Source organism: Bradyrhizobium sp. USDA 4506 (assembly GCF_054058795.1).
Genome location: NZ_JBSSBM010000002.1, coordinates 687464 through 802806, shown reverse-complemented (window position 1 = coordinate 802806; position 115343 = coordinate 687464). Strand labels below are relative to the sequence as shown.

99 protein-coding genes and 2 pseudogenes (2 of these 101 running past the window's edge) are annotated in these 115343 nt (G+C 65.5%); 47 read left to right on the top strand and 54 right to left on the bottom strand.

The genetic code is table 11. From position 1 onward, the window contains the following. Nucleotides 1-187, top strand: partial view of a hypothetical protein gene (locus ACVIHF_RS06140; RefSeq protein ID WP_253609735.1) — the end only. 482 nt of this gene lie to the left of the window's left edge; 187 of the gene's 669 nt are visible here — the last part of the coding sequence; its start codon lies off the left edge, out of view; it ends in the stop codon at nt 185-187. Nucleotides 188-277: 90 nt separating this feature from the next. Here ACVIHF_RS06140 and ACVIHF_RS06135 read toward each other — a convergent pair whose 3' ends face one another. The 8 genes from ACVIHF_RS06135 to ACVIHF_RS06100 form a co-directional block, all read right to left on the bottom strand. Continuing rightward, a complete protein-coding gene (locus ACVIHF_RS06135; RefSeq protein ID WP_050385140.1) occupies nt 278-733 on the bottom strand; it encodes a MarR family winged helix-turn-helix transcriptional regulator in 456 nt (151 codons plus the stop codon). A 14-nt stretch (nt 734-747) separates the two neighbouring features. After that, nucleotides 748-1452, bottom strand: coding sequence for an ABC transporter ATP-binding protein (locus ACVIHF_RS06130; protein WP_038383941.1), 705 nt, complete (start codon nt 1450-1452; stop codon nt 748-750). Continuing rightward, nucleotides 1449-2240 (bottom strand): ABC transporter ATP-binding protein, encoded by a 792-nt coding sequence (locus ACVIHF_RS06125; protein ID WP_016842451.1) that lies wholly within the window; start codon nt 2238-2240, stop codon nt 1449-1451. The genes ACVIHF_RS06130 and ACVIHF_RS06125 overlap by 4 nt, the downstream gene beginning before the upstream one ends. Then, complete coding sequence (locus ACVIHF_RS06120; protein WP_310882127.1) at nt 2237-4126, bottom strand: ABC transporter permease; 1890 nt, start codon at nt 4124-4126, stop codon at nt 2237-2239. Before ACVIHF_RS06120 ends, ACVIHF_RS06125 begins: the two co-directional genes overlap by 4 nt. A gap of 215 nt (nt 4127-4341) precedes the next feature. Continuing rightward, nucleotides 4342-5556 (bottom strand): ABC transporter substrate-binding protein, encoded by a 1215-nt coding sequence (locus ACVIHF_RS06115; protein ID WP_456791865.1) that lies wholly within the window; start codon nt 5554-5556, stop codon nt 4342-4344. Between the two features lie 28 nt (nt 5557-5584). Continuing rightward, entirely contained in the window at nt 5585-6169 is a 585-nt protein-coding gene (locus ACVIHF_RS06110) for an amino acid synthesis family protein (protein ID WP_016842455.1), read from the bottom strand. A gap of 16 nt (nt 6170-6185) precedes the next feature. Beyond that, the gene (locus ACVIHF_RS06105) at nt 6186-7094 is read right to left on the bottom strand and encodes a UPF0280 family protein (RefSeq protein ID WP_456791864.1); all 909 of its coding nucleotides are present in this window, start codon (nt 7092-7094) and stop codon (nt 6186-6188) included. Further along, the gene (locus tag ACVIHF_RS06100; RefSeq protein ID WP_253609739.1) at nt 7091-8539 is read right to left on the bottom strand and encodes a 6-hydroxynicotinate reductase; all 1449 of its coding nucleotides are present in this window, start codon (nt 8537-8539) and stop codon (nt 7091-7093) included. Before ACVIHF_RS06100 ends, ACVIHF_RS06105 begins: the two co-directional genes overlap by 4 nt. Nucleotides 8540-8814: 275 nt before the next feature. Between ACVIHF_RS06100 and ACVIHF_RS06095 the strand changes: the two genes are divergently transcribed. The 5 genes from ACVIHF_RS06095 (at nt 8815) to ACVIHF_RS06075 (ending at nt 16316) form a co-directional block, all read left to right on the top strand. Continuing rightward, complete coding sequence (locus ACVIHF_RS06095) at nt 8815-9282, top strand: (2Fe-2S)-binding protein (RefSeq protein WP_253609740.1); 468 nt, start codon at nt 8815-8817, stop codon at nt 9280-9282. Then, complete coding sequence (locus ACVIHF_RS06090) at nt 9282-12824, top strand: molybdopterin cofactor-binding domain-containing protein (RefSeq protein ID WP_253609741.1); 3543 nt, start codon at nt 9282-9284, stop codon at nt 12822-12824. Before ACVIHF_RS06095 ends, ACVIHF_RS06090 begins: the two co-directional genes overlap by 1 nt. A gap of 61 nt (nt 12825-12885) precedes the next feature. Then, nucleotides 12886-14190: a nicotinate phosphoribosyltransferase gene (gene pncB, locus ACVIHF_RS06085; RefSeq protein WP_028343682.1), complete on the top strand. Its 1305-nt coding sequence runs from the start codon at nt 12886-12888 to the stop codon at nt 14188-14190. Nucleotides 14191-14235: 45 nt separating this feature from the next. Continuing rightward, entirely contained in the window at nt 14236-15531 is a 1296-nt protein-coding gene (locus ACVIHF_RS06080; RefSeq protein WP_253609742.1) for an O-acetylhomoserine aminocarboxypropyltransferase, read from the top strand. A 5-nt stretch (nt 15532-15536) separates the two neighbouring features. Further along, on the top strand, nt 15537-16316 hold the full coding sequence (locus ACVIHF_RS06075; protein ID WP_253609743.1) for an alpha/beta fold hydrolase: 780 nt from the start codon (nt 15537-15539) through the stop codon (nt 16314-16316). 348 nt (nt 16317-16664) lie between these two features. Here ACVIHF_RS06075 and ACVIHF_RS06070 read toward each other — a convergent pair whose 3' ends face one another. From ACVIHF_RS06070 to ACVIHF_RS06045, 6 genes are all read right to left on the bottom strand, one after another. Beyond that, the gene (locus ACVIHF_RS06070; RefSeq protein WP_310882118.1) at nt 16665-17429 is read right to left on the bottom strand and encodes an outer membrane protein; all 765 of its coding nucleotides are present in this window, start codon (nt 17427-17429) and stop codon (nt 16665-16667) included. Nucleotides 17430-17702: 273 nt separating this feature from the next. Beyond that, nucleotides 17703-19142 carry an IS1182 family transposase gene (locus ACVIHF_RS06065; RefSeq protein ID WP_456791863.1) on the bottom strand — a complete coding sequence of 480 codons (1440 nt, stop codon included), beginning with the start codon at nt 19140-19142 and terminating at the stop codon, nt 17703-17705. A 386-nt stretch (nt 19143-19528) separates the two neighbouring features. After that, nucleotides 19529-20563, bottom strand: coding sequence for a S1C family serine protease (locus ACVIHF_RS06060; RefSeq protein WP_253609745.1), 1035 nt, complete (start codon nt 20561-20563; stop codon nt 19529-19531). A 236-nt stretch (nt 20564-20799) separates the two neighbouring features. After that, nucleotides 20800-21249, bottom strand: coding sequence for a gluconate 2-dehydrogenase subunit 3 family protein (locus tag ACVIHF_RS06055; RefSeq protein WP_253609746.1), 450 nt, complete (start codon nt 21247-21249; stop codon nt 20800-20802). Between the two features lie 17 nt (nt 21250-21266). After that, nucleotides 21267-22868 carry a GMC family oxidoreductase gene (locus ACVIHF_RS06050; RefSeq protein ID WP_253609747.1) on the bottom strand — a complete coding sequence of 534 codons (1602 nt, stop codon included), beginning with the start codon at nt 22866-22868 and terminating at the stop codon, nt 21267-21269. A 118-nt stretch (nt 22869-22986) separates the two neighbouring features. Continuing rightward, nucleotides 22987-24210 carry a cytochrome P450 gene (locus tag ACVIHF_RS06045; protein ID WP_253609748.1) on the bottom strand — a complete coding sequence of 408 codons (1224 nt, stop codon included), beginning with the start codon at nt 24208-24210 and terminating at the stop codon, nt 22987-22989. 235 nt (nt 24211-24445) lie between these two features. On the opposite strand from ACVIHF_RS06045, the gene ACVIHF_RS06040 reads away from it, so the two are divergent. Beyond that, nucleotides 24446-26080, top strand: a complete 1635-nt coding sequence (locus ACVIHF_RS06040; RefSeq protein ID WP_253609749.1) for a flavin-containing monooxygenase — start codon at nt 24446-24448, stop codon at nt 26078-26080. A 285-nt stretch (nt 26081-26365) separates the two neighbouring features. Here ACVIHF_RS06040 and ACVIHF_RS06035 read toward each other — a convergent pair whose 3' ends face one another. The 11 genes from ACVIHF_RS06035 to ACVIHF_RS05985 form a co-directional block, all read right to left on the bottom strand. Then, nucleotides 26366-29668, bottom strand: a complete 3303-nt coding sequence (locus ACVIHF_RS06035) for a carboxyl transferase domain-containing protein (protein ID WP_253635993.1) — start codon at nt 29666-29668, stop codon at nt 26366-26368. Nucleotides 29669-29685: 17 nt separating this feature from the next. Continuing rightward, nucleotides 29686-30570, bottom strand: a complete 885-nt coding sequence (locus ACVIHF_RS06030; protein ID WP_253602968.1) for an ABC transporter permease — start codon at nt 30568-30570, stop codon at nt 29686-29688. Further along, entirely contained in the window at nt 30567-31523 is a 957-nt protein-coding gene (locus ACVIHF_RS06025; RefSeq protein WP_253602970.1) for an ABC transporter permease, read from the bottom strand. Before ACVIHF_RS06025 ends, ACVIHF_RS06030 begins: the two co-directional genes overlap by 4 nt. A gap of 3 nt (nt 31524-31526) precedes the next feature. Further along, a complete protein-coding gene (locus ACVIHF_RS06020) occupies nt 31527-33074 on the bottom strand; it encodes an ABC transporter substrate-binding protein (protein ID WP_253602972.1) in 1548 nt (515 codons plus the stop codon). Then, nucleotides 33071-34096: an ABC transporter ATP-binding protein gene (locus ACVIHF_RS06015; protein ID WP_253602975.1), complete on the bottom strand. Its 1026-nt coding sequence runs from the start codon at nt 34094-34096 to the stop codon at nt 33071-33073. Before ACVIHF_RS06015 ends, ACVIHF_RS06020 begins: the two co-directional genes overlap by 4 nt. Further along, complete coding sequence (locus ACVIHF_RS06010; protein WP_456791862.1) at nt 34093-35169, bottom strand: ABC transporter ATP-binding protein; 1077 nt, start codon at nt 35167-35169, stop codon at nt 34093-34095. The genes ACVIHF_RS06015 and ACVIHF_RS06010 overlap by 4 nt, the downstream gene beginning before the upstream one ends. Beyond that, a complete protein-coding gene (locus ACVIHF_RS06005) occupies nt 35169-37601 on the bottom strand; it encodes a CaiB/BaiF CoA transferase family protein (protein ID WP_253602979.1) in 2433 nt (810 codons plus the stop codon). The genes ACVIHF_RS06010 and ACVIHF_RS06005 overlap by 1 nt, the downstream gene beginning before the upstream one ends. Nucleotides 37602-37774: 173 nt before the next feature. Beyond that, nucleotides 37775-39211 carry an amidohydrolase family protein gene (locus tag ACVIHF_RS06000; RefSeq protein ID WP_253602981.1) on the bottom strand — a complete coding sequence of 479 codons (1437 nt, stop codon included), beginning with the start codon at nt 39209-39211 and terminating at the stop codon, nt 37775-37777. Between the two features lie 103 nt (nt 39212-39314). Further along, the gene (locus ACVIHF_RS05995; protein ID WP_253602982.1) at nt 39315-40340 is read right to left on the bottom strand and encodes an ABC transporter substrate-binding protein; all 1026 of its coding nucleotides are present in this window, start codon (nt 40338-40340) and stop codon (nt 39315-39317) included. A gap of 44 nt (nt 40341-40384) precedes the next feature. Beyond that, a complete protein-coding gene (locus ACVIHF_RS05990; RefSeq protein WP_050425957.1) occupies nt 40385-41161 on the bottom strand; it encodes an ABC transporter permease in 777 nt (258 codons plus the stop codon). Between the two features lie 2 nt (nt 41162-41163). Then, a complete protein-coding gene (locus ACVIHF_RS05985; RefSeq protein WP_253602983.1) occupies nt 41164-42018 on the bottom strand; it encodes an ABC transporter ATP-binding protein in 855 nt (284 codons plus the stop codon). Here ACVIHF_RS05985 and ACVIHF_RS05980 point away from each other — a divergent pair. After that, the gene (locus ACVIHF_RS05980; RefSeq protein ID WP_253602984.1) at nt 42017-42202 is read left to right on the top strand and encodes a hypothetical protein; all 186 of its coding nucleotides are present in this window, start codon (nt 42017-42019) and stop codon (nt 42200-42202) included. The genes ACVIHF_RS05985 and ACVIHF_RS05980 overlap by 2 nt on opposite strands. Before the next feature lie 41 nt (nt 42203-42243). After that, nucleotides 42244-43002, top strand: a complete 759-nt coding sequence (locus tag ACVIHF_RS05975) for a GntR family transcriptional regulator (RefSeq protein ID WP_253602985.1) — start codon at nt 42244-42246, stop codon at nt 43000-43002. Between the two features lie 162 nt (nt 43003-43164). Here the strand turns inward: ACVIHF_RS05975 and ACVIHF_RS05970 are convergent, their stop codons facing one another. Further along, nucleotides 43165-43584 (bottom strand): nuclear transport factor 2 family protein, encoded by a 420-nt coding sequence (locus tag ACVIHF_RS05970; RefSeq protein ID WP_253602986.1) that lies wholly within the window; start codon nt 43582-43584, stop codon nt 43165-43167. Nucleotides 43585-43736: 152 nt separating this feature from the next. Between ACVIHF_RS05970 and ACVIHF_RS05965 the strand changes: the two genes are divergently transcribed. Next, nucleotides 43737-44999, top strand: a complete 1263-nt coding sequence (locus ACVIHF_RS05965; RefSeq protein WP_253602987.1) for an amidohydrolase family protein — start codon at nt 43737-43739, stop codon at nt 44997-44999. Between the two features lie 237 nt (nt 45000-45236). Then, a complete protein-coding gene (locus ACVIHF_RS05960) occupies nt 45237-46451 on the top strand; it encodes a mandelate racemase/muconate lactonizing enzyme family protein (RefSeq protein ID WP_028334402.1) in 1215 nt (404 codons plus the stop codon). A 172-nt stretch (nt 46452-46623) separates the two neighbouring features. On the opposite strand, the gene ACVIHF_RS05955 is transcribed toward ACVIHF_RS05960, so the two are convergent. The 3 genes from ACVIHF_RS05955 to ACVIHF_RS05945 form a co-directional block, all read right to left on the bottom strand. Next, nucleotides 46624-47859 carry an ABC transporter substrate-binding protein gene (locus ACVIHF_RS05955; RefSeq protein ID WP_253602988.1) on the bottom strand — a complete coding sequence of 412 codons (1236 nt, stop codon included), beginning with the start codon at nt 47857-47859 and terminating at the stop codon, nt 46624-46626. Between the two features lie 347 nt (nt 47860-48206). Further along, nucleotides 48207-50246 (bottom strand): hydantoinase/oxoprolinase family protein, encoded by a 2040-nt coding sequence (locus ACVIHF_RS05950; RefSeq protein ID WP_253602990.1) that lies wholly within the window; start codon nt 50244-50246, stop codon nt 48207-48209. A 7-nt stretch (nt 50247-50253) separates the two neighbouring features. Beyond that, nucleotides 50254-51906 (bottom strand): hydantoinase B/oxoprolinase family protein, encoded by a 1653-nt coding sequence (locus ACVIHF_RS05945; protein ID WP_253602991.1) that lies wholly within the window; start codon nt 51904-51906, stop codon nt 50254-50256. A 267-nt stretch (nt 51907-52173) separates the two neighbouring features. On the opposite strand from ACVIHF_RS05945, the gene ACVIHF_RS05940 reads away from it, so the two are divergent. From ACVIHF_RS05940 to ACVIHF_RS05925, 4 genes are read left to right on the top strand one after another with little or no spacing between them, the layout of a single operon-like run. Next, nucleotides 52174-52641: a DUF305 domain-containing protein gene (locus ACVIHF_RS05940; RefSeq protein WP_253602993.1), complete on the top strand. Its 468-nt coding sequence runs from the start codon at nt 52174-52176 to the stop codon at nt 52639-52641. Nucleotides 52642-52653: 12 nt separating this feature from the next. After that, nucleotides 52654-54111 carry a YncE family protein gene (locus ACVIHF_RS05935; protein ID WP_253602995.1) on the top strand — a complete coding sequence of 486 codons (1458 nt, stop codon included), beginning with the start codon at nt 52654-52656 and terminating at the stop codon, nt 54109-54111. Further along, on the top strand, nt 54108-54635 hold the full coding sequence (locus tag ACVIHF_RS05930; RefSeq protein WP_253602998.1) for an RNA polymerase sigma factor: 528 nt from the start codon (nt 54108-54110) through the stop codon (nt 54633-54635). Before ACVIHF_RS05935 ends, ACVIHF_RS05930 begins: the two co-directional genes overlap by 4 nt. Continuing rightward, entirely contained in the window at nt 54632-55396 is a 765-nt protein-coding gene (locus ACVIHF_RS05925; RefSeq protein ID WP_253603000.1) for an anti-sigma factor family protein, read from the top strand. The genes ACVIHF_RS05930 and ACVIHF_RS05925 overlap by 4 nt, the downstream gene beginning before the upstream one ends. 113 nt (nt 55397-55509) lie before the next feature. Here the strand turns inward: ACVIHF_RS05925 and ACVIHF_RS05920 are convergent, their stop codons facing one another. From ACVIHF_RS05920 to ACVIHF_RS05880, 9 genes and pseudogenes are all read right to left on the bottom strand, one after another. Next, the gene (locus ACVIHF_RS05920; protein ID WP_253609751.1) at nt 55510-56745 is read right to left on the bottom strand and encodes an MFS transporter; all 1236 of its coding nucleotides are present in this window, start codon (nt 56743-56745) and stop codon (nt 55510-55512) included. A 209-nt stretch (nt 56746-56954) separates the two neighbouring features. Further along, nucleotides 56955-57801, bottom strand: a pseudogene (locus ACVIHF_RS05915) (CmcJ/NvfI family oxidoreductase). A gap of 421 nt (nt 57802-58222) precedes the next feature. Next, entirely contained in the window at nt 58223-59539 is a 1317-nt protein-coding gene (locus tag ACVIHF_RS05910) for an ISNCY family transposase (RefSeq protein WP_456791861.1), read from the bottom strand. Between the two features lie 247 nt (nt 59540-59786). Next, nucleotides 59787-60728, bottom strand: a complete 942-nt coding sequence (locus ACVIHF_RS05905) for an ABC transporter substrate-binding protein (RefSeq protein WP_253603006.1) — start codon at nt 60726-60728, stop codon at nt 59787-59789. Further along, a complete protein-coding gene (locus ACVIHF_RS05900) occupies nt 60725-61819 on the bottom strand; it encodes an LLM class flavin-dependent oxidoreductase (RefSeq protein ID WP_253603008.1) in 1095 nt (364 codons plus the stop codon). Before ACVIHF_RS05900 ends, ACVIHF_RS05905 begins: the two co-directional genes overlap by 4 nt. 32 nt (nt 61820-61851) lie before the next feature. Continuing rightward, nucleotides 61852-63024, bottom strand: coding sequence for an acyl-CoA dehydrogenase family protein (locus tag ACVIHF_RS05895; protein ID WP_253603009.1), 1173 nt, complete (start codon nt 63022-63024; stop codon nt 61852-61854). Next, nucleotides 63018-63815 (bottom strand): ABC transporter ATP-binding protein, encoded by a 798-nt coding sequence (locus ACVIHF_RS05890; protein WP_229193070.1) that lies wholly within the window; start codon nt 63813-63815, stop codon nt 63018-63020. The genes ACVIHF_RS05895 and ACVIHF_RS05890 overlap by 7 nt, the downstream gene beginning before the upstream one ends. After that, a complete protein-coding gene (locus tag ACVIHF_RS05885) occupies nt 63809-64825 on the bottom strand; it encodes an ABC transporter permease (protein ID WP_141340949.1) in 1017 nt (338 codons plus the stop codon). Before ACVIHF_RS05885 ends, ACVIHF_RS05890 begins: the two co-directional genes overlap by 7 nt. After that, nucleotides 64803-65897: an ABC transporter substrate-binding protein gene (locus tag ACVIHF_RS05880; RefSeq protein ID WP_253587503.1), complete on the bottom strand. Its 1095-nt coding sequence runs from the start codon at nt 65895-65897 to the stop codon at nt 64803-64805. The genes ACVIHF_RS05885 and ACVIHF_RS05880 overlap by 23 nt, the downstream gene beginning before the upstream one ends. Before the next feature lie 476 nt (nt 65898-66373). Here ACVIHF_RS05880 and ACVIHF_RS05875 point away from each other — a divergent pair, with 476 nt between their 5' ends. The 3 genes and pseudogenes from ACVIHF_RS05875 (at nt 66374) to ACVIHF_RS05865 (ending at nt 68472) form a co-directional block, all read left to right on the top strand. After that, nucleotides 66374-67360 carry an ABC transporter substrate-binding protein gene (locus tag ACVIHF_RS05875; protein ID WP_456791860.1) on the top strand — a complete coding sequence of 329 codons (987 nt, stop codon included), beginning with the start codon at nt 66374-66376 and terminating at the stop codon, nt 67358-67360. A gap of 331 nt (nt 67361-67691) precedes the next feature. Then, nucleotides 67692-67772 (top strand): annotated as a pseudogene (locus ACVIHF_RS05870) (SDR family NAD(P)-dependent oxidoreductase); the annotation flags it as partial. Then, complete coding sequence (locus ACVIHF_RS05865; protein WP_456791859.1) at nt 67771-68472, top strand: SDR family oxidoreductase; 702 nt, start codon at nt 67771-67773, stop codon at nt 68470-68472. The pseudogene ACVIHF_RS05870 and the gene ACVIHF_RS05865, both read left to right, overlap by 2 nt. A 163-nt stretch (nt 68473-68635) precedes the next feature. Here ACVIHF_RS05865 and ACVIHF_RS05860 read toward each other — a convergent pair whose 3' ends face one another. Continuing rightward, nucleotides 68636-68935: an HU family DNA-binding protein gene (locus ACVIHF_RS05860; protein WP_021077434.1), complete on the bottom strand. Its 300-nt coding sequence runs from the start codon at nt 68933-68935 to the stop codon at nt 68636-68638. Nucleotides 68936-69368: 433 nt separating this feature from the next. Here ACVIHF_RS05860 and ACVIHF_RS05855 point away from each other — a divergent pair, with 433 nt between their 5' ends. From ACVIHF_RS05855 to ACVIHF_RS05840, 4 genes are all read left to right on the top strand, one after another. Continuing rightward, complete coding sequence (locus tag ACVIHF_RS05855; RefSeq protein ID WP_253603013.1) at nt 69369-70982, top strand: ABC transporter substrate-binding protein; 1614 nt, start codon at nt 69369-69371, stop codon at nt 70980-70982. 237 nt (nt 70983-71219) lie between these two features. Further along, nucleotides 71220-72197 (top strand): ABC transporter permease, encoded by a 978-nt coding sequence (locus tag ACVIHF_RS05850; protein ID WP_038383993.1) that lies wholly within the window; start codon nt 71220-71222, stop codon nt 72195-72197. A 2-nt stretch (nt 72198-72199) separates the two neighbouring features. Then, complete coding sequence (locus ACVIHF_RS05845; protein ID WP_253603015.1) at nt 72200-73030, top strand: ABC transporter permease; 831 nt, start codon at nt 72200-72202, stop codon at nt 73028-73030. Continuing rightward, nucleotides 73027-74652: an ABC transporter ATP-binding protein gene (locus ACVIHF_RS05840; protein ID WP_456791858.1), complete on the top strand. Its 1626-nt coding sequence runs from the start codon at nt 73027-73029 to the stop codon at nt 74650-74652. The genes ACVIHF_RS05845 and ACVIHF_RS05840 overlap by 4 nt, the downstream gene beginning before the upstream one ends. Nucleotides 74653-74668: 16 nt before the next feature. Here ACVIHF_RS05840 and ACVIHF_RS05835 read toward each other — a convergent pair whose 3' ends face one another. The 3 genes from ACVIHF_RS05835 to ACVIHF_RS05825 all read right to left on the bottom strand — a co-directional run bounded on the left by ACVIHF_RS05835 (nt 74669) and on the right by ACVIHF_RS05825 (nt 78803). Then, nucleotides 74669-75886, bottom strand: coding sequence for a fructose 1,6-bisphosphatase (locus ACVIHF_RS05835; protein WP_456791857.1), 1218 nt, complete (start codon nt 75884-75886; stop codon nt 74669-74671). Nucleotides 75887-76029: 143 nt separating this feature from the next. Next, nucleotides 76030-77217, bottom strand: coding sequence for a 6-phosphofructokinase (locus ACVIHF_RS05830; RefSeq protein ID WP_283090066.1), 1188 nt, complete (start codon nt 77215-77217; stop codon nt 76030-76032). A 218-nt stretch (nt 77218-77435) separates the two neighbouring features. Then, on the bottom strand, nt 77436-78803 hold the full coding sequence (locus tag ACVIHF_RS05825) for an NAD(P)/FAD-dependent oxidoreductase (RefSeq protein ID WP_456794075.1): 1368 nt from the start codon (nt 78801-78803) through the stop codon (nt 77436-77438). 77 nt (nt 78804-78880) lie between these two features. Between ACVIHF_RS05825 and ACVIHF_RS05820 the strand changes: the two genes are divergently transcribed. The 4 genes from ACVIHF_RS05820 to ACVIHF_RS05805 all read left to right on the top strand — a co-directional run bounded on the left by ACVIHF_RS05820 (nt 78881) and on the right by ACVIHF_RS05805 (nt 83013). Continuing rightward, nucleotides 78881-79735, top strand: a complete 855-nt coding sequence (locus ACVIHF_RS05820; RefSeq protein ID WP_456791856.1) for a VOC family protein — start codon at nt 78881-78883, stop codon at nt 79733-79735. Between the two features lie 115 nt (nt 79736-79850). Beyond that, nucleotides 79851-81173 (top strand): ABC transporter substrate-binding protein, encoded by a 1323-nt coding sequence (locus ACVIHF_RS05815; RefSeq protein WP_092082514.1) that lies wholly within the window; start codon nt 79851-79853, stop codon nt 81171-81173. Between the two features lie 164 nt (nt 81174-81337). After that, nucleotides 81338-82192 (top strand): carbohydrate ABC transporter permease, encoded by an 855-nt coding sequence (locus ACVIHF_RS05810; protein WP_456794074.1) that lies wholly within the window; start codon nt 81338-81340, stop codon nt 82190-82192. After that, nucleotides 82189-83013: a carbohydrate ABC transporter permease gene (locus ACVIHF_RS05805; protein ID WP_038383999.1), complete on the top strand. Its 825-nt coding sequence runs from the start codon at nt 82189-82191 to the stop codon at nt 83011-83013. The genes ACVIHF_RS05810 and ACVIHF_RS05805 overlap by 4 nt, the downstream gene beginning before the upstream one ends. Here ACVIHF_RS05805 and ACVIHF_RS05800 read toward each other — a convergent pair. After that, on the bottom strand, nt 83010-83687 hold the full coding sequence (locus ACVIHF_RS05800) for a cysteine hydrolase family protein (protein WP_310881796.1): 678 nt from the start codon (nt 83685-83687) through the stop codon (nt 83010-83012). The genes ACVIHF_RS05805 and ACVIHF_RS05800 overlap by 4 nt on opposite strands. Before the next feature lie 224 nt (nt 83688-83911). Between ACVIHF_RS05800 and ACVIHF_RS05795 the strand changes: the two genes are divergently transcribed. Continuing rightward, entirely contained in the window at nt 83912-84925 is a 1014-nt protein-coding gene (locus tag ACVIHF_RS05795; protein ID WP_028339439.1) for a formamidase, read from the top strand. Between the two features lie 63 nt (nt 84926-84988). Here ACVIHF_RS05795 and ACVIHF_RS05790 read toward each other — a convergent pair whose 3' ends face one another. Continuing rightward, nucleotides 84989-86071 (bottom strand): YeiH family protein, encoded by a 1083-nt coding sequence (locus tag ACVIHF_RS05790; RefSeq protein ID WP_253603030.1) that lies wholly within the window; start codon nt 86069-86071, stop codon nt 84989-84991. A gap of 86 nt (nt 86072-86157) precedes the next feature. Between ACVIHF_RS05790 and ACVIHF_RS05785 the strand changes: the two genes are divergently transcribed. Further along, nucleotides 86158-87129 (top strand): LysR family transcriptional regulator, encoded by a 972-nt coding sequence (locus ACVIHF_RS05785; protein ID WP_253603032.1) that lies wholly within the window; start codon nt 86158-86160, stop codon nt 87127-87129. On the opposite strand, the gene ACVIHF_RS05780 is transcribed toward ACVIHF_RS05785, so the two are convergent. The 3 genes from ACVIHF_RS05780 to ACVIHF_RS05770 all read right to left on the bottom strand — a co-directional run bounded on the left by ACVIHF_RS05780 (nt 87077) and on the right by ACVIHF_RS05770 (nt 90157). Continuing rightward, nucleotides 87077-87298 (bottom strand): hypothetical protein, encoded by a 222-nt coding sequence (locus ACVIHF_RS05780; RefSeq protein ID WP_038377517.1) that lies wholly within the window; start codon nt 87296-87298, stop codon nt 87077-87079. The two genes, ACVIHF_RS05785 and ACVIHF_RS05780, sit on opposite strands and share 53 nt — an antisense overlap. 149 nt (nt 87299-87447) lie before the next feature. Further along, nucleotides 87448-88686, bottom strand: a complete 1239-nt coding sequence (locus ACVIHF_RS05775) for an ATP-binding protein (protein ID WP_253603034.1) — start codon at nt 88684-88686, stop codon at nt 87448-87450. Nucleotides 88687-88885: 199 nt separating this feature from the next. After that, nucleotides 88886-90157, bottom strand: coding sequence for an allantoate amidohydrolase (locus ACVIHF_RS05770; RefSeq protein ID WP_253603035.1), 1272 nt, complete (start codon nt 90155-90157; stop codon nt 88886-88888). A 373-nt stretch (nt 90158-90530) separates the two neighbouring features. Here ACVIHF_RS05770 and ACVIHF_RS05765 point away from each other — a divergent pair, with 373 nt between their 5' ends. The 5 genes from ACVIHF_RS05765 to ACVIHF_RS05745 are packed head-to-tail and all read left to right on the top strand — an operon-like array spanning nt 90531 to nt 95906. Then, nucleotides 90531-91640 carry a BMP family ABC transporter substrate-binding protein gene (locus ACVIHF_RS05765; RefSeq protein WP_253603037.1) on the top strand — a complete coding sequence of 370 codons (1110 nt, stop codon included), beginning with the start codon at nt 90531-90533 and terminating at the stop codon, nt 91638-91640. Further along, a complete protein-coding gene (locus ACVIHF_RS05760; RefSeq protein ID WP_253603039.1) occupies nt 91637-92746 on the top strand; it encodes an ABC transporter permease in 1110 nt (369 codons plus the stop codon). The genes ACVIHF_RS05765 and ACVIHF_RS05760 overlap by 4 nt, the downstream gene beginning before the upstream one ends. Before the next feature lies 1 nt (nt 92747). After that, nucleotides 92748-93674, top strand: a complete 927-nt coding sequence (locus tag ACVIHF_RS05755) for an ABC transporter permease (RefSeq protein ID WP_018270387.1) — start codon at nt 92748-92750, stop codon at nt 93672-93674. 19 nt (nt 93675-93693) lie between these two features. Continuing rightward, entirely contained in the window at nt 93694-94377 is a 684-nt protein-coding gene (gene biuH, locus ACVIHF_RS05750) for a biuret amidohydrolase (RefSeq protein WP_225643493.1), read from the top strand. Further along, nucleotides 94374-95906, top strand: coding sequence for an ABC transporter ATP-binding protein (locus ACVIHF_RS05745; protein WP_253603041.1), 1533 nt, complete (start codon nt 94374-94376; stop codon nt 95904-95906). Before biuH ends, ACVIHF_RS05745 begins: the two co-directional genes overlap by 4 nt. A 215-nt stretch (nt 95907-96121) precedes the next feature. Here the strand turns inward: ACVIHF_RS05745 and puuE are convergent, their stop codons facing one another. Both puuE and ACVIHF_RS05735 read right to left on the bottom strand, forming a co-directional pair. After that, a complete protein-coding gene (gene puuE / locus ACVIHF_RS05740) occupies nt 96122-97060 on the bottom strand; it encodes an allantoinase PuuE (protein WP_253603043.1) in 939 nt (312 codons plus the stop codon). Nucleotide 97061: 1 nt separating this feature from the next. Continuing rightward, the gene (locus ACVIHF_RS05735; protein WP_016843084.1) at nt 97062-97475 is read right to left on the bottom strand and encodes a DUF3830 family protein; all 414 of its coding nucleotides are present in this window, start codon (nt 97473-97475) and stop codon (nt 97062-97064) included. Nucleotides 97476-97671: 196 nt separating this feature from the next. Here ACVIHF_RS05735 and ACVIHF_RS05730 point away from each other — a divergent pair, with 196 nt between their 5' ends. From ACVIHF_RS05730 to ACVIHF_RS05715, 4 genes are all read left to right on the top strand, one after another. Further along, nucleotides 97672-98406: an SDR family NAD(P)-dependent oxidoreductase gene (locus ACVIHF_RS05730; RefSeq protein WP_253587517.1), complete on the top strand. Its 735-nt coding sequence runs from the start codon at nt 97672-97674 to the stop codon at nt 98404-98406. Nucleotides 98407-99532: 1126 nt separating this feature from the next. Further along, on the top strand, nt 99533-100381 hold the full coding sequence (locus ACVIHF_RS05725; protein ID WP_057015250.1) for an Npun_R2479 family HD domain-containing metalloprotein: 849 nt from the start codon (nt 99533-99535) through the stop codon (nt 100379-100381). A gap of 227 nt (nt 100382-100608) precedes the next feature. Further along, nucleotides 100609-101610: a tryptophan--tRNA ligase gene (trpS, locus tag ACVIHF_RS05720; protein WP_253603045.1), complete on the top strand. Its 1002-nt coding sequence runs from the start codon at nt 100609-100611 to the stop codon at nt 101608-101610. Between the two features lie 83 nt (nt 101611-101693). Beyond that, a complete protein-coding gene (locus ACVIHF_RS05715) occupies nt 101694-101894 on the top strand; it encodes a hypothetical protein (protein WP_168857972.1) in 201 nt (66 codons plus the stop codon). Nucleotides 101895-101905: 11 nt separating this feature from the next. Here ACVIHF_RS05715 and ACVIHF_RS05710 read toward each other — a convergent pair whose 3' ends face one another. From ACVIHF_RS05710 to ACVIHF_RS05695, 4 genes are all read right to left on the bottom strand, one after another. Next, nucleotides 101906-102775, bottom strand: a complete 870-nt coding sequence (locus tag ACVIHF_RS05710; RefSeq protein WP_456791855.1) for an aldose 1-epimerase family protein — start codon at nt 102773-102775, stop codon at nt 101906-101908. Between the two features lie 111 nt (nt 102776-102886). Next, entirely contained in the window at nt 102887-103654 is a 768-nt protein-coding gene (locus ACVIHF_RS05705; protein ID WP_456791854.1) for an enoyl-CoA hydratase-related protein, read from the bottom strand. 77 nt (nt 103655-103731) lie between these two features. Further along, entirely contained in the window at nt 103732-104166 is a 435-nt protein-coding gene (locus ACVIHF_RS05700; RefSeq protein ID WP_057015246.1) for a MarR family winged helix-turn-helix transcriptional regulator, read from the bottom strand. A gap of 31 nt (nt 104167-104197) precedes the next feature. Continuing rightward, nucleotides 104198-104401: a hypothetical protein gene (locus ACVIHF_RS05695; RefSeq protein WP_253603051.1), complete on the bottom strand. Its 204-nt coding sequence runs from the start codon at nt 104399-104401 to the stop codon at nt 104198-104200. 74 nt (nt 104402-104475) lie between these two features. Between ACVIHF_RS05695 and ACVIHF_RS05690 the strand changes: the two genes are divergently transcribed. From ACVIHF_RS05690 to ACVIHF_RS05655, 8 genes are all read left to right on the top strand, one after another. After that, a complete protein-coding gene (locus ACVIHF_RS05690) occupies nt 104476-105375 on the top strand; it encodes a CHAD domain-containing protein (RefSeq protein WP_253603053.1) in 900 nt (299 codons plus the stop codon). Nucleotides 105376-105540: 165 nt separating this feature from the next. Next, nucleotides 105541-105813, top strand: coding sequence for a helix-turn-helix domain-containing protein (locus tag ACVIHF_RS05685; protein ID WP_253603054.1), 273 nt, complete (start codon nt 105541-105543; stop codon nt 105811-105813). Next, a complete protein-coding gene (gene hyfB, locus ACVIHF_RS05680) occupies nt 105810-107825 on the top strand; it encodes a hydrogenase 4 subunit B (RefSeq protein ID WP_253603056.1) in 2016 nt (671 codons plus the stop codon). Before ACVIHF_RS05685 ends, hyfB begins: the two co-directional genes overlap by 4 nt. Further along, the gene (locus ACVIHF_RS05675) at nt 107816-108772 is read left to right on the top strand and encodes a respiratory chain complex I subunit 1 family protein (RefSeq protein WP_253603058.1); all 957 of its coding nucleotides are present in this window, start codon (nt 107816-107818) and stop codon (nt 108770-108772) included. The genes hyfB and ACVIHF_RS05675 overlap by 10 nt, the downstream gene beginning before the upstream one ends. Then, nucleotides 108772-109434 (top strand): hydrogenase-4 component E, encoded by a 663-nt coding sequence (locus ACVIHF_RS05670; protein WP_016843065.1) that lies wholly within the window; start codon nt 108772-108774, stop codon nt 109432-109434. The genes ACVIHF_RS05675 and ACVIHF_RS05670 overlap by 1 nt, the downstream gene beginning before the upstream one ends. Continuing rightward, nucleotides 109431-110879 (top strand): hydrogenase 4 subunit F, encoded by a 1449-nt coding sequence (locus ACVIHF_RS05665; RefSeq protein ID WP_253603060.1) that lies wholly within the window; start codon nt 109431-109433, stop codon nt 110877-110879. Before ACVIHF_RS05670 ends, ACVIHF_RS05665 begins: the two co-directional genes overlap by 4 nt. Before the next feature lie 18 nt (nt 110880-110897). Then, a complete protein-coding gene (locus ACVIHF_RS05660; RefSeq protein ID WP_253603062.1) occupies nt 110898-112409 on the top strand; it encodes a hydrogenase large subunit in 1512 nt (503 codons plus the stop codon). Between the two features lie 12 nt (nt 112410-112421). Beyond that, entirely contained in the window at nt 112422-112955 is a 534-nt protein-coding gene (locus ACVIHF_RS05655) for an NADH-quinone oxidoreductase subunit B family protein (protein WP_253603064.1), read from the top strand. 210 nt (nt 112956-113165) lie between these two features. Here the strand turns inward: ACVIHF_RS05655 and ACVIHF_RS05650 are convergent, their stop codons facing one another. Then, on the bottom strand, nt 113166-114176 hold the full coding sequence (locus ACVIHF_RS05650; RefSeq protein WP_253603065.1) for a LacI family DNA-binding transcriptional regulator: 1011 nt from the start codon (nt 114174-114176) through the stop codon (nt 113166-113168). 98 nt (nt 114177-114274) lie between these two features. Here ACVIHF_RS05650 and ACVIHF_RS05645 point away from each other — a divergent pair, with 98 nt between their 5' ends. Both ACVIHF_RS05645 and ACVIHF_RS05640 read left to right on the top strand, forming a co-directional pair. Continuing rightward, nucleotides 114275-115147, top strand: a complete 873-nt coding sequence (locus tag ACVIHF_RS05645) for a phytanoyl-CoA dioxygenase family protein (RefSeq protein ID WP_092090388.1) — start codon at nt 114275-114277, stop codon at nt 115145-115147. 126 nt (nt 115148-115273) lie between these two features. Next, a protein-coding gene (locus ACVIHF_RS05640) for an MFS transporter (RefSeq protein ID WP_076824407.1) crosses the window boundary here: on the top strand, nt 115274-115343 show its beginning. Its footprint extends 1277 nt past the window's final position; 70 of the gene's 1347 nt are visible here — the first part of the coding sequence; it begins with the start codon at nt 115274-115276; its stop codon lies beyond the right edge, outside the window.

The following is a 115343-nucleotide window of genomic DNA, read 5'->3' as shown; positions in this document are numbered from 1 at the left end:
GGCCGTGCTGGTCTCCATCGTCCATGTCGGCGCGATGATCGCCGCCGGCGGATGCCTGGCGTGGCTGGTCTACCGCTACCTCGGCCTGAAATTCGTATCCCGGAGCTGGTTCAATCTGGACACGGTTTGGGCGCTCAGCCTGGTGCTGGTGGGTGTCGTTGCGCTGGTGCTTGGCCTGGAATCGTAGGGTGGGTAGAGCGAAGCGAAACCCACCATCTCTATCCGTGGAACGAAGCCGATGGGTTTCGCTGCGCTCGGTAACGGCGATGGAGTTGTATCACCGCAACTTGCCGAGCAGCGCGATCAGCGTCTCGCGCTCCTTGGCATCGAGCGGCGCCAGCGTCTCCCTGGAGATCACCAGCGCATTGGGCGCGGCCTTGTCGGCCATTTGCTGGCCGGCGCGCGTCAGGCTCACCAGCAGGCGGCGGCCGTCGTCGGGATCCGGCGAGGTCTCGGTCAGGCCGCGCGCGGTCAGGCGATCGATCACGCCCTTGATGGTCGCAACGTCCATCGAGGTCAGCCGCCCGAGCTGGTTCTGCGAGCAGGCGCCGACCTCGGACAGCTTCGACAGCGCCGCCCACTGTGTCGGCGTCAGATTGATGCCGATCTCGCGGGCGAAGATCACGGCGTGGCGCTGCGACACCTGGCGCAGGATGAAGCCGATCTGCTCGTCCAGCACATATCCCGGCTTCGTCGCCTTCCCGTTTCGCTTCGGTGCCGCACTCCTCGCCATTGTCCACTCCGCCCTTACAGCGACAGATGCGCGTCCCGGATATCCGGACGCGCATCGAGCTCCGCCATGGTGCCGCCGAAACAGATCCGGCCGCGCTCGATGATATAGGCGCGATCCGAGATCAGCCGGGCGAAATGCAAATTCTGCTCGGAGACGACGATGCTAACGCCCTCTTTCTTCATCGCCAGGATCGCATCGACCATCTGCTCGACGATTTTCGGCGACAGCCCCTCCGAGGGCTCATCGAGCAGCACCAGCGACGGATTGCCCATCAGCGTGCGCGCGATCGTCAGCATCTGCTGCTCGCCGCCGCTCATGCGTCCGCCGGGCCGGCCGCGCATCTCGCCGAGGTTCGGGAATAGCTTGAACAGTTTTTCGCGATCCCATTGCGGCGCGCCTGCCCGCTTCGGCTGACGGCCGACCTCAAGATTCTCCTCGACCGTCAAATCCGTGAAGATGCGCCGCTCCTCCGGGACATAGCCGAGCCCGCCCCGCACGATCGCATGCGTCGGCAAATCGGAGACGTCCCGGCCCTCGAACATCACGCGGCCGGAGCGGTTCTCGACCAGGCCGACGATGGAGCGGAACGTGGTCGATTTGCCGGCGCCGTTGCGCCCGAGCAAGGCGACCACCTCGCCCTCGCCGACCTCGAGTGCGATGTCGAACAGGATATGCGCCGGGCCGTAGAAGCTGTTGAGATCCTTTACCGTCAGCTTCATGCCGATGCTCCCTCGCGGTGCCGCGCATCGTAGACGAGGCCCTCGCCGAGATAGATCGCCCGCACCTGGGCATTGCCGCGCACCTCTTCGGGCGAACCTTCGGCGATCAGGCTGCCGCGGTTCAGCACCAGGATGCGGTCGGCATGCTCGAACACCACGTCCATGTCGTGCTCGGTGAACAGCACGCCGATCGACTGCTCGCGCGCGATCCGAGCCGTCAGCCGCATCAGCTCGACGCGCTCGCGCGGCGCCATGCCGGCGGTCGGCTCGTCCATCAAGAGCAGCTTCGGCTGGTTGGCGAGCGCGATCGCAAGCTCGAGCCGCTTGACGTCGCCATAGGCGAGCTCGCCGCAGGGCCGCTCCGCATAGGCACCCATGCCGACCAGATCGAGCAGCCGCCCGGCCTCGTCGCGCGCGTGGCGGGCGGTCGAGGCCCACAGGTTGAACAATTGCCCGCCATGCGAGACCAGCGCGACCTGCACGTTTTCGCGTACCGTCATGGTGGGGAATGTCGCCGCGATCTGGAAGGTGCGGCCGACGCCCATGCGCCAGATCACGCGCGGCTTCTTGCCCGTGGTCTCCGCGCCCAGCACGCGAATGCGGCCGCTGTCGGGAATGTTCTGGCCGTTGAGCATGTCGAAGCAGGTGCTCTTGCCCGCGCCGTTCGGCCCGATCAGCGCCAAAATCTCGCCGGCACGCAGCTCGAAGGAGACGCCGCGCACGGCATGCACGCCGCCATAGGATTTGGTCAGCCCCTCGACCGACAGCAATGTGGGAACCATGCTCATTCGGCGCTCTCGATGCGGGAGGTCAGCAGGGGCGATACCGACGACGAGGATTTGTGCCGGCGATGCATGAAGGCTTCCAGCGTGCCGACGATGCCCTTCGGGAACGCGACCACGATCAGCACCACGAAAGCGCCGAGCACGAGTTTTGACCAATCGGTCTGGCTGACCAGCCAGATGTTGAGCGCCTTGTAGACGATGGCGCCGACCACCGCGCCCGACACCGTCTCGACGCCGCCGAGCAGCACCATGACCAGCGCATCGACCGACAGCGAGATGCCCATATTGTCGGGGAACACGCTGCCCTTGAGATAGGCGAACAGCGCGCCGGCCAGGCCAGCGACTGTGCCCGCGATCACGAAGGCGGTCCACTGGATGCGCTTGCCGTCGATGCCGATGGCTTCGCTCCGCAGCGGCGAATCGCGCGTCGCGCGCAGCGCAAAGCCGAACGGCGAGAACACGATGATGCGGAGGATCACCACCGCGAGCGCGGCGATGCCGAGCGACAGCCAGTAGAAATGCGACGGGCTCGCCGCCCATTTTTCCGGCCAGACCCCGAGGATGCCGTTATCGCCGCCGGTGACCGACACCCACTGGAACGCGATCGACCAGACGATCTGGGCAAAGGCCAAGGTCAGCATCGCGAAATAGACCCCGGCGAGCTGCACCGCGAAGAAGCCGAACACGGCGGCGCCGGCGAGCCCGAGCAGCGGCCCGAGCAGCAGGCAGGCGATCATCGGCAGGCCGGCCATCTTGGCGAGCAGCGCTACGCCATAGGCGCCGAGGCCGAAATAGGCGGCGTGGCCGAACGACGCGAGCCCACCGACCGACATCAGGAAGTGCAGACTGACCGCGAAGATCACGAAGATCGCGATCTCCGAGCCGACCGTGAGCACGTAATTGCCGGCGACGAACGGCAGCGCGGCGGCGAGCACGAGCACGGCAATCGCGGCCAACCGCTCGTTCATCGTCAGCGGCCGCCACGGATTGACGGTCAGCCCCGGCGTGCGCCGTGCCGGCGCCTCCGGCTTGCCGAACAGCCCCCACGGCCGGACGATCAGCACCACAGCCATCACCAGGAACACCAGGATGATGGAGATCTTCGGGAAGATCAGGATGCCGAAGGCGTTGAGCTCCGACACCAGCACCGCCGCGACGAACGCACCGATGATGCTGCCGAGGCCGCCGATCACGACCACGACGAAGACCTCGACGATGACGCGCAGATCCATCGCGTGATTGACCGCATCACGCGGGATCTGCAGCGCGCCGCCGAGCGCGGCGAGGAAGACGCCGAGCGCGAACACGCTGGTGAACAGCCATTTCTGATTGACGCCGAGCGCCGCCACCATGTCGCGGTCCTGCGTCGCCGCGCGCACCAGCACGCCCCAGCGGGTGCGCTGGAACAACAGCCAGAGCACGCCGAGCACGACCGGCCCGAGCACGATCAGGAACAGATCGTAGCTCGGAATATTCTGGCCGAAGAAATCGATCGCGCCCTTGAAGCCGGGCGCGCGGCGGCCGACCAGATCGTCCGGGCCCCAGATCAGCACCACGAGATCCTCGACCATCAGCGTCAGGCCGAAGGTGGCGAGCAACTGGAACAGCTCCGGCGAATGGTAGATCCGGCGCAGCAGCACCATCTCGACCAGCACGCCGATCGCAGCAACCGCCAGCGCCGCAACGACGATGCTGCCCCAGAAGCCGAGCGCGCCGGAAAAGCGCTCGGTCAGGGTAAAGGCGACATAGGCGCCGAGCATATAGAACGCGCCATGCGCGAAATTCACGATCCGCGTCACGCCGAAGATGATCGACAGACCCGAAGCGACCAGGAACAGCGACGCCGCGCTGGCAAGACCGGTCAGGAACTGGACGACATAGAAGGCCATGGGCGGTCCGCGTTGGAGTTTCCGTTCACCTCACCTCGCCCCGCCTGCGGGGAGAGGTCGAATTCAAGCGCCAGCTTGAATTCGGGTGAGGGGGACTCTCCGCGCGCTCGTTCGCGGAAATAGCCCCTCACCCCAACCCTCTCCCCGTAAGAACGGGGAGAGGGAGAAGTTCAAGTCTCTCCCCGCAAGAGCGGGGCGAGGGAGAAGGTTGCAGTTCAATCCTTCGGCCGCAGCTTCTCGATCTCGGCATCACTGGGCAGATAGTCCGAGCCCTTGCGATAGGCGGTGTCGACCATGATGCCCTTGCCGTCCTTCAGCGCGGTCTTGCCGGTGAAGGCGCCCAGCGTCGACTGGTGATCGATCTTGCGGAAGGTGATCTCGCCGAACGGCGACGGCATCGAGATGCCTTCCGCCGCCGCGATCAGCTTCTCCGGATCGCTCGAGCCGGCCTTGGCGAGGATCGCCGCCGCCGCCTTGATGGTCTGGTAGCCGACGATCGAGCCGAGCCGTGGATAGTCGTTGTACTTGGCCTGATAGGCCTTCAGGAATGCGTCATGCTCCGGCGTCTTGATCGCGTACCAGGGATAGCCGGTGACGATCCAGCCCTCCGGCGTCTCGTCCTTGAGCGGATCGAGGTATTCCGGCTCGCCGGTCAGGAAGCTCACCACGGTGCGGCCCTTGAACAGGCCGCGGGTGTTGCCTTCGCGCACGAGCTTGACGAGGTCGGCGCCGAAGGTGACGTTGAGGATCGCTTCCGGGTTCGCCGCGGCAACCGCCTGCGCCACCGGGCCGGCGTCGATCTTGCCCTGCGGCGGCCACTGCTCGTCGACCCACTGGATGTCGGGCCGCTTCGCCGACATCAGCTTCTTGAACACCGCGACCGCCGACTGGCCGTATTCATAGTTCGGCGCGATCGTCGCCCAGCGTTTTGCAGGCAGCTTCGCCGCCTCCTCCACCAGCATCGCGGCCTGCATGTAGTTCGACGGACGCAGGCGGAACGTGTAGCGGTTGCCCTTCGACCACGTGATGGCGTCGGTCAAAGGTTCGGCCGCAAGGAAGAACACCTTCTTCTGGTTGGCGAAGTCGGAAACGGCGAGGCCGATATTGGAGAGGAACGTGCCCGTGAGCATCGCGACGTTCTCGCTCGACACCAGCTCGTTGGCCGCGGTCTGCGCATCCGCCGGCTTGCCGCCGTCATCCTTGGAAATGACCACGAGCTTCTTGCCGCCGATGCCGCCCGCCGCATTGATCTCCTCCACCGCGAGCTGCCAGCCCTTGCGATAGGGCTCGGTGAACGCCGGCAGCAGCGAGTAACTGTTGATCTCGCCGATCTTGATTTCGCTCTGCGCCATGGCCTGCGTTGTGATGGTACTCGTTGCCATGGTCGCGACCGCGATCGCCAATCCCGCCCCTACGAAATAACCACGCATCCCGTCCTCCAGTTTTTCTTCAAAGAGATTATCGCAATCCGTCTTCGCCCTTGATCTCGCCGACCGTCAGCCCGCCGACGCGCGGCAGCGGTCGCCCGCTGTCGGTCACCGCGACCGCGACCATGATCTCGTTGGCCCGCGGCGCGTCGTTGATCTGCACTTCCATGCCGTCGAAATGGCTGCGCACGAAAGCCGCGTCCTTGTGCCCGAGCGGAATATCCAGCGTGGTGCCGGGCCCCGAGCGCTTCTTCGACGACGGGATCAGCGCCGCGCCCTTCGACAGCACCTTGCGCACCGGCGCACCCATCTTCGGATGCAGGATCGCCGCCGCATGCTCGAGCTCGCCATTCTCGCCGACGGCGGCGGCCTTGCCGTAGCTGTGCGCCTTGGCGCCGTCGATGCCGAGCGCGGCGACGGCCCGCTTCGAGAGCAGTTCGCCGAGTTCCTCGCCGATCGCGATCAGCGGCGACAGATCCTCGACATAGCGGCCGGCAAAGGGGTTCTCGATCACGGCGATGGCGGCGGCCCGCCTTGTCGGCGGTGCGATGGTCTTGCCCATCTCCAGATGGGTCTCCTCGACCACTGTGACGATCTTGCGAATGACGGCGCTCATCTTGCCTCGCTCCCGGTCATGCCCGCAGCATGTGTTCTGTCGTTCTTCTCTGTAATGCGTGCGACGCCGGCGCCCCAATCCCAGTTGCACCGACAAGCCGCGTTTCGGCCAGTAGACGCAATGCCGCGCCTTCGATCAATCCCGACGTCAAGAGATCACGCGCCCGCGCCGCCCCCGCCTCGAGCGCCTGCTCGATCTCGCGTTCCGAGAGCCGCCCGACATCGCGGGTCACCCGCCGCGCGCCAAGGTCGCTGTCGGGCTGCAATTCGCTCGCCGGACAGCGCAGGATCGCGGGGTGATCCGGCAGATCGACCGCGTTGGCGATCACGGTCGCCGCGGCATCCGCCTGCGACGCCGTCCGCGCCAGTACGGTGACGGCATCGGCAATGCCCAGCGAAAAGCTGCGACCGTGGCGGCCGCTGGTCGCGATGCCGCGGACTGGCGTGTCGGCATCGACCATTATGGTGCGCATCACGCCGCGACGGTCCGGCCGATCCATCAGGCCGACGGTGAATTGTTCGCCGTCGCCGAGATGCAGGGCGATGTCGCCGCCATTGTTGACATAGGCGCGGTCGAGCGGCGTGGCCTCAAGCATCGCGCCGAGGATTTCCTCGGCGACGGAGCCCGCGACCGCCGCCATCGGCGTGATGAAGCAATCGGCGGCAAACGGCGCGACCGCTGCATGCATCCGCCGCGCGACCACGCCTTTCAGCGTGCACCCGCCCGGAGCGGCTGCGCTGCGCAGTTCGGTCAGTTCCGCGCAGAGTTCGTCAAGCAATCCGGTGAAGCGCGCCGCCGCAGCCTGATAGGCGGTACGAATGTCAGCATCGCCGCCCTTGGCCTCGACAACCAGATCAATCGGACCGTCCTGCAAATGCAGCCGCTTGCCGTCAGGAAGAAGCGCGATTTGCGGGAGCCGCTTCATGCGCGCCGCCCGGGGAGATATGGCATCGGCCGGACTTCGGCACTGTCGCGCAGCGATGACAGCGGCCGGACATAATCCATGTGGCCGCCGAGCGCCGCGTAATCCGACAGCTTCATCGTGAACTCGATCGGCGCCACCAGCGCCGGGGTCGGCACGTAGCCGAAGGCGCCGGCCGGCATCTGCGTGACATCGACCATGAAGGTGATGCCGCCGCCGGGCCAGACATAGACCGGCGCGCCGCCGCTGGTCACCCGCGTCAGCGCGTCCTTCACCGAGCGCGTCAGCCGCACCGGATTATCGGTGACGCCGGCGCGCAACGATCCGCCCGCGCCGCCCATGAACAGCACGGTGCACAGCGCCGGCTCGCAATTCTCCTGGATGCGCTCGACCGAAAATCTGAGATCGGCGGGCATCTCGGTCTCGACCGGCTTCAACGCCTCGTCGAGCACGTAATAGGACGCATGCTCGCCGGTGGTCGAGACCATCAGCATGGTGAGCCCCGGCCGCGCCTCCTTCGCATTGAAGGGGCCGAGGATCGACAGCGGATCGGAGATGTTGGTGCCGCCCCATCCGGTGCCGGGATCGGCGACCTGGAAATAGCGGCCCGGCGTCGAGCGCCGCCCCTTCATCTTGATCCCGGTGTCGGCGATGTCGAGCAGCTTGCCGGCCTGGTGCTCGCTGAGCACGCCGGTGATGTGATCGTCGACCACCACGACCTCATCGACCTTGCCGTGCCATTGCTTGGCGAACATGCCGATCGTCGCCGAGCCACAGCCGACCCGCATGCGCTCTTCTGCCACACCATTGACGATCGGCGGCCTGCCGGCCTGCACCACGACGGTGGCGCCGCCGTCGATGGTCAACTCGACCGCCTTGCAGTTGGAGAGATCCATCAGCGTGTCGCAGGTGACGCGGCCTTCCTTCTTGGAGCCGCCGGTCAAATGATGCACCCCGCCGAGCGAGAGCATCTGCGAGCCATATTCGCTGGTCGTGACATGGCCGACCGCCTCACCGTCCGAGCGCACGGTCGCGGTTTCCGGGCCGAGGTAGCGGTCGGTGTCGATCTTCACCTTGACGCCGCAATAGGAGAAAATGCCTTCGGTCACCACGGTGACCATGTCGACGCCGTCGACCTCCGACGACACGATGAAGGGCGCCGGCTTGTAATCCGGATAGGTTGTTCCTGCGCCGATCGCGGTGACGAACAGTTCGGGCTGGCGGACGATCTTGCCGTCCCAGTCGCCGCTCACCTGGAACGGAACCAGCTTGCCGCCATGCGACACGGTGCGCTCCAGCACGACGTGCGGATCGACGCGCACCAGCGTGCCGTCATGATTGGCATAGCGGTCGCAGGCGCCGGCCGCGCCCGGCTTGATGTAACACATCACCGGACAGGCATCGCAGCGGATCTTGTCGCCGGCGGCGACGGTCATTGTGTCAGCCATCGTGACCAAGCCTGGACTTGTGGCGGCGGTCGATCATACTGCGCTTCCGCCTCCCATGCATATCGTTCGTATACGAATGATCCTGCGCGCGAGCCCGGGAGCTGTCAAGCGGCCTTTGCAATCAAACCCTGCCCTTCGCTTGCGCACCCTGTTCATAAAGCGGGCACGCGCTGCAGCGCGGCATGCCGCCGCTTGCACGTTTGTATACAAACGTTATCCTCGCCGGCGATCCGACGCTGGCGTTGCAGCGCAAAACATCAGGGAGAACCGGGGCAATGCGCCTGACCGTGAACGGCAGGAATCATGATGTCGACGCCGCTCCCGACACCGCATTGCTTTACGTGCTGCGCAACGACCTCGAATTGAACGGACCGAAATACGGCTGCGGGCTCGGAGAGTGCGGCGCCTGCGCGGTGCTGATCGACGGCGTCGCTGCGCGTGCCTGCGTGATTCCGATCGAAGGCTGTGCGGACCGCAACATCGTGACGCTCGAAGGCCTCGGCAGCCGCGAGCATCCCGATCCGGTGCAAGATGCCTTCATCCACGAGCAGGCCGCGCAGTGCGGCTATTGCCTCAACGGCATGATTATCACCACCAAGGCCTTGCTGATGCGCAATCCCAATCCGTCCGAGCATGAGGTGCTGGAGGCGTTGCGCTACAATCTCTGCCGTTGCGGCGCGCATATCGAGATCATCCGCGCGGCGATGCGCGCGGCCGGTCACGCCCTTGAGGCGCGCGATTGATGGTGGACGCACGGGCTCCTGAGCAACGCCAGCGCGGCTCGCTGTCGGTCGTCCGCCCTGCGGTGCTGGGCGCCGAAGATGAGTTCGAGACCTTCATCACCATCACGGCCGACGGCACGGTCAATGCCTATAACGGCCATGTCGATCTCGGCACCGGCATCCGCACCGCGCTCGGTCAGATCGTTGCCGAAGAGCTCGACGTCTCCTTTGCCCGCGTCGTCGTGATCCTCGGCGACACCGCCGTGGTGCCGAACCAGGGCCCGACGATCGCAAGCGAAACCATCCAGATCACCGCCGTTCCCCTGCGCAAGGCCGCCGCGCAAGCGCGGCACTTCTTGGTCGCACGCGCGGCCGAGCGGCTTGAGCTGCCGGCTGTTGACCTCACGATCGAGGACGGCCTGATCCGCGGTCACGACAACCGCAGCATCAGCTATGGCGAGTTGATCGCGGACGAGACCATCCGGCTCGATCTCGCCGACGAGGTTCCGGTCAAGGCGGTGAGCGCCTATTCGGTCGTCGGTAAGTCGGTGCCGCGCGTCGACGTGCCGGCGAAGGCTACCGGCGAGCTCGTCTATGTCCACGATTTGCGCGTGCCCGGCATGCTGCACGGCCGTGTCGTCCGCCCGCCTTACGCCGGCGTCGATGCCGGCCCGTTCGTCGGCACCAGCCTGATTGCGGTCGATGAAGCCTCGGTGCGCGATATTCCAGGCCTCGTCGCGGTGGTGCGGATCGGCGATTTCGTCGGCGTCGTTGCTGAGCGCGAGGAGAATGCGACCAAGGCTGCCGCGCAGCTCACGGTGAGCTGGAAGCCCGGACCGGGACTGACCGATCTTGCCGACGTGGAGAAGGCGCTGCGCGCCAATCCCTCGACGCCGCGCCAGCTGATCGACAAGGGCGACGTCGACGCCGCGATCAAGGCGGCCGCCAAGCCGATGCAGCGGACTTACGTCTGGCCCTACCAGATGCACGGCTCGATCGGCCCGTCCTGCGCGGTTGCCGATTACAGCGAGGGCGCGATCCGGGTCTGGTCCGGCACGCAGAACCCGCACATCCTGCGCGGCGACCTCGCGCTGCTGATCCAGCGGCCGGAATCCGAGATCGACGTGATCCGGATGGAGGCGGCCGGCTGCTACGGCCGCAACTGCGCCGACGATGTTTCCGCCGATGCGCTATTGCTGTCGCGCGCGGTCGGCCGTCCTGTGCGCGTGCAGCTGACCCGCGAGCAGGAGCATGCCTGGGAGCCGAAAGGCACCGCGCAGCTGATGGACGTCAATGGCGGGCTCAACGCCGACGGCAGCGTCGCCGGTTACGATTTTGCCACGCGCTATCCCTCGAACGGCGCGCCGACATTGGCGCTGCTGCTCACCGGGCGGATCGCGCCTGAAGCCGCGGTGTTCGAGATGGGCGACCGCACCGCGATCCCGCCCTACGACTACGAGAACATGCGCGTGATCGCCAACGACATGCCGCCGATCGTGCGCGCGTCCTGGTTTCGCGGCGTCTCGGCGCTGCCGAATACCTTTGCGCATGAATCCTACATCGACGAGCTTGCGGCGGAGGCGAAGGTCGATCCGATCGAATACCGGCTGCGCTATCTCAGGGACAAGCGCGCGATCGATCTCGTCAATGCCGTTGCCGAGCGCGCCGGCTGGACGCCGCGCCCGGTGTGGAAAGAGCCCGAGGCGGACGGCGACATCGTGCGCGGCCGCGGCTTTGCCTATGCGCTCTACGTGCACAGCAAGTTTCCCGGTTACGGCGCGGCATGGTCGGCGTGGATCGCCGATGTCGCGGTCAACAAGGCGACCGGCGATGTCAGCGTGACGCGCGTCGTCGCCGGCCAGGATTCCGGATTGATGATCAATCCGGAGGGCGTGCGGCACCAGATCGAAGGCAACATCATCCAGTCGACCAGCCGCGCGCTGATGGAGGAAGTGTCCTTCGAGCGCGGCGCGGTGACCGCGCGGGAATGGGGCGCCTACCCCATCATCAAATTCCCCGAGCTGCCGAAGATCGATGTGCTGATGCTGCCGCGGCAGGATCAACCGCCGCTCGGCGTCGGCGAGTCCGCCTCGGTGCCGAGCGCCGCCGCGATCGCCAATGCGATCTACGACGCGACCGGCGTCCGCTTCCGCGAATTGCCGTTCACACCGGAACGCATCCTGAAGGGATTGCGCGGCGAGCAACCGGTCGCGCCCGCCCCGCTCCCGCCGCCTGCGCAGACGGCCGACCTCAACAGATGGCAGAATCCCTTTGCAAAGCGCGGCGGCGTGCTCGCCGGCATTGCCGCACTCTGCGCAGCGGCGATCGGCATCGGCGCGGCCGTGCTGCCGTCGCGCGCGATCGCGCCGATCGCCCGGCCCGACGCGTCGGTGTATTCCGCCGCGACGATCGCCCGTGGCAAGGAGCTTGCAGCGCTCGGCGCCTGCGCCGTCTGCCACACGTCGGAGCATGGCGTTTCGAACGCCGGCGGCCGGCCGCTGGAGACGCCGTTCGGCACCATCTTCACCACCAACATCACGCCCGACGTCGACACCGGCATCGGCGCCTGGTCCTATCCCGCCTTCGAGCGCGCGATGCGCGAGGGCATCCATCGCGACGGACGCCATCTCTATCCGGCGTTCCCGTACACGCACTTCGCCAGGACCAGTGATGCCGACCTGCAGGCGCTCTATGCCTATCTGATGGCGCAGACGCCGGTGCACGCCGAGACGCCGGCCAACGCGCTCGCCTTTCCGTTCAACCTGCGGCCGCTGCTCGCCGGATGGAATGCGCTGTTCCATCAGGCGCAGGCGTTCCAGCCCGATCCATCGAAGTCAGCGATATGGAATCGCGGCGCCTATCTGATCGAAGGGCTCGGCCATTGCAGCGCCTGCCACTCGCCGCGCAATGCGCTCGGCGCCGAACGGCAAGCGGCCTATCTCGCCGGCGGCTTCGCGGAAGGTTGGGAGGCGCCGGCGCTGACATCGCTGTCGAAGGCGCCGATCCCCTGGAGCGAGGACGAGCTCTACGCCTATTTGCGCACCGGCGAGTCGCGCCTGCACGGCGTTGCCGCAGGACCGATGGCGCCGGTCGTGCAGGAGCTCGCCGCGCTGCCCGACCAGGACATTCGTGCAATGGCGGTCTACCTCGCCTCGTTCAACGACGGCGCCGACCGGCCGGCGCACGATGCCTTGGCCGCTAAGCTCGAAACCGGCACCGTCGTCACCACCGCGGCCTCGGCGGGAGGCCGGATCTATCAAGGCGCCTGCGCGGTCTGCCATGAGGTCGGCGGCCTGCCGCTGTTCGGCAGCCGGCCGTCGCTGGCGCTCAACAGCAATCTGCACAGCGACGCGCCCGACAATCTGATCCAGGTGATCCTGCACGGCATCGCCAAGCCGGCCGTGACCGATCTGGGCTACATGCCGGCCTTCAAGGACAGCATGAGCGACGGCCAGGTCGCCGAGCTCGTCACCTTCCTGCGGCGGCAATTCGCCCCTGATAAGCCGGCCTGGGCCGATGTCGCCGCCACCGTCGGCCGTATACGGCAGACCATAGCGCGCTGACCTGCCATGTTCCGCCCGATACCCACTGGGCGGGCGGCGCCCGGCAGGCTAAGGTTCCCGCATGACCGTGACAGATATCGCGACCCGGACCTACAACCACGGCTGGCGGCTCGACCCGATCGTGCGCAGCCTGCTGGACACCGATTTCTACAAGCTGTTGATGCAGCAGATGATCCGGGAATGCTATCCGGACACCCGCACGACCTTTTCGGTGATCAACCGCTCGACCCATATCCGGCTCGCCGAGGTCATCGACGAGGCCGAGCTGCGTGCCCAGCTCGACCACGCCCGCACCATCCGCTTCACCAAGAAGGAGCTGATCTGGCTCGCGGGCAACACGTTCTACGGCAAGACCCAGATGTTCTCGCCCGACTTCATCAACTGGCTGTCGAACTTCCGGCTGCCCGAATACGAGCTGCACAAGGTCGACGGCCAGTACGAGCTCCATTTCCACGGGCCGTGGACCCACACCACGATGTGGGAGATCCCGGCGCTCGCGATCCTCAACGAGCTGCGCTCGCGCGCAGCAACCAAGACCTACGGTCGCTTCGCGCTCGACGTGCTCTACGCCCGCGCCAAGGCCAAGCTGTGGGCCAAGGTCGAGCGGCTGCGCAAGCTGGACGGCTTGCGGCTGTCCGATTTCGGCACACGCCGCCGCCACGGCTTCCTCTGGCAGCGCTGGTGCGTCGAGGCGGTGAAGGAAGGCCTCGGCCCCTCCTTCACCGGAACGTCGAATGTGCTGCTCGCGATGGACAACGACCTCGAGGCGATCGGCACTAACGCACATGAGCTGCCGATGGTCGCGGCCGCGCTCGCCAATGACGACGAGGCGCTGCGCTGGGCGCCCTATCGCATCCTCGACCAATGGCGCCACACCTATGGCGGCAACCTGCTGATCGCGCTGCCCGATGCCTTCGGGACAAAGCCGTTCCTGCGCGACGCGCCCGATTGGGTCGCCGACTGGACCGGCTTTCGGCCCGACAGTGCGCCGCCGATCACGGCCGGCGAAGAGATCATCAAATGGTGGAAGCAGAAGGGCCGCGATCCCAAGGAGAAGCTGCTGGTGTTCTCCGACGCGATGGATGTCGGCTCGATCGAGGAGACGTTCCACCATTTCAAGGGACGCGTGCGCGTCAGCTTCGGCTGGGGCACCAACCTCACCAACGATTTCGTCGGCTGCGCACCCGACGGCACCGCCGAGCTCGACCCGATCTCGATCGTCTGCAAGGTGACGTCGGTCGACGGACGCCCGGCCGTCAAGCTCTCCGACAATCCGGAGAAGGCGACCGGCATCCCGTCCGAGGTCGAGCGCTATTTGCGCGTGTTCGGCAATGTCGGCCGTGTTCGCACCGCAGTTCACGTCTAAACCGGCACAGATATCACTCCCATCGACTGACCTGACGAGTTTCGCATGCCCGCACCCAAGCCGCCTGCCTTCGAAACCCTGAGCCTGCACGCCGGCCAGCGCCCCGATCCCGCGACCGGCGCGCGCGCGGTTCCGATCTATCAGACCACGTCCTACGTGTTCCAGGATGCCGATCATGCCGCGGCGCTGTTCAATCTGGAGCGCGCCGGCCACATCTACACCCGCATCTCGAACCCGACGACATCAGTGCTGGAGGAGCGGATCGCCGCGCTTGAATGCGGCGTCGGCGCGATATGCACCGCCAGCGGCATGGCCGCGATGCACCTTGCGATCGCAACCCTGCTCAATGCCGGCGACCATATCGTCGCCTCCGCCTCACTCTATGGCGGCACCATCAATCTGCTGGCGCACACGCTGCCGCGGTTCGGCATCACCACGACCTTCGTGAAGCCGCGTGGGCTCGACGAATTCCGTGCCGCGATCAAGCCGAACACCCGCCTCGTGATCGGCGAGACCATCGGCAATCCCGGCCTCGAAGTACTCGATATCCCCGCGGTGGCTCAAATCGCGCATGACGCGAAGATTCCGCTGCTGATCGACAACACCTTCGCGACGCCCTATCTCAGCCAGCCGATCGAGCTCGGCGCCGACATCGCGATGAACTCGGCGACCAAGTGGATGGGCGGCCATGGCATCGCGATCGGCGGCGTGATCGTCGATGGCGGGCGGTTCGACTGGCGCGCCTCCGGCAAATTCCCGCAGCTCACCGAGCCCTATGCCGGCTATCACGGCATCGTCTTCGACGAGCAGTTCGGCAAGGCCGCCTTCATCATGCGCGCCCGCACCGAGGGCCTGCGCGATTTCGGCGCCTGCCTGTCGCCGACCAACGCCTTCCAGCTGCTGCAGGGCATCGAGACGCTCGGCGTCCGCATGGATCGCCATGTCAGCAACACCCATGCGGTGCTGGACGCCCTCGCCGCGAACAAGGCGGTCGACTGGGTGCTGCATCCCTCGCTGGAGACGCATCCGGATTACGCGCTGGCCAAGAAGCTGCTGCCGCGCGGCGCCGGCTCGATCGTCAGCTTCGGCATCAAGGGCGGCCGCGCCGCCGGCAAGAAGTTCATCGAGTCCCTGAAGCTGATAAGCCATCTCGCCAATGTCGGCGACGCCAAGACGCTGGTGATCCATCCCGCCAGCACCACGCATCAGCAGATGGACGCCGAGCAGCTCAAGGCCGCCGGCATCGGCGAGGAGCTGGTGCGGCTGTCGGTCGGCATCGAAACCGCGCAGGATATCATCGACGATCTCGGCCAGGCGCTGCGCGCCTCGCAAAGGACTTGAGCGCCATGCAGCTTTCCGTGAACGGATCAGACACCTTCATCGCGACCGGCGGCAAGCCGTTCGATCCGTCGCTGCCGGCGGTGGTGATGATCCACGGCGCCGGCTTCGATTCCTCGACCTGGGCGCTGCACAGCCGCTGGTTCGCCCATCATGGCTATTCCGTGCTGGCGCCGGATCTGCCGGGCCACGGCCGCTCCGCCGGCAAGCCGCTCCCGACCATCGCCGAGATGGCCGACTGGATCGCGGCGCTGATCACGGCAGCCGGCGCGTCGAAAGCGCGGCTGATCGGCCATTCGATGGGCTCGCTGATCGCGATCGAGACCTCGGCGCGGCATCCCGACAAGGTCTCCGGCCTCGCGCTGATCGGCACCGCCGCGACCATGACGGTTGGCCCCGATCTCCTGAAGGCCGCCGAAGCCAATGACGTCGCGGCGATCGCCATGGTCTCGATCTGGGGCCTCGGCTTCAAGGCCGAGCTCGGCGGCAGCCTCGCGCCCGGCCTGTGGATGCACCAGGGCGCGCAGCGGGTGCTGCAGGAGGCGAAGCCCGGCGTGCTCTACAACGACCTCAACGCCTGCAACGCCTACCAGAACGCGCTCACGGCTGCTGCCGCGGTCAAGGTGCCCGCGACCTTCATCCTCGGCGAACGTGACATGATGACCCCGGCCAAGGCCGGCAAGACACTCGCCGCCGCGACGCCGAATGCCCGCACCGTGGTGCTGCCAGGCGCCGGCCACATGATGATGGTCGAGCAGCCCGACGAGCTGCTGGCGGCGCTGCGATAGCGCTCTTCCCCTCTCCCCTCATGTCCGCCGTAGCCTTGGCGAAGGCGGATGTGGGAGAAGGTGGCATAGGCGGCAAACGGCCGCCGTTTCAACGCCGACGCGCAGCGTCGGCTACGGCGCCGGATGAGGGGCTCTCCCCCCAAAAAAGCCGAAAACAACCCCATGCAAAGTAGCTGGGTGGCCGCTAGCACTCGGACAAGCGACTTGACTTGTCGGGCAACTCAGCGATATATTCTATTATTCCGAATTCCTGGGAACGGCCCCCGTCGCCCTTGCGCAACAGCGTACGCGCCCGTCGCCGAGAGGGCCAGAAGCCGACTAGAAATCATCGTTGTGGTCTGGGGCGGTTCAGTATCTCCCCGCAACAGGCGCTCCGATTGTTCCGAATCGGAGGTTGAGCCCGACGCGCACGACGCTTGTACGCTCCTGCACGTCCACGAATGCCGGCGGGAGCCCGGCCAACTGGGGAGCGAACGCGATCCGGTTGGTGGCGAAGTCGTAGTAATTGTATTCGGCGAAAGCGGACAGATAGTCCGTGAAAGCGTATTCGCCGCCGATACCGATGGTCCATCCCGGGTGTGTCGCGCGAGCCGCGTACGCGGTGCCGAGAATCGTGGTTGTTGCCCAGTACGCGTCGCGCTCCCAGGCGCCGCCTCCTCGCACATATCCGAGGAAGCGACCAAAGCTGTAGCCGATGCGGCCGGTGACTGATGCCAGCGCGTCCACCCGGCTGTGATAGGCCACGCCCACCTCGCGCGCGCTGTCATGGCGACCGATCGCATCCGTCCAGGCGTAGTCGCCCTGCAGGCCGATCACGAAGCCGCCGGCAAACTGATAGTCGCAGCCGGCCTGAACTCCGGCGACCCAGCTATCGGAGTCATGGCCGCCGAGTGACTCGCCGAGATGGGCGCCACCGGTCGTTCGCACAATCCAATCCCTTTTGGAGGCGCCCAGCCACCCCGCGTGGCCGCCGGTGTAACAGCCAGTCCAGTTCCATGACGGGGCGGCGGGTGGCGGTGCCTCGATTGGAAGCCGCAAATCGGCAGCGATGGCGGGGCCCGCCAGGGCGATGAGTACCGCCACTCCGGAAAGGAATTTCCGCATGACCTTCATCCCGCATGATCCCCGAGAAACGCAGCATGCGCCGAGTCTCCGGCGATGGCTGTAGCAACCTCGCCACACCGCAACGCCGGTCTAAAGAATGTCGCTACTCTCTCGCACCACTCGCGCCTTGGTATCGATTGCGCTGAACAGATCGTCGCCCAGCACAGAAACGCGAGATAACCGCTCATGCATAGCTTCGCTGAATCAGCGCGCATTTTTGTCCGCTACGGATCTTGGTCGTGTAAAAACGCCAGTCCCGAGGCAGTCGGGACTGGATTGGTGTCATGCCGCGATCGCAACCATCAGCGGCTTGATCCCGACGATGTTCATGACCCGTGTCAGATTGTAGGCCAGGACGGAGAGCGCCATTTCGGCCGCCACTTTCGGAAGCGTTTTGGTGAGGAAGTGTGTCGCTCCCATGCGGGCCTTCATGGTGCCGAACGGATGCTCGACAGTTTCGCGGCGCTGACGCATGGCGTGCGGGCTTGCATCAAGGCGCTGCTGCACAGCCTCGAGCAGATGCTCATGCTCCCATCGCGTAATCCGCCGTTCTGACCCAGGCGTGCATTGGGTCTTGAGCGAACAGCTTTGACAGGCCGTGGTCCAGTAGCGCCGCAGCACCTTGCTGTCTTCTTCATTCGTATAGCGATATGATAGCCGCTCCCCGGCCGGGCAGCGATAGACGTCCTCCTCTGGCAAATAGGCAAAGTCCTGTTTACCGAAGCGTCCGTCTGCCTTAGCGCCGGACGTTAGCGGTTTGGGCAGAGTTACCGTGATGCCCGCTTCGTGGCACGCAAGGATCTCTGGGCTGTTGAAGTAGCCGCGATCGGCTACAGCTTCGAGCGTCTCAGTCTTCAGAACAGCCTTCGCCCGCTTGGCCATATTGGCAAGTTGTGCCCGATCCGAGCCGCTGTTCGTCACCTCGTGCGTCACAATCAGATGGTGTTCGGTGTCTACGGCGACCTGTACGTTGTAGCCGACAACACCAGAGCCGCGCCCGCTCGTCGCCATCGAGCGGCTGTCGGGGTCGGTCAGGGAGATTTGCTGGTCGGGTGACGCAAGCACCTGCTTCTCGTAGACGGCAAGCTTGCCCATTTCCTCCTTCAGTTTCGTCAGCTTCTCGGTAAGCCTCGTCACCTTCGTGGCCAGGGCCTCGGTCGGCTCCTGGCGGTCGGCCGTGTCAAGTTGGCTCAGATAGCGCGCGACGCTCTCCTCCAACTGAGCACGCCGTCGCTCCATCTTCGCGCGCGTGAAGTTCCTGTCCCGGTTGTTCACGGCCTTGAACTTGCTGCCATCGATGGCGACGCTCGCCGTCGCCAGCAGACCCATCTCTCGGCAGAGTTCGACGAAGCGCGCACATACCCTGCGCAGCGCCAGGCCGTTGTCCTTGCGGAAGTCCGCAATCGTCTTGTGATCGGGAGCGAGCCGACCCAGCAGCCACATCACCTCGACGTTGCGCCCGGCCTCTCGTTCCAGCCGCCGGCTCGACTGTACCCGGTTCAGATAACCGTAAATGTAAAGCTTCAGGAGCACCGAGGGATGGTACGACGGCCGACCGGTGGCCGCCGGCTCCACACCCTCAAAGCCCATCTCAGCCAAACCGAGCGCATCGACAAATACGTCGATCACGCGAACAGGGTTGCTCTCGTCAATGAAGTCATCGAGGCATTCGGGCAACAGCGACCGCTGTCCACGATCCGCCTCTTCAACGAAGCGCCTCATCGATTCCCCCAAAGAATCACAGGAGAATCATAACAGCAGCCCAGCGTTTTCACACAGCCAGGATCACAACCGGTAAAGCTCAGGACAAGTACAAGATTTTCGCTTCGCCTCCGAGACCCGATATTGCCCGCGCTGTGAAGATGGTGCCGGTCGCACGATGATGGTCGAGCAGCCCGACGAGCTACTGGCGGCCCCGCAGTAGCGGCACTCGCGGTCCCTCTTCCTTCTCCCTTGTGGGAGAAGGTGGCGCGAAGCGCCAGATGAGGGGTTCTCTCCGCAGACGAACTCGCGGATAGAAACCCCTCACCCGGCTTCGCTGCTTCCGCAGCGAAGCCACCCTCTCCCACAGGGGGAGAGGGTGCAGCTCGCGCGTGGATGCAGTAGCGCTACTGCTTCGCCGGCTTCCTCTCGATCGGATGGATCTCGATCGCGCGCAGGCGGCCGAGGCGGAGCACGTCCATCGAGAGGGTGCGGTCGATCCGGCTGTGATCGAGCGCGCGGATCAGGTCGTCGACGCCGTTGACCTCGATGCCGTCGAGCTTGATCACGACATCACCCGGCAGCAGGCTCGCCCGCGACGCCGGGCTGTCCGGCTCGATCTGCATCAGGAGCGCGCCCATCTTGTTCTCGACGCCGGCGAGCACCGCATGGCGCCGCGGCACCGGCGCGGTCTGCCCGGCAACGCCGATATAGGCACGGCGGACATAGCCGTGCCGGATGATCTCCGACAGCACGAACTGCGCGGTGTTGCTGGCGACCGCAAAGCAGATGCCCTGCGCGCCGTTGATGATCGCGGTGTTGATGCCGATCACCTCGCCCTTCGACGACACCAGCGGCCCGCCGGAATTGCCGGGGTTGAGCGCGGCGTCAGTCTGGATCACGTCCTCGATGGTGCGCCCGCTCACCGAGCGGATCGAACGTCCGAGCGCCGACACCACGCCGGCGGTGACGGTCGATTCGAAGCCGAGCGGATTGCCGATCGCGACCACGAGCTGGCCGCGCCGCAGCGTCTTGGAGTTGCCGAGCGACGCGTAAGGCAGATCGCGCGCGCCATCGGCCCGCAGCAGCGCGAGATCGGTGTCGGGATCGACGCCGAGCACATGGGCGTCGGTGACGAAGCCCTCGGTGTCGCGCAGGCGGATCTCCTTCGACGATCCGACCACATGGCTGTTGGTCAGCACGAAGCCATCGGGCGAGATCACGATGCCCGAGCCGAGGCCGCCGCGCTCGCGCGCATTGCGCACCTTCGGCCCGGTTTCGACCCGGACCACGGCGGGGCCGACGCGGTCGGTGACGTCGATCACGGCATTGGAATAGGCATCCAGCAAAGCCCGGTCATCGACCTGGGTTGCGACTTGGGCAGCATCGGCCGTCGCCGCTGACGGCGTGTCACCGGCGGTATCTGAGGTAAAATCCAGCATGGCGAGAGTCCTTTGGTCTCCTCAGATGGTGACCGGCTTCCCGCGCCGCAAGTGGTTACGCCCTGCACCTGCCCGGATGGCTAGGGCTGCGTCTCTGACGCGCGATTGACTCAGTGTCATTCCGGGGCTCGCGAAGCGAGAACCCGGAATCTCGATGCACGACCTCTGGATTCCGGGTTCGCGACTTCGTCGCGCCCCGGAATGACGGAATGGACTGTCAAGTCACGGACACAACGCTAGGTCGCCCGCCGCAGCACCCCGCCGCGCGCCCTGACCGGATCGAGCAGCGACCAGTCGCCCTCCGGCAGCACATGACCCTTGGGGAAAGGCGCGCGCAGCTCGAGGCCGAGCGAGCGCAACACGCGGTCGTCGCGGTAATAGCATTGCAGCACCACGCGGACGAGCGTCGCCGCGGCCGCGCCGCCATGGCTACGAAACTCCCGCGCCACCGCATCGCGCCCGGCATCGTCGAGCTCGGCGAGCGGCTTGCCCGCGAGCTTGGCCAGATGATCCAGCGCCTGCGCGACCAGCGCGGTGTCGCGGCCGAGCGTCGCCAGCATGTCGGCCTGGATCGCGGCATCGTCCGCCCCCGGCACCTTGTACTCGTCGCTTGCGGGAACAATCATCGCGGCGACGGTGCGCAGATCGGCGCGCTGGGCTGCAGTCAGTTGATTGCTATCGGACATGTCGGTCTCTGGCGGTCTCAGTCGAACAGATTGGCGAGGCGCTGCTTCATCTGGTCGGCGATGTAGAGCGCAAGGGCCTGGATGGTGGAGGTCGGGTTCACGCCGCCCGAGGTGACGAAGATGCTGCCGTCAACGATGAAGAGGTTCTTCACGTCGTGCGAGCGGCCCCATTCGTTGACCACGGAGCGCGCCGGATCGGTGCCCATCCGCGCGGTGCCGAGCAGATGCCAGCCGCCCCACGGGATCGGATCATTGATGCAGATGTCGGTGGCGCCGGCGGCCTCGAGGATCTCCCGGCCGCGCGCCAGCCCGTGATCCATCATCTTCCGGCTGTTCGCGCTGATCGTGTAGTCGATCTTCGGCGCGGGGATGCCGTGGCTGTCCTTCAACACGGGATCGAGCGTGACGCGGTTGTGCTCCTCCGGCAGATCCTCGCAGATCGCCGACACCGCGAGACGATGCCCGTTGAGCTTGCGGAACACGCGGTGATGATCCTTGCCCCAGGGCAGGATGCCCTTCTGCTCGCTCGCGACCGCCTCGAACACCGGCCCGGCGCCGCGGCCGAACTGGATGCCGTAGCCGCGGACGAAGCCGCGCGACAGATCGGTGTCGTAGAACTCCTTGCTCCACAGGCAGGTCGGCGGGGCGCGGTTGCTGTCGGTCGGCTCCTTCACGAAGCCGTAGATCTGCGCGTAGGGGTGGAACATCAGGTTCTTGCCGACCAGGCCTGACGAGTTGGCGAGGCCATTCGGGAATTTGCCTGACGCCGAATTGAGCAGCAGCCGCGGCGTGCCGACGCCGTTGCAGGCGATGATGACGACTTCGGCCGGCTGAAACTGCTCGACTCCGTCCCTGTCGTAATAGACCACACCGGAGGCCATGCCGTGCTCGTTGGTCAGGATCTCGCGCACCCGGCAATGGGTCTTGAGCTCGACCCCGGCGCGGACCGCGTGCGGCCAGTAGGTGATGTCGGTCGAGGCCTTGGCACCCTGCGCGCAGCCCGGCGTGCAGTGGCCGAGATTGATGCAGCGCGCCCTGCCCTCGTAATCCATCGTCGCCACGGTCGTGTCCGACGGCCACCAGTGCCAGCCGAGCTTGTTCATGGCCTTGCCGATCAGCGGGCCCGATAGTCCGAGCGGCTGCTGCGGCATCGGCGGATGGCTCAGCGGCGACAGCGGATCGCCCGACAGGCCCGACACGCCCATCATCCGATCGTTCTCCTCGAAGAACGGGGTGAGCGCGTCGTAGTCGATCGGCCAGTCATCGGCGACGCCGTCGAGCGTCTTCACCTTGAAGTCGGACGGATGCAGCCGCGGCCAGTGCGCGGTGTACATCACCGTCGAGCCGCCGACGGCGTTGAAGTTGACGACCTTGATCGGCGAATTGTCGTCGTTGATCGGATAGTCCTCGGGCCGCTTGCGAACATTCGGGCTGGACGACCACTCGCCGTAGAACTTCGCCTCCCAGTCGCGCCCGGTGCTTGGATATTCGGCCGGATTCATCCAGCCGCCCTGATCGAGGCAGAGGATGTGCATCTTGGTATCGGCGAGGCTCCAGGCCACCGCAGCGCCGGAGGCGCCGGCGCCGATGATCAGGACGTCAACGGGATCGTTCTTCATTCTTGTTCCTTGATCTCAGATGACCCCGTCATTCCGGGATGGTCCGAAGGACCAGACCCGGAATCTCGAGATTCCGGATTCGATGCTCCGCATCGCTCCGGAATGACAACCCACAACTTCAATTGACGATTCTCACCGGCAAGCTTCGTATACCGCGGATGAAATTGGAATAGAGCCTTTGCGGCGGGCCCATCAGCTCAAAACGCAGATCGCGCGCCAGAACCTCCTCCCAGAGGATTCGCAGTTGCTGCTCGGCCAGGCGGTCGCCGACGCAGCGGTGGACGCCGGCGCCGAAGGCGAGATGCTGGCGCGGCTTGGCACGGTCGATGATGAATTCATCGGCACGCTCGATCTTGTCCTCGTCGCGGTTGCCGGAGATGTACCACATCACGACCTTGTCGCCCTTCTTGATCCGGCGGCCGGCAAGCTCGACATCATTGCGTGCGGTGCGGCGCATGTGCAGCACCGGCGTGTGGTAGCGGATGGTCTCGGACACCAGGTTCGGGATCAGCTCCGGCTTCGCGCGGACCAGCTCGAACTGCTCCGGGTTCTCGCACAGCGCCATCAGGCCGGCCGACATCGAGTTGCGCGTGGTGTCGTTGCCGCCGACGATCAGCAGGCCGATCGTGCCGATGAACTCGCGCGGCTCCAGATTCCGCGTCGCGTCCGAATGCGCCAGCATCGAGATCAAATCGAAGGTCGGCGGCGCATCGGCCCGCGCGTCCCACAGCTTGCGGAAATATTCTCCCATCTTGACCAGTTCGGCGGTGCGTTCAGCCTCCGAATGCACCACCGCGTCGGGGGATTCGACGTTGGCGATCGCGACATCCGACCACCAGGTCAGCTTGGCGCGGTCTTCAGAAGGGAAATCGAACAGCGTCGCCAGCATCATGTTGGTGAGGTCGACCGAGACCCGCTCGGCCCAGTCGAAGGTCTCGTTGCGCGGCAGCGCATCGAGTACGGCTGAGGTGCGCTTGCGGATCAGGGCGTCGAAATTGGCGAGGTTCGACGGCGCCACGATCGGCGCCACCGTGCGGCGCTGCGCGGTGTGGCCGGGCGGGTCCATGCGGATGAAGCTCGGCCGCTCCTGCCCCTTCGGCTGGTCCGCGACCTGGATACCGCCAAGCTCGGATGCCGACGAATAGTTCTGGTGATCCAGCTCGACCGCGAAGATGTCGTCGTAGCGCGTCACCGACCAGTAGGGGCCGTAGGCCGACGCCTCGCAATAATGCACGGGATGGTCGCGGCGGAGTTGCGCGAACAGCGGCCGCCAGGTGTCATCCTGGTAAAGCCGGGGATTGCTGACGTCTGTCGACGTCGGCCTGCGCAGCGCCTCTCCCATCGCTTCACTCCCGTTAGGTTCCGTCGCCGCTTGGCGGGCGATCGTCGTGTCGGGCCGACGATAAAGGGAATCCCGCGGCCGAGTAAAGCCGCGGGGCGGACAGTCCGCCGCGCGGAATGCGCGCGGACCGACGCACCCGGCAAATCCCGATAGCTGCCCCGCTCCGCGATGTTTGTCGGCAGCAGGAAGACCGGCTAGCCTTGCCGACAATCGATCCATCGGGGAGCAACGACAGGTGGCCGAATTGCGCCAGGACAACACCGCCCAGACGGCTGCGCTGGACTACGACGTCATCATCATCGGCGCCGGCCTGTCCGGCATGTACCAGCTTTATCGGCTGCGCGAGCTTGGTCTCAGCGCGCGCGTGTTCGAGGCCGGCACCGGCGTCGGCGGCACGTGGTACTGGAACCGCTATCCCGGAGCGCGTTTCGATTCCGAGAGCTATTCCTATGGCTACTCGTTCTCGAAGGAGCTGCTCGAGGAATGGGAATGGTCGGAGCATTTCGCCGGCCAGCCCGAGACCTTGCGCTACTGCAACTATGTCGCCGACAAGTTCGACCTGCGCCGCGACATCCAGTTCGAGAGCCGCGTCACGTCCGCGATCTACCAGGACGACACGCGAAGCTGGCGGATCACGCTCGAAAGCGGCGCGCAGCACTCCTGCCGCTTCCTGATCACCGCGATCGGCCCGTTGTCGACGCCGACCCTGCCGCGCATCGAGGGCCGCGATGATTTCAGGGGCCAATCGTTTCACACCGCGCGCTGGCCGAAGGAGAAGGTGGATTTCACCGGCAAGCGCGTCGCCGTGATCGGCACCGGCGCGACCGGCATCCAGACTATCCAGACCATCGCCGGCGAGGTCGGGCGTCTCACCGTGTTCCAGCGCACCGCCAACTGGGCGGCGCCGCTGCACAACGGCAAGATCGACGCCGAGACGCAAGCCAGGATCAAGGCCGGCTATCCCGAGATCTTCGCGCGCTGCAAGGAGACCTTCGCCTGCTTCGTGCATACGCCCGATCCGCGCGGCGCGTTCGAGGTGAGCGAGGCGGAGCGCGAGGCGTTCTACGAGAAGCTCTATGGCGAGCGCGGCTTCGGCATCTGGCAGGGCAACTTCAAGGACATCCTGATCGACCGCGCGGCGAATGCCACGATCAGCGATTTCGTCGCGCACAAGATCCGTCAGCGCGTGAAGAACCAGGCGGTCGCCGAGATGCTGATCCCGAAGAACCACGGCTTCGGCACGCGGCGGCTGCCGCTCGAGACCTTCTATTACGAGGTCTACAACCGCGACAATGTCGAGCTGGTCGATATCAAGGAGACGCCGATCGAGCGGATCACGCCCGAGGGCATCCGCACCAGCGACAAGGACTACGCCTTCGACATCATCATCTACGCCACCGGCTTCGATGCCATCACCGGCAGCTTCGACAGGATCGATTTCCGCGGCGCACACGGTGCGCGGCTGAAGGAGAAATGGACGGGCGGCCCGGAAACCTATCTCGGGCTGATGGTCGACGGCTTCCCCAACATGATGATGCTGATGGGCCCGCACACCGCACTCGGCAACATCCCGCGCAGCATCGAATACAGCGTGGACTGGGTCACCGGGCTGATCCACTTTGCGCAGGAGAGAGACCTGACCTTCCTCGATGCCACGCCTGAAGGCACCGCGAACTGGACCGAGCATGTCAAGGCGCTCGGCGTCGGCCTGCTGTCCAACGAGGTCGATTCCTGGATGACCGGCATCAACCGCAACGTCGAGGGCAAGCAAACCCGCATCGTCGCCCGCTACAGCGGCAGCGCCCCGGCATATCGCGCGCGATGCGACGAGGTGGCGGCGAAAGGGTATGCGGAGTTGCGGTTGGCGTAGTTCTCTCGGCTGTCCGGTCTAACTCTCTCGGTGACGACAGGCGCCTGCCGCATCACCACTGTCGTCCTGGCGAAAGCCAGGACCCATAACCACCGCATTCGGTGATGAACGGGATCGCTACCCCAGCGTCGCGCAACAATTATGATTTGGGGTAATGGGTCCTGGCTTTCGCCAGGACGACATCCCGTAGGATGGGTGGAGCGAAGCGATACCCATCATTTGCGCCGCGGAGAGAGAATTGATGGGTTTCGCTTCGCTCTACCCATCCTACACATCCAGCTTCGCTTACCACGCGTCAATGCACGGCCGCTTGCGATGCGTGCGCGGCTCCGGCTTCGGCACCGAGCGCAGGCCGGCCATGATCCAGTGCCTTGTGTCGGCGGGATCGATCACCTCGTCGATCTCGAGCACCGAGGCGATCGAGACCGCCTTGCCGTTGGCGTAGAGCTCGGCGACCTTGGTCTGGAAATACTTCTCGCGCTCGACCGGGTCCTCGATCGCCTCCATCTCCTTGCGGAAGCCGAGGCGGACATAGCCTTCGAGACCCATGCCGCCGAACTCGCCGGTCGGCCACGCCACCGTGAAGAACGAGGCGTGGAAGCCGCCGCCGATCATCGACTGTGCGCCGAGGCCATAGCCCTTGCGCAGCACGATGCCGAACAGCGGCACCGTGATGCTGGCGCCGGTGACGAACATCCGCGCGACGTGGCGGACGATCGCGGTCTTCTCGGCCTCGGGGCCGACCATGAAGCCCGGCGTGTCGCAGAGCGAGACGATCGGGATGTCGAAGGCGTCGCACAACTGCATGAAGCGCGCGGCCTTGTCGCCGGCCGGCGCATCGATCGCGCCGCCGAGATGCTTCGGGTTGTTGGCGATCAGGCCGAACGGCTTGCCCTCGATGCGGATAAAGGCCGTGATCATGCCGACGCCGAAATCCCTGCGGATCTCCAGCACCGAGCCCTCGTCGGCGATCAGGTCGATCACGTTGCGGATGTCGTAGACCCGCAGGCGATTTTCCGGGATCGCACGGCGCAGCAGCCGCTGGTCCGGCGCCTTCCAGTCCTGCACGGCGCCCTGAAAGTAGGACAGATATTTCTGCGCCACCGCGGTCGCCTCGGCCTCGTCCTCGACCAGGATGTCGATCACGCCGTTCGGCGACTGGAACGAGACCGGGCCGACCTCGGCCGGATGGTAGACGCCGAGCCCGCCGCCCTCGATCATCGCCGGACCGCCCATGCCGATCGACGCATTCCTGGTTGCGATGATGACGTCGCAGACGCCGAGCATCGCGGCATTGCCGGCGAAGCAATAGCCGGAGACCACGCCGACCACGGGCACCAGCCCGGAGAGTTTTGCGAACTGCACGAAGGACGGGCCGTCGAGGCCGGTCATGCCGAGCCGGTCGGTATCGCCGGGACGGCCGCCGCCACCCTCGGCGTAGAACACCAGCGGCATGCGCCACTGCTCGGCGAGGCCGAGCATGCGGTCGATCTTCTTGTGGTTCATGTGCCCTTGCGTGCCGGCGAGCACGGTGTAGTCGTAGGAGATCACCATGCAGCGCGCGCCGTCGGCGCCGAAATCCTTGGCGTTGACGGTGGCGACGCCTGATATCAGGCCGTCGGCCGGCGTGTTCTTGATGAGGTCCTCGACCTTGCGCCGGCGGCGCTGCGCCGCGATCGCCAGCGAGCCGTATTCGATGAACGAGCCCTCATCGACCAGCTGCGCGATGTTCTCGCGCGCGGTGCGCTGGTTGGTCTTGCGGCGGCGCTCGACCGAGGCCGGGCGGTTCTCGTCCAGCGTGATCGCCTTGCGCGCGATCAGTTCGGCGAGATCAGGCCGGATGTGATCGAGATCGATCGCGGCCTCCTCCGCAGCGTGATGGCCGTCGACTTCGGCCGGTTCGAAGAACAGGATCGGCTCGCCATGCATCAGGGTGACGCCGATGCCGCCCGCGATCCTGGTCACCCGGCCGCCATGCGGCGCCGTGACCAGATGCTCCATCTTCATCGATTCCAGCACCGCGATCTGCTGGCCGGGCCGAACCAGATCGCCCTCCGCGACCTCGATCGCCACGATCGTGCCCTGCAGCGGCGCGGGCACCGGGAGCGATCCCTCAGGCGCTGCTTCGGCAGCAACGGCCTTGGTCGCAGCCGCCTCGCTCACTTCGATCAATGGTGCGGCGAGATCCTGCGCCGCGCCGACCAGCGCCGCAACATGGGTATCGATGAAGTTGGTGCTGATCTTGTTCCGGCCAAAGCTCTGGTGCGCCAGAATAGCGCCGAGGAACGGGATGTTGGTGGCGACGCCGCCGATCCGGAATTCACGCAAGGCGCGCGATGCCTTGTGCACCACGTCGGTCCATTTTGGGCTCGGCGAATGCACGATGACTTTTGCCAGCAGCGAATCGAACGCGGCAGAGGTCCTGTAGCCGGAATAGCCGAAGGTATCGACGCGAACGCCGGGGCCGGACGGCAGGTCGAACACGGCGAGCGTGCCGCCGGTCGGTTTTGTCACTCCCGCCTCGTCCATCACCTCCATGTTGACGCGCAGCTGCATCGCATAGCCGCGCGGCAGCGGCACCGCTGATTGCGCGAGGCCGAGCGAGGCCAGCGTGGCGCCGGCCGCGACCGCGAGCTGCACGCGCACGAGGTCGACGCCGAGCACCTCCTCGGTGACGGTGTGCTCGACCTGGAGCCGCGGATTGGCCTCGATGAAAGCGAACGCGCCCTCACCTTCGCCGGCTTCATCATCGACCAGGAATTCGAAGGTGCCGAGATTGTCGTAGCGCGCGGCGGTCGCGAGCTGCTTTGCCGCCTCGATGATGCGCGCGCGCATGCCATCACTCAGCGACGGGCTCGGCGCCACCTCGATGAGCTTCTGGTTGCGGCGCTGGATGGTGCATTCGCGCTCCCAGAGATGGCTGATGGCGCCGTAACGGTCGCCGATGATCTGCACCTCGATATGGCGGGCCTTGCGGATCAGCCGTTCGACATAAACGGCATCGCTGCCGAACGCCGCTTTGGCCTCCGACTGGCAGCGCGCATAGGCCTCGTCGAGCTTGGCGGCATCCTCGACCACGCGCATGCCGCGCCCGCCGCCGCCGGCGATCGCCTTGATCATCACGGCGGCGCCGGCGCCGAGCGAGCCGAAGAAGGCCTTTGCCTCGTCCAGACTGGTCGCGCCCGATGTGCCGGCAATGATCGGGACGCCGCATTTCTTCGCCAGCGCCTTTGCCTTGGCCTTGTCGCCGAACAGATCGAGCGCCTCCGGCGACGGGCCGACGAAGGTGATCTTCTCCTCGGCACAGCGCCGCGCCAATTGCGTGTTCTCGCTGAGGAAGCCGTAGCCCGGATGCAGCGCGTCACAGCCTGCGGCCTTGGCCGCCGCAACCACCGCCTCAATGTCGAGATAGGCCCGCGCGCCGCGGCCTGGAATCTCGTGGCTCGCGTCGGCGGATCGGACATGCAGCGAGGCGGCATCGTCGGCGGGATAGATCGCGACGGTCGCGATGCCGCTGTCGGCAGCGGCGCGGGCAATCCGGATCGCGATCTCACCGCGGTTCGCAATCAGCAATTTTTTGAAGGACATGACATCTTCACCAAAGATCAGCGATCCTTCATGGTCGGATCGAGCACGACACGCAAGGACTCCCCGAGCGCGTTGAACGCCAGGGAGACGACGAGAATGGCAAGGCCCGGCGCATACATCTGCTCCGGGGCGATTTCCATGTATTGATAGGCGCGCGCCAGCATCGCGCCCCAGCTCGGGTCCGGCGGCTGGATGCCGAGGCCGAGGAACGACAGGCTGGCTTCGGCCAAGAGGGCAGCGGCGAGCAAGAGCGTCACTTGCACGATGACCGGCTGCAGCGTGTTCGGCAGCACGTGCCGCCACAGCACATGCCAAGTCGGCGCGCCGAAGCCTCTGGAGGCATCGACATAGAGCTCCTGCCGCACGATCAGCGTGCGGGCGCGGACGATGCGCGCCAGCGCCGGAAACATCGTGATGCCGACCGCGATCATGCCGTTGGTCAGCCCGATGCCGAGCGCGCCGGTGACCGCGATCGCCAGCACGATGGCGGGGAACGACAGGAAGGTGTCGATGATGCGGCTGATGATGTCGTCGATCCAGCCGCCGAAATAGCCGGCGGTCAGCCCGACCGGCAGCCCGATCAGGACCGCGACGCCGACCGCAAGCAGGCTTGCGTAGACGGTGGCCGGCGCGCCGTAGATCAAACGGGAGAAGATGTCGCGGCCGAGATCGTCGGTGCCGAGCAGATGGGCCGGCCCCGGCGGCGCCAGCATGTTGTTGACGTCCTGCGCGGTCGGCGCATAGGGCGCGATCCAGGGCGCACCGATTGCGACGACGACGAGCACCACGAGCACCAGGATCGACAGCGCGGCGCGGAGGTCGCCGGCGAGCCAGCGCGCAAAGCGCCGCAGCCGCGTCGGCCGCGCCGGTGCCTTCAGGGGTGCAAGCGCCACCTCGGTCATTGCTCGATCCTCGGATCGACCGCGGCGCAGAGCAAATCGGTGATCAGATTCACCGCGATCACAACCACCACCATGGTGAAGACGACGCCCTGCACGATCGGGAAATCGCGCTGGATCGCGCCGCGCACGATCAGGCTGCCCAGGCCGGGAATGGCGAACACCGCCTCGGTCACCACGGTCGCCGCCAGCATGCGGTTGACCAAAAGGCTGATGATGGTGAGCAGATTGACGCCGACATTCTTGAGGCCGTGCTGCCAGAGGATGCGGGACATCGACAGCCCCTTGGCATGCAGGGTACGGACATATTGCGACGACAGCACCTCCAGCAGCGCGCCGCGCAGCTGGCGCGCGACCTCGGCCATGCCGTAGGCCGCGATCGCAATGCCCGGCAGCAGCGCATGCCTGATCGCATCGACCGGCGAGGCGCTGAAGGATTTTGCGCCGGTCGCCGGCAGCCAGTTCAGCTTCAGCGAGAATTCCGCCACCAGGATCATCGCGAGCCAGAAGCCGGGCACCGCGACGCCGAGCGACGCCAGCATGCTGATCAGCTTGTCGATCCAGCCGTTCGGCTTGATCGCGGCCATCACGCCCATCGGGATGCCCGTGACCAGCGCCAGCGCCAGCGCGATCACGACGATCAGCAGCGTGTTCGGAAACGCGCGCCCGATCGAGTCCGCGACCTTCTCGCCGGTCAATAGCGATTGCGAGAGATCGCCTTGCGCGACATTGCCGAGCCAGGCGCCGTATTGCACCAGGAACGGGCGGTCGAGGCCGTAGATCTTCCTGATCTCGGTGATCCGTGCGTCGGTCGCGTTGTCGCCCGCCAGCGTCACGGCGATGTCGCCGGGCACCAGCTTGAGTAGCGCGAACACCATGAAGGTCGCGAGCAGGATCACCGGCAGCGCCTGCACGAGGCGGCTGCCGACGACCTTGACCGGTGACCGCCGCGCCATCGCTTAACTCCCGAGCCAGACGTCGTCGTATTTCGGCTTGCCAAGCAGGTTCGGCCGATAGCCCTGCACCTTCTTGTTCATGGCGACCAGCTCGAACTGGAACGCCAGCGGCGCGACAAAGGCGTTCTCCATCACCAGCCGCTGCACGGTGGAGAACGCCTTGCGCCTGGTGTCGATATCCTCCGAGGCGCGCGATTCCTTGATCGCGGCCTCGAGCTCGGCCGGCACCGGCGCGCGGCCGCCATTGTAATAGGCGTCCTTGGTGAACATCAGCGAATAGGTCAGGCTCGGGTCGGGCCGGCCGGTCCAGGCCGAGAGCAGCCCTGCCCCCTTCTTCTCCGGACCGAAGAAGGCGGCAGAGGCTTCCGCGACCGGCGCGTTGACGAAGCGCGCGTTGATGCCGGCCTTGCGCAGCTGCTCGATCAGGATCTCCTGGCGCTGCACCGAATCCTGGTCCGGATAGCCGCCGAACTCGATTGGAATGCCCTCCTTGAAGCCGGCCTCGGCGAGCAGCTTGCGCGCCTTGTCGGGATCGTACGGATAGAGCTTTGCGACCTCGGCATCATAGGCCCAATGCGCCTTCGGCAGGTTCATGTAGGCCGGCTCGGCGAGGCCGGCGAGCGCAGCCTTGACGAAGGATTCGCGGTCGATCGCGAAGTTCAGCGCCTGGCGGACCTTGACATTGTCGAACGGCGGCTTGGCCCAGTTCAGGAAAATCTGAAACACGTAAAGCGTCGGGCCATGCACCACCTTAACGCTGGAGGCACGCTCGATGATCACCTTCTGCCGCGGCGGCAGCTGGTAGATTAGGTCGTTCTGCCCGGCGGTGACCGAGCGGGCGCCGGTGGTGAGCTCGGGAATGATCGAGATCTCGATGGCGTCGGGAAGCGGCCGCTCCGGCTTCCAGTATTTCTCGTTGCGCTTGACCACGATCTTCTCGCCGTCGGCCCAGCTGACGAACGAATAGGCGCCGGCGCCGACCGGCTTGCGCGTCACGACGCCGCCCTCGGCCGCCTTCAGCGCCGTCGGCGACACCATCATGCCCGCGCGGTCGGAGAGAATCCCGGGCAGCGCGGTATCGGGTGTCTTCAGCTTCAACGTCACCTGCTGCGGGCCAGTGACCTCGACCGCGGCGACGGAGAGCAGGTCGGCCTTGATGTTCGACTTCGCATCGCTGCGGTTGCGCTCGAGATTGAACTTGACGGCTTCCGCATCGAGCGGCGTGCCGTCATGGAAGGTGACGCCGGCGCGGATGTTGAGCACCAGCGTGGTGGGGTCGGTGAACTTCCAGCTTTCGGCAAGGCCGGGCTTCGGCTTCAGCGTGTCGAACTCCCATTCGGTCAGCGTGTCGTACATCGTGAACAGGAAGGCGTGGTCGGAGCCGGCGCCGCCGGTCGCCGGATCGAGGCTCGACGGATTGGCCGGCGCCGAGATGCGCAAGGTGCCGCCCTTCTTCGGCGCGCCTTCCGCAAACGCACGGCCGCTGAGCGTGGTGCTGGCCAATGCGCCCGAGATCAGCGCCATGGCCTCGCGTCGTGTCGTCATTGTCATGGCGTCGTCTCCGGTTGTGAGTTCGGCGAAAAATTCAGGCGGTCGGCGAAATGGCAGGCCACCCAGTGATCGGGCTTCAGCTCGCGCCACTCCGGCACGCGGTCGGTGCAGAGCGGCTGCGCGTGCGGGCAGCGGGTACGGAAGCGGCAGCCCGAGGGCGGATCGATCGGGCTCGGCACCTCGCCCTGCAGGACGATGCGGCTCTCCTGCCGCATCGTGGATGGCAGCGGCCGCGGCTCGGCCGACAGCAGCGCGATCGTGTAGGGATGCAACGGCCGCTCGGCGACCTCTTCGGTCGGCCCGAGCTCGACGAACTGGCCGAGATACATCACCGCGACGCGCTCGCTGATATGCGAGACCACGGCGAGATCATGGGTGATGAAGACATAGGTCAGCCCGAGGTCGCGCTGCAGATCGGCAAACAGATTGAGCACGTCGCCGCGGATCGACATGTCGAGCGCGGCCACCACCTCGTCGCAGACGATCAGTTTCGGTTTGAGCGTCAGGGCGCGGGCGATCACGACGCGCTGCTTCTGGCCGCCGGACAGCTGGTGTGGGTAGCGCGCGCCGAACTCCTGCGGCAGGCCGACGCGCTCCAGCGCCTCCCGCGCCTGCCGCTCGCGCTCGGCACGGCTGCCGACACCTGCGAGCTCCAGCGGCTCCAGCACCGAGGCCAGAATGGTCATGCGCGGATTCAGCGCGGCGTTCGGGTCCTGGAAGATGATCTGGTAGTCGCGGCGATGACTTTGGAATTCCCGGCGCGGCAGCGCCAGCGGATCGATGCCGTCATGCAGGATGGCGCCGGCGCTGGGATTGAGCAGGAACACCAGTGCGCGGCCGATCGTGGTCTTGCCCGAACCGGACTCCCCGATGATGCCGAAGGTCTCGCCGCGGCGGACGTCGAAATTGACGCCGTCGACCGCCTTCACGGTGGCGCGGCGGTCCGAGGTCTGGAAGCGGACCTGAAGGTCGCGCACCGAGACGATGGCGTCGCGGCGGGGCTCGGCACCGGCTGTGGTCATTGCGTCGCGACCTTCGCAGCCGCCGGTGCGCCGGGCGGATGCAGCGCGCCCGGCAGATTGAGCTCGGCAAAGCGCCAGCAGCGCACTCTTCTGCTGCCGCCGGCGTCCTGCAGCTTCTGCTCGGCCTCGCAACCCTTGGCCGCATGTAAGCAGCGGGCGCGGAAACGGCAGCCGTTCGGCATCTCCGCTATCGACGGCACCCGGCCCGGGATCGACGGCAGCCGGCCGTGGCGCGGGCTCAAATGCGGCAGCGAGCGTAACAGTCCCGACGTGTAGGGATGCAGCGGCCGCACTAGCGCCTCGTCGACGGTGGCGTCCTCGATCACCTCGCCGGCATACATCGTGATCATCCGCGTGCAGGTCTCGGCGACGACGCCGAGATCGTGGGTGATCAGCATCAGCGCGGTCTTCGAGGTCTCGCTGATGTCGCGCAGCAGCTCGAGGATCTGCGCCTGCACGGTGACGTCGAGCGCGGTGGTCGGCTCGTCCGCGATCAGAAGCTGCGGCCCGCAGATCAAACTCGCCGCGATCATCACGCGCTGGCGCATGCCGCCGGACAGCTGGTGCGGATAGTCGTCGATCCGCCGCTCGGGCGAGGCGATGCCGACGCGGCGGAGCATCTCCAGCGTTTTGGCGCGCGCCTCCTCATGGGAAACGTCGGTATGGACGCGCAGCGTCTCGGCGATCTGGTGGCCGACGGTGAAGACCGGGTCCAGCGCGCTCATCGGCTCCTGGAAGATCATCGCGATCCGCTTGCCCCGGATCGCGCGCATCTGCCGCGCGCTGCAGGAAGCGAGATCGACGCCGTCGAACAGAATCTCGCCGTCGAGGCCGGCAAAATTGCCCGGCAACAGCCGCAGGATCGACAGGCCGGTGATGGTCTTGCCGCAGCCGCTCTCGCCGACGATGCCGACGCGCTCGCCGGGCGCGATGTCGAAGTCGATGCGGCGCGTCGCCTGCCAGACGCCCTGCGCGGTCTTGAAGCGGATGCCGAGCCCGCGCACGGACAATAGCGGCCGCGCGCCGTCTCGCGCGCCCTCCGCCCTGCGCTGTGCCGGCTGACCTGCCTCCATCAGCCCGCCGCCCGCTTCTTCTCTTTCACCAGCTGCTCCTCCATCAGCATCTCGGTGCCGATGATGCCCTCGCGGGTGAGCTCATCGAGCTCGGCGTCGGAGAGCCCGAGCATGCCGCCAAGGATCTCGCGGTTGTGCTCGCCGAGCGTCGGCGGCACCGAGCGGATCGCGAACGGCGCATCGCTCTCGCGAAACGGCATCGACGGCTGCGGATGTCGTCCGATGAAGGCGCGGTCGACCTGCTGGATGAAGCCGCGGGCGTGGAGCTGCGGATCCTCCAGGAGATCGATCGGCAGCCGCGCGACGCCGGAGGCAACGCCGGCAGATTGCAGCGCGGTCATCGCCGCATCGGCATCGCGCGCCGCGGTCCAGGCCGTGATCGCAGCCTCGATCTCGGCCTCGAGGGCGCGGCGGCCCGCGGCCGTCTTGAGCGTCTCGTCGGCCGCCCAATCCTCGCGGCCGAGCAGCCGCGCGAGCTTTGGCCACATCGCGTCGGCGGACGCCGCGACGACGATCCAGTTGTCTTCTCCGGCGCAGCGAAAGCAGCCATGCGGCACGAAATCCGGATGGCGGTTGCCGTATTTGGTCGGCGGCTTGCCACTGGTCGAATGCGCCACGATCCAGGGCGCGGCGAACGGCATCATGCATTCGATCTGGGCGAGATCGATGAATTGCCCCTGCCCCGTCAGTTTGGCGTGGATCAGCGCGGTCAGCACCGCGGCGGCGCCGTTGAGCCCGCCGACGGCATCGCCGAACGCAGTATGGCTCATGACCGGCGGACCATCGGGATCGCCGACCACGCTGGGCAGGCCGGAGCCCTGCTCCAGCGTCGAGCCGTAAGCGCGGCAATCGCGATGCACGCTGCCGGCGCCGAACGCCGACATCGACATCATCACCAGCTTGGGATTGATCTTGCTCAGCACGTCATAGCCGAGGCCGAGCTTGGGCAGCACCTCGACCGAATAATTGTCGACCACGAGGTCGGCATCGGCGAGCAGGCGCTTCGCCAATTCAAGCCCCTTCGACCGGGTCAGATCGAGCGTGATGCCGCGCTTGTTGCGGTTCATGATGCAGTAGCGCACCGACTTCTCGTACATCTGCTCCAGCACATAGGCCGGACGGCGGTCGACGCCGCGCCACCAGTCCGGATACTGGGTCGCCTCGATCTTGATGACGTCGGCGCCGAGATCGGCGAGCGTGCGGGTGCAGATCGGCCCGGCCCAGCCCATCGAAAAGTCGACGACGCGGATGCCCTCGAGCGGCAAGCGATCGGTTGCAGCGGGCTTGGGCGCTGGCACGCGCGGCGCAGCCTCGCGCCTCGCCTGCTGCTCGCCGAGATCAGGCACGCGGCCGCCGCGCAGCGGCGGCGTTGCGGTCAGCCGCTGCATCGTGCCGGCGGAAAAGCTGGTCTCGTCGCCGATGGTGATCGGGACGATGGCACCGCGGGCGCGCTTCTCCTCGTCGGCGATGAGATCCGCGACCTCCGGCACCGGCACGATTGGAATCTTGCGCTTGAGCCCTTCGGCGAACCACTCCTGCGCGGTGCGCTGCTTCAGCTTCGGCAAAATCCTGGCTTCGATCTCGGCGACATGGCGCAGCCGGTCGACACCCATGACCAGTGTCGGATCGTCGCGCAGCTCGTTGAGCCCGAGCATCTCGCAGAACGCGCGCCACTGCGCCGGGGTCACCGTGGTGACGCCGAGCCAGCCCTGCTTGGTCTCGTAGATGCCGACCGGAAAGGTCGGCCAGAACCGGTTGACGCCGATCCGCCGCATGATGTCGCCGCGCTGGAATGCCTCGAACATGATGTATTCGGTGACGGCGATAGAGGCCTCGAACAGGCTGAGATGGTTTGCGCGCCCGCGCCCGTCCTGCATGCGCCCGAGCACCGACGATGCGGCGGCGATGAAACCCCACAGCCCGCCCAGAATCCCGATCTGGAAATCCGGCGCATGCATCGGCGGCCCCTGCTCCGGACCGACCAGCTTCACCAGCCCGGTCAGCGCGCGGATCGTGGAGTCGGTCGCCGCGAAATTGGCGTAGGGACCGCGATCGCCAAACCAGGCGAGGTCGAGATGGATCAGGCCCGGATTACTCTGCTTGATCGCGTCGAGATCGATCTCGGGACAATCCGCCGCAGCGATGCCGCGCCCGTCGAGCAGGATGTCGCAGCCGGCAATCAGCTCCCGCAAGCGGGATGCCGCGCCCGCATCGCGCGTGTCGAGGACGACACTCGACTTGTTGAAGTTGAGGAACGCAAACCACGCGCTCCGGCCTTTGGGCGTCAGCGGCGCGGTGCGGCGACGCGGATCGCCCTGCGGCGGCTCGACCTTCTGCACATCGGCGCCGAAATCGGCAAACAGCCGCGCGCAATAGCTCGTCGCCGCAGCACTTCCGATCTCGACAATCCGCAGATGCGACAACGCGCCCATCAGGCTTCCTCGCGACACATGACCAGCCGGTGACAGCGACTGATTCAGTTTTCTTGTTGGGTGAACTTGAAGCCGCGCGACGAGTGTGATGCAAGTGGAATTTTCTTCCGCTTGACGGAATTAGCGAGCGTATGACCGAAGCTGCTGCTCAGCGCGAAGCGAAGATTGTGCAGCTAATTGCAGGTGAGCTGCGCTTCGAACCAGTGTTGCACTGAGTTCGACAATCGCGGCCATGCGCGCAAGACATGCGCGTATGTGGCCGCGCTCGCGCAGGTGATGCCGCGCAGTTCTTGCTCAATGGTGGGAAGATCAACACCGAGGCACCGGCCGGCCTTGGCGACGCTGCGACCATCGACCACAAGCTCTGAGATCAGCGACGCATTGCCGCGCGCGAACAAGAGGTCGAGCGGATCGGCATCGAGAATCTGATCACCCTCGAGGCGATCGAGATCGATGCTGACGAAATCGGCCGGCGCACCGACCGCGAACTCGCCGGTGCCCGGCGCGCCGGTGGCGCGGCGGCCGTTGCGGATCGCGAGCGTGAAGAATTCCTGAGCAGTCCATGTACGCTTGAAGCCGAGACCACCGTACATCATCTGCACCAGCCGCATCTCGCGCAGCAAATCGTCATCCTCATCGAGCGCCAGGCCATCGACGCCGACGGCAATTCCGCAACCGCAGGCGTGCGCCGCGGCGATCGGCGCGAGCCCCGAGCGCAGATGCAGGTTGGAGGAAAAATTGGTGACGATGCGTGCGCCCGACGCCGCGATCATCTCGAGCTCGTCGGGCCGAGCGTGGATGCAATGCGCGAGCGTCAGCCGCTCCGAGAGGAAGCCGATATCGCGGAGATAGCGCACGATGCCGCCGGGAAAATGCTGGTCGGCCCAGGCGCGCTGGTAGGTCGTCTCGAGCAGATGCATGTGGATGCGGCGGCCGGTCCGCACCGAGTTCTCCGCGACCGCCTCCAGCAGCGGCTTCGAGCACCACTGCACCCCGGCCGGGCCAAGCTGCACATCGACCTTCGGCCCGCCGATCGCCGCAGCGATCGCGTCGGTCAGCTCGATATAGGCCTGCGGCGACATCGGGGCGCGCACGAACGGCTGTTCGATCGTCTTGCGGTCATCGGCCGGAAGACCTGACAGCACCGCTTCGCTGTCGCCATAGACGATCGGGTTCTGGTCGCGCACCGCGATGGCAAAGGCGATGCGGATGCCGACATCGCCGGCGGCGCGAGCGATCGCCCTGGCTTCATCGACGAGCGGCATGGTGCCACTCGGGCGGGTGTAGTGCACCATCATTGCCGCGCAGCCGGCCTGCGCCGCGCGGGCAAACGCCGAGGCCGCGGTGAGATAGGGATCGACCGGCGTGCCAACCACCGTGCGCAGGATCCAGCTCTCCAGGGGCATGCCGACCGCGCCGAAGCTCGAGGCGCGCGGGCGGGCGTGGTCGTGGGCGTTGACGAAGGCGGGAAGGATGAGGGAACGCGGGCCTGTCGCCGGGCGCGCGGCTTCGGAAATATCGGTGATGACGCCGCCGTCGTGACGGAGCACGACGTCGTTGCGGATGTCGTGGTCAGAACCGCAGAACAGACGGGTTGCCGTGACGTCCATCGGTCCCTCCGCCGTCATTGCGAGGAGCGGAGCGACGAAGCAATCCATCTATTCCCGTGCCGAAGAATGGATTGCTTCGCTTCGCTCGCAATGACGAGTAAACTTAATTCGCTGTATACACCAGCTCCCGCTCCGCACGTGGCGGCAGGAATTCCCGCGAAAACACTTCGGCCGGGGCCGGCGTGCGGGCGAGCTGGTAGCCTTCGACGATGAAGCCGATGGCGCGGGCCATGCGGTCGTCCTTGACGTCGCCGATGCCGATGTCCTTCATCTCCGGCGAGACAATGAGCTTCTCGAAGGAATATTGCAGGCGGCGCTTCTCGACATCGACATTGATCAGATTGTCATAGTTCAGCGCCGCCTTCATGGCCGCGTTCTGATCCTTGGCGACCGCGATCGCACCCTTGTTGATGGCGCGCACCAGACCGGCCACCGCCTTCGGGTTCGAGGCGATCAGCTTGCGCGAGACCATCACGCCGTTGGAATAGAGGTCGAGCCCGTAATCGCCGAACGAGAACCATTTGAAGTCCTTGTCGGGGTCCTGACGGTTCAGCACCAGGTTGAAATAGCTCGTGATGTTGAACACCAGCGCGGCGTCGATGTCGCCCTTGATCAGCATCGGCTCCTGCAGGTTCGGCGCCATGTTGGAGACCTTGATCTTCTCGCCATCGAGCCCGTTCTTGTGCACGAACACCGGCAACAGCCGCGTGGTCGGCGTCCCCTGCGCGCCGCCGAGCGTGTGGCCCTCGAAATCCTTGATCGACTTGATGCCGCTCGAGTTCTTGGCGACGATCGCGAATGGCGGCTGGTTCCACATCATGTAGACCATGACCGGCGCATCCTGCGGCTTGGTCGCGGCGTTCTGGATGATCGCGTTGACGTCGCCGAAGCCGGCGTCATAGGCGCCCGACATGATGCGCGTCACGGTCGCGCCGGAGCCCTCGCCCTGGTCGATCACGACGTTGAGGCCTTCCTCCTTGAAGTAGCCGTTGTCCTTGGCGTAGAAGAACGCGGCGTCCGAGCCTTGCGTCTTCCAGCCCAGCGTGAACTTGATGGTGGTTTCCTCGGCGCGCGCGGGACCGGCGATCAGGGCCAATCCCAACAGCGCGGCGCTTACTTTTCTCAGCATCGAGATCTCCTTAAGCTTCATTGCTTGACGGTCGACGAAGTGTCTCAAGTGGCGATGACATTGTCCTTGCGTGTCGCCCAGCCGGTGACCTGGCCCTCGATCAGCGAGAACAGGACGTAGAGCGCGACGCCGAGACCGGCGAGCACGAACAGCCCGGCGAACACCAGCGGCACGTTGAAATTGGAGGACGCGGTCATCATGACGTTGCCGATGCCGCGGTTTGAGGCGACGGTTTCCGACAGCACCGCGCCGACGAAGGCGTAGGAGACCGCGACCTTCAGCGAGGCGAAGAAGAACGGCATCGTCCTCGGCAGGCCGACATTCCAGAGGATGTCGAACTTGCTGGCGCCGAGCGCCTTCAGCACGTCCTCGAGCTCGGGTTCGGTGGTGGCAAGACCGGTGGCGATATTGACGACGATCGGGAAGAAGCAGATCGACAACGAGGTCAACACCGCCGGCACGGTGCCGGAGCCGAACCACAGCACGAAGATCGGCACCACGGCGACCTTCGGGATCGACGAGAAGCCGACCAGCAGCGGATAGCAGGTGTCGTAGGCGGTTTTTGACACCCCGATCACGGCACCGAGCGCGACGCCGAGCGCCACGCCGAGCACGAAGCCGATCATGGTGGTGACCAGGGTCTGCACGATGTGCGGCCACAGGATCGGGAATTTCTCGAACAGCGTGACGAAGATCTGCGACGGCCGCGGCAACACGAGATCCGACATCCCCGTCATCAGGCAGAACAATTCCCAGGCGACGAAGAACAGCACGATCAGGGCGGCGGACCAGGCCTTCTGCCTGATGTCTGACACGGACATGGTCAGGCTCCCTCGCGCGCCGCGCTGCGCGCATCGACGATGAAGGCGCGGAGCTTCTGGTTGAGCGCGACGAAGTCAGGCTCAAAGGTCATCGCCACGGTGCGCGGACGGGCGAAGTCGACCCTGGAGTCGTCGAGGATGCGGCCGGGCCGCGCGCTCATCACGCAGATACGGCTGGCGAGGAAGCCGGCCTCGCGCAGATCATGGGTGACCAGCAGCACGGTCGGCCTGTGGGTCATCCAGAGCTGCTGAAGGATTCCCCACAGCTCCTCGCGGGTGAACTGGTCGAGCGCGCCGAACGGCTCGTCGAGCAGCAGCATGCGCGGCTCGTGGATCAGCGCGCGGCACAGATTGGCGCGCTGGAGCATGCCGCCGGAGAGCTGCCAGGGATAGCGGCCGCCGAACCCCTTCAGCCCGACCTGCTCGAGCAGCGTGTTGGCCTTGTCGCGGAATTCGGTCTTGCGCAGCTTGCGGAACTGCGAGCGGAACGGCTCGACGATCTTCAGCGGCAGCATGATGTTCTTTTCGATCGTCGTCCACGGCAGCATGGTCGGGTTCTGGAACGCCATGCCGACCCGCATCGCGCGCGCCGCGACCTCGCGGCCCCCGACGATGACGACGCCGGTGGACGGCCGCGCCAGGCCGGAAACCAGCCGCAGGATGGTGGACTTGCCGCAGCCGGACGGGCCGACCAGCGCGACGAACTCGCCGTCGGCGATCCGCAGCGTGGTTGTTGACAGAGCCGGCACGGCGCGGGCGCCGCGGCCGAAGGTCACGGAGGCGTCCGACAGCTCGATCGCGGTCGGCGCGGATCCGGCGGCCATCGGCTCGCCGGCAAATTCGGAGTTTGGTTGCATGCGCATCACGAGCAAAGTGCATGCAAGCCGGATGCCAGCGGCAGCCGCGTTGAAAATCCCAGCGGCAGCCGCGTTGAAAATCAAGGAGATCGCGCGTTTCCCGCCTCAAAGGCCGGATTCCTTTTGGGCAATCCGTAGCTCAAACTGCATGCAATTCGAGCGCCCGATTGCTTTGGCGGTATGATAAAGAGGCGTTCGAAGCACCTTCGAGAGGGATTCGCGGCAATGGCGGGGCGCGCCGACAGCAGCAAGACGGCTGAATCGTCAGACAAGGTCAGCGTGATCTGCCGCGCGCTGCGGCGCGCGATCATCGAGCAGGCGCTGGAGCCCGGCGCCAAGCTGCCCGAGGACGCGCTCGGCGAGCGTTTCGGCGTCAGCCGGACCATCGCACGGCATGCGCTCGGGCAATTGGCGGCGGAAGGCCTGGTCGAGCTGCGCCGCAACCGCATCGCCGTGGTGGCGACGCCGAGCTGGCAGGAGGCACGCGATGCCTTCGATATCCGCATCGAGCTCGAGCGGCTGGTGGTGCGGCAACTCGCGGGCAAGCTGACCAAGGCGCAGATCGCCGAACTGAATGCCCATGTCGACGCCGAGGATCGGGCCCGCGACGGCACCGACGCGGTGTCGATCCGGCTCGCCACCGAATTCCACATCCTGCTCGCCCACATGACGAACAGCCCGATCCTGGTGCGCTATGTCAGCGAGGTCGCGTACCGCTGCTGCCTGACGCTGTCGCTGTACAGCCGGCCGCATTCATCGGAATGCGCGATCAACGAGCACCGCGCGATCATCGCCGCGCTGGCGAAAGGCGACGTCGACAAGGTGATGGCGCTGATGCACAGCCATCTGGATTCCGTGGCGACCCGCGCGCTGGTCGCGCCGAGCCCGCAGCGCGGCCGCGATCTGCTGGATATTCTGGCCCCCTATGCCGACGAGGCAACCGGCGAAAAGGTGGTGAAGCTGACGAAGGCGGCGCGGCGCTGATACTCTTACCTCGCCCCGCCTGCGGGGAGAGGTCGGATCGCATCGCGGATGCGATCCGGGTGAGGGGGTACAGGTCTATCCGCGGCCGATACTCGCGGATGCAGCCCCTCACCCCGACCCTCTCCTCGCAAGAGCGGGGCGAGGGAGAACTGGCACCGCTTCCTACGCCTCGATCCCCCGCTGAATCAAAATCCGCTCGGCGCTGTCGTTCCAGACGTCCATCTTGACGATCTGCCCGCCCCGCACCACGAAGCGGTCGACATAGCGGTTGCCTTCGAACGGCGTGCCGTCCGTCCACTCGCCGTAGAGCGTACCGACGCTGTAGACGACGGTCTCGCCGGTGCCAGGGCAGACATCGAAGCGGTCCATCTTCTTCTTCACCCAGCGATAGCGCTTCGCATTGAAGGCGGTCGGCCCGCGCGGATGGTCGAATTCGCGCCCGCCGGTGAAAGTGATCACCGTGCCCGGCTTCATATAGGCCGCGGCCGCATCCGGATCGGGGATCATCGACGCCGTCAGATAGGCCTCGACGATCTCGACATCGGACATCGGGCGGGCATCGGCTTTGGCGGGTGCGGACATGGGGCCTCCAGGAATAATCAGGACTCTACAATCTGCCGGCAAAAGTGTATGCATATTTTTTAGACAGTCGAACCATAAAACTGCACACAATCTGGTGCTGCCGGATCCTCGCCCCTCCGCTAGGCTGAAACCATCCTGATGTTTCCTCGCCGATGATCGCGAAACCTGCCTTTGACCTCGTCTTCCGCAATGCCGTGACGCGCAGCTCTGCCGCCGCGGTCGATATCGGCATCGCCGGCGGCAGGATCGCCGCGATCGCGCCGCGCCTCGTGTGCGAGGCGGTCGACGTCGACCTCAACGGCCGGCTGGCGTTGCCCGGCTTCGTCGACACCCATATCCATCTCGACAAGGCCTGCCTGCTCGGCCGCTGCGGCCACGATCACGCCAGCCTCGGCGAGGCGATCCGCGCGGTATCGGCGATGAAGCGCGACTTCACGATCGAGGATGTCTATGCGCGCGGCTCAAAAGTGATCGAGCGCGCGATCACGGCGGGCACCACGCGGATGCGGACGCATGTCGAGATCGACCCGAGGATCGGGCTGCGCGGCTTCGAGGCGGTCAAGGCCTTGAAACGCGACTACGCCTGGGCGCTCGATCTCTCGCTCTGCGCCTTTCCGCAGGAGGGCCTGACCAACGATCCCGGCGCCGACGAGTTGCTGGTCGCAGCGCTGCACGACGGTGCCGAGGCGGTCGGCGGCTGCCCCTATGTCGACAGCGATCCGAACGCGCATATCGCGCGCATCTTCGACCTCGCGCAGGAGTTCGACGTCGATGTCGACCTGCATCTCGATTTCGACCTCGATCCCTCCTGGTGGCACATGGAGGAGGTCTGCCGGCAGACCGAGCGGCGCAACTATCACGGGCGCGTCGCGATCGGGCACGCCACCAAACTCTCCGCGCTGCCGCCTGATCGGTTGAAGAAAGCCGGCGCTCGGCTCGCCGAGGCCGGTGTCGCGGTCACCGTGCTGCCGGCGACCGATCTCTATCTGATGGGCCGCGACGCCACCCACAACGCGCCGCGTGGGCTGACCGCCGCGCACCGGCTCGTCGCCGATGGCGTGCTGTGCTCGGTCGCGACCAACAATGTGCAAAATCCCTTCACGCCGTTCGGCGATGCTTCGCTGCTGCGGATGGCCAATCTCTACGCCAATGCGGCGCATGCCGGGATCGGCGAGTTCGACGCCTGCCTCGATCTCGTCACCGATCTGCCGGCGCGGCTGATGAACCTGAAGGATTACGGCATTGCGGTCGGCAACCCCGCCGACATCGTCGTGCTCGATACCGACAGCGGAACCAACGCCATCGCCGAGCTGCCCGACGTGCTGATGGGCTTCAAGCACGGCCGCAAGACCTTCGAACGGCAAAGGCCGACATTGTTCCGGCCTGACACCGAGATGTTTGTCCCGTCATCCTGAGGCGCGAGCTCTTGCGAGCCTCGAAGGATGCACGGCCCCGCGAGATCCATGCGGAAAGAGCCGGGCCGTCGCCCTTCGAGACGCGCGCAAGAGCGCGCTCCTCAGGGTGACGGTGAACGAAGAGGCGAGTGCCGCCTTGCCAATACGCATTGTCGCCTTGCCTTGGCGCGAATTGACGCGTCCGCCGATCCGTTGTTGGTATCCCGCCAACAGCAACAAACAACCGGGCAGGAAACCATGAGCAAATCCACCACAATCAAAAGCGTCGAGACGCTCGCCTGCGATGCCGGCTGGCGGAATTATCACTTCGTCAAGGTGACGACGACGGACGGGCTGGTCGGCTGGAGCGAATATGACGAGGGCTTCGGCGCGCCCGGCGTGACGGCGGCGATCGAGCGGCTTTCGGCGCGGGTGGTCGGCAAGAACGCGTTCGAGCACGAGCGGATCTATGTCGAGCTGTTCGCCGCGACGCGCCCTGCCGCCGGCGGCGTGGTGGCGCTGGCGCTCGGGGCGATCGAGAACGCGCTGCTCGACGTCAAGGCCAAGGCGCTCGGCGTGCCCTGCTACGACCTGCTCGGTGGCAAGATCCGCGACCGCGTGCGGGTGTACTGGTCGCATTGCGCGACCTGGCGCATCAATCATCCCGACTGGTACAAGCCGGCGATCACTGATCTCGACGGCGTCAAGGCGATCGGGGCCGAAGTGCGCGAGAAGAAATTCACGGCGATGAAGACCAACATCTTCGTCTATACCGACGGCAAGCCGCAAGGCTGGCGCCCCGGCTTCGGCTCGCCGTTCCAGCCCGAGATCAATATCGACCGCACCGTGCTGCGCAATCTCTGCATGCACCTGGAGGCGATCCGCGACGGTGCGGGGCCGGATGTCGATCTCCTGCTCGACCTCAACTTCAACGCCAAGACCGAGGGCTATCTGAAAATCCTGCGCGCCATCGAGAAGATGGACATGTTCTGGGTCGAGATCGACACCTTCAATCCACAGGCGCTCGGCTATATCCGCCGCCAGAGCCCGCACCCGATCTCGTCCTGCGAGACGCTGCTCGGCCTGCGCGAATTCCTGCCCTATTTCACCGAGCAGGCGATGGATGTCGCGATCATCGACACGCCATGGAACGGGGTCTGGCAGTCGATGAAGATCGCCGCCGCCGCCGAGCATTTCGAGGTCAACGTCGCGCCGCATAATTTCTACGGCCACCTCTGCACCATGATGAACGCGCATTTCTGCGCCGCGGTGCCGAACCTGCGCATCATGGAGACCGACATCGATCGGCTGGCCTGGGACCACGAGCTGTTCACCCACGTGCCCGAATTCGTCGACGGCCATCTGGTGATCCCGGATCGCCCGGGCTGGGGCACCGAGCCGAACGAGGAAGGCCTGCGCGCGCACCCGCCGAAGAACAAGGGCGGGCTGCTGAATTATGGATTGAAGAAGTAGGCGTTTGTTGCGCCGGCCCACACCCCATCGTCGTCCCGGCGAAGGCCGGGACCCATAACCACCGCTGCCTGGTGTGTAAGGGATTATCGCCCCAGCAGAGCAAAACAATGCGCAGTTGGGGTAATGGGTCCCGGCCTTCGCCGGGACGACGCATGACCCAACTCAACGGCCCTCAATTATCCTCGCGCACCGCCGTGAACGCGCTGTCGATCACGTCGCCGATCGGCTGCCAGGCATTGCCGTCGAACTGCACCAGGCGCATCTGCTTGATCGGGCGGAAGTCCTTCGGTCCGGTGTTGATCACGATCCCGGGCAGCGCGATCGGGCTCTGGTAATCCTTCAGCGACGCGGCCTGCCGCATGATGTTCTCGCGCGACAGATCGTCGCCGCACTGGCGCAGCACCTGCATCAGCGTATCGGCGGCGGCGTAGCCGAACACGGCGTAGATGTCGTCCTTGTCGCCGTCGGGATAATACTTGTCCATGAAGGCGAGCCACGCCTTGATCTGCGGATCGTCCTTCCAGGAGGCATCGCCGGCATCCTTGAGGAACGAGGTCGAGATCACGCCGAGCGAATTCTGCAGGCCTGCCGGCCGCAAGGCGCTGGCGATCGAGGCCGACGCATTGTCGAGGATGAACACCGGATGCCAGTCGAGGTCCGCGGCGACGCGGATCGCGCGCGCCGCGATCGCCGGCGCCCCGTCGAACACCAGGATGTCGGCGCCGGAGTTCTTCAAAATTCCGATCTGGTTCTGGATCGCGGTCTCCGATGCATCGAAGGCGAGATCGGCGACGATCATGCCGGCGGTGTCGCCGAGCCCCTCCTGCAATCCCTTGAACAGGTCGCGGCCGAACTGGTCGTTCTGCCAGAGCACCGCGATCTTGCGCGAGGGATAGGCGGCCTGGATGTAATTGGCGTAGATCCGCCCCTCGGCGCGGAAGGTCGGCTGCCAGCCCATGGTCCAGGGAAAGGTCGCAGGATGCGCCCACGCCTCGTCGCCGGAAGCGACGAACAGCTGCGGGACCTTGTTCTCGTTGAGGTACTTCCGGACCGCGAGGTTGCTCGGCGTGCCGAACGAGCCGAACATCAACAGCACATCCTGCTTCTCGACGAGATCGCGGGTCTGCTCCATCGCGATCTTCGGATTGGAGCTGTCATCGACCGAGACGAACCTGACCTTGCGGCCGTTGATGCCGCCATGCTCGTTGACCATGTCGAAATAGGCCGCCTCCGCCCGCCCGATGGTCGCGAACGCGGCGAGCGGCCCGGTATAGGGCATGACGTTGCCGATGCGGATCTCGTTGCCGGCCGCCGCCGTCTGCGCCTGCTGCGCGCGCAACGGCGCCGCCGCGAGGACAGCTGCGAGGACGAGGGATATCGAAAGCGCAGTTTGTCTTTTTGTTTGCATCAACATCGCCACAAACGCGCCGGCACCAGGCCGGCGCTCCTCCCGAGCGAGCGGAGTTTATCGCCCAAGCCAATGCCGGAAAAATGAAATGTTGATGGCGGAGGCAGGCCTTCTTTCACCTCCCCCGCAAGCGCAGGGCAATCGCATATGGCAGCGAAAAGCTTGGCGGCGCTATTTCCACATCGTCATGGCCGGGCTTGTCCCGGCCATCCACGTCTTTTTCGCGCGGAAACCAAGACGTGGATGCCCGGCACAAGGCCGGGCATGACGAGTCTGTGGAGGGATCGAGCGCACATGCGATAACCCTGCCCGCAAGCGGGAGAGGGAGTGCAGTTCCGACTTGACGATCAGCGCAATGTTATATCGAGCCAGCCCAGCGGGTTGACCGCGACGCGGTCGCCGCTGTCGACCAGGACGGTCGTGGTTTCGGCCTCAATGATCGCGGGACCGGCCAGCGCTTGGCCCGGCCCGAGATCGTCGAGCGCGTAGACCGGCACCTCGCGCCAGGCACCGAACCAGGCCTGCCGCTTGCCGCGCGGCGCGCAGGGCGCAGCCGAGCTGGCCTTTCCGGCATCACTGCTGCCGCGCGCCACCTTGCCGACGGCGGCAACGCGGGCGTTGACGAACACCACCTCCTGCCCGCGCGAGGCATAGGTGTAGAGCTCCTCGTGGCGGCGATGGAAGCGTTCCTCGATCTGCGCCACCAGGTCGGCGGCGCCGAGATCGAGCTCGCCGAGCGGCACGTCGATCTCGAACACCTGCTCGCCGTAGCGCATCTCGGCCGAGCGCTCGATGCCGATATCGCCCTTGAACCAGTCGCGCAGCCGCCCCGCCGCCTGCTCTTCCAGCCCGGCGAACAAGGCGCGAACCTCGTCGGCGGAAATCCGGCCGGTGCCGTAATGGGTGCGGCTGACCTCGTAGCGCAGATCGCTGGTCAGCATGCCCCAGGCCGAAAGCACAGAGGCGACCGTCGGCACGATGATGCGCTTGATCTCGAGCTCGCGCGCGACCTCGGCGGCGTGCATGCCGGCGGCGCCGCCGAAGCTGAGCAGCGCGAATTTGCGCGGATCGACGCCGCGGCGCAAGGTCATCAGGCGGATGCCGTCGGCCATCTTCAGATTGATCATCTTGTAGATGCCGGCGGCGGCCTCGATCCGCGACAGCTCGAGCGCTGCGGCGATCCGGTCCACCGCGGCTTCCGACGCCGCACGGTCGAGCGGCCGCGCGCCGCCCATGAAGGCGGCGGCGTCGAGATAACCGAGCACGACATTGGCATCGGTGACGGTGGCAGCCGTGCCGCCATTGCCGTAGCAGGCCGGGCCGGGCACCGAGCCCGCGCTCTCCGGCCCGACCCGCAGCGTGCGGCCGCCGTCGACGCTCGCGATCGAGCCGCCGCCGGCCGCGATGCTGGCGATGTCGAGGCTGCGCAGCGCGATGCGCTGGCCGGCGAGCATGCCGTCCGCCGACAGCGAGGCCTGGCCATCTGCGATCAGCGAGATGTCGGTCGAGGTGCCGCCCATGTCGAACGGCACGAGATCGGGAATCCGCAGAAGATCGGCGCAGCGGCGGCTGCCGGAGATGCCGCCGGCCGGCCCCGACAGCACAGTGCCCGCGGCAAGCCGCGAGGCCTCCTCCACCGGCGCCATGCCGCCATGCGACAGCACGACGAACAGCGAGCCGGCAAAGCCGGCCTCATGCAGGCTGCGCTCCAGATTGGTGAGATAGCGCCGCACGGTGGGCTCGACATAAGCGTTCACGATCGTGGTCGAGGCGCGCTCATATTCCTTGATCTGCGGCAGCACGTCGCTGGAGCGCGACACGCTGACGTCGGGCAGCTCCTTCGCCAGCTGCTCGACGGCGGCAAGCTCGTGTGCCGGGTTGAGATAGGCATGCAGAAAGCAGACCGCGACGGAATTCGCACCCGACCGTTTCACCTCGGCGACGACATCGCCGAGCGCTGTGGCATCGAGTGCAACCGCGGCGCTGCCGTCGGCCTTCAGCCGCTCGCGCACGCCAAAGCGGCGCTCGCGCGGCACCAGCGGCTCGGGCGGCGGCGTGCGCAGATCGTAGCGGTCCGGCTTCAGCCCTTCGCGCATCTCGACGACGTCGCGGTGGCCTTCGGTGGTCAGCAGCGCAACTTTGGCGCCCTTGCGCTCCAGCAGCGCATTGGTCGCGACCGTCGTGCCGTGCACCAGGCGATCGGTCGCGGCGAGCATCGCCGCGCGCGTCACGCCGAGGCGGCGCGCCAGCTCTTCCAGTCCCGCCATGACGCCGATCGACTGATCGGCCGGCGTGGACGGCGATTTCGCGAACACCGTGCGCCCGGTTTGATCCGTCGCGACCAGGTCGGTGTAAGTGCCGCCGACGTCGACCCCAATCGTGTACATCGCTGCCCTACACCGCTTTCGAAACCAAACCTTGCGCAAGATCGCGCGCCCGCGCTTCCGCCGAGCGCTTCTCCGGTGGACCCCAGCCGCCGCCGCCAGAGGAGCGGATCTCGAGGCAATCGCCTGGGCGCAGCTCGATGCCGACTTCTTTCGTCTTCAGCACGCGCGGCTCGCGGCCTTCCGAGAGCAGCCTGTAGTGATGAGGCTCGCCGTCCTTGCCGCCGAGCATGCCGCAGGGACCATGGCGCGCGCCGTCGCCGGCGGTGTTGCCCTTGGCCGGCTTTTGCGTCTCCAGCACCATGTCGAGCGCGACGCCAAGGCCGCCGCGATGCTGGCCGTCGCCGCCGGAGTCCGGCCGGAATTCGTGCTGGCGGAAATGCAGGGGAAAGCGCACCTCGGCCACCTCGATGCTGCCGAATTTGAGACCGCCGACCGAGTGCCACTCGCCGATCGAAGAATAGCCGTCGCCGCCCGGCGAGGCGCCGCCGCCGGGCCGTGCCTGGAACATGTGCCAGATGAAATTGCGTCCGTTGCGCGGATCCTCACCCTGGATCGCGATGCGGAAGCGGCGCCCCCAGCCGCCCATCACCCGATCCGGACAGGACGCCGACATCGCCTTGATGATGGCTTCGACGATCTCGTTGGAGGGATGGCTGGTGCACAAGGTGACGGGACGGCCGGGATCGGCCCAGACAATCGTGCCCTGCTTCGCCACCACCTTGAGCGGCCGCAGCGCGCCGGTGTTCTTGGGGATATCGGCGTCGATCAGATAGGCGAAGGCCATCGCGACCGCGGCCTGCATGTTGGCGTGCGACGAGTTCACGAAACTGGTCGACTGCGGATCCGAGCCGGTGAGATCGACCTCGATGTCACTGCCCTTCTTGGTCACCTTGGCGGCGATCTTGATGTCAGTGCGGCCGTGGCCGTCATCGTCGAGCAAGGCCTCGCCGTGGAACACGCCGTCTTTCCAGGTCGACACCACGGCGCGGGTCTGCTGCTCGGTGGCATCGAGAATGGCTTCGATCGCGGCTTCGACCGTCTCCGCGCCGAACTCGCTGAACAGTTTTGCGACGCGGCGCTCGCCGAGATGCGCGGCCCCGAGCATTGCCGCGAGGTCGCCGCGGAATTCACGGGGGTTGCGGATGTTCAAAGCCAGGAGGTCGAGCAGATCCTCGCGCGGCTTGCCGGCCTCGTAGAGCTTGATCGGCGGAATGCGAATGCCTTCCTGATAGATCTCGGTCGCACCGGGGTTGTAGGCGCCGTGGGTGGCGCCGCCGATGTCGCTCTGATGCGCGCGCACGATGGTCCAGAGCAGTCTTTTTCCGCCATCGAATACCGGCACGAAGGCTGTGAGATCCGGCAGGTGGCTACCGCCCTGATAGGGATCGTTGAGCAGGATGACGTCGCCGGGCGCGACGTCCTTGAAGCGCTCCTCGACCGCCAGCGTCGCCCAGGGCAAGGCGCCGACATGAACAGGAATGTGGTCGGCCTGCGCGATCAGCCGCCCGTTGGTGTCGCAGATCGCCAGCGAGAAATCGCGGCTGGAATTGAGGATCTGCGAATAGGAGGTGCGAAGCATGGCTTCGCCCATCTCCTTCACGATCGACGACAGGCGGTGCTGGACGACGGAGCGGGTGATCGGATCGATCTTGGCGGACATCTTGGCCTTCTTGGCGCGAGCGACTTGCGCAGGGAGGATGGTGGAACCGGTCGATCGAAACCGGAATTCCTTCTTATAGCCAGTGGCTTGCGGATCGCAAATCGGCTGGCCCGGCCGAAACGGATCATTCCGGCGATCAGCAAGTCGTGATCGACAAGAATCTGCCTGACGACGGAATAGAGCTCACGCTGCTGCGTCCCACCCATGCAAGCCGGCCCAAGCCCGTAACCGCTCGGGCCTCCCCGACAACTCCCAGGGTGAACGCAAATGCTTCCTCGATTCCTTAAGTCCGGCCTCGCGCCGCGCGCCGGCGCCGCCCTGCTCGCTTTTGCAGCTGCGGCGGCTGCTTTTGCGCATGACGACCATCATCCGGTCCAGACCGGGCAGACGGCCGAAGAGAGCGCCTTCCTTGCTGAAAACGATACCGCGATGACCAAGATGATGAACGACATGGCGGCCAAGCCGAGCGGCGACATCGACCGCGACTTCGTCGCGATGATGACGCCGCATCACCAGGGCGCGATCGACATGGCGGTGATCGAGCTCCGCTACGGCAAGAACGAGCAGCTGCGCCGGATCGCGCAGGAAATCATCGTCGAGCAGCAGCAGGAGATCGACGCCATGAAGCTCGCGATCGGAGACCCGGTTACGGCATCCGCGCCCGCCCCGACGCAGCAGAGCCCGGCGCCCGCTGCTCACGATCATATGAACATGTCCCACGGAATGAAGAACTAGGAGCCTCAAACGATGAACCGTCAAATCCTCAAGAGCCTGCTGGCCACGACCGCGCTGGCGATGTCGAGCCCTGCTTTCGCCGGACAGGCGCCGGGCGCTGCGTCCGCGCCCGACATTCCGGTCAGCCATCACGATCGCGTCTACGCCGCCGAGCAGTTCTCCAACACGGTGTCGGTCACCGACCCGGCCGACAACAAGCTGCTCGGCGTGATCCGGCTCGGCGACCCGCAGCCGGGCAATTTCAGCCCGCTCTACAAGGGCCAGGTGCTGGTCCACGGTATGGGCTATTCGCCCGACCATCACATGCTCGCAGTGGTCTCGATCGGTTCGAACTCGGTGAGCTTCATCGACACGGCAACCAACGCGGTCAAGCACGTCACCTATATCGGGCGGTCACCGCACGAGGCGTTCTTCACGCCCGACGGCAGGGAAGTATGGGTCACGGTGCGCGGCGAGAATTACATCTCGGTCATCGACGCGCAGAGCTTCAAGGAAACAACGCGCATCGAGGTGCCTGCGGGACCCGGCATGCAGATATTCTCGCCCGACGGCAAGTACGGCTACATCTGTTCGTCGTTCAACCCGGAAACCGACGTGGTCTCGGTCGCAGACCATCAGATCGTCGCGAAGGTGAAGCAGGAAAGCCCGTTCTGCCCGAACATCGCGGCCTCGCCCGATGGCGACCAGGTCTGGTTCACGCTGAAGGATGTCGGCAGGACGCAGGTGTTCAACGCCAAGCCGCCGTTCAACCTGATCAAGACCATCGACAGCGGCCCGATCACCAACCACGTCAATTTCGCGAAGACGCCTAAGGGCACGCTGGCCTATGTCACGATCGGCGGCACCAACGAGGTCAAGGTGTTTCGAACCGACGACTTCTCGCAAGTCGCGACCATTCCCGTCGGCAATCTGCCGCACGGCGTCTGGCCGTCCGGCGACGGCACGCGGGTCTATGTCGGTCTCGAAAATGCCGACGCGCTGGCGGCGATCGACACCGCGACCAACAAGGTGATCGCCAACATCCCGATCGGCCAGGCGCCGCAGGCGATCGTCTATGTGCCGAACGCCGCGCCAAATCCGGAAGATCGCCAGAACCTGCAAGCCCTCGGCGTCGCCGGCCAGGCCGCTCACCTCGCGCTCGCACCGAAAAAGCAAGCCAAGGACGAGAAGCCGCCGACCAGCGTATCGCTGTTCGATCAAGGGCTGATCCAGGTGCTGCAGGCTTCCGTGACCGGGCTCGAGCCGAAGCAGCGCTACGTGCTGGGATTGGCCGAACACGCCGACGGTGGCGGCATGGTGGAGCCGCTGGCAGCCTTCATGACCAATCCGGCCGGCTCCGCGATCGTCAACGCGGCCGGTCCGATCCGGCAGATCGTGCAGAGCGCGGCCAGGGCGGAGCGACGCTACCTCGTCATCGCAGCCGGCGAGCCGGCGAAACTCGGAGCGGTCGTGCAGGTCCAAGCGCCATGAGCGACATGCTGCACCTGGTCGAGCCGCTGATACCCGCCTTGCGGCGCTATGCGCGGGCCCTGGTCCGCGACCATGCGGCGGCCGACGACCTGGTGCAGGACTGCCTGGAACGCGCCGTCATTCACTGGGAGCAGCGGCGGTCGGACAATCCGCGCCCGTGGCTGTTCGCGATCCTGCATAATCTCGCCATCAACCAGTTTCGCCGCGCAACGGTGCGCGGCGTTCATGTCGCGATCGACGAAACCAACGAGGGTTCGTTCGGCCAGGAAGCGGCGCAGGAGCACAAGGTAATGTATCGCGATGTCATGGCGAAGCTTGCCAAGCTTCCGCATGACCAGCGTGCGGTGCTGCTGCTCGTCGGTGTCGAGGATTTGTCCTACGCCGATGCTGCGAAGGTGCTGGGCGTGCCCATTGGCACGGTGATGTCCCGCCTCGCGCGCGCCCGCGAGCGGCTGCATCACGAACTGGAGGGGACGCCCGGCGACCTGGATCATAATGTCGTGCAATTGCGGAACAAGACATGAGCAACCGACCCATTACAGAAGACGATCTGCATGCCTATGTCGATCGCGCTCTGGAGCCGGAACGCGAGGCCGATGTCCGTGCCTATCTGGACAAGCATCCGGACGTGGCCAAGCGCATCGCCGCCTACTCCGATGAGCGTAACCTTTTGCGATCGGCGCTGCTGCCGATCGCCGAGGAGCCGCTGCCGCCGCGGCTCAACCTCGCCAGGATGATCGAGAGCCCTCGTCGCCGCCCCTCGTCGTTGCGCTGGGCCATCGCAGCGATGCTGATGCTCTCGATCGGCGGCCTCGGTGGATGGATGATCCGTGGCGCGACACAGGCACCGGTCGGCGGAATTGTGGCGCTCGCCGAGGAGGCCAGCGATTCCTACAGAGTGTACGCCTCCGATCGCACGCGGCCGGTCGAGCTGCGCGACAGCACCGAGCTTGTGCAATGGGTCTCCAACCGGTTGCATCAACCGGTGAAGCTGCCGGATCTCACCAAGTCGGGATATCGTTTGATGGGCGGACGGGTAGTGCCGACCGCACATGGTCCTGCGGCCATGTTCATGTACGACGACGATCGCGGCGAGCGGCTCGTGGTTCTCACCCGCCCGATGACGTCAGACCAGAACGCGCCGATGGCCGCGCATTCGGGTGGCGACGTCGCGGGCTTCTCGTGGGCCGACGGCGGTACGGGCTACTCCCTGGTGGGGCCGCGCGGGGGCGATTCCCTGCGGCCACTTGCCAACGAGATTCGCAAGCAGGCGCAGACGATCTGATCGGAACGGAGCGCTAAGCATGATCCGGAAAAGTGCGAAGCGGTTTTCCGAAAAGATCATGCTCAAACAAAGAGCTAAGGCGCGATGACGATTCAACCCAATCTCATCGCGCCTTAGGGCCTGGTGTAGATCAGGAACAGCACGATCCCGATCACCAGCGCGCCGGCGATGAACAGCAGCACCGCGGGCAGCCCGAACAGCGCGGCGACGCCGGCGGTGCTCGATTGCAGCAGCGCCGCGCCGAGGAAGAACGCGAGGTTGACCGACGACAGCGCCTTGCCGGTGTTCTGTGCGGCGACAAGCTGCCGCGTCATGCCGTAGATCAGCGGCTGCGCCGACGTCGCAAGCCCGATCAGGATCAACAGCACCAAGTCATATTGCGTCGGCATCACGGCAACGCCGAAGAGGTTCGAGACCGGGAAATGCGGTGCACCGGCCGCCATCAAGACGAGCAGCAGCGCGGCGATGGCGTGCGTCACCGCCACCATGGCACGGCGGTGCCCGAACTTGCGATCGAAAGCGCCGATGCAGGCCGGGCCGACGATCATCGCCAGCGTGAACAGGCCGAGCACATTGCCGGCCTCGATCCGGCTCAGCCCTTTCTCGTCCATCAGCCACGGGCCGCCCCACAAGCCGCGCAGGGTCAGCGACGCGCCGAGCGACACCAGCGACAGCGCGATCAGCCCGCGCAGGCCACGCGACATGCCGAGCCGGAGCACCTCGGCCATCTGGTGCAGCGGCGAGGAATCATCCGCATGCGCCGCCGGCTGCCGCGGCACCAGCGCGAACACCGCGATCAGCACCACAATGCCGAAGCCGGCCGAAACCCAGAAACCGGCGCGCCAGCCGAACTGATCGACCACGAAGGCCAGCGGGCTTGCCGACAGCAGCATGCCGATATTGCCGATCGAGAGGATCAGGCCGGACCACAGGCCGAACTTCGCCGCCGACATCTGCTTCGCCGCGAGCGTCATCGGGCACATCAGCATGCCCGAGGTGGCGACGCCGAGCATGAGCTGGCCGAGCACAAAGCTCGCAGGCCCCGTCGCCAGCGCCGAGACCAGCGTTCCGATCACGGTACCGGCGAGCAGGCTCAACGACACCGGCCGCACGCCGAAACGATCCATCGCGGCGCCGACCGGGATTTGCGAGGCGGCAAAGGAGAAATGATAGATCGAGGTGAGGCTCGCGAGCGCCTGCGGCGAGGTGCCGAAATCCGACGCCATCAGATCGAGGCTGATCGCCGGGATGGTCCGCAGCAGCGTCGACAGCATGTGGCCGGAGGCCAATGCCAGAAGTGCAAGCACCAGGGCGCGGAACCCGATCCCCGCCTCTTCCTTCGTCACCACGCCGTCCACGAATCGCCTCTTCCCCGAGCGGTTTGGCGACGGGCGTAACATTATTGGGCGGATGGTGCCAACTTTGGAGGCAATGCTGCTGCCTCGACGCCGTCATGGCCGGGCTTGTCCCGGCCATCCACGTCTATCTTCACGCAGAACCAAAGACGTGGATGCCCGGGACGAGCCCGGGCATGACGAGTTTGTGGGGACTGCGTCCTTCACTGCTTATGGAACACCAGCGTGCGCAGCTCGATGCTCTCGCGCGGCGCGGCATCCGCGGGCGTGGTGGGATCGACAAACGCGGTATGCGGCCCGAACCGGGTGCGGCCGTCGGTCGCCGAGTCGTAGCATTTCAGCAGGATCGCCTCGTCCGGCGTCATCTCTGGAATGTAGAACCAGCGATGGTTCGGATTGTACTTCACCGAATAGGTCTCGCCGCTGCGGTTCGGATAGATCAGGTCGGAGGCGATCAGATCCTCCGGCGCCACTGTCGTACCGTCGGCCATCGCAAGCGGTGAATCGCGCAATGGCCCGCGGATCGGGCGCCACAGATTGATCACCTGGACGCGGCCCCTTCACCAGCTGCTCGGCCTCGTCGGGCAGGTGCTCGAACACCCGGTTGCGGCCGGAGACGGCGGTCTGGTCGACATGGACGCGCGTCGCCGGCTGGCGCGGACCACCGCCGCGGATATCCGCCGCGCCCTCGACGCGCTTGCGCACGGTGTGATCGAAGATGAAGACACGATCCGCCTTCAGCGTCGCCTTCAGGAAGGCTTCCACGGCCGGGTAGTAGACGTTGCGGACTTCGTTCTCGTCGTAATAGTCCCTCACACTGGTCGGATGCTTGACCAGCGCAAAGCCCTCGCGGTCGAGCGAGAAACTGTCGGCAATCAGACGCCCGTCAAAGATCGGAACATTGTGGGCTTCGGGCAGCGCGGTGGATTTGGGTTCGCCGGGCGGCGGATCGAAGGCGTAGGTCCGGGGCTTGCCCGGCGTCGGCGCGAGATAATTCAGTTCAGCGGTCACAAACGGCAGCGACTCGATGCGAGTTTGTTGAAGGCCCATGGTGATCTCCCGGACTCGATTGTTCGTGCTTTTGATCTTGGCGGCGCCGGGCGGGGTGGCAAGGTCGTGGCGAAAATAGCAACGTTGCGGTTTTGGAATGTGCCAAACGGGGAAAATCCTTGCCGCGTGGCAGCCCGCGGACGAATGGATGTTTTGAATCACGGGTTCGTTAGCGGTGCAATGGTGCGGAGTTGAATCGCTTCCGCGCAGACGGTCCACATCTCCCGCTTGCAGGGCCGCCGCAGGTGCGCCGGCAAAATATCGAAAACAACCCCATGCAAAGGAGCTCGCGGCTGCCGGCCTTCGACCGGGCGGCTGTCCGTAGCGGGTGAAGATGTCGTGTTTTTGTAGCTCGTGATCTGTCGCCTTCGTTTCTGATTTGCAGGGGAGCCGGAAGGCGGGGACGGCTTTCCCTGATTGATCATGCCACGGCTGTTGTGGCGGTTTTAGCCCTGTGGGTGAGTTTCTTTGTTCGACTTGAAGCCCGTTTCTCCGTCCCGACCCGCGCTTTCTCGACGGCGGCGCGCGCAGGAGCGGTCAAGGACGCGCGCTTGCGCGCCCGCCAGGGCTTGTCCTTGACGGCTCCGAGCACGCCGCCAGGCTGAAGCGCGTCGGGGCTGATCTGCTGTCCGTCAGGCGCAAACCTCGCCAATCGATGCGGTCCAAGGAACACGCTGACGGTGCCATCGGGATACTCATGTAGCCGCACCAAGGCCTTGACGAAGTGAGGTCTTAGCCGGCTCTCCGGCAACTGCAGCCGCCGACCGTTCCATGCAACGGTATTGTCGTTGGCGACGGTTCGCTCCTCGATCACGCACAGCGCCTCGCGCCAGGCCTCATGCCGGTCGGCTACGAATGCCGAGCCTTCCTGTTCGGGCTTGATCGCAAACGCGGCGTTGTGCCCGGGGATGTAATGCGCCTTCAGCCACGCGTTGGCAGCTTCGAGCGTCGTGATCCCGGCAAGCCGCAGCTCCTTCGGCAGCCGATCCTGCAAGGTGCCGAATACCCGCTCGGAGCGCCCGCGCGCCTGCGGCGAATAGGCTGCGATATGCTCGATCCCAAGATGCGACAAAGCCCGTCCCACCTGGGTTTGTTGCGTCTTCGAGATCTTCTCGCCAGCTTTTGGGGTCAGGAAATAATGGCTGCCGCGGTCGGTGTAGAGCGCGCAGAACAGGCCATGCTCGCCAATCACTTCGCGCAAGGCCTGGAAGGTCGAGGCCGTTCCTTCTTCCTCGACCAGCACCATCGAGTAGATCTCGCTCGTCGCATCGTCCATCGTGACGATCAGGTCCCTCGCGGGCAGGCCTTCGATCCAAACGTGGCGCGATCCGTCCTGGTGCAGCAGCATGCCCCGAAGCGGCCGCCGCGGCCGCTTCTTGCGGTGCGCCGAACGCTTCGGAGCCTTCCGCACCAGCCCTGCCGCGTGCAGCGCCAGCTTCGTCACCGTATAGCCCAGCACATAGTCGTGCCGCTTTTGCATCTGCTCGTGGAAGTGCTTCACCGTGAAGTCCGCGTACTTGTCCCGGTACAGCGCAAGCATCCGTTCCAGCTCCTCCTCCGGCGCCCGCCGTGGCGAACGACGCCCCAGCCGGCGGTCGACAAGCCCGTCGTCGCCCTCCGCCTCATAGCGCTCCGCCCAGCGTTGAAACGTCCGAACACTGATCCCAAGAACCTCCGAAGCTGCCTCCTGCGTCAGTTCCTTCGCCTCCGTCCGATCCAGCAAATCTGAAAACCGCATCCTTCGTACACCCTCGTGAATGGATGCCGTGCCCATCGTGCCCCCCTTGTTCCGGAGCACCGAAAACACGACACTTCACGAGCTACAAACAGGCGACAGATCACGAGCTACTGACACGTTCGACCGGGCGGCTTGACACGTCGGGCAAATCAGGGATACATTTCCAATATTCCGAAATCGTGCAAGCACCCGTCGTCCTGGCGAAAGCCAGGACGACGCTGAATGTTTGGTATCGCTTGCAAATTGCCTACAGTCCTGCGCCCTTCCCGACGGCCGCACCAAACGAGCGGTCGACAATGTCGGCGGCGTTGATCTTCTGCCGGATCAGGCCCCAGCGGTCGTAGAGGTCGATGGTCTTCTGCTCGTCGGCGACCACGCTGTCGTCGATCGGCGCGATGCGGATCTTGGCCCGCGTCAGCCAGTTCACCGCCACCGCGGGCGGGATGTTCATCAGCCTGCCCCAGGTCGCGGCGTAGCCTTCGACATTGTTCTGCGACCATGCGCGCGCGGCCGCCAACCGCCGCACGAAATCCTCGAGCTCGGCGCGCTTGGCCTTGATCGCATCCGGTGTCGCGACCTGGAAGCCGAGGCCGGGCGTAATGCCGTCGGCCGTGATAACGCGGCGCGACTTGAACAGCACCTCTTCCTGGCTCACATACGGCTCCCAGGTCGACCAGGCGTCGACCGCGCCCTGCGTGTAGGCGACCTTGGCATCCGACGGCGCGAGGAACACGATCTGCACGTCGTTCGCCTGCCAGCCTTTCGATTCCAGCGCCGCCAGGATCAGCTGATGGCCGATCGAACCGCGGCCGGTCGCGATCTTCTTGCCGCGCAAATCGTCAAAGCTCTTGATCGCAGAGCTTTCCGGCACCAGGACCGCGAGCCCGTCGCGCGACTGCCGCACCGCCACGATCGCCTTGACCGGAATTTTGGCGGCCGCCGCGAAGGTGAACGGCGCGTCGCCGACCAGCCCGGTATCGATCGCGCCTGCGCCCAGGGCCTCCAGCAGCGGCGCGGCTGCGGCGAACTCCTTCCACTCGATCTTGTAGGGAACGTCCTTGAGCACACCGGCCGCTTCCATCACGGCCTGCGAATTGCCCTTCTGGTCGCCGACGCGCAGCGTGGTCTGCGCGAAGGCCGCGTCGACGGCGACGAGCGCAAGCACTGCCGCAACAATGAGACGGATCATTCGGCGGCAATCCCCCGCTGCTGGTCGCGCGCTTCGATCAGCTTGCGGGTCAGCGGGATCAGCGCCCGGCCATAATCGATCGCATCGACCAGCGGGTCGAAGCCGCGGATCAGGAAGTGGCTGACGCCGAGATCGTAATAATCGCCGAATACCTCGGCGACCTGCTCGGGTGTGCCGACCAGCGCGGTGGTGTTGCTGTTGGCGCCGGTCAGTTTGGCGATCTCGGTCCACAGCCGCTTGTCGATGCGCGTGCCCTGATCGGCGAGCGCCAGCAGCCGCTTGGCGCCGTCGGTCGCGTGGTTGGGACGGCGATAGCCGGTCTGGTCCTGCAGCGCGGTGGCGCGCTCGAGGATATGTTCCGCCTTCTTCCACGCCTTCTCCTCGGTGTCGGCGAGGATCGGCCGCACCGACAGGCTGAAGCGCGGCGTCGGCCTTCCGTGCCTGGCCGCGGCAGCGCGCACCCGCGCGGTGACGTCGCGCACCTGCGCGTAGGACTCGCCCCACAGCGCGAAAGTATCGGCGTGCCTGCCGGCGACCTCGACCGCAGCGTCCGAGCCGCCGCCGACGAAGGTGTAGATGCCGCCCTTCTGCAACGGCTTCACCTGCGAGAATCCGTTCTCGACGTTGTAATACTTGCCGCTGTAGTTGAACGGCTTCTCGCTGGTCCATTCCAACCGCACCACGTCGAGGAATTCGCCGGTGCGGGCGTAGCGCTCGTCCTTGTCGTCAAGGGTGTTGCCGTCCTGGCGCAGCTCGATGGCGTTGCCGCCGGTGATGACGTGCAGCGAGACGCGGCCCCCATAGAACTGATCCAGCGTCGCAAGCTGGCGCGCCAGCAGCGTCGGCGCGGTGAAACCCGGTCGCTGCGCGATCATCACCTTGAGCTGCTTGGTGATGGTCAGGACATGCTGCGCGACCTGCAACGCGTCCGGCGTGGTGGAGTGGAACGCCAGCAGCGCGCGATCGAAACCGGCGAGCTCATGGGCCTTGGCCACCGTCTCGATATAGGGCGGATCGAGCACCGGGCCTGAGCGGACGATGGTCTCGGAGGCATTGTTGTTGGTGATGAAGCCGATGAACTCGACCGGCATGACGGGAACTCCGTTGTTGTTGGCTATTGTTTTCAGACGCCCAGCGCGGAGCGTCCGGCGGAGACACGGGTGGCATCGTCTTGCGGGGTATGGACGCGGCCACACAGCACGTCACGGTAATGCCGCTCCAGCGGATTGGTGCGCGACAGGCCGTGATTGCTGGTCAGCGACAAGGCATCCTCCACCACTGCCGCGGCGTTATTGGTCACCGTCAGCTTGATGATGTTAGACTCGATCGCGGACAGCGGGAAGCCGTTATCGAAATCGGCGGCGAAGCTGTCGATCAGGCGAGCATTGACCGCAAGGCGGGCCTCGATCGCGCCGACGACCTCCTGCATCCGCGGCAGGGTCGCGAGCGGCGCGCCGAGATTGGCGGGCACCCGCTGCTTCAGGAATTCGACCAGCCAGTCGCGGGCCGCGCGGGCGATGCCGTCGTAGATCGCGGCGACGAAGATCGCATGCACGGTCGCCTGGGTCACGTCAGGAACCTTCCAGTCGTCGGGCCTGCGGACGTCGATCTCGTAATCCAGCGGAAACACCACGTCGTCGAAGATCACGGTGTGGCTGCCGCTGGCGCGCAGGCCAAGGTGGTCCCAGCTCTCCTCGATCCGCGTTCCCGGCAACCCGGCCGGAACCAGAAACAAGCCGACACGGGTCTCCGGCTCATCGGTCTTTGCCCAGACCGAATACCATTTCAGGATCGGCGCGCCGGTCGAATAGATCTTCTTGCCGGTCAGCCGCCAGCCGGTCTCGGTGCGGCGCGCCGTGGTCGCCGGCAGGCCGCCGCGCGCGGGCGAGCCGAGTTCGGGCTCGACGCGGAGCGCGTTGATCAGCGCCACGCCCTCGACCGTTTCCCTGGCGAGCTTGCGCGACAGCCGGCCCGGCCAGCGCGTGCTGTGCGCCATCACCAGATGCTGGATGTAATGCATCGACAGCACCAGCGCGGTCGACGGATCGGCCTTGCCGATGATGCCGAGCACGCGCGTGGCGTCGCGGGCACCTGCTCCGCCGCCGCCGAGCGCGGCCGGCACGGTCAGCGCCAGCAGGCCTTCGCGCGAGAGATCGGCGAAATTCTCGAACGGAAAGCTGGCGTCGCGGTCGTGCGCCGGTGCACGCGCTGCAAACACGGCGGCGAGCCGCAACACGCGCGCGATGTGCTCGGGCTCGTCCGCCGGATGCAGCTCCCTCGCCGCAGATGTCACCATGTCGCCTCCAGTCCGAGCAGGCCGAGGATCTGCTTGCGCAGCTCGGCCAGATAAGGATCGCCGCGATGCCGCGGGTACGGCCGGGCGACGGCGATGTCCGCCTTGATCCGCGCCGGTCGATCGGAGAGTACGATGACGCGGTTGGCGAGCACCAGCGCCTCCTCGACGTCATGGGTGACCAACAGCGTGGTGAAGCCTTTGCGCTGCCAGAGCGCGACGAGTTCTGACTGCATGGCGATCCGCGTCAGCGAATCGAGCTTGCCGAGCGGCTCATCGAGCACCAGGATCTTCGGATCGTTGACCAGCGCGCGCGCCAGCGCCACGCGCTGCGCCATGCCGCCGGACAGCTGGTGCGGATAAGCGTTGCGGAACGAGGACAGGCCGACCAGCTCGATGACGTCATCGACGCGGTGACGCTGCGCCTTCAGGATGCCCTGCGCTTCGAGGCCAAGCGCGACATTGTCCCACACCGTGCGCCACGGAAACAGCGTCGGATCCTGGAACACGACAACCCGCGACGGATGCGGGCCGGCGATGCGGACTTCATCCTCGCGCAGCGTGCCTGCGCGCGGCTTCTCCAGCCCCGCGACCAGCCGAAGCAAGGTCGACTTGCCGCAGCCGGACGGGCCGAGCAGCGCGACGAACTCGCCCGGCGCGATCGCGAGGTTGACATTGTCGAGCACCGGCAGCGTGGCGCCATCGATATCGAAGGCGTGGCTGACGCCTTCGATATCGAGCTCGGCGCCGACCGCCGGATAGGTGATCGCCTCAGCTGCGGACTGCGCTACCATTTGACGACGCCCTTCTGCCAGACCAGCAGGCGGTCGCGGGTGCGGAACAAGAGCGTGATCGCGCCGGAGCAAAGCAGCGACATCACGATCAGCGCCGCATACATGTTGGCGTAGGCCGCCCAGCCCTGCGCCCATTGCAGGTACCAGCCGAGCCCGGCCTTGACGCCGATCATCTCGGCGACGACGAGCACGGCGAAGGACGAGCCGAGCCCCATGAACAGGCCGACGAACACATGCGGCAGCGCGGCAGGGATCGCGACCTTCAGCACCAGGAATGACGGTTTTGCGCCGAGCGTGCGCGCGACGTCGTAATAGGCGCTGCTGACGCTCGCGACGCCCGACCAGGTCAGGACCGTCACCGGAAAGCCGGTGGCAAGCGCGATCAGGAAGGTCGAGGCGCTCCAGCTCGACGGAAAGGTGAAGAAAGCGATCGGCAGCCAGGCCGTGGCCGGCAGCGGGCCGATGAAGCGTAGCACCGGATGCACCCAGTAACCGATCTTCTGCGACCAGCCGATCGAGACACCGGTGATAAAGCCGACGGTTGCGCCGATGATGTAGCCGCCGAGCTGCAGCTTGATCGAGGCGAACACGCTATCGAGCAGTTTCGGCAGATCGTCGGTATAGACCTCGAGGATCGACTGCGGCGGCGGGAAGAACGGCAGCGGCAGCCAGGCGAACTTTGCGGTGGCCACCTCCCACAACGTCACGAAGGCGCCGAACGCCACCAGCCATGGCGCGCGCTTGCGCAGCGCCTGCCCGGCGCCGCCGAGATAATCCGCGCTGAATGTGCCGAACAGGATGAACGCGGCGATGACGATCGCGCCGATGCCGAGCGATCCGGTCCGCGACCAGTCGCCGACATCGGGCCAATAGAGGCATGAGAGGCCGAATGCGAGCCAGACGAGGCTCGCCGCAAGGCCGACACCGTAACTGCCGGAGAGGTTCGAGAACGTGACCGCCGCACGCGGCGCGGCCGCGGCCGTCGCGTCAGACACTGAATACGTCGACATAGATCCGCTCCGCGAATTTGGCCGTGTCGGTGCTCTGCTTGAACACCTGCACCGTCTTGAGGTCGTCGGCGTAGCCCTTCAGCTCGCGCTTGAGCACCTCGCCGGTCGGATGATGGTGATGGGTGTGGTAGCGCGCCATTGCCTCGAGATCGGCGAGGCTCGCCGCCTTCGGCGCATAGGGCTGGAACGACTTCGCCGCCTTGTCCGGGTTCTGCGAGGTGAACATCGCGGCGTCGAGCAGCGCCTGGGTGATGGCGCGCGCGACTTGAGGCTCCTCGCGCACCAGGCTGCCGCGCAGGCCGACGATGCAGCAGCTCTTGTCGCGATATTCGCCGTCGAGGTTGGAGGCGACCTCCTTGTACTGCGCATCCTTCAGCCAGAGATAGGCCAGCGGGTCCGACGACAGGAAGGCCTGCACCTCGCCCTTCTCGACCGCGACGTTCAGGAGATTGCCGGGATAGGCGCGCCAGTCGACGTCCTTGATCGGGTCGATGCCGAGCTTGGCCAGCTGGATTGAGAAGAAATTCTTGTCGGGACCTGCGAGATCGCCGACCGCGACGATCTTGCCCTTGAGATCGGCGAGCTTGTCGACCCCGGAATTGGTGCGGGTCAGGACGCGCATGCAGCCGCCATGGGTGCCGGCGGCGATCTTGACGTCAAAGCCCTGCTCCAGCGGCTTCAGCCAGCGCAGCGCCATGCCGAGACCGGCGTCGCTCTTGCCGGTGGCGATCGCCTCCAGCAGCTGGTCGGTCGAGCCCGAATAGTTGACCAGCTCGACGTCGAGATTCTGCTTCTGGAAGAAGCCGTGGTCGATCGCGACCGGCAGCGGCGCAAGGCAGACCGCGCCGGCGTTCCAGGACAGCTTCAGCTTGCGCGGCGCGCCGGTCAAAGCCGGTGCATCGGATGCGGTCTTGCAGACCGGGAATTCCGAGAAGTCGATCGCCGGCGTGATCGCCCGTGGCGCGAAGGCCTGCGCACTATACGCCCCGATCGGCGCGGCAAAGGCCGCGGCGGCGCCCGCACGCAGCAATGTGCGGCGATCCATCACCGTCTTCTTGTTATCCGTCGACATCTTCACTCCTGCATTTCGGCAAGGCTCCGCCCCGCGCGCAAAACGTCTCCGTTTGAACGCCCCGTCGTTCGAAGCACATGGTTCAGAAAAAAGCGGATTTCTCCGGCGCGATTGCACTCAAAGCAACATGCAAATGATGCGGCGCGACAAGATCATCGTCAATGAAATGGAATTTCGAATGTTGTCGGCGCCACAGCTGAACTCTCCACGATCGCATCGCGCGGCGATGAAAGGATTTTCACGATCGTCCCAGACGGAGATGCGGCGCGATCACCCGTGACTGCATCAAATCTAGGCGTTTTGCGGCCGCATGCGCGATGTCTTCTACGCGCGGCCTGCTTGACGAGATCATCCTTGCCGCGCAGCCGGCGAATTCAGATTTCCGTTTCGTTGACGGCGAACGGCTTGCTCATAGACTTGATCGAACGCTGCCGCGCGTTCCGCGGCGCAGCGAATGAATCAGGAAGAAAATTCATATGCGCAAACTGACCCGCTCGGGCCCTGCCTATTCTCTCACCCGCCGCACGGCGGCAGCGCTGATCACGGCCGTGATCACGCTGTCGACATCGGCTGCGGCGCTCGCGGCCGACGCGATCGTGCTGCGCGTCGGCGACCAGAAGGGCGGCAACCGCTCGCTGCTGGAGATTTCCGGCCTCGCCAAGGATCTGCCCTACACGATCGAGTGGTCGGAATTCCCAGCCGCGGCCCCGATCCTGGAGGCGATCAACGCGGGCGCGCTCGACGTCGGCTACACCGGCGATCTGTCCTTCCTCACCGTCTATGCGTCGGGCGCGCCGATCAAGGCGATCGGCGGCACGCGCTCCGATGCGCGGACGCAGGCGATCCTGGTGCGCGGGGATTCACCGATCAAGACGGCGGCCGATTTGAAGGGCAAGCGCCTCGCCGGCACCCGCGGCGGCTGGGGCCAATTCCTGATCAACGCGACGCTGGAGAAGGCCGGCAGCAGGATCGAGGACGCGACCTTCGCCCCGCTCGGCCCGGTCGACGCCAAGATCGCGCTGCTCGCCGGCTCGATCGACGCCTGGGCGGTGTGGGAGCCGTACATCTCCTACGCCACGCTGAAGGACAAGGTGCGCGTCGTCGCCGACGGCGAAGGGCTGACGCCGACCATCACCTTCATCGTCGCCTCGGACAACGCAATCGCCACCAAGCGCGCGGCAGTGCAGGACCTGGTGCAGCGGCTCAACAAGGCGCGGCTGTGGTCGCTCGACCATCTCGCCGAGTATGCCAGGAACACGGCCGAGCTCACAAAACTGCCGGAGGACGTGCTGCTCGCCGCCTACACCGCGCAGAAGACGAGCCCGATCGCGATCGACGAGGCCGTGGTGAAGGAGGTGCAGGCCGCCTCCGATCGCGCCACCCGCTACGGCATCCTCGGCAAGACGCTGGATGTCGGCAAGGCTGTCGACCGCAGCTTCACGGCGAGCGCGAGCTTGAACTAGCGGCGCGCGTGAACCGGGCACGCTCTTTCCTCACCTCCCCTTGCAAAGGGGAGGTCGGATTGCACAGCAATCCGGGTGGGGATCCTGCCTCCGCAGACGCCGGCGTCCGTGGAGAGCAACCCCCACCCCGCCCTCCCCCTTTCAGGGGGAGGGAGACAGACGGCGGTGCTCGCCTGACGACAAATAAGCCGCGCACCACCATGGAGATCTCCGATGTCCGGTCCGCTCCATCTCGCACTGATTGTCACAGCACACCTGCTCTGCATGACCTTGTTGGTCGCGCTGTCGGTTTGATAGCGTCCTCTCCGGGCCAGCCCCAGGGAGAACAACAATGAACCTATCAATGAAGGACCGCGTCGCGGTGGTTACCGGCGGCAGCAAGGGCATCGGGATCGCGGTGGCGCGGCGGTTTGCCGAATCCGGCGCCAGGGTCGCGATCCTCGCCCGCCGGCGCGGCCGACCTCGCTGCGGCGCGCGAAGCGCTCGCCAGGGACGGCCTTGTGGTACGCGATTATGTCTGCGACGTCGCGAAGGCTTCCGACATCAGCAAGGCTCACGACCAGATCGTTGCCGATCTCGGCAAGATCGACGTTCTCGTCAACAACGCCGGCACGGCGCGCACGCTGGCGTTCGAGAGCATCAGCGACGAGGCCTGGCAGGAGGACCTCGACCTGAAGCTGTTCGCCGCGATCCGCTTCAGCCGGCTGGTGTGGCCGGGCATGAAGCAGCGCAAATGGGGCCGCATCATCAATGTGCTCAACACCTTTGCGAAAGCGCCGGCCGGCAATTCCGCGCCGACCTCGGTGTCGCGTGCGGCCGGCATGGCGCTGACCAAGGTCATGGCCAATGAAGGCGGCGAGCACAACATCCTGGTGAACGCGCTGCTGGTCGGCCTGATCATGAGCGATCAATGGGTCAAGCGGCATGCTGCCCAGGCGCCGAACACGGATTTCGGGGAATTCGCCAAGGGCCTTGCCAAGGGCACCCCGCTCGGCCGCATCGGCACGGCGGAGGAGTTCGCCAACCTCGCCTGCTTCTTGGCCTCGGAGCAAGGCTCCTACATCACCGGCACCGCCATCAATGTCGATGGTGGCCGGTCGCCGGTAGTCTAGAGCCCCGGTCCCGGTTCAACCCGGTCCGGAGCTCCAGATTCTGCTTTGGCGCGTTTTCTTCACGCGAACCGGTGTCCACTCGCTGGAAAACGCGGGCTGGCAACCAACGGCAGGAAGCGACGGCTCAAAAGCAAAAGGCCTCCGTCACCGGAGGCCTTTCATCTTAAACCGCGTCCTTGGCGGCCTTGACCGGCCGTGCGCGGACGATCTTCCGGGCCGGCTTGGCCTTGAACATCATCTCTTCGCCGGTGAAGGGGTTGGTGCCCTTGCGCGCCTTGGTCGCAGGCTTCTTGACCACAACGAACTTCGCGAAGCCGGGGACGAGGAACACCCCGGCCTTCTTCAGCTCCTTGTGGCCGACATCAACAAGCGAGTCCAAAACGTTCTTGACGTCGCGCTTGGAGAGTTCGGTGGTGGTCGCGATCTTCTCGATCACTTGCGACTTCGACAGTTGGGTAGCCATGGTTGCTCCATTGATTCTGGAGTGGGCACGATATGGCGGAAAACGCCGAGAAAAACAGTGTTTTCTGCACTCCCCACCACAATATCGCTGTGGACAGCCTCCGAATCAGGGTTTTTTCCAGTGTTTTTTCAAGTCAAGGCGCTTCCGACCCCTAAAATTACAGGGTTTGCGCGGCTTCGGCGCTCCCGAAACGTCCCTTCGAGAGAATCACCAGGCGCATCCCGCGCGGCCCAAGTGCGACAATGCCGCGCGCAATCCGGGTTGCGAAGCGCTGCGGCGGGCCACTTCAGGTTTTGGAAACGATCCTCCAAAAGGCCGAGGCATTAGAAAATGACTCGGGTTCCCAATCCAAGGTAACATCCGCGAAGCGTGGCCAGGACCGATCGGCTGGCCGCCGGATGCAAGCCTTTATGTAAGTACCGGAGACCCGCGTATGGATTTGAGCCGCCTCGAGATCAACCGCCGCACGGCCCTTCTGACCTCGGCCGCGATTGCGGCCAACGTCATCAATCCGATGCGGGCATTCGCGCAGGAAACCCCGCGCAAGGGCGGCGTGTTCAACGTCCATTACGGCGCCGAGCAGCGCCAGCTCAACCCCAGCATCCAGGCCTCGACCGGCGTCTACATCATCGGCGGCAAGATCCAGGAGAACCTGGTCGACCTCGACGCCAACGGCCAGCCGGTCGGCGTGCTCGCCGAGAGCTGGGAGGCGACGCCGGACGGCAAGACCGTCACCTTCAAGCTGCGCAAGGGCATCACCTGGCACGACGGCAAGCCGTTCACCTCTGAGGACGTCGCCTTCACCGCGATGAACATGTGGAAGAAGATCCTCAACTACGGATCGACGCTGCAGCTGTTCCTCACATCGGTCGATACGCCCGATCCGCAGACCGCGATCTTCCGCTACGAGCGGCCGATGCCGCTGAACCTGCTGCTCCGCGCCCTGCCCGACCTCGGCTATGTCTCCGCCAAGCATCTCTATGAGAGCGGCGACATCAGGCAGAACCCGACCAATCTGGCGCCAGTCGGCACCGGCCCGTTCAAATTCGTCAAATACGAGCGCGGGCAATACATCATCGCCGACCGCAACCCGGATTACTGGCGGCCGAACGCGCCCTATCTCGACCGCATCGTCTGGAAGGTGATCACCGACCGCGCCGCCGCGGCCGCCCAGATGGAGGCCGGCGAGCTGCACTACAGCCCGTTCTCGGGCCTGACGATTTCGGACATGGCGCGGCTCGGCAAGGACAAGCGCTTCATCGTCCAGACCAAGGGCAACGAGGGCAACGCCCGCACCAACACCATCGAGTTCAACTTCCGCCGCAAGGAGCTTTCCGACATCCGGGTCCGCCGCGCCATCGCGCACGCGATCAACGTGCCGTTCTTCATCGAGAATTTCTTGGGCGATTTCGCCAAGCTCGGCACCGGCCCGATCCCGTCGACCTCGACCGACTTCTATCCCGGGCCGAACACGCCGCAATATCCTTATGACAAGGCCAAGGCGATCGCGCTGCTCGACGAGGCCGGTTTCAAGCCCTCCGGTGGCAACCGCTTCTCGCTGAGGCTCCTGCCGGCGCCGTGGGGCGAGGACATCTCGCTGTGGTCGACCTTCATCCAGCAGTCGCTGGGCGAAGTCGGCATCCAGGTCGACATCGTGCGCAACGACGGCGGCGGCTTCCTCAAGCAGGTCTATGACGAGCACGCCTTCGATCTCGCGACCGGCTGGCACCAGTACCGCAACGACCCCGCGGTCTCGACCACGGTGTGGTACCGCTCCGGCCAGCCCAAGGGCGCGCCGTGGACCAACCAGTGGGGCTGGGAGGACAAGACCGTCGACAAGACCATCGACGATGCCGCCACCGAGGTCGATCCGGCCAAGCGCAAGGCGCTCTATGCCGATTTCGTCAAGGAGGTGAACACCGAGCTGCCGGTCTGGATGCCGATCGAGCAGATCTTCGTCACCGTGATCACGGCCAAGGCGCGCAACCACTCCAACACGCCGCGCTGGGGCTCGACGAGCTGGCACGATCTTTGGCTGAGCGCATGAGGCCACATCTGCGCTAGGCGTGGCGCCCTCTTCTCCCTCGCCCCGCTCTTGCGGGGAGAGGGTCGGGGTGAGGGGCTCGCTCCACGATATTGCTCCATCGATAGACCTGTACCCCCTCACCCGGATCGCATCTGGCGATGCGATCCGACCTCTCCCCGCAAGCGGGGCGAGGTAAGAAGGGGCCGGTGCCCACCCCGAACCGGTGTCCACATCGTTCGAAAACGCTATAGATAAAATATGCGTATCCTGAGCCTTGCGGGGCGGCGCCTCGCCGCCTCGATCCCGACCCTGTTCCTGATCCTGATCGGCGTGTTCCTGCTGCTGCAGCTCGCGCCGGGCGACACCGTCGATGCGCTGATGGCGCAGATGGGCGGCGGCGACGCCGCGACCGCCGAGGCGCTGCGCAAATTCTACGGGCTGAACCTCTCGGTTCCGGCGCAGCTCGGGAACTATCTGTGGCACCTGGTCCGGCTCGACCTCGGCTTCTCCTCGATCTACGGCAAGCCGGTGGCGACCGTGATCCTGGAACGGCTGCCGCCGACCATCCTATTGATGACGGCGTCGCTGTCATTCGCGTTCTTCTTTGGCCTCGTGTTCGGCGTGATCGCCGCGCGCGGCGTCAACCGCTGGCCGGACACGATGATCTCCACGCTCGGCCTGATCTTCTACGCCACGCCCTCGTTCTGGTTCGGGCTGATGGCGATCGTGGTGTTTTCGGTCTATCTGCAGTGGCTGCCGCCGGGCGGCTTCGAGGACATCGGCAACGTCCAGACCGGAATCTGGCGCGTGCTGGATATCGCCGCCCATCTGGTGCTGCCGACGCTGACGCTCGGGCTGATCTTCCTCGCGATCTATTTGCGCATCATGCGCGCCTCGATGCTGGAGGTCTTGAACCTCGATTTCGTCCGCACCGCCCGCGCCAAGGGGCTGGATGAGACCCATGTCATCACCCGCCATGTGCTGCGCAACGCGCTGCTGCCGATGGTGACGCTGATCGGATTGCAGGCCGGCACCATGCTCGGCGGCTCGGTCGTGGTGGAGAGCGTGTTCTCGCTGCCCGGCCTCGGCCGTCTCGCTTATGAGTCGGTGGTGCAGCGCGACCTCAACACCCTGCTCGGCATCGTCTTCGTGTCCGCGCTGCTCGTCATATCCGTGAACTTCGTCGTCGACCTGCTCTACGCGCGGCTCGATCCGCGCATCGCGGCGGAGGGCTGACGATGGATGCCGTGAAGCGCTACTTCCGCAGCCCGGCCGCGGTGATCGGCCTGATCCTGCTGCTGCTTGTCATCGCGATGGCAAGCAGCGCGGGTCTCCTCTATCCGCGCGATCCGCTCGCTCTCGCGGGCCGGCCGCTGATCTGGCCGTTCTCCAATCCGCGCTTCCTGCTCGGCACCGACAATTCCGGCCGCGACATCGCCGCCCAGATCTTCTACGGCGCGCGGATCTCGCTGCTGATCGGCGGCGTCGCCACCGTGATCGCGATCCTGATCGGCATCCTGGTCGGCGCCTTCGCCGGCTATTACGGCGGCTGGGTCGACAATGTCTTGATGCGGATCACCGAGGCATTCCAGACGCTGCCGAACTTCGTGCTGCTGCTGGTGCTGGTCGCGGTGTTCGGCTCGACCCTGACCACGGTGACCATTGCAGTTGGCGTGGTGTCGTGGCCGGCGCCGGCACGGCTGACCCGCGCCGAATTCCTGTCGCTGCGCAACCGCGAATTCGTTCAGGCCGGCAAGACGCTCGGCATGAAGGACGTCCAGCTCATTCTCGGCGAGATCTTGCCCAACGCGCTGCCGCCCGTCATCGTCTATGCCAGCGTGGTGATGGCGGTCGCGATCCTGCTGGAAAGCGCGCTCGCGTTCCTGCGTCTGTCCGATCCCAACGTCGCCTCCTGGGGCAATCTGATCGGGCTCGGCCGCGATGTGCTCCGGGTGCAGTGGTACGTCTCGGCGATCCCCGGCATTGCGATCCTCGTCACCGTGCTCGCGGTGTCGCTGGTCGGCCAGGGCCTCAACGACGCGCTCAATCCGAGGCTGAAGAGCCGATGAGCGAGAGCGTCCTTTCCCTCGACGCCCTGACGGTGCGCCTGCCCAAGGGCGCCGACCGCCCGCATGCGTTGTCCGACGTCTCATTGTCGATCGCCTCCAACGAGATCCTCTGCGTGGTCGGCGAGTCCGGCTCCGGCAAATCGATGATGGCGAACGCCATCATGCGGCTGCTGCCGAACGAGGTGACGATCGAACGGGGCCGGATGATGTTCGACGGCCGCGACCTCTGCGCCGCCGATAGCGCAGAGATGCGCGATGTGCGCGGCGCCGGGATCGCGATGATCTTCCAGGAGCCGATGACCGCGCTCAACCCGCTGCGCACCATCGGCGACCAGATCGGCGAGATGTTTGCGATCCACACCGCTCTCTCGAAGTCCGAGATCAATGCGCGGGTGCTGGCGCTGCTCGAGGACGTCCGCATCCCCGACCCGAAGGCTGCCGCAAAAGCCTATCCGCACGAGCTCTCTGGCGGCCAGCGCCAGCGCGCGATGATCGCGATGGCGCTCGCGCTCGACCCCAAGCTGCTGATCGCGGACGAGCCGACCACCGCGCTCGATGTCACGACGCAGGCGCAGATCCTGAAGCTGATCCGCGATTTGCAGCAGCGCAAGAAGACCGCGGTGCTGTTCATCACGCATGATTTCGGCGTGGTCGCCGAGATCGCCGACCGCGTCGTGGTGATGCAGCATGGCGCGATCGTCGAGCAAGGCACGGCCGATGAGGTGCTGAACGATCCGCAGCATGCCTACACGAAGCAGCTGATCGCAGCCGTTCCGCCGCTGAAGGCACCGCCGCCGCGCATCCTTTCCGGCAAGGATATCCTGACCATCGACGGCGTCTCCAAGACCTACCGCACCGGCGGCTTCCTCGGCCGCGGCGCGCGGATCACGGAAGCCGTCAGGAACGTCTCGCTGCACCTGCCGCGCGGCGCGACACTCGGCATCGTCGGCGAATCCGGTTCGGGCAAATCGACGCTCGCGCGCTGCATCGTGCGGCTGATCGATCCGGATGCCGGTTCGATCGTGCTCGACGGCAAGGACTGGGCAAAGCTCGGCCGCGACGATATCAGGCGCGAGACCCTCCACATCCAGATGGTGTTCCAGGATCCGTTCGCCTCGCTCAATCCGCGCCGCAAGGCGGCCGAGCTGGTGGCGCAGGGACCGATCGTGCACGGCACCGACCGCGCCACCGCGATTGCGGAAGCGCGAAAGCTGTTCGAGCTGGTCGGGCTCGATCCCTCCGCCGGCGATCGCTACCCGCACGAATTCTCCGGCGGCCAGCGCCAGCGCATCGGGCTCGCCCGCGCGCTGGCGCTGAGGCCGGATGTGCTGGTGGCCGACGAGCCGGTCTCGGCGCTCGACGTCTCGGTGCAGGCGCAGGTCTTGAAGCTGCTCGCCGGGCTGCGCCAGCAGCTTGGCCTCTCCATCATCTTCATCACCCACGATCTGCGCGTCGCCGCCCAGATCTGCGATCTCGTCGCCGTCATGAAGGACGGCGCCGTGGTCGAGCAAGGGCTGACCGCCGAGGTGTTCGGCAAGCCGCAGCACCCCTATACGCAGGACCTGCTGTCAGCGATCCCCGGCGGCGCGTTCGCGCGCGAGCACGGCACCGCAACCGTGTAGCCGGGTACGCTCGGCCCTACTCCGCCGCTTGTGGCTTGGGCTCCTCGCGCAGCCGGAAGCGCTTCAGCAATCCGGATACCGTGTCGCGGAAGCCGCCATATTCCAGCTCTGAATAGGGCAGCATCGCAGCGCCGGACCAGCCCTGGCTGCGCATCTCGATCGCCTTGCGCTGCGCGCGCTGGCGGACCTCGTCCCACGCAAGGTTGTCAAAGAAATCGGTATAGGACTCCGAGAACTTCCCGTCCCGGTCGATCGAGAAGCCGACGCAGGACACGATCGGCAGGCAGTACATCCCCGTCACCGGGGTGTTGAGCGGCACCGGCATGAGCGGCATCACATGCGAGCCGCGCGCATCACCGCCCACGAAGTGCGCCTTGGCGAAGGGCGAGATGATTTCTTCGGGCGCCGCGAAAATGCCCTGGTTCCTGACGACCGCGACCGGATCATCCTTGCCGGTGTACTTGCCTGCGATGGAGTGAAGGCGCTGCGCCGAAACGGTGACGGCGACCTCGCCATAGGTTTTCGACACGATCCGATCAATGCCGAAGCGCTCGTTGTCGCGAAGCAGCGCCGCAATGTGATAGCCGTCCGCGGGCGCATCGAGTTCGATCACGCTGTCGCCGGCCGTGTTGTCCATATCGATGATATGGAAACGGAAGCCCTTGATCATCGGGGGCAGCATCAGCCCGGCGCAATACATGGGATCGGCAAAAGCCAGATAGAGCGGCAGGTTGTAGGCGCCGGGGCCGCACTTGTCTGCGGCGAACACCATGAAGGACTCCGCGGGTCTCGCGCCCGAGAGGCTGTGGTCGAAGCTGAGCTCGGCGACAGCCGGGCCCGCGCCGCGAACGTTTCCGGACGGGGCGTCGACGAGAAGATCCTGGCCGGCGCCGTAGAGCCCGGAGGTCTTCGCGACCGCAGTGGCCGCGAGAAACGTCTTCCAGGCGAATTGGTGGACTTCGGAGCTCCCTTCGCCCCGCGTGTGCGTCATGATGATCGCAATATCGTCGCCGGTATGGCGCACGAAACCGTCGATCAGGAGACCGTTTTCGATCGCTTTCGCGACCTCCCCTTCGACAGCCGCCATCATGCGCGCAGATGGTTTCGTGTGGCCCCCGACGGAGCCAATGTCAGCCTTGATGACCGAAATGGTGAGTTTCATGGGCATCCCTCCGACCGCAGCGCAGCGCCTTCGCCTCGGCGCTCGCTGCGCCGGGGGCGACGGCGCGCTCATTTGCAAAAAAGAACGTCGTGTGGTGCGACAGGTTCCCTGCGCATATTGCTTGCGGAACTATGGCCCCTCCGTCACCGCGTGTCGATACGGGCTATCGACGCATCTGGAATAACTCGTCATGCCCGATGGGGTTACCACCCGCCCTATGAAGCGCGGTTGAGAAAGATCGGCAGGCCCCGCTTGTTGGAATAGAGAGGACGGTAGCGCTCGGTGTTGTACGCGCTTGCGACGTCCAATTTGCGTGGCCCGAGCTTGGCGTCGGGGATCGGCACGAGGTCGTAGCGGCCCTCGACCAGCGCCGACATGAGGCCGGTTTTGCCTTCCAGGATCGCATCGTAAGCCATGTTGCCGAACGTCAGCGCCACAAGCTTGTCGATGAAGTCCGGATCGCCTGACCGCAGGTCGTAGGTGAGGTCAGAGACGATGGTCTCCTCGCCGGTGCGCCGCTTGATCTCGTCCGCGAACGCTTCGGCCACGCTCGCCTTCCTGCGGTGACCGTAGGCGTCAGGCTCGCCGAATTCCTGCACCTTGTAGCCCTCCCACTCGGCGCCCTCGCTGAGCACGATCAACGCGTAGTTGCTTGGGTTGCCGTGCTTGTCATCGAGGAGAAGCTGGATCAGCTTGTCGAGATTGACCTTGTACTCCGGTATGGCGCATCGGATCGAGGTTGCGTATGCGGTATAGAGCGCCGTAAAGCCGGCATCGCGACCAAAGACGCGGAAGATGCCGATTCGCTCGTGCGAGCCGACGGTGGTGCGCTGGCGCTGGATGGCATCGCTGGCACGGGTGATCGCGGTCGAAAAGCCGATGCAGTATTCGGTGTTGCGAACGTCGTTGTCCATCGTCTTCGGGATGGCAATGATCTTGACGCCTCGCCTGTTGAGCTTGTCCGCGTAGCTGAGAGTATCGTCGCCGCCGATGGCGATCAGATGTTCGATACCGAGCCCCGCGAGGTTCGCGAGCACCTCGTTGGTGAGGTCCCACGTCGTGGTTGCGATGCCACCCTTGGTGCTCTGGGAAACCGGAAAGTCGCGGCCCGCGAGATGATCGGGCAACTTCTTCATTTTGGAGGGATTGGTGCGGCTCGAGTGCAGCACGGTGCCGCCGCGCCGGTCGATGACGCGCGTATTTTCGCGGTTCAGCGGGATGATGTAATGGGACTTGCTCGACGGGTCGTCGAGGTTCAGGTGCGTGAGGGCCTCCCAGCCCCGGCGGAGACCGACAACCTCGATGTCGTCCTCACTGCCGCGATAAGTCACGCTCTTGATCACCGCGTTAAGGCCGGGGACGTCACCGCCTCCCGTGAGAATACCAATGCGCTTCCTCGCCATGCCCACCTCCCAGGGTTGCTATCTGGCAATAACGCCTGCGTCGCGTCGGGGTTTCCACAACGCTATCCGCCAACGGCGGAATCCTCGTGATCGCGGCACCCACCCGAACCTGCTTGGGCCCCAATCTTCCAGCGACGTCCTCTGACCAGTCCCCAACTCGGGCGGCTTGCCCCTCCATGCCCTTTATCTCGCGTGCGTGGCGCGACGTTGCTCCGCGCTTACCGCGAACGGCGCGAGGCGAGGAAGTACTCGGCCCAGCGCAGCAACTCGAAGCGATCGCCCTTGACCAGCTCCTGTGCATCGCGGCGCCGGTAGAGCACCAGCATCCAGGGCGCCAGCTTGCGGAGCAATCCATGCGCCATGTACTGCACCGGCTCGGAGAACGGCAGCGCCAGCTCGCTTTCCGGGACGCCTTGCACCGCGCGTGCCAATTCGCGGCCGAGCGGGATCGTCAACGCGACCGCGCGGCCATTGCAGCCGGTCCAGCCATAGGCGTTCGGTCCCAACCGGTGCATGCGCGGCAGGAAATCCGCGGTCATCCCGACATAGCCGTTCCAGACATAGTCGAACGAGACGTCGCCGATCTGCGGCCACAAACGCTGCAACCGCTCGGTCACCCGCGCCTTCAGCCGCCCGGTCTTGTCGCCCGGACCGAGCACGGCGCCGCCGGTGACGAGGCGGTTGCGGGCGTCGTAGCGCGCGAAATAGAGTTCGCCATGGGTGTCCGACATCGCCTGCCGGGCGGGGATGATGGTCTTGCGGACATTGTCCGACAGCGGCAGCGTCGCCATCTGCCACGACAGCACCGGCATCACCTCGGTCGCGATCTCCGGCACCAGCGATTTCGCGAACTCGCCGCTATAGGCATTGGTCGCGACCACCAGCGCGCGGCCGGAGATTTCACCCTTTTCCGTCTTCACCACCCAGCGATCGCCGCGGCGCTCGAAACTGAGTGCCGGCGAGCGGGCATAGATCCGCGCACCGAGGCCGAGCACGGTGCGCGCAAGGCCCCGCGCCAGCGCCAGCGGATTGACGTGGCCGCCGGTCCTGTTCCAGAAGCCGCCGTACCACGCATCCGAGCCAAGCATGTCCTTGGTCTGATCGCGCGACAGCAATTCGACCGGCGCGCCGAATTTCGACCATTGCTGCACCCGCCGTTCCGCGATCTTGATACGGCCCGGCGAATGCACCGGCTGCACCCAGCCAGCCTGCTCCTGCTCGGCCGCGATGTTGTAGCGCCTGACGACGTCGAACAGATCAGCGGCGCTGTCGCGCAGCATCGCGACGAAGCGCTCGCCGGCCGCGCCGTACCTCGCGATGATGTCGTCGGGATCGGGACGCGACAGCGTCGGGATCACCTGGCCGTTGTTGCGCCCCGAGGCGCCCCAACCCGGTTCGGCGGCCTCGACGATCGCGACGTCGACATTGGCCTCGCGCAGATGCAGTGCGGTCGATAGACCCGTGAAGCCGCCGCCGATGATGACGACGTCGGCCTGCTGCGCGCCAGTCAGTTCGGGACAATCGGGGCCGGAGGGCGTCACTGCTGCCCAGAGCGAATTGGGCCAGCGCACGGCATTGCTGTTCATCATGATCCTTTCTTGCGGGCGCCCGGTCATTCTGGTTAGCTAACTCTACTCTCCTATTCCAGCCGGGAAGACAACAAGTGGCACTCAAGAACGTCATCGGAATCGATCACGCCGTGGTCATGGTGAAGGACCTCGACAAGGCCGCCGAGAACTACAAGCGGCTCGGCTTCACCGTGTCGCCGCGCGGCACCCATAGCGCGCATATGGGATCGGGCAATTACACCATCATGTTCGACCCCGATTATATGGAATTGCTCGGCGTGCTGACCCCGACCGAACACAACGCTCCGGCGCGCGCCTTCCTCGAGAAGCGCGGCGAGGGCATCGAACGCATCGCGTTCACCGCGGTGGATTCCGCTGCTGGCGCCGAGGAGATTCGCGCGCGCGGCTATGCGCCGATCGGGCCGACCGATTTCGAACGCCCGGTGACCTTGCCTGATGGCACGGTCTCCGCGGCGAAATTCCGCACCTTCCAGTGGCCGACCGCGGAGGCGCCCGGCGGCGTCCGCATTTTCGCCTGCCAGCACAAGACCCGCGAGACGGTGTGGATTCCCGAATTGATGACGCACGCCAATGGGGCAAAACGCCTCAAGCAGGTGCTGATCGTCTCGCCCGATCCCGCAGCCGATGCCGCGCATCTCTCCAGGATGATCGACGTCGCCGTCAGGAACGACGCCGACGGTGCGGTTGCGGTGCCGTCCGGCGGCAACCGCGCCGACTTCGTGTTCCTGACCAGGGATCAGCTCGGCAAACGTTATCCCGGCGTATCGCTGGATGGCCTGCCCGACCGCGGCGGCGCCGGCCTCGTGATCGCGGCCGACCTTGCCGCGACCGAGAAAGCGCTGGGCTCAGCCGGCGTGAAGAGCGGCAATAGCATCACCGTGCCGCCGGCTTCCGGCAACGGCACCCTGCTCGCTTTCGTCAAGGCATAGCTGCCATACCATGCGCGGCGCAGCGTTATGCAACGGCGCCGCGCATGTGGGACTAGGCACAGAAAGTTGAGGCGCTAGTATCTCTCCCAAACAAGAACCGTCCAGGGAGAGAAACATGTCGCATCACCTGATCTCGCGCCGGCAGATGCTGGCCGGCACCGCGGCCGCCGGCGCGGTTGGACTGACCGGATTTCCGGCCCGCGCCGACGTCAACTGGAAGAAATATTCCGGCACCACGCTCGAGGTGATTCTCGCCAAGGGGCCGCGCGGCGACAATCTGCAAAAATACATCAAGGAATTTACCGAGCTCACCGGCATCAAGGTCGAGTCGGAGCAGATCCCCGAGCAGCAGCAGCGCCAGAAATGCGTGATCGAGCTGTCCTCGGGCAAGCCGAGCTTCGACGTCGTGCACCTGAGCTATCACGTGCAGAAGCGGCAGTTCGAGAAGGCCGGCTGGCTCGCCGACATGTCGGGCTTTCTGAAGGATCCGAGCATGACGCCGCCGGACCTCGTCGAGAGCGATTTCTCGGCGGCCGGGCTGCAATATGCCCGCAACGACAAGGGTCAGATGCTGTCGCTGCCATGGTCGGTCGACTATTTCATCCTCTACTACAACAAGGAGTTGTTCCAGAAGAAGGGCGTCGAGGTCCCGAAGACGCTCGAGGAGATGGCAATCGCGGCCGAGAAGCTGACCGATCCGAAGGAAGGCATCTACGGCTTCGTCGGCCGCGGCCTGCGCAACGCCAACATGGCGATGTGGACCAACTTCTATCTCAACTATGGCGGCGAATTCCTCGATGCCAAGGGCAACATCCTGACCGACGGCCCCGAAGCGATAGAGGCCACCAAGCTCTATCAGCGGCTGCTGACGAAATGCGCGCCTCCCGGCGTCGCCGGCTTCAACTGGATGGAGTCGATGGCGTCCTTCACGCAAGGCAGGTCCGCGATGTGGATCGACGCCGACGGCTGGGCGCCGCCGCTGGAAGATCCCGCCGCCTCGCGCGTCGTCGGCAAGGTCGGCTACACGCTGGTACCCGCCGGTCCCAAGGGCAAGTTCTCCTCGACCTATGGCGACGGCGTCGGCATCGCCGCGGCGAGCAAGAACAAGGAAGCCGCCTATCTGCTCTGCCAATGGGTGGTCTCGCGCGGACAGGGCGCGCGCCTGCTGCAGGCCGGCGGCGGCGTGCCGTTCCGCAACTCCATCGTCGACGATGCCGAAGTCGCCAAGGGCGTGAAGACCAAGGAATGGCTGCAGTCGGTGGTTGACTCCGCCAAGATCTCCAAGCTCGGCCTGCCCGTCATCATCCCGGTCGCCGAATTCCGCGACATCGTCGGCGCGGCGCTGACCGCGACGCTGTCCGGCGCCGATCCCGCCACCGAGCTGAAAAAGGCGCACGAGCAATTCCGCCCCATCCTGGAGCGTAGCGAAAAAGCGTGAGCGTGGTGACTCAGACTGAGCCGGCGGCGGCCGGCAAAGCGTTTTCAAGCGAAGTGGGTACCGGTTCGCGTGAAGAAAACGCGTCAAAGCAAGAGTCCAGAGCCGCAGGCTCTGGAGACGCCGCGACGGCACGTGAATGGCGTCCGCCGTCGTACTGGCCGTTCGTGATCCCGGCGCTGGTCGTGGTGCTGACGGTGATCATCTTTCCGTGGGTGTTCACGATCTGGATGAGCCTGCAGGAATGGAAGGTCGGCTCGCCGACCGTGTTCGTCGGGCTCGCCAACTATCTGCGGCTGCCGACCGATCCGCGCTTCGTCGAGGCGGTCGGGCACACGCTGTCCTACACCGCGCTGTCGGTCGTGCTGCCGCTGGTGTTCGGCACGCTGGCGGCGGTGGTGTTCCATCAGAAATTCGCGGCACGCGGTTTCCTGCGCGGCATCTTCATCATGCCGATGATGGCCACTCCCGTGGCGATCGCGCTGGTGTGGACCATGATGTTCCACCCGCAGCTTGGCGTCTTGAACTATCTGCTGTCGCTGGTCGGGCTGCCGCCGCAGCTCTGGGTGTTCAACCCGGCGACGGTGATCCCCTCGCTGGTGCTGGTCGAGACCTGGCAATGGACGCCGCTGGTGATGCTGCTGATCGTGCTCGGCGGCCTCGCCGCGATCCCGACCGAACCCTACGAGAGCGCGCAGATCGACGGTGCCAATTTCTGGCAGGTGTTCCGCTTCATCACGCTGCCCTTGATCATGCCGTTCCTGTTCATCGCCGGCATGATCCGCATGATCGACGCGGTGAAAAGCTTCGACATCATCTTCGCGATCACGCAAGGAGGGCCAGGCTCGGCGTCGGAGACCATCAACGTCTATCTCTACAGCGTCGCCTTCGTCTATTACGACCTCGGCTACGGCTCGGCGATCGCGGTGGTGTTCTTCCTCCTGATCGTGGCGCTGGCGGCACTGCTGCTTTACTTGCGCAAGCGCCTGCTGTGGACATCTGAACTCGGGGGCGAGGCATGAACCCGCGCCAGATTCTCGGGCGGATCGGGCTTTGGCTGTCGGTGTTCGTCATCGTCTCGCCGGCGATCCTGTTCTTCCTCTGGATGGCCTCGCTGTCGCTCAAATTCGAGATCGACAACGCCTCCTATCCGCCGGTGTTCTTTCCGGAGCATATCGCCTGGAAGAACTATGCCGACGTGTTCGCGTCCAACCGGTTCCTGACCTATTTCAGCAACAGCCTTGTGGTCACCGGCTGCGCCACGGGGCTTGCGATGCTGGTCGGCGTGCCCGCCGGCTACGGCATCGCGCGGATGGCGGCGCATAAATCGGCGATCGTGATCCTGATCGCGCGCATCACGCCGGGCCTGTCGTATCTGATCCCGTTGTTCCTGCTGTTCCAGTGGCTCGGCCTGCTCGGCACGCTGGTGCCGCAGATCATCATCCATCTCGTGGTCACGGTGCCGATCGTGATCTGGATCATGATCGGCTATTTCGAGACCACGCCGCTGGAGCTGGAGGAAGCTGCGCTGATCGACGGCGCGACGCGCTGGCAGGTGTTCCGCCATGTCGCGCTGCCGATCGCCAAGCCCGGCCTTGCGGTTGCCTTCATCCTCGCGGTGATCTTCTCCTGGAACAATTTCGTGTTCGGCATCGTGCTGGCCGGGCGCGAGACCCGCACGCTGCCGGTCGCGGTCTACAACATGATCTCGTTCGACCAGCTGAGCTGGGGCCCGCTCGCCGCCGCCGCGCTGATCGTGACCGCGCCGGTGCTGCTGCTCACCGTGATGGCGCAGCGGCAGATCGTGGCGGGACTGACGGCGGGTGCGGTGAAAGGCGGCTAGTCCCCGAGCGCCTCCAGCACGGCAGCTGAATCGGTGACCCAACCAAAGATGCCGCCCTGGGCCTTGATCATCTTCAGACCCATCTCGTGGAATTCCGGGAAGTAGGACGCGCAGCCGTCTGATATCACGACGCAGCGGTAGCCGCGGTCGTTGGCCTCGCGCACCGTGGTGTTGACGCAGACTTCGGTGGTGACGCCGCAGACCAGAAGATTCTCGATGCCGTATTTCTGCAGGATGTCACCGAATTCGGTGGCGTAGAACGCGCCCTTGCCGGGCTTGTCGATCACGATCTCGCTGTCGAGCGGATAGAGCTCCGGAATGATGTCATGCCCCGCCTCGCCGCGGATCAGGATTCGTCCCATCGGTCCGGGATCGCCGATCCGCAAGCGAGGCGCGCCGCGCTCGAGCTTCGCCGGCGGCGCGTCGGAGAGATCGGGCAGATGGCCCTCGCGGGTGTGGACCACGAGCAGCCCGGCGTCGCGCACCGCCGCGAGCACCGCGGCGATCGGCTGCACCGCGCGGGCAAGCCGGCTGACGTCATTGCCGAGCGTCTCGCCGAAGCCCCCTCGCTCCATGAAATCGCGCTGCATGTCGATGATGACGAGCGCGGTCCTGCTCCAGTCGAGCGTGATCGGCGCCGGCTCCGCCGCGATTGTCCCGCTTGAATTCGCCATGACGCACGCCCCGAATGCGAGAAAACCCGCATTGATTAAGCAAACCGCGTGCCATTGCGCAATGATGCGGCGCATCGCGGCGATCCCGATCAGCATGCGACCGTACGCTGCATTTGCGCATTCTGCGATCTTGCTGGCATGATCGTTGCTAGCTGGGAGCCCGACCGAACGAAGATCATCGTTCGCGAAATGACAGCCCATTTCAAACAGGCGGGAGGACAGGCATGAATGGACTTGGCGGTCTCAACAAATCACCGAACGGCGTCGTGATCGGACTGGTGCAGCTGCAGTTGCCTGTGGTTGCGACAAGGTCCGACCTGGCACGGCAGACGGAGCGCATCGTATGGATGGTCGGCAAGGCGCGGCGCAACCTCGGAACCATGGACCTCGTCGTGTTCCCCGAATACTCGCTGCACGGCCTCTCGATGGATACCAATCCGGAGATCATGTGCCGGCTCGACGGGCCTGAAGTCGCGGCTTTCAAGCGGGCCTGCATCGAGAACAAGATCTGGGGCTGCTTCTCCATCATGGAGTTCAACCCGCACGGTAACCCCTATAATTCAGGGCTGATCATCGACGATCACGGCGATATCAAGCTGTACTACCGCAAATTCCATCCCTGGATTCCGGTCGAGCCGTGGGAGCCCGGCAACATCGGCATTCCCGTGATCGATGGACCGAAAGGCGCGAAGATCGCGCTGATCATCTGCCATGACGGCATGTTCCCGGAAATGGCCCGCGAATGCGCCTACAAGGGCGCGGAGATCATGATCCGCACCGCAGGCTACACCGCGCCGATCCGCGACAGCTGGCGCTTCACCAACCAGGCCAACGCGTTCCAGAACCTGATGGTGACGGCCAATGTCTGCATGTGCGGCTCGGACGGGTCGTTCGACTCGATGGGCGAAGGCATGATCGTCAATTTCGACGGCAGCATCATCGCGCACGGGACCACGGGGCGGGCCGACGAGATCATCACCGCCGAGGTGCGGCCCGACCTCGTGCGCGAGGCGCGGATCAACTGGGGCGTCGAGAACAACATCTATCAACTCTGGCACCGCGGCTATGTCGCGGTGAAGGGCGGTGCGATGGATTGCCCCTACACGTTCATGCAAGACATGGTGTCCGGCCGCTTCCGCCTGCCCTGGGAAGATCAGGTCAAGATCACCGACGGCACGTCCTGCGGCTTTCCCGCACCGACACGGATGTTCGGCAAGACCGCGAAGGCCGCCGAGTAGCCGGCCCTTTGATGTGAGCATGATCTCTTCGGAAAACCGCTCCACACTTTTCCGGATCATGCTCTACTTGAAGAAGTGCACGAGGCCGATGCTCAAGCCCAAGAGCAGCATCAGCGACAGCGTGACGGCGGCCGTCACCCGGCCGCCGACCGTCGAGAGCACCCGCACATCGACGCCGAGCCCAAGCGCTGCCATCGAGACGACGGTGAGGATCGCCGCGGTCTTCGTCACCGGCGCGATCGCGATATCAGGCACGAGCTGGAACGAGCGCAGCGCGGCCAGCACCAGGAAGCCGATGATGAACCAGGGCACCAGCTTGAACGGGCTGATCGAGGCGGTCTTTGAGGTGCCGTCCCTGGCGGCGCCGGCCTTGATGCTTACCTTGCGCCGCCGCGCCACCAGCAGCGAGAGGCCGATCACGATCGGGCCCAGCATCAACACCCGCACCAGCTTGACCAGCGTGCCGATCTGGGTCGAGACGATGCCGGCCGGCACGGTCGCCGCCAGCACCTGCGGCACGGCGTAGACGGTGAGGCCGGCGAGGATGCCGTATTGCGTCGCCGTCAGCTTCAGCAGCGGAATCAAGAGCGGCAGGCCGAGCACCATCAGCACGCCGAGAATGGCGGTGAACGAGATCGACGAGGCGATGTCGTCGCCGTCGGCCTCGATCACCGGCGCCACCGCCGCGATAGCCGAGTTGCCGCAGATCGAATTGCCGCAGGCGATCAGGATCGCGAGTTTGGTCTTGAGCCCCAGCATCCGGCTGAGGCCATAGCTCACCGCCAGCATGATCACGACGGTCACGGCGATGGCGCCGATCAGCAGCCCGCCCGATGCCACGATCGCGGCGAAGCTGATGGAGGCGCCGAGCAGCATCACCGCGACCTCGAGCAGCTGCTTGGCGCTGAAGGCAATGCCCGACCGCCAGCGCGCCGACGGCTCCCAGGCGGTGCGCACCGCCATGCCGAGCAGGATCGCGACGACGAGGGCCTCGATATAGGGATGCTCGAAAACGCGCTCCTCGGCGGCCTGGATGCCGAGCGAGATGACGGTGACCGCCCCGCAGAGCAGAATCCCCGGAATGAGCTGGAATATGCGCCGCAGCGCCCCCTGCTTCTGCCCCTGGTCTTGTTCTTGTTCCGGCACAAAATCCTCTTTTCGGAGAATATTTTATGCGCCAAGGCACACCTCTTGGCTAATATATTTTCGGACTGCCCCGATAGAGAGAAGTTATGTCCCTCAACCTGCATCTGCTCCGCCTGTTCGCGGCCGTGGCGAGGACCGGAAGTTTCTCCCGTGCCGCCGACCTCCTGCACATCAGCCAGCCCGCGATCTCCAAGGGCGTGCGGGATTTCGAGCTGCAGGTCGGCTGCCGGCTGCTCGACCGCACGCCGAAGGGGGTGCGGCCGACCCGGGAGGGCGCGGCGCTGGCGCGGCATGCCGAGACCCTGTTCGCGGCCGAACGCGCCGCCGAGGACGAACTGCAGGCGCTGCGCAACCTCGACAGCGGCTCGCTGCGGATCGGTGCCAGTACGACGATCGCGACCTACATGATCCCGGAATATCTCGGCGTGTTCCACCGTGCCTTTCCCGGCATCGATCTGCACGTCGTCAGCGCCAACACCAGCGATATCGCCGCGCTGATGCTGGGACACGAGATCGAGATCGCGCTGGTCGAGGGGCCGGTCGAGGACGAGAATTTGATCAGCGAAGCCTGGCGAACCGACGTGATGGCGCTGATCGCAGGTCCAGATCATCGCTTCGCGGCGGTCCAGGGGCCGATCGACATCCGGTCGCTGAACGACGAGATCCTGATCGTGCGGGAACCCGGCTCAGGCACGCGCGAGGTGGTCGCGCAGGCGCTGGCCGCCCACCACGTCGAGCCGCAGCGGACGCTCGAGATCGGCAGCACCGAGGCGATCAAGCAGGCGGTGGCATCAGGCGTCGGCGTCGCCATCGTGTCGATCGCGACGATCGACGATCAGGTGAAGCTCGGAAAGCTGAAGGTGATCCCGATCAAGGGCATCCATATCGAGCGCACGCTCTGGCAACTGAAATCGCCCGGGCGGCTCGAGGTGCCGGCGGCGGTCGCGTTCGAGGGGATCATCCGGGAGACGCAAAGGGCCAGGACGGCCCCGCGCGGGCCTGCGGCTAGAGTGCGGCGAACAGACCCTGCGCCCAGGCAACGGCATGCTCGAAGCTGAACACGCCGGGTTCGAAATAGACGGCCCGTGCCAGCACGATGCCGACCACCAGCACCCAGAACACGCTGGTGCCCGCGGTCTTCAGCCATTTCGACACGCCCTCGCTCGCGATCGAAGGATCGACCGCGGGGACCGGCTCGCCGAAGGGATCGAATGCGGATTGGCTCATCGTCGTAACCATCAGGAATACCCTGAGAATGTCGCGACGACGGGGGCTGAAGCAAGGGTAGTGGAATGCCTTTTGCGGCGGTTACTTGGAAGGACGTTTTCCGGCTCGAAAACCGGGGAGCATTTCCTTCTCAACGCCCCCTGTGGGCATCAACTGTCGGTTCCGCGCCGCGGCGCCACCCGTGGCAGCGTGATCCGCATGCGTGTCCCCATGCCCGGCGCACTGTCGAGATTGAGCTCTCCGCCCAGCCGGTTCGTGACGATGTTATGAACGATGTGCAGACCAAGCCCGATACGGCCGATATCGCGGCGCGTGGTGAAGAATGGATCGAAGGCTTGCCGCAGCACGTCGTGATCCATCCCGCAACCGTTGTCGGCGAACAGGATCTCGACCTGGTCCGCGCCTGAGGCGCGGAGCCGGATCGCGATGATGCCGCCCTTGCCATCCGGAAACGCATGCGCCACCGAATTGACGAACAGGTTGGTCAGCACCTGGCCATAAGGGCCGGGATAGCTGTTCATGGCAAGACCGGGCGGGCAATCGACCTCAAGCGCCAGGTTGTTCTTCGGCAAGGCCGGACGCAGGCTCGAGAGAACCTGCTCGGTCGCCGCGCCGAGATCGAACTGGCTCCGGTCGAAATAGCTGCGATCGACGGCCACCTGCTTGAACGATTGCACCAGGTCCGCCGCGCGCTTGAGGTTGCCGACCAGCAGCGACGAGGCGCTTTCGACGACCTCGATGAAATCGCTCAGGCTGGATCGCTTCAGCTTGCCGCGCGCGGCCTCGGCAGCGAAGTCGGCGCATTTCTGCTCCAGCACCGAGGCGACGGTGAGACTGGTGCCGACCGGACTGTTGATCTCGTGCGCGACACCGGCCACCAGCCGGCCCAGCGCCGCGAGCTTTTCCGCCTCGATCAGCGACGCCTGGGTCTCCTGCAGATGGTGCAAGGCCTTCTCGGCTGCGTCGCGGGCGGCGCGGATCTCGCGTTCGCTGCGCTTGCGATCGGTGATCTCTTCGGCCGCAACGTTGACGCCGACGATGCTCCCGTTCGGTTCGCGCTGCGGATGCCAATGCGTGATCCAGCATCGCTCGTCATTGTGGCCGGGGCGCTGGCCGTAAACCTCCACGTCGGTGACGGGCTCTCCGGTCTCCATGATCGACTGAACGATACCTTCGACGGCCGAAGCCAGCGCGGGCACGCAATCGTGCACCGTACGCCCGAGGTGACCTTCGACCGAAATGCCGCAGATTTCGGTGAGACGCTGGTTGATCTGAAGGTAACGGCAATCGGGTGAGAGATAGGCGAGCCCGATCGGTGCAGTGTCATAGATCAGCTGCAGCGCCGGTTGTTTTGGGAACCGAACGTCCTGGACGACGGACGACCTCATGTCCACTACCCCCCGTTGCACCAAGTCTAGCGCTTCACGCCCGGCCCGCAAATAGGCCAGCTGAGCCGGAAACGGTGGTCTGATCTGTCCGGATCAGGCATGGGTCGGGCCGGCAGCGGCCCCTGACCAGTGCCTGCGGCGTGCTGACGCAACGTGGGCAGCAAGCGCCCCTCGGCGCAGGCCTGCGAAGCGCGCAATTTTAGCTATTCACTGCAACGTGCGGACGAAAATTCTCGACGACGCGCAGCAGCACCCGCGCGCCGATGTCGGCATCGGCGAGTTCGACATGCTCGGCCGGATTGTGGCTGATCCCGCCGCGGCAGCGCAGAAAGATCATGCCGATATCGGCGACATCCACCATCGCCATCCCGTCATGCCCCGCCCCGCTCGGCAGCTCGAACGCGGCATAGCCCTCGGCCGCGACGGCCTCGGCGATCTGGGACTTCAGCCATGGCGCGCAGGGCACGCTGCGGTTCTCGTGGGTGACGTCGATCTGCAAGGCGAGGTCGCGGCGTTTTGCGATCGCCTCGATCTGCCGCACGATGTCGGCGACGGCGCGCTTGCGATGCATGTCGTTCTGCGAGCGGATATCCATGGTGAAGGACACCTTGCCCGGGATCACATTGGTGGCGCCCGGCATCGCGTTGACATAGCCGACGGTGCCGACGAGGCCTTGTTCGTCGGACCTGCAAAACTGCTCGATCGCAACGATGCATTCGGCAGCACCCGCCAGCGCATCGCGCCGCAGCTTCATCGGCACCGTGCCGGCATGGCCGGCGACGCCGGTGAGACTGGCGGCAAGCCGGGTCGCGCCCGAAATCGCGCTGACGACGCCGACCGGCAGCGCCTTCTCTTCCAGCACGGGACCCTGCTCGATGTGCAGCTCGACATACCCGAGCAGCTCGCGGCGGGCGCGCGCCGCCTTGCCGACATGATCGGGATCGAGCCCGAATTGAAGCAGCGCATCGCGCATCGACTTCCCGGTGCGGTCGCGCGTGTTGAGCACGCTCTCGTCGAAGGTGCCGGCGACCGCGCGGCTGCCGAGCAGGGTCGAGGCGAAGCGCACGCCCTCCTCGTCCGCAAAGCCCACGATCTCGATCGCAAACGGCAGCCGCCTGCCGCGGCGGTTCAGATCGGCGACGCAGGCGATTGCGGTGATGACGCCGAGCGGGCCATCCCATCTGCCGGCGTCGCGCACGGTGTCGTAGTGCGAGCCGAGCATCAGCGCCGGCAAGCCCGGCTGCTCGCCTTCGTAGCGGCCGCAGACATTGCCGATCGCATCGAGATGCGCGCTCATGCCGGCCTCGCGCATCCAGGACAGGATGAGATCGGCCGCCTTGCGGTGCTCGTCGGTGAGGAAGATTCGCGCCAGATGCTCCGGCGTCTCGGAGATCGTCGCGAGCTGATTGATCCGCGCGACGATCTCGTCGCCAAGGGAAGACGGTTTCGAGGACGGTTTTGTCTCGCTCATGCTGTTTCCCATCAATCCAACGCGGCCGCCGGAGCCCGCTTCACTCGTAGCAGGCCCGATCCGATTCACCAGCCGGCAAATGGCGCGTTGTGCGCAGGTCTCGACCGGGCTCGCACCGGCTGTCCGGCGGTTATCGACTGCTTAACGGCATTGCATACAACAGCGATCGATCGCTCATAAAATAGGCAAATCGATCTCAATCGGCTTCCGAGCGTTCCGGGACCGATCACCATTCTCACGTACATTCAATCATTTACGGAAGACTGATCGCCAAACATGCTCTGGCATGAAGCTTGCGACACTTCCCCCAAGCTCCGCCGTCAGGCGGCTGCGACAAGGACAGGCGGGCCGGACCCGCTGGAGGGAGCAGGCGATGGATTTTGGCAGGATTTCAAGAAGGCATTTATTGCAGGGCAGCGCCGCACTGGCGCTCGGCGGCACGCTTGGCATTCGTGGCGCGGCGGCAGCGGAAACCACGATCGGCTTCATCTATGTCGGGTCGCGCGACGACTACGGCTACAACCAGGCGCACGCGCAAGGAGCCGTGGCGGTGAAGAAGCTTCCCGGCATCAAGGTGGTCGAGGAAGAAAAGGTGCCGGAGACCGATGCAGTCGAGAAGACCATCGAGTCCATGATCAATCTCGACGGCGCCACGCTCATGTTCCCGACCTCGTTCGGCTACTACAACCCGCACGTCCTCAAGATGGCGGGCAAGTTTCCAAAACTGCGCTTCGAGCACTGCGGCGGCCTGTGGTCCGACAAGGACCCGAAGAACGCCGGCAGCTATTTCGGCTATATCGACGAGGCGCAATACATCTCCGGCATCGTGGCCGGCTATTCGACCAAGAGCGGCAAGCTCGGCTTCGTCGCCGCCAAGCCGATCCCGCAGGTGCTGCGCAACATCAACGCGTTCACGCTCGGCGCCCGGCTCGCCAATCCGAAGGCGACCACGCAGGTGATCTTCACCGGCGATTGGTCGATGCCGGTCAAGGAAGCCGAGGCTACCAACAGCCTGATCGACCAGGGCGTCGACGTGCTGACCTGCCATGTCGACGGACCGAAGACGATGGTCGAGAACGCCGCGCGCCGCGGCGCTCTCGTATGCGGCTATCACGTCAACCAGTCGCCGCTGGCGCCGAAGGCCTATCTCACCGGCGCCGAGTGGAATTGGGAGGCGCTCTATCCGAAATTCGTCAAGATGATCACCGCCGGCGAAGCGATCCCGAACTTCTATCGCGGCGGCCTCAAGGAAGAGATCGTCAAGGTGTCGCCCTATGGCGAGATGGTGTCCGCCGAGGCACGCAAGCACGCCGACGACGTCAAGGCCAAGTTCATGGCCGGCGAGTTTACGATCTTCAAGGGCCCGCTCGTCGACAACAAGGGCAAGACGGTGATCGCTTCCGGCACCGATCGCGGCCAGCAGGATCCCGAACTCGAGAAGATGGACTATCTCGTCGAGGGCGTGATCGGAGCCACCGCGTGACGACCGAGACGGCGGAATCGGTGGAGGCGGCCGGCATCGCTCCGGCCGCCGATCCCGGATTCCTCCAGCGCCACGGCGCGCGCATCGAATACATCCTGATCCCGGGCGCGGCGCTGGTCGGCGCGCTCGCGGTGTTCGGCGGCTTTGTCGCGCTCTACGGCAAGAACCCGCTCGATCTCTATTTCTACATGTATTACGGCGCGTTCGGCACCGCCTTCTCCTGGCAGAACACGCTGACCCGCGCCGCGCCGCTGATCCTGACCGCGCTGTGCACGGCGCTGCCGGCGCAGCTCGGCATGGTGATCATCGGCGGCGAAGGCGCGTTGTTGATCGGCGCGCTGTCGGCGACCGCGGCCGCCTTGGCGTTGCAAGGCGCAGCGCCGATCGTGGTGCAGATCGCCATGGTGATCGCGGGCATGATCGGCGGCGGCCTCTGGATCACGCTGTCGGGCGGCCTGCGGCAATATCGCGGGGTCAACGAGACGATCTCGAGCCTGCTGCTGGTCTATATCGCGCTTGCCATCCTCAACCATCTGGTCGAGGGCCCGATGCGCGATCCGGCGAGCCTCAACAAGCCGTCGACGCGCGAGATCGGCGCCGCCAACATGATCGGCACCATTCCCGGCACCGACGTGCATTGGGGCCTGGCGTTCGGCCTCGTCGCCGCCATCGTCGCCTGCATCCTGATCTATCACACCACTTTCGGCTTCGCGGCGCGCGTCGCCGGCGGCAACATCCGCGCCGCCAAGATCGTCGGGCTCAGCGTCGGCAAGCTGATCCTGACCGTCTGCTTCCTCGCCGGCAGCTGCGCCGGCCTTGCCGGCATGATCGAGGTCGCGGCCGTGCAGGGCCGCACCAACGCCAATCTCGCGGCGGGCTACGGCTTCACCGGCATCCTGGTTGCGTTCCTGGCGCGGCAGAATCCGCTGGCGATCATTCCGGTGGCGATCCTGCTCGGCGGCATCTCGGCTTCCGGCGGCCTGCTGCAGCGGCGGCTCGGCCTGCCCGACGCCTCCGTGCTGGTGCTGCAAGGCATCATCTTCGTGTTCGTGCTGGCCAGCGACGCGCTCTACGGGCGCATCGGCTTCCTGAAGGGAAAGTCCTGACATGGCGGACGCATCGCTCGGGCTCTGGACCGTTCCGCTGGCCGTGTTCGGCGGCGCCATCCGCGTCTCGACGCCGTTCCTGTTCGTCAGCCTCGGCGAGTGCATCACCGAGCGAAGTGGCCGCATCAATCTCGGCCTCGAGGGCACGCTGGTGATGGGCGCGATGAGCGCCTACGGCATCTCCTATCTCTCGGGCTCGCCGTGGCTTGGCGTGCTCGCGGCCGGCATCACCGGCGCGCTGTTCGGCGCGCTGCATGCCGGGATCTGCTCGCTGCCGCGGGTCAACGACATCGCGGTCGGCATCGCGCTGATGCTGCTCGGCACCGGCCTCGCGTTCTTCCTCGGCAAGCCGCTGATCGAGCCGACGGCGGCAAGGCTGCCCGCGATCGATTTCGGCTGGTGGAGCGACATCCCGCAGGTCCGCGCGGCGCTGCGCATCAACGTGCTGTTCCTGATCGGCGTCGCGATCGCGCCGCTGCTCTATTGGGCCTTCAGGACCACGCGCTGGGGCCTCTTGATCCGCACCGCCGGCGAGAGCGCCGATGCGGCGCGCGCGATGGGCCATTCGGTGCTCTTGATCCGGTTGCGCGCCACCATGGTCGGCGGCTTCCTCGCCGGCATCGGCGGCTCGTTCCTGTCGCTGTTCTATCCCGGCAGCTGGAACGAGGGCCTTTCCTCGGGACAGGGCATCACGGCGGTGGCGCTGGTGATCTTCGCGCGCTGGGACCCGATGCTGTGCCTGTGGGCCTCGCTCGCCTTCGGCGGCGCGGCCGCACTCGGGCCCGCGCTGCAATCGGTCGGCATCACCTCCGGCTATCATTTGTTCAACGCCGCGCCGTACATCCTGACGCTCGCGATCATGATCATCACCTGCTCGCCGAAGCGCACGCTGACCGGCGCACCCGCCGAATTGTCCATCACCCGATAGCATCTCGAAAGATCATTTCATGCCCGAGCGCTTCATCAAGTCCGAGCCCTACGCCTGGCCCTACAATGGCGATCTGCGGCCAGAGAATACCGCACTCATCATCATCGACATGCAGACCGATTTCTGCGGCGTCGGCGGCTATGTCGACAAGATGGGCTACGACCTCTCGCTGACCCGGGCGCCGATCGAGCCGATCAGGAAGCTGCTCGCGGTAATGCGCGCGCAGGGCTTTCACATCATCCATACGCGCGAGGGGCACCGGCCTGATCTGGCCGACCTGCCAGCCAACAAGCGCTGGCGCTCGCGCCAGATCGGCGCCGGCATCGGCGACCCCGGCCCCTGCGGCCGCATCCTGGTGCGCGGCGAACCCGGCTGGGAAATCATTCCGGACCTCGCGCCGCTGCCGGGCGAGCCAATCATCGACAAGCCCGGAAAAGGCTCGTTCTGCGCCACCGACCTCGAGCTGATGCTGCGGCTGCGTGGCATCGAGAACATCGTGCTGACCGGCATCACCACCGATGTCTGCGTCCACACCACGATGCGCGAGGCCAACGACCGCGGCTTCGAATGCGTGCTGGTCGAGGACTGTTGCGGCGCGACCGACAAGGGCAATCACGATCACGCGCTGAAGATGATCAAGATGCAGGGCGGCGTGTTCGGCGCGGTGACCAGATCCGCCGACCTGATCGGGGCGCTGTCGTGATCATCGGCGAGCCGCCCGCACCATCAGGCGCGTTCGGCGTCGACGCCATCGCCATGACGATGCGGTTCGGCGACTTCACAGCGCTCGACAATGTCGAGCTCAAGGTGCGTCCCGGCTCGTTCCACGCCTTGCTCGGCGAGAACGGCGCGGGCAAGAGCACGCTCGTCAAATGCATTATGGGCTACTACCACGCGACCGAAGGCGACATCATTGTCGGCGGCCGCCAGCAGGCGATCGCCAATCCGAAGGACGCGCATGCGCTCGGGCTCGGCATGGTCTACCAGCACTTCACTTTGGTGCCGGCGATGACGGTTGCCGAGAATTTGGTGCTGGCGCGCGACGACGTGCCTGCCGTGGTCGACTGGCGCAAGGAGAAGAAGGAGCTGGAGGCCTTCCTGGCGCGGATGCCGTTCAAGGTGCCGCTCGACGCAAAGGTCTCGGATATCTCCGCCGGCGAACGGCAGAAATGCGAGATCCTCAAGCAGCTCTATCTGAAGCGGCGCTTCCTGATCCTGGACGAGCCGACCTCGGTGCTGACGCCGGGCGAAGCCGACGAGGTGCTCGGCATGCTGCGCGCGATGGTGGTCGCGGGCGAGCTCACCATCCTGATGATCACGCACAAGTTCCGCGAGGTGATGGCCTTTGCCGACGAGGTGACCATCCTGCGCCGCGGCAAGCTCGCCGGCAGCGGCCGGGTTGCCGAGCTGACGCCGGACGAGATGGCCCGCACCATGATCGGCGCCGAGCAGCTGACGGTGCAGCCGCCGCGCACCGGCGAGACCGGCGCGCCGCGGCTTGAGCTCGACAGGCTCACCGCGCTTGACGATGCCGGCGCGATCGCCGTGCACGGCGTGTCGCTGACCGTGAAAAGCGGCGAGATCGTCGGCATCGCCGGCGTGTCCGGCAACGGCCAGCGCCAGCTCGTGGAGGTCTTGGCCGGCCAGCGCGAGGCCGAGAGCGGCGCGATCCGCGTCCAGGGCGAGACCTATGCGGCGAGCCGCGCGGAGATGCGGCGCCACAGGATGTCGCTGTTGCCGGAAGAGCCGCTGAAGAACGCCTGCGTCGGCGGCATGAGCGTCGCCGACAACATCGCATTCCGCGAATTCGATCGTGCCCCGTTCGCGCGCGGCGGCTGGTGGCTGAACCGCTCGGCCTTCCGCAACGACGCCGAGCGCAAGATCAATCGCTACAAGATCAAGACCCGCACGCCGGAGACGCCGATCGCGGCGCTGTCGGGCGGCAATGTGCAGCGCGCGGTGCTGGCGCGCGAGCTCTCGGGCGACGTCGAGGTGCTGATCGCCGCCAATCCCTGCTTCGGGCTCGACTTCGCGGCGGTGGCGCAGATCCACGCCGAGATCATGGCCGCCCGCAACCGCGGCGCGGCGGTGCTGTTGGTCAGTGAAGACCTCGACGAGCTGCTGGAGCTGTCGGATCGGCTGGTCGTGATGTTCCACGGCGCCTTCGTGCATGAGGCCCGCGCCAGCGAGGCCGACCTCACCGAGATCGGCCGGCACATGGCCGGGCACTGAGGTCGAAGAAAAGGGCGGATGGTGCCCGCAACGGCACTGCGCCCCCTCGCCCCGTTCTTACGGGGAGAGGGTTGGGGTGAGGGGCTCTCTCCGCGCAAATGGCGGCAGCTGGACTCGCGGAGACTCCCCCTCACCCGGAACGCATCTGTCGATGCGTTCCGGCCCCTCCCCGCAGGCGGGGCGAGGCGAGGAGGCAGCGGCCCGCTAACGATCGCCTAGCCGATCTCGAACGCCTGCTCGGCGAGATGCTTCAGATTGGCGTGCCAATGCTCGGCGATCTGAAGCCTGGTCGGCACCCAGACGTGGTCGTGCTTCTGGATGTAGTCGAGGAAGCGCATCAGCGCCGCGGCGCGGCCGGGACGGCCGACGACGCGGCAATGCAGACCGATCGACATCATCTTCGGTGAGGTCGCGCCCTCGGCATAGAGCACGTCAAAACTGTCTTTCAGGTAGGTGTAGAACTCCTCGCCGCCGCCGAAGCCCTGCGCGTTGATGAAGCGCATGTCGTTGGCATCGAGCGTATAGGGGATCACGAGATGCGGCTCGGTGCCGGTTGCCTTGATCCAGTACGGCAGATCGTCGGCATAGGAATCGCAGAGATAGCGCAGGCCGCCCGCCTCCATCAAAAGCCGCAGCGTGTTGATCGAGGAGCGGCCGGTGTACCAGCCGAGCGGCCGCGCGCCTGTCGCCTCGGCATGCACGGCAATGGCGCGAGCGATCTCCTCGCGCTCCTCGTCCTCCGACATGTCCTTGTGCTCGACCCAGCGCAGGCTGTGGCTTGCGATGTCCCAGCCCGCCTCCTGCATCGCGGCGACAACGTCCGGATTGCGCTTCAGCGCCATCGCGACGCCGAACACCGTGGCCGGCAGCTTCCGCTCGGTGAATATCCGCCACAGCCGCCAGAAGCCGGCGCGCGCGCCATATTCGAACATCGTCTCGATATTGGCGTGCCGCCGGCCGACCCAGGGCTGCGCGCCGAGCACGTCGGACAGAAACGCTTCCGAGGCGCGATCACCGTGCAGGATGTTGTTCTCCCCGCCCTCCTCGAAATTGACCACGAATTGCACGGCGATGCGCGCCGCGTCGGGCCATTTCGGATCGGGCGGATTGCGGCCGTAGCCGCGGAGATCGCGCGGATAGCGGGCCTCGGTCACATCAGATTTCCTCGAAGCGGATGTTCTGCGCGCCCTTCCACAACACGGTCTTGCCGAACGCGGTGAGGTTCTCCAGCCCCGAGGTCAGCGTGATGAAATGATTGCCGGCGAGCTGGCCCATCTTGCTGGCGAAATGCACGCCGCCATAGGCGAGCAGGATTTCGGTCTCGCTGATGCCGCCCGGATAGAGGATGATCTGGCCCGGCGCCGGATAGCTGGTGTGGTTCTCGTAGGACACACCGAAGTCGAGATCGCCGAGCGGCATCCAGACGCCCTCGCCGCTCCAGCGCACGTGGATCGCCTGGCTCTCGAACGGCATCGCCTTGCGGAACGCGGCGACCGTCTTCGGCGCCAGCTGCTCCTCGAAACGGGCGTCAAAGGTGAACTCGCCGGCGCGGACAATCAGTTTGCTCATCGATCTCTCGTGGGTGGGCTAAGAAGTGATGTCCCAACCATTGCCGCCGGCCCGGGCCGGACGCAAGGCCGATTCCGGCCCCGGAAGCCGGTTTTTCGCCGCGCGGCGGCCTCCAACGCAGATTTGAGCAGAGTTGCATTGCGCCGCGCCTTCCCGTTTGCGAGCCTGCGAGGGGACGTCGAACAGGGTGACCTTGATGACAACAAGCAGTCTGCACGGACATGTGGCGCTGGTGACCGGCGGATCGCGCGGCATCGGCGCGGCCATCGTCAAGATGCTGGCGGATGCCGGCGCAGCCGTCGCCATCAATTATCGCGAGCGCTCGGCCGAGGCGGAGACGCTAGCGAAGGGCATCATTGCCGCCGGCGGCCGCGCCGTCGCGATCGCCGCCGACGTCTCGGAAGCTGCCGCCGTCACCGCGCTGGTCCAGCGCGCCAAATCCGAGCTCGGCCCGGTCGACATCCTCGTCAACAATGCCGGCATCGCCATCGTCAGGGGTGTCGACGACCTCACCGAAGAGGATTTCGACCGCACCATCACGGTCAATCTCAAATCGGCGTTCCTGTGCACGCAAGCGGTGCTGCCGATGATGCGCACCCGAAAATGGGGCCGCATCGTCAACATCTCCTCCGGCGCGGCGCGCGGCGCCGGCTCGATCGGGCCGCACTACAACGCATCCAAGGCGGCGATGGAGGGGATGACCCGCGGCTATGCCGCGCGCCTAGTCAAGGAGGGCATCACCGTCAACGCCGTCGCGCCGTCGCTGATCGAGACCGACATGATGAGGGGACAGAGCGAGCTGGTCAGCCGGATCCCGGTCGGCCGCTTCGGCACAGCGGAAGAGGTGGCACAGGCCGTGATGCTGCTGGTCAACAATCCCTACATGACCGGACAGACCATCGCGATGAGCGGCGGCATGGCGTTCAACTAGGGCACGTACCATAAACACAGCGGCGTCATGCGATGAAGCTTACGTCCGCGTTGTCCTTATAGCGGTCATTTGTGCAGCATCGGAACATGTCGCGATGGGCCATTTCCGGACTCTTGCATGGCAAGAGTCCCGCAAGATGACGGGCCAATTCAAATGTCCGCCCGGAGTGGTGCCTGCTACTTGCAACCGCGGCAAATCGTAAGCTTGCCCTTTAGTTTGTCATCGTCCCCGGGATCGACCGATTGCTGCCGAGAGACACGATCCGCTTCTTGATCGAGCTTGGGCTGCTTTGCCCGGTGTGACCTGACGGGTCGCGTCGTCCGGCTTGACGTGTCGTCGTCGATGCCGACGCTAAAACCATCGTAATCGGGGACCGGTCCAGCCGACGGCGGCGACCTGTCGATCACCTGTGCTGGCGAAGCGCTGCCTGACTCTACCGGCGTGTGTTCGACAGTGGCAGATCGTGGGGCAGTGGAGCGTGGCAAAGACTCCTTGGCGGCTCGGGGCAGTACCGAACTCTTAGCGGTCGCCGTCGGCGGCCAGACGCTGTTGGTTGCAGCCGGCGATGCCGATCCCTCGTCCGACGGCGGCGGCGCAAGCGAAAGCGGAGGGGAAAGCGAGGTCTGACATCTCGCGCTGTCTTGTGACCAAACTCCCGCCGTCAATAAACCAAGGGCAAGCAGTGTTGCGTTCTTCATTACTCGTCCTGCAAATCACCTGGAATGAAAGCATTGATTGCGTGACTCCTATCGCCACGCTTCGACAAGAATTTCCACATCTGACATGGCGATCAAAAATTGACGGAAGTTGGGAGCCATGGGCGGATACATGCGCGCTTCGGTCCACCCTCGTTACTGGCCCCACTGCCCGCTTCTTGTCCAATCGCGACCGTTTGGCCCCGGTCTCGGTAAGATCCGGTATGCACCTCACAGCGGACCGTTTGGCGGTCGGGTGCATTGATCGCGATGGGCCATCAGCGGTGGTTCAGCCTTACCTCATCCCGGGTAGCCCCCAAACCAGGGCTCGACAGGCCTCCGGGCCACCAGGCTCCGGCCCAATTCGCGGGACCAACAACCCGGTGACGAAATACCCAAACCGGCATAGCATCCGCACATTGGAGGCGATCATGTTCAACCCAACTCAAATTGTCATCCAAGCGTTTGTCGATCAACTCAAGGGTACATACGGCCAAATCTACGGAATCCTCGAGCCCGCCTATCCGGACATCATCGGTTTCGTTGGGCGCCTCGCGTTGGAGAATATTGCCAATAGCGATGCGGCCTACCACGACATGAACCACACCATCATGGTGACGTTGGTCGGACAGAACATTTTACTCGGCAAGCATACGAGCGAAGGCGGTGTCAGGCCGCGCGACTGGCTCCATTTCATGATTTCGCTCTTATGCCACGACATCGGCTATGTACGCGGGGTATGTCGAGGCGACCGGGACGGACTTTATGTTTGTAACGAAAACGGTGATCGCGTCCGGATATCTGCTGGAGCCACGGACGCATCCTTGACCCCCTATCATGTGACACGATCCAAGCTCTTCGTCCGCGAGCGTTTCGGCAAGGTGAGCCTGACCTCCATCGACACAAAGGAAATCGAGGCGAACATCGAGCACACGCGCTTTCCGGTACCGGGGGAAGAAGAACATACCAGTACGGCGGATTATCCCGGCCTGCTTCGTGCCGCGGATTTGATCGGCCAATTGGCCGACATTGACTATTTGCGGAAGACGTCAGCCTTGTTTGCCGAATTTCAGGAGACTGGCGCAAGCGAGAAACTCGGATATCAGACTCCCGATGATCTACGTGCAGCGTACCCTGCTTTCTTCTGGAAGGCCGTCTGCCCCTATATCGGCGACGCACTTCGATATCTGCGGGTCACGCAGGAAGGTAAGCAATGGATCGCCAACCTTTACGCGCACGTGTTCTCGGAGGAGCACAGGGGAGCGATTACTCGAGCATAGCCGGGTGGAAGAATAACTGGCTATGCCGTCTTGACCCGCTCGTTCGATTGCCTTACGGCTCACGCCATGAACCGCTCGATCCTGATCGCCAATCTCTGGTGGCTCGCCGACTGACAGGCGGGCCGAACGCGTTCATGCATTTCGGGGCCGCCGCATTGGGCGGCCTTTTTCTTTCACCTCATCCAGCCCGCCTGCGGTGTCCCCATTCAACCGAATGGAGATAAGCCGTGACCAAACCGATCATCCTCACCGGCGACCGCACCACCGGGCCGCTGCATCTCGGCCATTACGTCGGCTCGCTCAGAAGCCGCCTCGCGTTTCAGGACAGCCATGAGCAATACCTGCTGCTCGCCGACATGCAGGCGCTGACCGACAACGCGCACGACATCGGCAAGGTCCGCGGCAACGTCATCGAGGTCGCGCTGGATTATCTCGCCGTCGGCATCGATCCCGAACGGACCTCGATCTGCCTGCAGTCGCAGCTTCCGGCGCTCGCCGAATTGTCGATGCTCTATCTCAACCTTGTCACCGTCGCGCGGCTGGAGCGCAATCCCACCATCAAGGACGAGATCCGCGCCCGCGGATTCGGACGCGACATCCCTGCGGGCTTCCTGTGCTACCCGGTGGCGCAGGCCGCCGACATCACCGCGTTTCGGGCGACCGTCGTGCCGGTCGGCGAGGACCAGGCTCCCCTGATTGAGCAGACCAACGAGATCATCAGGCGCGTCAACGCGCTCGCCGGCCGTGCGCTCCTGCAGGAGGCGGTGGCCGTCATACCACGCGCGGGACGGCTGCCGGGCGTCGACGGACGCGCGAAGATGAGCAAATCCGCTGGCAATGCGATTGCTCTCTCGGCCTCGCCCGGTGACATCACGGCTGCGGTGCGCGCGATGTTCACCGATCCCGATCATCTGCGCGTCGGCGACCCCGGCAAGGTCGAGGGCAATGTCGTCTTCAGCTATCTCGACGCGTTCGATGACGATCACCACGCCGTCGAGGAATTGAAGGCGCGCTATAGGCGTGGCGGTCTCGGCGACGCGGCCGTCAAGCGGCGGCTGGAGGACATCCTGCAAGCCCTGATCGCACCGATCCGGACCCGGCGCGCCGAGCTGGCAAGCAATCGCGACCATGTCGCTGACGTGATCCGGCGCGGAACCCTGAAAGCCCGCGAGATCACCGAGCGCACCAAGCGCGATGTGATGGCGGGGCTCGGCGTGTTCCAGCCCTGAATGCGCTGTCATCAAACCATGGCAGGAACTTTGCTTGCCTGTAGCAGTTGTCCGCTTGGCGAAAACCGGATTTGGAGCCTGTCGTGATCGATCCGAAAACGCTTCTCGAACGCGCCGCGCAATTGACCGATCAGGCCAAGAGCGAGGAAGAAGCCGGCATCCGCGAGCGGCTGCTACGCATGGCCGAGCATTACCGCGACCTGGCCGCGCATGAGGCCTGGGCGAACGAGAACCCGCCATCGGTCGGCGCGATCACCAGTGCGCTCAGCCCCCGCGCACATTGACCTGTTCTTCGTCAGCTCACGCGAATGCGATAGCCCAGTGACTGCCGCGCGCCCGGCGCGATGTGCATGAGGCCGGGCTTGCCGGCGAACTCGCCATCGAATTCGACCGGGCTGGCGAAACCGTGCCACGGCTCGATGCAGAGGAACGCCGCGCCGCCGACCTTCGACCAGACACCAAGTTCGCGAAAGCCGCGCCAGGACACCTCGATCGCGGGCCCCTGCGCAGCAGCAAAGCGAACCGACGCGCTCGCAACCTGATCGAGGATCATGGCGTCGTCATCGAACAATTGCTCGGACAACGCCAGCACCCTGCCCCTGATCGGAGAGGGCTCGGCCTGCGGCCGCATCAGCCCGCCCTCAAGTCGCCGGATCGGCGTCGGCTCGTCCTTCGCGAAGGTCAGCGCGTAGGCTTCCTTTGCCAATCCCGGAAGCAGCGGCCAGTTGAAGGCGGGATGACCGCCGAGCGAGGCCGGCAGTGTCTCGGCGCCGGTGTTGACGATGTCGAAGGCGACGTCGAGATCGGCGCCATCAACGGTATAGGTGACCTCGAGCCTGAACGCGAAGGGATAGCGCGCACGCGTCTCCGCATCGTCGGTGAGCGCGAGCTTGCAGGATCGGGGCCCCTGCTCCACCCAGGCAAAGCGGCGGTCGCGCGCAAAGCCGTGCTGCGTCATCGGATAGGTCTTGCCGTTGTGGCGCAGCGTATCGTTCTTCAAGCGGCCGACGATCGGGAACAGGATGGGCGCATGGCGCGGCCATTGCGGGCCGGCCTGCCACAACAGTTCGGTCCCGTCGGCATTTCTGAGCGACGACAATTCGGCGCCCTGCGCCGAAATAGTCGCGGCGATTCCATCGCTGCGCAGCGTGTGACTGTCGCTCATGCCTCGCCTCGCCGGGTTGCGGTATGCCCCGACAGGAGATGTTCGAAGCCGGCGAAGCCGTCAACCCCAAAGCAATGGGGCCGCCCACGCGTGGCGGGCCACGCTCCGGGCCTAACCGGTAATCTTGGAGAAATCGGGCTGGCGGCGCTCGGCAAAGGCGGCAAAGGCCTCGCGTGCTTCCGTACTCATCAGCCGTTCCTGGAAGATCTCGCCCTCGCGCGCCATTTGCGCGCTGATCCTGGCGGGGTCGCGCATCAGCGCCTTGGTGTGCTGGAGCGAGCCGAACGGCCGCTTCGCCAACGCGTCCGCCGCCGCGCGTGCCTTGGCGCGCAGGTCCGCGAGCGGCACAACCGCGTTGGCGAGGCCGATCGAGACCGCCGTCTCCGCCTCGACCGGTTCGCCGAGCGCGAACATCGCATAGGCCCGCGCATAGCCGATGCGCTGCGGCAACAGATAGGTCGAAGCCGCCTCCGGCACCAGCGCCAGATTGACGAACGGCGTGATCAGCCGCGCGGTCGGCGCGAGGTAGACGAGGTCGCAATGCAGCAGCATGGTGGTGCCGATGCCGACCGCATTGCCCTGCACGGCGGCAACCAGCGGCCGCGTCGCCTTGGCAAGCCCGGCAAGGAAGCGCGTCACGTGGCGCTCGCCCTGCACGCCGCGCGACACCGCCGCGAAATCGGCGAGATCGTTGCCGGCGGTAAAGCTGTCGCCGTCGCCCTGCAGCAGCACGGCGCGGATCGCAGAATCGCTTTCCGCGCGCTCGAGCGCATCGGCCATCGCGCCATACATCGCGTTGGTGATCGCATTCTTCTTGTCCGGGCGCGCCATCGTCATGGTGAGGACACCGCCGTCCAGCGCTACGACCACTTCACTCATGCTTCACTCCTGTTGCTCGCTTCTTGCTTGACGCGTCTTCTTCACGCGAACCGGTAGCCACTTCGCTTGAAGACGCTCTAGCTGTCCTTGCCTTTCGGAAACTTGTCTTGCAGGCTGGTCAGCCAGCGCGACACCACGTCGATCTCCGCGTCCGAGAACCCGTCCATCAGACGGTTGTTGATCGCCCTGGTCCGCGTCGCGGCGCGTTTGCCGAACTCCTGCCCCGCCGCGGTCAGATGGAGCCGCTGGCTGCGGCCGTCCTCGCCATCGCGCCGGCGCTTCACGAGGCCTGCACGTTCCATCCGGTCGGCGAGCCCGCTCATCGCCGACGGCACGATGTCGAGCGCCTGCGAGACGTCGCCGATCAGCGCGCCGTCATTGCGCCCGAGAAAGAACAGCACGCCTGCCTGGGCCGACGTCAGATCGTGCGTGGCCGTCTCCTGCTCGATGGCGCGTTGCAACCGGCGATAGGCCACGGTCAGAAGAAAGATCAGCCGGTGTTCCGCTTTCATGCCGTCCGTTATATATTTCGCACGCGAAATATCAAGATACTTCGTGCACGAAATATCCGACGCTGCGGCGAAGTCCGCTGGCTGGTTTTGCGGCGTGCACAAAGCCATGGTGTTCCCTCAAAAGCCCGGCCTGCATATCGACTGGAATGAGCTCCCGCCGACGGTTGATTGCGACATTTTGATCCTGTCGCTGGATCGTCGCACTGCGGCCCAGCAGAAAATCCTTGATCGACATCGATCAAACGGGAAATCTTCCCACCCGGGAGCCGCCCGGTTGCGTTGCGGCACCGGCGGGGTCACGAGAGTGTCATGACGTTAGCGGCAAGTCCGGCCAAGGAGCGTGTTGTCCGCCCAAAGCGGCCGCGCCATCTAAGCGAAGCCATGCGCTGTGAGACCGCGTTTCGCCTGATCCTGTCCGAATGCCTCGAGGAAGTCGCGACCAATCACGAGGCCATGAGTTCCGGTGATTCCGCCGCGCTGCACCAGACCCGTATCGCGCTGACGCGGCTGAAGGCGGCGATCGCCTTCTATGGGCCGATGGTGGCGGACACCGAATGGACGCGACTGAAATCCGAGTTGAGATGGCTGAGCGCCCATCTCGGCGCCACGCGCGACCTCGACGTCGCGATCGAGAACAGCAAGGGCCTGCCTGAAGAAGGCATGCTCCAGACGGCGCGAACCGACGCGTTCGAGGCGCTCAAGGAGGCGTTGCAAAGCGATCGATACTGGCGATGGTTCGACGGCATGTGGGACTGGGTCGGCAGCGGCCCCTGGACCACGCGGCAGGACCCCCGCGCCGCGCAGCGGCGAGCCGTGCCGGTCGCGGTGTTTCACGCGCGGCGGCTGGCGCGATGGCATGGCAAGCTGTGCCAGAAGAGCCGCGGGCTGCAAGGCATGGGCAAGAACAAGCGCCACCGCGTCCGTCTCGCCAGCAAGCGGCTGCGTTACGCCATCGAGTTCTCGGAGGGCGGCTTGCCTCCCGACGAATACGCGTCATGGCGGATTATCCTGAAGCATCTGCGCAAGGGACAGCAATTGCTCGGCGAATTGAACGATGACGAGGTCCGTCGCGGGCTGCTCGAGAGCGTCGATGCACCCGCGCAGCGCGCCCACGAGCGCAAGGCCAAGCACCAGCGCCTGCACGAACGGAAGCGCAAGAGCCGGCTGCTGCGCCACGCCGCGGCGGTCTATCGAAAAATCTCCGACTGAACGCGCATCAGCGCAACTCCGTCGGCGCGCGGATACCGCTCGCGTTGACGACTGCGCCTAGGAATGATGTATAAAACATCACTTATTGCCCTTGTGCCATCATTACTTGATGTGCATAAATGACATTCAAATAGACGCGACTCCCACATCGACGGCCATCAATCGATGATCACCGCGGCGCAGCTACGAGCGGCCAGGGCCTTGCTCGGCATCGACCAACGGCAGCTCGCCGAACTGTCCGGACTTTCGGTGCCAACCATCCAGCGGATGGAGGCGAGCGAAGGAACCATTCGCGGCAACGTCGACTCGCTCGTGAAACTGATCGACGCGCTCGGCACAGCCGGCGTCGAGGTCATCAATGAGGGCGCCGTCAGCAGTGGCGGCGGCCGCGGGGTGCGATTGAAGGCCGGATCAGGCTCACCGAAGGTGCGGACATGATCCCGGCGGTCACTCAGCAGATCTGGTGTGTAGCCGCCCTGCTGGGAACGACCGCTCTCGCGATTGCAACGAGCAGATCGCGCCAATCGACAGCCATCGTCTACGGCGCGACTTTCGCGATTTCGCTGATCGCGCTGGCCGGGGCCATGATTTCGCTCATCTCCCGTACCAGCGCGACGGAACTGGCCCTGCCGATCGGGTTGCCCTGGCTGGGATCGCATTTCCGCCTCGATGCGCTCGCCGCATTCTTTCTCGTCGTGGTCAATCTCGGCGGTGCGGCCGCAAGTCTCTATGGCCTCGGTTACGGCAGCCACGAATCCGCGCCCCAGCGCATTCTTCCCTTTTTCCCGGCGTTCCTGGCCGGCATGAATCTCGTCGTGCTCGCCGACGATGCGTTCACCTACCTCTTGTGCTGGGAATTCATGTCGCTCGCCTCGTGGGCGCTCGTCATGGCGCATCACCGTGACGCGGATAATGCCCGCGCAGGCTACGTCTATCTCGTGATGGCAAGCTTCGGAACGCTGGCTCTGTTGCTTGCCTTCGGCCTGCTGGCGGGAGCGGGCGGCAGCTACAGCTTTGCGGCCATCCGCGCTGCTCAGCACACCCCGTCCGAAGCCGCACTGGTGCTCGCGCTGATGCTGCTCGGCGCCGGGTCGAAAGCCGGCCTGATCCCGTTGCACGTGTGGCTGCCGCTGGCTCATCCGGCCGCGCCGAGCCATGTCTCGGCGCTGATGAGCGGCGTGATGACGAAGGTCGCGATCTACGGATTCATCCGGGTCGTGTTCGATCTGCTCGGGCCGCCAAGCTGGTCGGCGGGTGTCGCGGTTCTCATCCTCGGCGGCGCCACGGCCGTCATGGGGATCCTCTACGCGCTGATGGAGAAGGATCTCAAGCGCCTGCTCGCCTACAGCACGATCGAGAACATCGGCGTCATCTTCGCAAGCCTCGGCCTTGCGCTGGCATTTCAGGCGAACGGCCTTGGCCTCGCGGCCGCCCTCGCCTTCACGGCCGCATTGTTCCACGTGCTGAACCATTCGTTCTTCAAGAGCCTGCTGTTCTTCGGGGCCGGCGCGGTGCTGACGTCGACCGGCGAACGCGACATGGAGAAGCTGGGCGGCCTGATCCACCGCATGCCGCTCACGAGCTTCGTCTTTCTGGTCGGCTGCGTCGCGATCTCGGCGCTGCCGCCGTTCAACGGGTTCGTGTCGGAATGGCTGATGTTTCAGGCCGTCCTGCAGAGCCCCGACCTGCCGCAATGGCTGCTGAAGATCATGGTGCCCGCGGTCGGCGCCTTGCTGGCGCTGGCCGCGGCGCTCGCCGCTGCATGCTTCGTCAAGGCCTTCGGAATCACATTTCTCGGCCGCGCGCGGAGCCCGGCCGCGGAAGCCGCCGGCGAAGTCGATCGCTATTCGCTCGCCGCGATGTTCAGCCTCGCCGTGCTCTGTTTCCTCGCCGGCATTCTGCCCGGCCTGGTGATCGACGCGCTTTCGCCGGTCGCGCAGACCGTGATCGGCCACCGGATGCCGCTTCAGGCGGACGATCCCTGGCTCTCGATCGTGCCGATCGAGGAGAGCCGCAGTTCCTACAACGGATTGCTCGTCTTTGCATTCATCACCGCCGCGGCGTCGCTCGCGGTGTACTTTATCCATCGCTTTGCGTCGCGCGCGATCCGGCGCGGACCGGCCTGGGGTTGCGGCTTCTCCGACCCGACACCGGCGGCGCAGTATTCCGGCGTGAGCTTCGTGCAGCCGATCCGCCGCGTGTTCGGCACGCTGGTTTTCCAGGCCCGCGAGCATGTCGACATGCCCGCGCCGGGCGAACTGCGGCCGGCCCGCCTCAGGGTCGATATGCACGACCTGGTCTGGGAGCGGCTCTACACACCCGTGACTGAACTCGTGTGGTTCTTCGCCGATCGGCTGAACCAGCTCCAGTTCCTGACCATCCGCCGCTACCTCAGCCTGGTGTTCGCAACCCTCGTCACATTGCTGCTGGCGCTCGCGATATGGTCGTGATCTCCGACATCCTCGTTCAGCTCGGCCAGATGGCGCTTGTGCTGCTGCTCGCGCCGCTGCTGACCGGCGTTGTGCGCAAGATCAAGGCCCGCCTATTGCGGCGGAGAGGACCGTCGATCTTCCAGCCCTACCGCGACCTGCTGCGGCTGCTGCGCAAGGAGGTCGTGCTCGCCGAAAACGCGTCCTGGCTGTTCCGTGTCACGCCCTATGTGACGTTCGCGGCCATCTGGGTCGCGGCGGCGCTGGTCCCGACCTTCGCGACCGGCCTGCAATTCAACTGGAGCGCCGACCTGATCGCGATCGTCGCCCTGCTCGGCAGCGCGCGCTTCTTCCTCGCGCTTGCCGGCATGGACGTCGGCACCAGCTTCGGCGGCATCGGCTCCAGCCGCGAGGTGATGATTGCCGCGCTCGCCGAGCCGGCCATGCTGTTGATGGTGTTCTGCGTCGCGCTGATTGCCGGCTCGACGCAGCTGTCGACGGTCGCGACCTTCATGGCGTCGTCGGAAGTCGGACTGCGCGTCTCGCTCGGCATGGCGATGATCGCCCTCATCATGGTGGCGCTCGCCGAAAACGCGCGCATCCCGGTCGACAACCCGGCGACGCATCTGGAGCTGACCATGGTGCACGAGGCGATGATCCTCGAATATTCCGGGCGCCACCTCGCCATGATCGAGTTCGGCGCCTTCCTCAAGCTGCTGCTCTACATCTCGCTGATCATCTGCGTGTTCTTCCCGTGGCAGATCACCACCGAAGGCGCGGGCCCGCTGTCCTATCTGGTGAGCGTTGCCGCCTACATCCTCAAGCTTGCGGTCGCGAGCTTCCTCCTTGCCGTGTTCGAGACCGCGACGGCCAAGATGCGGGTGTTCCGCGTCCCCGAATTCCTCGGCGCGGCGCTGATGCTCGGCCTGCTCGGCACGCTGCTTCGGTTCGTGTCACGGGGCTTCTGATGCACAACCTCGCCTTCGACATCGCCCATCTGCTCGCCGGCGGGCTCGTGCTGATCAGCTTCATGATGCTGTACCAGGACCGCCTGTATGCGCTGCTGAACATCTTCGCACTTCATGCCGTGGTGCTCGCAGCTTCCGTCGCCTGGCAGGCCTTCATCCAGAATGCGCCGCATCTCTACGTGACCGCGGCCATCGCACTGGTCTTCAAGGCGATCGTCATCCCGGTGGCGTTGCATCGGATCATCAAGCAGCTCGGCATTCATCGCGATATCGAGACCGCGGTGAGCATCGGCCCGACCATGCTTGCCGGCATGGGGCTCGTCGCCCTGTCCATGGTGCTGATGCTGCGCGTGACCGGCGCCGCCGATCCGCTGGCGCGGGAAGACCTCGCCTTCGCGCTGTCGGTGGTGCTGCTGGGATTGCTCGTCATGGTGACGCGGCGCAACGCCGTCAGCCAGGTCGTCGGCTTCATGTCGCTGGAAAACGGCCTGGTGCTGGCCGCGACCGGCGCCAAGGGCATGCCGCTCGTCGTCGAGATCAGCGTCGCCTTCTCGATCCTGATCGCATTCATCGTGATCGGCGTGTTCCTGTTCCGCATTCGCGAGCGGTTCGACACCGTCGACGTCGGCGCGCTCGATGAATTCAGGGGGGAGCGCCGATGACTGCCGCGTCGGATGCCGTCACCTGGGTTTTGTTGATACCGATCACCGCCGCGGCGGTGCTGGCCGCGCTGCCCGGTTACCGGCTGACCGCGGGCCTCAATGTCGTGGCCAGTCTCGGCACCTTGCTGGCCGCGCTTTCGCTGCTCGTGGCCGAGCGCCCGCAACCCGGCCAGTACCTGCTGATCGACGATCTCAACATCGTCTTCATCGTGCTCAACACCTTCGTGGGATTCACCACGAGCGTGTTCAGCGCCAGCTATATCGCCCATGAACTCGAAACCGGACGGCTGACGCCGGGCTATCTGCGATTCTACCATGCCATGTATCAGGTGATGATGTTCGGCATGAACCTCGCATTCGTGTCGAACAATATCGGCCTGATCTGGGTCGCGGTCGAGGTCGCGACGCTCACCACCGTGCTGATGGTCGGCATCTACCGGACCCATGCGGCGCTGGAAGCGGCCTGGAAGTACTTCATCCTCGGCAGCGTCGGCATCGCGCTGGCGCTGTTCGGTACGATCCTGGTGTACATGGCCGCACTGCCGGTGGTCGGCGAGGGTCAGGATGCCATGGTGTGGACGGTGCTGATCAGCCGTGCGGCGACGTTCGACCCGGCATTGCTCAACGTCGCCTTCATCTTCCTGCTGCTCGGATACGGCACCAAGGTCGGCCTGGCGCCGCTGCACGCCTGGCTTCCGGATGCGCATGCCGAGGGCCCGACCCCGATCTCCGCCGTGCTCTCCGGCCTGCTGCTCAACGTCGCGCTCTACGCGGTGCTCCGCTTCAAGATCCTGCTCGCCGCCAATCCGGATGCGATATCGCCGGGCCCGCTGATGGTGACGATGGGGCTGACCTCGCTGCTGTTCGCGGCCTTCATGCTTTACCGCCGCCGCGACATCAAGCGGCTGTTCGCCTACTCCTCGATCGAGCACATGGGCATCATCGTGTTTGCGTTCGGCATGGGTGGCCCGCTCGCCAACTTTGCCGGCCTGCTGCACATGGTGATGCACAGCCTCACCAAGTCGGGAATCTTCTACGCGGTCGGCCACATTGCGCAGGTGAAGGGCACGCAGCGGATCGCCAACATTCGCGGCCTGACCGAGACGCATCCGGCACTCGGCTGGAGTCTCGTGATCGGCGTGGTCGCGATCGCCGGCCTGCCGCCGCTCGGTATCTTCATGAGCGAATTTCTCATCGTCAGCTCCACTTTCGCGCGCCAGCCGCTGCTCGCCATCCCGCTGGTGTTCGGCCTGCTGCTCGCCTTCGGCGCGCTGATCCTGCGCCTGACCAGCCTTGCGTTCGGCGAGCCGCGCGGCAATGCCGCGCCGGCGGATGCGTCCTATTTGCCGATGTTCGCGCATTTCGCGCTGGTGCTGACTGCGGGCATCTACCTTCCGGGACCGCTGGTCGTCTGGTTCCAGCACGTCGCCAACCTGCTGGGTTAGCGCGAGGGAGAACGGGATATGCCGAGGTTGATCGATCTGATCCGGGCGGGCCACAGGATCGAACGACATCATCCATGGCCGCGCGCCGTGGTCGACGGCGATACCTGGCGCGCCGCCGCTCACGCGCTTGCGGATGGCGGCCTGAGCCTGCTCGGGCTGTGGGGCGAGCCCTCGCGCGTGCACATGGCCGTCCTCGACGACCGCACGTCCGATATCGGCGTGATCAGCCTGGATTGTCCCGATCGCCAATTTCCTTCGGTTGCGGCCCATCATCCGCCGGCGCTTCGATTAGAGCGCACCCTGCACGACCTGTTCGGATTGCAGGCGACAGACACACCGGATTCCCGTCCCTGGCTTGATCACGGCCGTTGGCAAACGCGCTTCCCGCTCGGCGAACGTCGCGATGCATCGGCGGACGCCGCGCCTTATCAATTCCTTCCGGCCGAGGGGGACAGCCTGCATCAGATCGCAGTCGGTCCGGTGCATGCCGGCATCATCGAGCCCGGGCATTTCCGCTTTACCGCGAGCGGAGAGACGGTCGTCCGCCTCGAGCAGCGGCTCGGCTACACCCACAAGGGCGTCGAAGGGCTGATGGCGGGCAGCACGATCGAGCAGGCCGCGCGGCTCGCCGGCCGGGTCTCCGGCGACAGCACGGTCGCCTATGGGCTGGCGTTCGCGCAAGCCGTCGAGGCCGCGCAGCGGATTGCCGTGCCGCCGCGCGCGCTGTTGCTGCGCGCGCTGATGGCGGAACTCGAGCGGCTGGCCAATCATCTCGGCGATATCGGCGCGATCTGCAACGATGCGTCATTTGCGTTGATGCAGGCGCATTGCGCCGTGCTGCGCGAATCCGTGCTGCGCGCGGCCGACGCTGCATTCGGTCACCGCCTGATGCGCGACCTCATCGTTCCCGGCGGCGTCGCGCGCGATATCGCCGGCCATGGAGCCGACGCGATCCGGGCCGCGCTCGACCAGATCCGCCGGCATTTCCCTGCGCTGGTCGAGCTCTATGACAACACCGCCTCGTTGCAGGACCGCACCGTCAGCACCGGTATCGTTGCTCCAACGCTCGCCCGGCAATTCGCCGCCGGGGGCTATGTCGGGCGCGCGAGCGGCCGCGACCATGACGCCCGACGCAAGCCCGGCTATCTCCCCTATGATGGCCTCCGCTTCGAAGTCCCCGTCCTCAGCGACGGCGACGTCAACGCCCGGGTCTGGATCCGGATCCGCGAGGTTGAGCAGAGTCTCGCGCTGGCGTACCAGATCCTGATCGGCCTCGAGGCCGGCCCGGTGCAAGTGCCGCTGCACAATACGGCGGAGCCTTGCGAGGGCATGGCGCTCGTCGAAGGTTTCCGCGGCGACATCCTGGCCTGGCTGCGCCTGAACGGCGATCGGATCGAGCGATGCCATCTGCGCGATCCGTCGTGGTTTCAGTGGCCGCTGCTCGAGGCGGCCATCGAAGGCAACATCGTGGCGGACTTCCCACTCTGCAATAAGTCGTTCAACTGCTCCTATTCCGGGCAGGATCTCTGAGGGCTTGAGGCGATGCGCAAACTTCTGTTCCAGAGCCTGTTTCGCCAGCCATTGACGGAGCAAGCGCCGCGCCCCGATGACGCTGCGCTCGCGGAGCTGGCGGCTGCCGTCGGCCACACCGCACGACGACGCCTCGGCCGCAGCCTCTCGATCCGCGAGGTTGATGCAGGCTCCTGTAACGGATGCGAGCTGGAAATACACGCGTTAAGCAATCCGTATTACGACGTCGAACGGTTTGGACTCCGGTTCGTCGCCTCGCCTCGTCACGCCGACGTGCTGCTGGTCACGGGTCCGGTCACCAAGAACATGCGCGAGGCGCTGGAGCGCACATACCGTGCGACGCCAGATCCCAAATGGGTCGTCGCTGCGGGCGATTGCGCGAGGGATGGCGGATGCTTCGCCGGCAGCTACGCGGTGGTTGGCGGGGTCTCCGCGGTTGTTCCGGTCGATCTCCACATTCCGGGTTGCCCGCCTTCGCCGATCGCCATCCTGCGGGGCCTCGTGTCCTTGCTCGAGGCGGTCGACGCCGGGGTCGCGGCAAGGTGAAAGCACGGAAAGAAACGAGCACCTCCGCCCGCACCATGGGCGAGGCGCGCTAGTGTCCCGAATCCGAAGTTCGCATCATTTGCCGCACCTTCGGAGCGAACTTCGGATTCGATAAGGACACTAGCAAACTTATGATTTTAGTGTGCTTTATGAATGCGAAGTTCGTGAAAGTGGCTGCCGCGAAATCACACGAACTTCGCATTCAGCACACTAGCCGCTGTCGCGCAGCACCAGTTCGAAGCCGAGATCGACGCGGCGCTCGCCGCCGCGCTCCAGCGTCAGCGTCGCCGCGGTGCGGCCGATCGCGTCGCCGTGCACGCTGATCGTGCTCAGGGTCGGCGAGATCAACTGGCCCATTTCGAGATCGCCAAGCCCGATCACGGCGACCGGCTGCGCCGATGCAGGCCCGTCGCGCAGCAGCCCGGCCTTGCGCAGCCCGGACATGAAGCCGATCGCATGCGCATCGTTGGCGGCGAACACCGCGTCGACACCAGGCAGGCGAGCATGCGCCGCCACGCTGCCGGAATCCTTGCGGTCCAGGATCAACCGGCGCGGCTCGGCAAGGCCGCTGGCCAGCGCCTCGTCCCTGAAGCCGAACCAGCGGCGCGTGCCGCGCGGATCGTCGCCGCCGATGAAGGCGAGCTGCTTGCGGCCCTGCGCGACCAGATGCTTCGCGACGGCGACACCGGCCTTGTAATTGTCGAAGCCCGCGACCGCGTCGATCGGGTTTGCCGGCAGATCCCAGGTCTCGACGATCGGGATGCGCGCATTGCGCAGCAGGCGGCTGGCCTCCTCGGTCGCCGGCGAGCCGACCATGATGATCGCCTCGGGCCGCCGCGACAGCAGCGCCGCCAGCATGCGGTCCTCGCGCTCCGCGTCATAGCGCGACTGCGCCAGGATCACGGAGAAGCCGAGCGGCTCGAGCTTATCGGACAGGCCCTGCACCGTGTCGGCGAAGATCGAGTTGGCGATGGTCGGCACCAGCACGCCGACCGAATTGGTCCGTGCGCTCGCCAGCGCGCCCGCCACCAGGTTCGGGATATAGCCGAGGTCGCGCATCGCCTGCTCGACCCGCGCCCGGGTCTCCGGGGCGACCAGGTCGGGCATCCGCACCACCCGGCTCACCGTGATCGAGGAAACGCCGGCGCGCTTGGCCACCTCTGAAAGGGTGGGCGCGGCACCGGCCGGGCCAGTCCCGGGGGCGGTCAGTTCGGAGCTCATGGGCCGGAGCCTGCACGATTCCGGGTTGCCAAGCCATGATGTTAGCGCTAGCATCACCTCATGTTAGCGCTAACATGGAACAAAAAGGGAGAAACGGCATGATTTCGGACGAACAGGCCCAGGCTTACAAACGCGACGGCGTGATCGTGGTCCCCGAGGTGCTCAACCAGGAGACCTTAGGCAAGGTGCGCACGGTCCTCGCGGAGCTCGTGGCCGGCGCCGCCAGCGTGAGCGAGCACACCGACGTCTACGACCTCGAGCCGGGCCATTCGCCTGACAATCCGCGCGTCCGCCGCATCAAGGCGCCGCACAAGGTGCACCCGATCTTCGACGAGATCGTGCGCAGCCCCGCCGTGATCTCGATCCTCACCAAGCTGATCGGCCCCGGCCTTCGCCTGCACGGCTCCAAGCTCAACATGAAGTCGGCGCAATACGGCTCGCCGGTTGAGTGGCATCAGGACTGGGCATTCTATCCGCACACCAATGACGACATCCTCGCGATCGGCGTGCTGCTCGACGATTGCGATATCGAGAACGGTCCGATGCTGGTGACGCCGAGGTCGCACACCGGCGCCACGATGTGGGATCATCACGGCGAGGACGGCCACTTCGCAGGCCTGATCGATCCGGACCAGATTCAGGACGACATCAAGCGCGCGGTGCCCTGCATGGGCAAGGCCGGCAGCATGTCGTTCCATCACGTGCGCGCGCTGCACGGCTCGGCAACCAACACGTCGAACCGGCCGCGCAACCTGCTGCTCTATGAAGTGGCCGCGAGCGACGCCTGGCCGCTGATGGGCGTCAAGGACTTCGACGAATTCAACAGCCGCCTGCTGGCGGGGCCGCCGGTGGTCGCGCCGCGGCTCACCGACGTACCGGTGCGGATGCCACTGCCGCCGGCCAAGCGACAGGGATCGATCTACGAGACCCAGTCGGCGTCGAAGAAATCCTACTTCACGCGCGCCGCTTAAGACCGACCACAATGCCCGCGGCCAGGCCGCGGGCATTGCTGCTTTCACGAGCACGATCCGCCGCGACAAACGCGGAGATCGTGCCCGATCAAAACGACCATAAAAACCAAAACAACGGGGAAACGAATGACCGAGATGGCAAGAGATGGCGCTCGCACATCGCGCCTGCGTGTGATCCTGGCCGCAAGCATCGGCT

Bases quoted from the DNA above. Each gene is read 5' to 3' on its own strand.
- ACVIHF_RS06005 (WP_253602979.1), bottom strand. From the start codon at position 37,601: ATGGGCGCGTTGTCGCATCTGCGGATTGTCGAGATCGGAAGTGCTGCG.
- ACVIHF_RS05755 (WP_018270387.1), top strand. From the start codon at position 92,748: ATGGCGGACGCATCGCTCGGGCTCTGGACCGTTCCGCTGGCCGTGTTC.
- ACVIHF_RS06050 (WP_253609747.1), bottom strand. From the start codon at position 22,868: ATGAAGAACGATCCCGTTGACGTCCTGATCATCGGCGCCGGCGCCTCC.
- ACVIHF_RS05730 (WP_253587517.1), top strand. From the start codon at position 97,672: ATGACAACAAGCAGTCTGCACGGACATGTGGCGCTGGTGACCGGCGGA.
- ACVIHF_RS06000 (WP_253602981.1), bottom strand. From the start codon at position 39,211: ATGGACGTCACGGCAACCCGTCTGTTCTGCGGTTCTGACCACGACATC.
- ACVIHF_RS06100 (WP_253609739.1), bottom strand. From the start codon at position 8,539: ATGGCTGACACAATGACCGTCGCCGCCGGCGACAAGATCCGCTGCGAT.
- ACVIHF_RS05815 (WP_092082514.1), top strand. From the start codon at position 79,851: ATGTCGCATCACCTGATCTCGCGCCGGCAGATGCTGGCCGGCACCGCG.
- ACVIHF_RS05930 (WP_253602998.1), top strand. From the start codon at position 54,108: ATGAGCGACATGCTGCACCTGGTCGAGCCGCTGATACCCGCCTTGCGG.
- ACVIHF_RS05725 (WP_057015250.1), top strand. From the start codon at position 99,533: ATGTTCAACCCAACTCAAATTGTCATCCAAGCGTTTGTCGATCAACTC.
- ACVIHF_RS06115 (WP_456791865.1), bottom strand. From the start codon at position 5,556: ATGCGTGGTTATTTCGTAGGGGCGGGATTGGCGATCGCGGTCGCGACC.
- ACVIHF_RS05895 (WP_253603009.1), bottom strand. From the start codon at position 63,024: ATGGTGACATCTGCGGCGAGGGAGCTGCATCCGGCGGACGAGCCCGAG.
- ACVIHF_RS05830 (WP_283090066.1), bottom strand. From the start codon at position 77,217: ATGGCGAGGAAGCGCATTGGTATTCTCACGGGAGGCGGTGACGTCCCC.
- ACVIHF_RS05975 (WP_253602985.1), top strand. From the start codon at position 42,244: ATGGCGGGGCGCGCCGACAGCAGCAAGACGGCTGAATCGTCAGACAAG.
- ACVIHF_RS05785 (WP_253603032.1), top strand. From the start codon at position 86,158: ATGTCCCTCAACCTGCATCTGCTCCGCCTGTTCGCGGCCGTGGCGAGG.
- ACVIHF_RS06010 (WP_456791862.1), bottom strand. From the start codon at position 35,169: ATGGAGGCAGGTCAGCCGGCACAGCGCAGGGCGGAGGGCGCGCGAGAC.
- ACVIHF_RS05695 (WP_253603051.1), bottom strand. From the start codon at position 104,401: ATGTCGATCAAGGATTTTCTGCTGGGCCGCAGTGCGACGATCCAGCGA.
- ACVIHF_RS05735 (WP_016843084.1), bottom strand. From the start codon at position 97,475: ATGAGCAAACTGATTGTCCGCGCCGGCGAGTTCACCTTTGACGCCCGT.
- ACVIHF_RS05980 (WP_253602984.1), top strand. From the start codon at position 42,017: ATGCGCATCACGAGCAAAGTGCATGCAAGCCGGATGCCAGCGGCAGCC.
- ACVIHF_RS05935 (WP_253602995.1), top strand. From the start codon at position 52,654: ATGAACCGTCAAATCCTCAAGAGCCTGCTGGCCACGACCGCGCTGGCG.
- ACVIHF_RS06075 (WP_253609743.1), top strand. From the start codon at position 15,537: ATGCAGCTTTCCGTGAACGGATCAGACACCTTCATCGCGACCGGCGGC.
- ACVIHF_RS05835 (WP_456791857.1), bottom strand. From the start codon at position 75,886: ATGAGCGCGCCGTCGCCCCCGGCGCAGCGAGCGCCGAGGCGAAGGCGC.
- ACVIHF_RS05780 (WP_038377517.1), bottom strand. From the start codon at position 87,298: ATGAGCCAATCCGCATTCGATCCCTTCGGCGAGCCGGTCCCCGCGGTC.
- ACVIHF_RS05645 (WP_092090388.1), top strand. From the start codon at position 114,275: ATGATTTCGGACGAACAGGCCCAGGCTTACAAACGCGACGGCGTGATC.
- ACVIHF_RS05995 (WP_253602982.1), bottom strand. From the start codon at position 40,340: ATGCTGAGAAAAGTAAGCGCCGCGCTGTTGGGATTGGCCCTGATCGCC.
- ACVIHF_RS05850 (WP_038383993.1), top strand. From the start codon at position 71,220: ATGCGTATCCTGAGCCTTGCGGGGCGGCGCCTCGCCGCCTCGATCCCG.
- ACVIHF_RS05900 (WP_253603008.1), bottom strand. From the start codon at position 61,819: ATGCCGGTCGAGTTCATCGGCTTCATCACCAACAACAATGCCTCCGAG.
- ACVIHF_RS05990 (WP_050425957.1), bottom strand. From the start codon at position 41,161: ATGTCCGTGTCAGACATCAGGCAGAAGGCCTGGTCCGCCGCCCTGATC.
- ACVIHF_RS05795 (WP_028339439.1), top strand. From the start codon at position 83,912: ATGAATGGACTTGGCGGTCTCAACAAATCACCGAACGGCGTCGTGATC.
- ACVIHF_RS05970 (WP_253602986.1), bottom strand. From the start codon at position 43,584: ATGTCCGCACCCGCCAAAGCCGATGCCCGCCCGATGTCCGATGTCGAG.
- ACVIHF_RS05690 (WP_253603053.1), top strand. From the start codon at position 104,476: ATGACGTTAGCGGCAAGTCCGGCCAAGGAGCGTGTTGTCCGCCCAAAG.
- ACVIHF_RS05840 (WP_456791858.1), top strand. From the start codon at position 73,027: ATGAGCGAGAGCGTCCTTTCCCTCGACGCCCTGACGGTGCGCCTGCCC.
- hyfB (WP_253603056.1), top strand. From the start codon at position 105,810: ATGATCCCGGCGGTCACTCAGCAGATCTGGTGTGTAGCCGCCCTGCTG.
- ACVIHF_RS06120 (WP_310882127.1), bottom strand. From the start codon at position 4,126: ATGGCCTTCTATGTCGTCCAGTTCCTGACCGGTCTTGCCAGCGCGGCG.
- ACVIHF_RS05925 (WP_253603000.1), top strand. From the start codon at position 54,632: ATGAGCAACCGACCCATTACAGAAGACGATCTGCATGCCTATGTCGAT.
- ACVIHF_RS06095 (WP_253609740.1), top strand. From the start codon at position 8,815: ATGCGCCTGACCGTGAACGGCAGGAATCATGATGTCGACGCCGCTCCC.
- ACVIHF_RS05875 (WP_456791860.1), top strand. From the start codon at position 66,374: ATGCGCAAACTGACCCGCTCGGGCCCTGCCTATTCTCTCACCCGCCGC.
- ACVIHF_RS06020 (WP_253602972.1), bottom strand. From the start codon at position 33,074: ATGACAATGACGACACGACGCGAGGCCATGGCGCTGATCTCGGGCGCA.
- ACVIHF_RS05770 (WP_253603035.1), bottom strand. From the start codon at position 90,157: ATGAGCGAGACAAAACCGTCCTCGAAACCGTCTTCCCTTGGCGACGAG.
- ACVIHF_RS05800 (WP_310881796.1), bottom strand. From the start codon at position 83,687: ATGGCGAATTCAAGCGGGACAATCGCGGCGGAGCCGGCGCCGATCACG.
- ACVIHF_RS05710 (WP_456791855.1), bottom strand. From the start codon at position 102,775: ATGAGCGACAGTCACACGCTGCGCAGCGATGGAATCGCCGCGACTATT.
- ACVIHF_RS05910 (WP_456791861.1), bottom strand. From the start codon at position 59,539: ATGCGGTTTTCAGATTTGCTGGATCGGACGGAGGCGAAGGAACTGACG.
- ACVIHF_RS06080 (WP_253609742.1), top strand. From the start codon at position 14,236: ATGCCCGCACCCAAGCCGCCTGCCTTCGAAACCCTGAGCCTGCACGCC.
- ACVIHF_RS05845 (WP_253603015.1), top strand. From the start codon at position 72,200: ATGGATGCCGTGAAGCGCTACTTCCGCAGCCCGGCCGCGGTGATCGGC.
- ACVIHF_RS06045 (WP_253609748.1), bottom strand. From the start codon at position 24,210: ATGGGAGAGGCGCTGCGCAGGCCGACGTCGACAGACGTCAGCAATCCC.
- ACVIHF_RS06125 (WP_016842451.1), bottom strand. From the start codon at position 2,240: ATGAGCATGGTTCCCACATTGCTGTCGGTCGAGGGGCTGACCAAATCC.
- ACVIHF_RS06090 (WP_253609741.1), top strand. From the start codon at position 9,282: ATGGTGGACGCACGGGCTCCTGAGCAACGCCAGCGCGGCTCGCTGTCG.
- ACVIHF_RS06070 (WP_310882118.1), bottom strand. From the start codon at position 17,429: ATGAAGGTCATGCGGAAATTCCTTTCCGGAGTGGCGGTACTCATCGCC.
- ACVIHF_RS06035 (WP_253635993.1), bottom strand. From the start codon at position 29,668: ATGTCCTTCAAAAAATTGCTGATTGCGAACCGCGGTGAGATCGCGATC.
- ACVIHF_RS06025 (WP_253602970.1), bottom strand. From the start codon at position 31,523: ATGGCGCGGCGGTCACCGGTCAAGGTCGTCGGCAGCCGCCTCGTGCAG.
- ACVIHF_RS06055 (WP_253609746.1), bottom strand. From the start codon at position 21,249: ATGTCCGATAGCAATCAACTGACTGCAGCCCAGCGCGCCGATCTGCGC.
- ACVIHF_RS05905 (WP_253603006.1), bottom strand. From the start codon at position 60,728: ATGATCCGTCTCATTGTTGCGGCAGTGCTTGCGCTCGTCGCCGTCGAC.
- ACVIHF_RS05660 (WP_253603062.1), top strand. From the start codon at position 110,898: ATGCCGAGGTTGATCGATCTGATCCGGGCGGGCCACAGGATCGAACGA.
- ACVIHF_RS06060 (WP_253609745.1), bottom strand. From the start codon at position 20,563: ATGCTGGATTTTACCTCAGATACCGCCGGTGACACGCCGTCAGCGGCG.
- ACVIHF_RS05885 (WP_141340949.1), bottom strand. From the start codon at position 64,825: ATGTCGACGTATTCAGTGTCTGACGCGACGGCCGCGGCCGCGCCGCGT.
- biuH (WP_225643493.1), top strand. From the start codon at position 93,694: ATGCCCGAGCGCTTCATCAAGTCCGAGCCCTACGCCTGGCCCTACAAT.
- ACVIHF_RS06130 (WP_038383941.1), bottom strand. From the start codon at position 1,452: ATGAAGCTGACGGTAAAGGATCTCAACAGCTTCTACGGCCCGGCGCAT.
- ACVIHF_RS06065 (WP_456791863.1), bottom strand. From the start codon at position 19,142: ATGAGGCGCTTCGTTGAAGAGGCGGATCGTGGACAGCGGTCGCTGTTG.
- ACVIHF_RS05965 (WP_253602987.1), top strand. From the start codon at position 43,737: ATGATCGCGAAACCTGCCTTTGACCTCGTCTTCCGCAATGCCGTGACG.
- ACVIHF_RS05950 (WP_253602990.1), bottom strand. From the start codon at position 50,246: ATGTACACGATTGGGGTCGACGTCGGCGGCACTTACACCGACCTGGTC.
- ACVIHF_RS05825 (WP_456794075.1), bottom strand. From the start codon at position 78,803: ATGAACAGCAATGCCGTGCGCTGGCCCAATTCGCTCTGGGCAGCAGTG.
- ACVIHF_RS06105 (WP_456791864.1), bottom strand. From the start codon at position 7,094: ATGAAGCGGCTCCCGCAAATCGCGCTTCTTCCTGACGGCAAGCGGCTG.
- ACVIHF_RS05685 (WP_253603054.1), top strand. From the start codon at position 105,541: ATGATCACCGCGGCGCAGCTACGAGCGGCCAGGGCCTTGCTCGGCATC.
- ACVIHF_RS05805 (WP_038383999.1), top strand. From the start codon at position 82,189: ATGAACCCGCGCCAGATTCTCGGGCGGATCGGGCTTTGGCTGTCGGTG.
- pncB (WP_028343682.1), top strand. From the start codon at position 12,886: ATGACCGTGACAGATATCGCGACCCGGACCTACAACCACGGCTGGCGG.
- ACVIHF_RS05960 (WP_028334402.1), top strand. From the start codon at position 45,237: ATGAGCAAATCCACCACAATCAAAAGCGTCGAGACGCTCGCCTGCGAT.
- ACVIHF_RS05855 (WP_253603013.1), top strand. From the start codon at position 69,369: ATGGATTTGAGCCGCCTCGAGATCAACCGCCGCACGGCCCTTCTGACC.
- ACVIHF_RS05665 (WP_253603060.1), top strand. From the start codon at position 109,431: ATGACTGCCGCGTCGGATGCCGTCACCTGGGTTTTGTTGATACCGATC.
- ACVIHF_RS05945 (WP_253602991.1), bottom strand. From the start codon at position 51,906: ATGTCCGCCAAGATCGATCCGATCACCCGCTCCGTCGTCCAGCACCGC.
- ACVIHF_RS05890 (WP_229193070.1), bottom strand. From the start codon at position 63,815: ATGGTAGCGCAGTCCGCAGCTGAGGCGATCACCTATCCGGCGGTCGGC.
- ACVIHF_RS05880 (WP_253587503.1), bottom strand. From the start codon at position 65,897: ATGTCGACGGATAACAAGAAGACGGTGATGGATCGCCGCACATTGCTG.
- ACVIHF_RS06135 (WP_050385140.1), bottom strand. From the start codon at position 733: ATGGCGAGGAGTGCGGCACCGAAGCGAAACGGGAAGGCGACGAAGCCG.
- ACVIHF_RS05775 (WP_253603034.1), bottom strand. From the start codon at position 88,686: ATGAGGTCGTCCGTCGTCCAGGACGTTCGGTTCCCAAAACAACCGGCG.
- ACVIHF_RS05765 (WP_253603037.1), top strand. From the start codon at position 90,531: ATGGATTTTGGCAGGATTTCAAGAAGGCATTTATTGCAGGGCAGCGCC.
- ACVIHF_RS05700 (WP_057015246.1), bottom strand. From the start codon at position 104,166: ATGAAAGCGGAACACCGGCTGATCTTTCTTCTGACCGTGGCCTATCGC.
- ACVIHF_RS05860 (WP_021077434.1), bottom strand. From the start codon at position 68,935: ATGGCTACCCAACTGTCGAAGTCGCAAGTGATCGAGAAGATCGCGACC.
- ACVIHF_RS05985 (WP_253602983.1), bottom strand. From the start codon at position 42,018: ATGCAACCAAACTCCGAATTTGCCGGCGAGCCGATGGCCGCCGGATCC.
- ACVIHF_RS06110 (WP_016842455.1), bottom strand. From the start codon at position 6,169: ATGAGCGCCGTCATTCGCAAGATCGTCACAGTGGTCGAGGAGACCCAT.
- ACVIHF_RS05655 (WP_253603064.1), top strand. From the start codon at position 112,422: ATGCGCAAACTTCTGTTCCAGAGCCTGTTTCGCCAGCCATTGACGGAG.
- ACVIHF_RS06030 (WP_253602968.1), bottom strand. From the start codon at position 30,570: ATGACCGAGGTGGCGCTTGCACCCCTGAAGGCACCGGCGCGGCCGACG.
- ACVIHF_RS05675 (WP_253603058.1), top strand. From the start codon at position 107,816: ATGGTCGTGATCTCCGACATCCTCGTTCAGCTCGGCCAGATGGCGCTT.
- ACVIHF_RS05670 (WP_016843065.1), top strand. From the start codon at position 108,772: ATGCACAACCTCGCCTTCGACATCGCCCATCTGCTCGCCGGCGGGCTC.
- ACVIHF_RS05650 (WP_253603065.1), bottom strand. From the start codon at position 114,176: ATGAGCTCCGAACTGACCGCCCCCGGGACTGGCCCGGCCGGTGCCGCG.
- ACVIHF_RS05955 (WP_253602988.1), bottom strand. From the start codon at position 47,859: ATGCAAACAAAAAGACAAACTGCGCTTTCGATATCCCTCGTCCTCGCA.
- ACVIHF_RS05705 (WP_456791854.1), bottom strand. From the start codon at position 103,654: ATGAGTGAAGTGGTCGTAGCGCTGGACGGCGGTGTCCTCACCATGACG.
- ACVIHF_RS06015 (WP_253602975.1), bottom strand. From the start codon at position 34,096: ATGACCACAGCCGGTGCCGAGCCCCGCCGCGACGCCATCGTCTCGGTG.
- ACVIHF_RS05940 (WP_253602993.1), top strand. From the start codon at position 52,174: ATGCTTCCTCGATTCCTTAAGTCCGGCCTCGCGCCGCGCGCCGGCGCC.